We start from the raw sequence: 110401 nt of genomic DNA, 5'->3' as shown, positions 1-110401 counted from the left end.
GAGCCGACCAGGAGCTCGGCGAGATTCGGCTGCGCGACCGAGGGCAGCAGGGCATCGAGATTGTAGCCCCCGACACGGCGCTGCAGCTTCGGAAAGCGGGCCGCGATCTCCTCCGCTTCGGTGGCGGCGATGGCACGCAGGTCGGCGGCGAGCGGAGCGAGCGGAGAGGTCTGGGCGAAGGCGTTGTCGTCGAACCGCGCGTGCGTTCCGTCCACGAGCAGGGCGTCGATCGCGGCCACGTTGTCCCGCATGATGCCGAACCGCAACGAGCGCGCTCCGGCCGAGTTGTTCGCCGCCATGCCGCCCAAGGTGGCGCGCGAGGCGGTGGAGACGTCGACCGGGAACCACAGTCCGTGGCGCGCCAACAGCCGGTTCAGCCGATCGAGCACCACGCCGGGCTCGACCAGGGCGCGACGGCGTTCCGGATCGATGACGCGGATGCGGTTCAGATGCCGCGAGCAGTCGACCACGATGCCGCGATTGATGGTCTGCCCCGCCTGGCTCGTGCCGCCGCCGCGCGCGGTGACGGGGATGCCGTCTTCTCGTGCAACCTCCAGCACCGCCGCGAGGTCGTCCACGCTGCGGGGAAACAGCACGGCCGCCGGCCAGACCTGGTAGTGCGAGGCGTCGGTGGCATAGCGGCCGCGCGTAGCCGCGTCGGTGCGCACCTCGCCGCGCATCCGCGCACGCAGCCGGCGCTCGATCGACGGGGCAAGGCCAGGAGGCATTGACGGGGTTCTCCTCGGACGCGAAGAGGTGGCCGCAACGAGTATAGGGGTATCACGGCAGGGAGGAACGGCATGTCCCCAGGCAAGCGCGATCGACGCTGCGGCTGGCGGATCAGGAGGGCAGGATGATCGGCGCCGGCGCGCTCTCCGGCAAACGCGCCCTGGTCACCGGTGGTGCGTCGGGCATCGGCCTCGCCACCGTGGAACGCCTCGCCCGGTTCGGCGCCGCGGTCGCGCTCAACCACCTGCCGGACGATCCCGCCGGTCCGCGCGAGGTGGCGAGGCTCAGCGCGGAGGGGTTCGCGGTCCATGCCGCTTCCGGCGACGTGTCCGTGGCCGGTGCGGCGGAGGCGATGGTGACGGCAGCGATCGACGCGCTGGGTGGGCTCGACATCCTGATCAACAACGCCGGCACGCCGGCGACGCGCGCCCCGCTCGACGTGCGCGATCTCGATGCCATGGACGAAACGTTCTGGCACCGTATCCTGGATACCAACCTCGTCTCCGTCTGGCGCTGCACCCGGGCCGCCGCGGCCGCTCTGCGGGCGGCCCGCGGCGCGGTGGTCAACACCGCCTCGGTGGCGGGCCTCACCTTCTACGGCAGTTCCATGGCCTACGGCGCCTCCAAGGCGGGCGTGATCAACCTGACGATGAATCTCGCCCGTGCGCTGGCGCCGGAGGTGCGGGTGAACGCCGTCGCGCCCGGCAGCGTGGCCACGCCGTGGCAGGCGGAGTGGCCCGAGGAGCGGCGGCGTAAGGCGGCGGAGAAGGCGCTGCTGAAGCGGCACTGCACGGCGGAGGAGATCGCGGAGGCGATCGTCTTCCTCGCCACCACCGCCGCCCCCATCACCGGCCAGACGCTGGTGGTCGATGCCGGGCTGATGCTCGGGTGAAGAACCTCAACCGCGCGCGTGCGCGGCCGCCGCGCGGCCCGCCATGCGACCGAGCACGATGGCGGTGAGAAGCCCGTTGCCGGACAGGTAGCCCGCAGCATCGGGGCCGGAGACGCCGACCGCCGCACCACCGGCGGCGAACAGGTTGGGGAAGGCGCCGCCGCCGCGGCGCAGGACCCGCGCCTCAGGGTCGATGGCGAGCCCTCCTTGGGTGTGGAACAGCGCGCCGGTGACGCGGACCGCGCGGTAGGGCGAAGCGAGAGGGGGTGTCGTGCTCCAGTCGCGGCCGAAACGATCCCGTCCGCGGCAGGCGGCGAGCGTGGCAGACAGCCGCCCCGCCGGCAGGCGGAGCGTGTCCTCCAGCGCCTCCATCGTGTCGGCGCGCAGGATCGCGCCCGCCGCTTCGGCGGCACGGAAATCGGCGAAGGCGCGCGCCGCTTCGGCGATGCGGTCGTCGAACACGGTCCAGGCGAAGCCGCCGGGCTGGGCGAGGACGCGCGCGGCCTGCTCGGAGTAGCCTTCCGTCTCGTCGCTGAACCGTTCGCCTGCGGCATTGATCTGGATGCCGCCCAGCATGATCGTGGTCCAGGTGATCAGGATGCCGTGCGGGTGCGCCACGTTGCCGTGGCCCTGGTGGCCCGAGAGGTGGCGCAGCTCCGCCCCCAGCGCCTCGCCCCAAAGCACTGCTTCGCCGCGATTGCCGTCGTGGCCGAACCAGAGGGCGTCGGCGAGTGCGGGGATGTGGCGGCGCACGAGGTCGCGGTTACCGCCATAGCTGTTGCAGGCAAGCACCAAGGCGCGGCAGGCGATCCGCTCTTCCGCCCCGTTCGGCCGAACGAGGCCCACACCCGCGATGCCGAGGCCATCCTCGGCGAGGAACAGCGTGCGCGCCGCCGCTTTGGTGAGGATCGGCACGTCCGCCGCCTCCGCCGCCGCGCGCAGCCGATCGACAAGCTCGGCGCCCGAGCGGCTGGGCAGGCCGTGCATGCGGCGCACCGTGTGGCCGGGGTAAACGACATCCTCCGCGAAGCCGAAGGGCAGGCCATGGCGGTCGGCGAGCCAGTGCAGGGCCTCGGCCGCGCCCGCCGTCGCCACGGCGAGCACGGTCGGATCCGCCCGGCCCCTGGTCTTGCGCAGGATGTCGGCAGCGCACCGTTCCGGTTCGTCATCGACGCCCGCTTCCCGCTGCCAGCGCGTGCCGGCGGCGGGAACCAAGCCGGCGGATAGGGCGGTCGAACCTCGCGGCACCGCATCGCGCTCCACCACCACCGGCTCGGCCCCGGCCTCGCGGGCGGCAAGCGCGGCGACCAGCCCCGCTGCACCGGCGCCGATGATCACCACCTCGGCCTCGGCGCCAAACGACACCCCTGAGGCGGACCGGACGGAGACCTCGCTCACGGCAGGGCGGCGAGCGCCTCGGCAACCGTCGCGATCCGCGCGACCGGACGCAGCGCCTCGATCGCCACCGCGTGCGCGCTTGGGTCGAAGGCGGCGCAACCGTCTTCCAGCACGATGCAGGCGAACTCGCGCACCGCCGCGTCGCGGACGGTGGAGGCAACCCCGGCGCCGGTAACAATGCCCGCGACGAGAAGCCGCTCGATGCCGGCCTTGCGCAGCACGCACTCGAGGCGACTCATGTAGAAGGCGCTGTAGGCGACCTTCTCCACCGCAAGGTCGACCGGCGAGAGGTCATCCACCACCGCCTGGCCCCAGGAGCCCGGCGCGAAGTCGCCGCGGCCGAGAAACGGACGCAGCGCCTTGAGGTGCGGCGAGATGAAGGGCTCGCCGTCCTTGCCGGGGACGAGGGTGAAAAGCGTGGCCACCGTCCAGCCGCCGGCGGCGCGCAATCGTTGCGCGAGCGGCGCGAGCCGACCGGGCAGGGCGGCGATGGCAGGCGAAGAGAGGCCGGCACGCCCGTAGGCGCCCGCGGGGTGGAGGAAATCGTTCTGCAGGTCGCACAGCAGCAGCGCGGTGCGCGACGGATCAGGGATCAGGGCGCTCATCTCCGGGTCATGATCAGGTTGCCGAGCCGATCGACGCGCGCGACCAGGCCGGGGTCGACGACCACGGTCGCGTCCGCCTGCTCGAGGATGGCCGGACCGGCGATCTCCGCATCGACCGGAAGGGCGAGCCGGTCGTAGATCGGCGTGTCGTGCCAGGCGCCATCGAACCGCACGCGGCGGCTGCCGAGGCGGGCCGCGGCGAGGGTCGCACCGGCGGCTGGCGCGAGGACGGCAAGGTCGAAAGCGGGCCGACGGCCGATCGCCGCCATGCGCAGCGTGGCGAGCCGCACCGGGATGCCGGGCAGCAGGCGCGAGAAGCCCGACCGGTAGGCGGCCTCGAAGGCGGCGCGGACGGACGCCTCATCGAGCGGCGGTCCGTCAGGACGAAACGGCAGGGGAACGACCACCGCGTGCGTCTGGCCCTGGTAGTGCATGTCGGCCTCGGCGTGGAGAACGATCTCCGTCAGTGGCAGCCCAGCGGCAGCGACGACACCGCGCACCTCCTCCGCCATCGCGGCGAGCCGCGCCGTCAGCGCCGCACCGTCGAGCCGATCCAGAGCGAGGTTCACCGTCCGCACCGCATCGTGCCGGACGTCGGCGAGCAGACAGCCCAAGGCGGAGGTGACGCCCGGCAACCGCGGCACGATGGTGGCGGCAAGCCCGACCTCGCGCATCAGCGCGCCCGCGTGCATCGCGCCGCCGCCGCCGAAGGGCATGAAGGCGAAGCGCGCGGGGTCATGGCCGCGCTCGATGGAGAGAAGGCGTATCGCACCCGCCATCCTGGCGTTCGCCACGCGCACGATCGCCTCCGCCGCCTCCGCCGCCTCAAGGCCCAAGGGCGCACCGACATGGCGAGCGATCGCCTCGCGTGCCGCGTCAACGTCGAGCCGAGCGAGCGTCCCGCCGATCGGTCGTTCGGGGTTGATCCGCCCAAGCAGGAGATTGGCGTCGGTGAGCGTCGGGCGGTCGTTGCCCTGGCCATAGCAGACCGGGCCCGGCACCGACCCCGCGCTTTCGGGCCCTACCTGCAGCAAGCCCCCCGCGTCGACGCGCGCGATCGAGCCCCCTCCCGCGCCGATGGTGGTGATTTCCACCATCGGCGTGCGCACGATGAGGCCGAAATCGATCGCGCTCTGCGCTGCAAACGACGGTTCTCCCCCCGCAATCAACGCGACATCGAAGCTCGTGCCGCCGAGATCGCCTGTGATCAGGTCGGGAAAGCCGGCGGCGCGGCCGATGGCGGCGGCGGCGATCACGCCGGCAGCGGGGCCCGACAGCGCGGTCCGCACCGGAAGCCGGCGCGCGGTGGCCGTGCTCATCACGCCGCCATTCGATTGCACGATGTGGAAGCGGCCGGCGAAATCGGCGCGCGCCAGCGCTGCTTCCAGCCGGGCGAGATAGGCGCCGACCACGGGCTGCAGATAGGCATTGAGCGCAGCGGTGGAGGTGCGCTCGAACTCGCGGATCTCGGGCAGGATGTCGGAAGAGCAGCAGAGATGCTCGTTCGGCCAGATGCGCGCAAGCGCGGCAAGCGCGGCGCGCTCGTTCGCCGGATTGGCGTAGGCGTTGATGAAGGCGATGCACACCGCCTCCGCCCCCTTGGCAAGGAGGTATCTTCCCGCCGCCGTGACCTCGGCCGCGTCGACCGCGGTCGCGATGGTGCCGTCGGCGAGCGTGCGTTCGTCGACCTCGACCCTGAGGTCGCGATCGATGACGGGGACGAAATCACCGGCAAGCCCCCACGCGCGGGGACGGTCACGCCGGCGCATCTCCAGCACGTCGCGGAAGCCGCGCGTGGCGATCAGCCCGGTGCGCGCGCCCTTCCGTTCCAGGAGCGCATTGGTGCCGACGGTGGTGCCGTGCACGATGGCGGAACAGCCCACCACCCCGCCGATCGCCTCCAGCCCGGCGAGGAAGCCAGCCGCCTCGTCGCCGCGCCGGGAGGAGACCTTGGCGATGCGGAACGATCCCGACTCGGGATCGAGCGCGAAGAGGTCGGTGAACGTGCCACCGACATCCACCCCCACGAGCAGGCTCATGCCGCCCGCCCCCGGCGCAGCGCCGCGGTGGCTTCGGCATCCACCGACCCGTCTTCCAGGACCACGACACCATAGGCATCGCGCGCGGCCTTGGCACTGACGTAGCCCAGGCGCACGTCGCGTGCCACACGGGCAGGGTCGCGCGCGAACGGGTCGCCCCAGCCGCCGCCACCCGGCGTCTCCAGCCGAATCCGTTGCCCGCGCGCGAGGCTCAGCCCGAACGCCTTGGAGACCATGGGCGAGGAACGCCAGCCATCGTCCGTCTGCCAAGCGAAACGGTTCGGCGACGCCGCACCACCACCCGCGACACCGAAGGGCGGAAAGAGCCCCCGCTCGCCGAGCAGGAAGGCGTCGGCACCGCCTGCATCGTCGATCGCGATCTCGTAGATCGCTCCGAGCCCGCCGCGATGCATGCCCGGCCCCGCACTGTCGGGGCGCAGCGCCCATTGCGTGAAACGAATCGGATAGGAGGCCTCGAGAATCTCGAGCGGCGGCATGGTGGCGGTGCTGATCGGGTTGTTGCCGTGATTGAGACCATCCGACTGTGGCGTGCCGCCGAGGCCGCCGCCGAAGAAGCAGAACATCACCCAGCGCGACGCGTCGGCGCGGCGGCCGGAGATGGAGAGGGCGTTGATGGTGGCGAAGGGCCCGGCGATGGCGCGGTCGGGGGAGGCTTCGGCAAAGGCGCGGAAGATGACGTCGATCACCCGTAGGATCGTCTCGGTGTAGCCGGCGATGGGGCGCGGCGCCTCGGCGGCGAGGATCGAGCCGTCGGGAATGGTGATGGCGATCGGCGCGAGGCAACCGCCGTTCGCCGGCACTTCGGGGAAGAGGTGCTTGAGGGCGACGTAGCAGGCGGCGATGGCGGTCGCGCGGCTGATGTTCAGCGGCCCCGCACAGGCGGCGGCCGTGCCCGAGAAGTCGAGGCTTGCGCGCTCACCCGCGATAGTGAGGCGAAGCCGGATGGGCAGGGCTGCCTGGTCGATGCCGTCGTTGTCGAGGAAGTCCTCCGCCGCGTAGACGCCGTCCGGCAGGCGCGCGAGCGCATCGCGCATCATCGCCTCGGCGCGCGCGGTGAGTGCCGCGAGCGCGGCGACGGTCTCCTCGCCCGCCTCGTCGAGCAGGGCGCAAAGCCGCCGTTCGCCGAGATCGAGCGCGTTGAGCTGGCCGTTGAGGTCGCCCCAGTTGGCGTGCGGCGTGCGCGTGTTCGCCTGCAGGATGGCGAGCACGGTCTCGTCGAGCACGCCCTCGCGCGCCAGCACCACGGGCGGGATGCGCACGCCTTCCTGGTGCGCTTCCGTCGCGCGCGGGTTGTAGCCGCCCGGCACCGCGCCGCCGAAATCGAGCCAGTGCGCGACGGAGGCAAGCCAGCAGAACACGCGCCCCCGCCGGAACACGGGGCGGACGAGGCGCATGTCGTTCAGGTGCGTGCCGCCGAGATAGGGGTCGTTGAAGGCCCAGGTCTCGCCCGGCCGCGCCCCGCCGCGTGCGGCGGCGTGGTCGATCACCGCGCGCACGGCGAAGGCGGTTGCGCCGACGAAGATCGGCAGGCCCGACGAGCCCTGCACCAGGGTCTCTCCCGTTTCGGCGTGGTAGAGGCCGTGCGAGAGGTCGCGCGCCTCGGCGATGATCGGGTTGAAGGCGGAACGAGCAAGCGTGGCGTCCATCTCGTCCGCGATCTGTTCGAGCCTGCCCTTGAGCACGGCGAGCGTGACGGGATCGAGCGTGGTCATGTGTCAAAGGCCAAGATAGGCGGTGGCGAGAGCCGGGTCGGTGGCGAGCCGATCGGCCGGGCCTTGCATCACCACCGTGCCGTTCTCCAGCACGTGGATCAGGCCGCGGCGCACGATGTCGGGCGGGGCAAGGCGGTCGATGCGTTCGCCGAGGAAGCGGATCGTTCCGCTCGATGCGCGCACGAGCCCGGAGAGGGTGCGGTTGAGCGTCGTCTTGCCCACCCCGTTCGCGCCGAGCACGGCGACGATCTCGCCCTCCGCCACGCCGAGCGAGACGCCCCGCAGCACCGGCGCCCCGCCGTAGCCGGCGACGAGATTCTCGACCGCGAGCAGAGGCTCAGGCATGGCCGGAGGCGCCCGAAGCCAGCCGCTGCGCCGCACCTTGGCCGAGATAGGCCTCGATCACGCGCGGATCGCGCGCGATCTCGGCCGGTGTTCCGTGTGCGATCAGTCGCCCCTGCGCCAGCACGTGCACGCGCTCGCAGAGGCTCATCACCGCCTGCATCACGTGCTCGACCATCAGGATCGTCACCCCGTCGTCGCGGATGGCACGGATGACGGGCACGACGTCGCGGATTTCCGACGGGTTGAGGCCGGCCAGCACCTCGTCGAGCAGGAGAAGGCGGGGGGCCGTGGCCAGCGCACGCGCAAGCTCGAGCCGCTTGCGGCCAGCGACGGTGAGCGCGGCAGCGGGGAGTTGGAGCAGGCGATCGAGCCCGACCCGACGCGCGACGCGATCGGCTTCCGCCAGCGCATCGGCGCGATCCCGCCGGCGCAGATAGGCGCCGACCGCGATGTTCTCGCGCACGGCGACGAGCCAAGCGCCGAAACGGGCCCGCTCGATCGCGAGGACGAGAAGCAAGGCGGAGACGAGGAAGCCGAGCGCGACCCGGTAGAAGACGCGCCGATCGGCGAACTGGAAGTGCCAGGGGTCGATGCGCAGACGGATCAGAATCCCCGCTGCGCCGCCGGTGATCGGCAGCACATTGGCGACGATGCGCAACACCTCGGCGAAGGCGAGGGTGACCAGGGCGAAGTAGGAACCGCGCAGGCGTGCGCGGAACGCGAGCGCGCCGATGATGGCGCCGACGGGGCCCCACGGCGATGGCGAGCGGCAAGGCGACCCAGGCGTTCAGCCCCGCCCGCTCCGGCAGGATCGCCATCCCGTAGGCGCCGGTGCCGAAGAAGGCCGCGCGGCCGAAGCTGAACTGCCCGCCATAGCCGCCGAGCAGGTTCCAGCCCGTCGCCGCCACGGCGACGATCAGCATGAAGACGAGGAAGTTGCGAAGGACGTTGGACTCAGTGGCAAGCGGAAGTGCGGCAAGCCCCGCACCCACCGCGAGCACCGAACCGTAGGCCCGAGAGCGGCTCACGCCTTCGCTCCGAACAGGCCCGTCGGGCGGACGAGCAGGACCAGGATGAAGATCAGGAAGATGCCGATCTGGCCGAGGCTCTCGCCCATGAACAGACCCGAAAGACTTTCCACCACGCCGATGAAGAGCCCACCCAGCAGGGCGCCCGGGATCGAGCCCATGCCGCCCAGCACGACGATGGTGAAGGCGACGAGGACGAAGGCATTGCCCACGCGCGGATTGACCAGGTAGGTCGGCATCAGCAGCGAGGCCGCGACGGCGAGGCAGGCCGCGCCGAGGCCGAAGGTGACGGCATAGATGCGCGCGACGTCGATGCCGCAGAGCTGCGCGCCCACCTTCTCCTTCGCCACCGCGCGGATCGCCGCCCCGGTGCGCGAGCGCGCAAGAAAGAGCCACAGCACCAGGGCGACCGCGACCACCACAGCCACCGCAATCACATGCGGCAGCGAGAGGAAGAAGCCGCCGACCTCGATGACGGAGAAGGCGTAAGGCACGTCGATCGAACGCGTGTCGGAGCGGAACCAGGCGAGCAGCGCGTTCTCGATGATGATGGCGAGCCCCAGGGTGACGAGCAGGATGTTGCCGTCATCGCCGTGGCTCGCCGGGCCGATGACGAAGCGCTGCACCGCGTAGCCCAGGGCGAAGAAGCCGACGGTGAGGGGCAGCAGGGCGAGGTACGGGTCGACACCCCAGGCGGCGTGCAGCACGTAGACCGCGAACATCGCCGCGGTGAGGATCGCCCCATGCGCGAAGTTGATGATGTGCAGCACGCCGTAGACGAGGGTGAGGCCGAGCGCGATCAGCGCATAGATCGCCCCCGTCATCAGCCCGTTCAGCACGGCGGTGAGGAGGATCTCGGGCGCGTACATCGCAAGCGAGGGGAGCGGGCGTTTTCACCCGCTCCCCGGCGAAGGCCGCGTCAGACGGCGGGGAAGATCGGCGTCGCGTTGGCGAATTCGCGCGGGAAGATCACCTTGATGTCGCGATCCTGCACCTGGGTGTTCACGGGCCCCGCACCCTGGTTCTGGCCGTTGACGAAGCGTGTCGGCCCGTACGGCATGATGTGGTCCTCGAAGGTCGAGGCGGCGAGCGCCTCGATGATGCGGTTGCGGTCCGTGCTGCCGGCGCGTTCGATCGCATCCGCCACCAGACGGACGCAGGAGTAATTGAGCGGGATGTTGTAGAGCCAGAAGCGGCCCGTCGCTTCGGCCTTGGCGCGCACCTCGGCGGTCTTGGGCTTGCGCGGATCGGCCCAGTGGTTGCAGTCCATGATCAGGTTGGCGGCCTCGGGGAACTCGCGCACGAAGCGGAAGTTCGACGCCGCCCCGTTGAGCACGGCGTAGATCGCCTTCGGCCTGATTCTCTGCTGCTGCATGGTGCGGGCGAGCAGAACGAACTCGGAATAGTACGATGAGGGGATGAGGACGTCGGGGTTGAGGGCGCGGATGCGCAGCGCGACGTTCGACATGTCACGCGACGGCGTGGGGTGCGCAATCGTCTCCAGCACCTGGAAGCCGCGCTCGGGCAGCTGGGCGTTGAGCAGCCGTGCGAGGCCCGACCCGAACAGCCCGTCCTCGTGCACGATCACCACCGAGCGGGCGGGCCGCCCGGCCGCCTCGTTGATCGCGACGAGGTTGTCGAGCGCCGCCTTCGTCACGGTGCCGAAACCGGGACCGAAGCGGAACGTGTTGCGCAGGCCGCGCTGCACGATCTGATCCGACACGCCGACATCGACCACGTAGGGGATGTCGTAGCGCGCCGCCGCCTGGCTCGCGGCCAGCGCGATCGGCGAGGCGAAGCCGCCGACGATCGCCGCCACCCCTTCCGCCTGCATGCGCTCGACCTCGGCCACGCCGCCCTCCGGGTTCGAGCGCGCATCGCCGAACACCATCTGCAGCCGTGCGCCTGCCGAGGCGAGCGGTTCTGGTCATCGGTCCTGTCTCCCTCCGTGTTGGGGGTGAGCTACGCCCGGGCGGCATCGGCCGGAAGCCGCCTCAGAGCCAGTTCCGCCGCCACGAGATCGAGCGCGGCGAAACCCACCGACTTGAAGACGGTGATGTCCGCCGCGGTGCGCGCCGGCGGGGCGGCGGCAAGCCCGGCGAGGTCGGTCTCGATCGCCGCGGGTGCGATCAGCCCGGCGGCGATGGCCTGCACCACCTCGCCACCCTTGGCCAGCACGGCGTCGCGATCGTCGGCGAACAGCCGCGCGCGGGCGAGGAGGGCGGGTTCGGCCTCGCTCATGCCGGGGGTGAAGGCGCCGATCAGGCCGAGATGTATCCCCGGGCGGACGGCCGAGGCGCGGAGGAAGGGTTTGGTCGCCGTGGTGGCGGCGGCGACGAGGTCGGCCTGCGCCAGGGCCGCGTCGAGGTCGGCGACCGGTTCGGCGGCGAGCCCCTCGGCGGCGAGGGTGGTGGCGAGCGCGCGCGCCTTCGTCTCGTTCCGGCCCCAGATCAGGATGCGCGCCAGGGCGGGGATCAGGGCGGCGTGCGCGCGGGCGAGCTCAGGGGCGAGCGCGCCGGTGCCGCAGACGAGCAAGGATCGGGCGTCGGGGCGCGCGAGCAGCCGGGCGGCGAGGGCGGTGGCGGCGGCAGTGCGGCGGAGCGTCAGCACCGTACCGTCGAGAAGGGCAAGCAGTCGACCGTCCGCGTGGGCGAAGGCGGCGTAGGCGGCGGCGACCGCGGGCGCGCCGCGGGCGGCGTTGCCGGGATAGACGGTGACGAGCTTCACCCCGATGAGGCCCCCCTCGCGCCACGCCGGCATCAGCAGCAGCGCGTCGCCGCGCCCCGTGGGGTCGAGATGGGTGCGCGGCGGCGAGACGACCCCGCGCAGGCGGTGGCGAAGAGCGTCGGCGAGCAGCGGATAGGGGGTCAGGCGGGCGAGTTCGGCACCGTCGATCACGCGCATGGGCCGATCCTCGGCCCGGCCTTCCGCCCCGTCCAGCCCCGGGCCAGCATCGCCGCATGAGCGAACGGGTCGACATCGTGATCGTCGGCGGGGCGGCGGTGGGCGCCTCCACCGCCTGGCACCTCGCCTGCTGGTACGGAGCGGAGACGCGCATCGTCGTCATCGAGAAGGATCCGTCGTATGCCCGCGCCGCCACCGCCCTCTCCGCCTCCTCGATCCGCCGCCAGTTCTCGGCCGCGATCAACGTGCGCGTCTCGGGTTACGGCGTGGCGCTGCTGCGTGCCGCCCCGCGTCTCTTCGGCTTCGACCCCACCTTCCGCGAAGGCGGCTACCTTTTCCTCGCCACCGAGGCGGGTCGCGCCGCCCTCACCGCCAACCATGCGACGGCCCTCGCCGAGGGGGCTGACATCGCCTGGCTGGAGACGGCGGACCTCGCTGCGCGCTTCCCGTGGCTGAACACGGAAGGGATCGCTGCCGGAACGTTCGGCCGAAGCGGCGAAGGCTGGTTCGATGGCTTCGGCCTGGCGCAGGCGATGCGGGCGCGAAGCCGCGAGGCAGGTGTCGCGTGGCGGACGGGCGAGGTGGCGGCGATCGACACGGAAGGCGAGCGCGTGCGCGGCGTGGTGCTCGCCGACGGCGAGCGCATCGCCGCCGCCCGGGTGATCGTCTGCGCCGGCTGCGACACCCCCGCCCTGCTCGCCCCCTTCCTCGCGGTTCCCGTGCGGCGGCGCAAGCGGATGATCTTCTTCCTCCGCTGCCCCGACCCCCTGGCCGGCCTGCCGCTGCTGATCGACCCTTCGGGCGCCTATCTCCGCCCTGAAGGCGAGGGCTTCATCTGCGGCGCCTCGCCACCGCCCGACGAGGATCCCGACGTCGCGGCGGAGGATTTCGACCTGATCGACGGCTTCTTCGAGGAGCGGGTCTGGGCACCGATCGCGGCACGGGTTCCCGCCCTCGAGCGGATCAGGCTCGAACGCGCCTGGGCCGGCCATTACGATTTCAACACGTTCGACCACAACGCGCTCATCGGCCCCATTCCCGGTGTGTCGGGGCTGTTCGCCGCCTGCGGCTTCTCGGGCCACGGCCTGCAGCAGGCGCCCAGCACGGGGCGGGGGCTCGCCGAGCTCGCGCTGTGGGGGCGGTATGTCGCGATGGACCTCTCGCCCTTGGGCTTCGATCGGCTGGCGGACGGGCGGCGGGTGGAGGAGCGTGCCGTCGTCTGATCCGGCGCGTCAGACGATCTGGTTGATCAGCGTCTCGCCGCGGCGAAGGCGCGCGATGTTGTCGACCAGCAGGTCGATAACCCCGTCCTCGTAGCCGCGGAATTCGCCGGCGCAGTGGGGTGTGATCAGCACGTTCGGCATCGCCCACAGCGGATGCTCCGCCGGCAGCGGCTCCTCGGCGAAGACGTCGAGCGCGGCCCAAGCGAGCCGCCCCGAACGGAGCGCATCGAGAAGTGCCGTTTCGTCCACCACCCGGCCGCGCGCGAGGTTGACGAGGCCCGCACCCGGTTTGAGAGCCCGAAACGCCGCCTCGTCGACGAGCCCCGTCGTTTCGGACGTGAGCGCGCAGGTGAGCGCGACGATGTCCGCCCTGCCCCAGAGTGCGGGCAAGGCGGAGAAGCCGTGCAGCTCGTCCGCACCCGCCCCGCCCGCTCCCGGGTCGCGGCGCACCCCGATCACCCGCAGGCCGAAGGCGCGCGCGAGCGCACCCAGGCGCGAACCGATGCGCCCATAGCCGACGACGAGCAGGGTCCGGCCGGCGAGCGTGTCCTCGCGCAGGGCGGGGTCGGGGCTCATGCCGCGCCAGTGGCGACGGTCCTGGTTGCGGATCGCCTCGGGCAGGCGGCGGGCGATGGCGAGCAGCAGCGCCATGCCGTGCTGCGCGACGGCCTCCGCATTCGCTCCTTGCGCCGAGGCGAGACGGATGCCCCGCGCGGCGAGCGTTGCTTGATCGAACTGTTCCGTACCGGCGCTGATCGACTGGATGAGGACGAGGCGCGGGGCGCGGGCGGCGAGGTCGTTGCGCCAGAAGCCCGACACCACCAGTACGTCGAGCTCGGGCAGGAGCCGCTCGAGCTCCTCGCGCGTGCGCGCCTCGACGAAGCGCAGCCCCGTGCCGCGGGCGGCGAAGCGCTCGCCGAAGCGGTAAGCGGCATGGGCGAAGCCGATCAGCGGATCGTCGGGAAGCGACACGGGCGTGATCTCCGGGGCAAAAAGGGGAAAGGGTCAGCCGACGGTTTCCGGGGCGCGCAGCGCGGCGAGGCTCGCGCGGGCGAGGGCCGCGACCCGCTCGGCGAGACGAGCCGCTTCGGGGCCGCGCCCCGCCCGCGCCTCCTCCTCGAGCGCCGTCACCGCGCGGGCGAGCGCGGCCGCGCCGAAGGCGCCGGCGGAACTCTTCAGCGTGTGCGCGACGCGTGCGACCTCACCGAGATCCTTCCGCGCCATCGCTTCCGCGAGGCGCGCGAGCCGCGTCTCCGTCTCCTCGGCGAACAGGGCGAGGAGCTGCGGCAGTCGGCCCGGCTGGACCGACTCGCGAAGGTCGGCGAGCACGGCGCGGTCGAGCAGCGGCTCCTCGCGTCCCGCCTCGTCGCCGAACGACGGAGGCGGCGCAGACGGCGGCGGCGGCGATGGCTGGGGCGTGCGGCGTTCGGCGAGCACGGCCTCCACCGCGTCGAGCAGGGTGGTACGGTCGATCGGCTTGGGCAGGAAGCCGTTCATGCCGGCCTCCGCGCAAGCCCGGCGATCGGCCTCCGTGGTCGCACCGCTGACGGCGAGGATGGGCACCTGGCCGCGCGGCCCAGGCAGGGCGCGGATGCGGCGGCTCGCCGCCAGTCCGTCGAGCTCGGGCATCTGCACGTCCATCAGGATCAGCGCGTAGTCCGTCTCCGCGGCGCGACGGACGGCCTCGCGCCCGTCCGAGACCACGTCCACCGTCCACCCCGCACGGCGCAGCATGGCCGCGGCGACCAGCTGGTTGGTGCGGCTGTCCTCGGCGATCAGCACCCGCCCGCGTGCCGCCGGCGGTTTCGGCGGCGAGGGGTCGGGCAGCACGCGCTCCGGGGCGGAGCCCGCCCCCTCGGCGGCGGGCAGAGGCAGCACGAAGCGGAAGGTCGTGCCGCGACCGGGCTGCGATTCGAGCCCGATCTCGCCGCCCATCAGCGAGACCAGGCGGCGGCAGATGGTGAGCCCGAGCCCCGAGCCGCCGAAGCGACGCGTGATCGAGGGGTCGGCCTGGGCGAAGCGGGAGAAAAGGCGCTTCTGGACCGAGGGGGGGATGCCGATGCCGGTGTCGATGACCGCGAAGGCAAGCCCCGTCCCCTCCCCCTCCGGCACGCGGTCGATGGTGACGGTCACACCGCCGACGGCGGTGAACTTCACCGCGTTGTCGACCAGATTGGTCAACACCTGCTTCAGCCGCAGAGGATCGCCGATCACCGTGTCCGGCACGTCGGGCGCGATGCGGGCCTCGAGCTTCAGCCCCTTCTCGGCGGCCGCGGCGGCGGCGAGGTCGAGCACCGCGCGCACCACCTCGGCCAGCCGGAACGGCACGGACTCGATCGCGAGCTTGCCCGCTTCGATGCGGCTGATGTCGAGGATGTCGTTGATGATGGCGAGCAGATCCTTGCCGCATTGCCGCGCCGTTTCGGCATAGGCGCGCTGCTCGGCGTCGAGTTCGGTCTCGAGCAGCAGTGCCAAGGTGCCCATCACGCCGTTCATCGGCGTGCGGATCTCGTGGCTCATCGCGGCCAGGAAATCGGACTTGGTGCGATTGGCGCGCTCGGCCAGCCGGCGGGCTCGCTCGCGCCCCGCTTCGGCCTTCTTGCGCGCGGTGATGTCGTGCTGGATGCCGATGAAGGCCTTCAGCGCCCCGGCCGCATCGAAGACGGGGGCGACATGCAGTTCGTTCCAGAACCGGCTGCCGTCCTTGCGGTAATTCAGGAGCTCGACGGTGATGGGGGTGCGCCGCGCGATCGCCTCGCGCACCCGTGCCACCGCCGCCGCATCGGTGCGCGCGCCCTGCAGGAAGCGGCAGTTCCGCCCGAGCACCTCGTCCGGCAGATAGCCGGTCATGCGGGTGAAGGCGTCGTTGACGTACACGATGGGGCAGTCGGGCAGGGCGGGGTCGGCGATGGTCACACCCGTCGGCACGGCGGCGATCGCGGCCTCGAGGAGCCCCGCCACACCGAGCGCGTCGAAGGCCGGCGAGGCGATCGCGCGCGCGCCGGCGGAAGCGGCGTCAGGAGTCGTAGGCGACGAGGCAGTCGAACGGGACATCGAGCTTCTCGCGCCCGCGCAGGAAGGTGAGTTCGATCAGCGCGGCGGCGGCCGGCACGACGGCGCCGACCTGGCGGAGCAGTTCGATGCCGGCCCGCATCGTTCCGCCAGTGGCCAGAAGATCATCCACCACCACCACGCGCTGGCCGGGCTTCACCGCGTCGGCCTGCACCTCGATGCGGTCGGTGCCGTATTCGAGCGCGTAGTCGTAGCCGATGGTGGGGCCGGGGAGCTTGCCCTTCTTACGCAGCATGATGAAGCCGCAGCCGAGCTTCAGCGCGAGCGGGGCCGCGATCAGGAAGCCGCGGCTCTCCACCCCGGCAAGCAGGTCGGGCTGATGGCGGCGCACCAGGTTCGCCATCCGCCCCATCGCCACCTGCCAGGCGTCGGCGTGCCGAAGCAGGGTGGAGATGTCGTAGAACAGGATGCCCGGCTTGGGAAAATCCGGGATGGCGCGGATGTGCTCCTTGATGTCCATGCTGGGCCCTGCATCCGTGGCGGCGGATCGTCATCACGCCTTGGTGAGCAAGTCTAACGACAGGATCCGCCGCGCGGCAATGCGGCATCGGGCAGAGACGTTGCGGTGGGGAGAGTGAAGTGGGGCAGGAGGGATCGCAGAGCACGAGCAATCGGAAGGCGATCGCGCTCGCCGTGGCGTTGGTCGGCGCTGCGCTCTACGTCTGGCTGGTCGTCACGTTGGCGGACTGGGTGGTGGAGCTGCACTGGGCGGTGGAGCTGCTCTACTTCGCGCTGGTCGGCGTGGCCTGGGCTTGGCCGGCGGCGCGGCTGTTGCGCTGGGCCTTCGCGGCGCCGCCGGCGGGGAAGGCGACCGGCGGCTGACACGGAAGCTTCATCGTGCTGTCACCGCGGCGTAACATCCGGGGCCTAAAGGCGGAACGCCACCACAACGGGAGGTTCTCGATGCATCGCAGGTCGCTTCTGGCCGGCGCCGCGTTCGCTCTGGCGATCGGTGCCGCCCCCGCCGGCGCGCAGCAGCGCACGGAGGTGACGTTCTGGTACGGGCTCGGCGGCGCGCTCGGCGAGCGCGTGCAGGAGCAGGTGGATCGGTTCAACCGGAGCCAGGATCGCTATCGCGTCAACGCCACCTTCCGCGGCTCCTACGTCGAGGTGATGACGGGCGCGATCGCCGCCTGGCGGGCCGGCAACCCGCCGCACATCGCCCAGGTGTTCGAGGTCGGCACCGCGACCATGATGGCGGCCGGCCCCGCCATCAAGCCGGTGCACGAACTGTTCCGCGAGGCGGGGGTGGAGATCGACCCCAAGCGCTACCTCGCCGGCGTGCGCGGCTACTACAGCGACACCCAGGGCCGCCTGGTGTCGATGCCGCACAACTCCTCCTCGGCGCTGATGTGGGTGAACCTCGACGCGTTCGAGAAGGCGGGCATCCGCGACATTCCCCGCACCTGGCGCGAGGTGCGCGAGGTGGCGCAGAAGCTGAAAGCCGCCAACGCCACGCCGTGCGTGATGACCACCACCTGGCCGACCTGGGTGCTGTTCGAGCAACAGTCGGCCATCCATGACGTCGGCCTCGCCACCAAGGCGAACGGCTTCGAGGGCATGGATGCCGAGCTTCAGCTCACCCATCCGTTCTTCCTCAAGCACATCCAGTTCATCGCCGACCTGCAGCGCGAAGGGCTGTTCCGCTACGGCGGGCGCGACAATGCGGCGGGCAACCTGTTCCCCTCCGGCGAGTGCGCGATCAGCTTCGGCTCCTCCGCCGCGCGGGCGCAGATCGAGCGGGATGCCAAGTTCCGCTGGGCGTCCGTTCCGCTACCGTATCATGACGACTTCATCCAGAGCCCGCGCAACGGCGTCATCGGGGGCGCCTCGCTCTGGGTGCTGACCGCGCGCAACCGCACGCCGGCGGAATACGCCGCGGTCGCCGCCTTTTTCGAGTTCATCTCGCGCCCGGACGAGGACGCCTGGTGGCACCAAGTGACCGGCTACGTGCCGCTCACCACCGCCGCCTACGAGAAGTCGAAGGCGGAAGGCTTCTACGAGCGCAACCCGGGCGCGGATGCGGCCATCATCCAGCTCTCGCGCGCCGAGCCGACCCCGAACTCCCAGGGCTTCCGTCTGGGCGGCATGGTCGAGATCCGCAACATCATCCAGGAGGAGCTGGAGAAGGTGTTCCAGGGTCAGCAGACCGTGGCGCAGGCCCTGGAGGCCGCCAACCGCCGCGGCAACCAGGTGCTGCGCAACTTCGAGCGCGCCAACCGCTCGTGAGGCGCAGGACCCTCTGAAGACCGATCGGCCGGGCCGCTCCGCCACGGGGCGGCCCGATCCCGTTTCGAGCGACGGCGATGCGCAAGAAGGTGATCTTCCCCCAGCTCGGGCTGCCCTACCTCCTGCTTCTGCCGCAGCTCGCCATCACCGTCGTCTTCTTCTTCCTGCCGGCGGGACAGGCGATCTGGTTCAGCTTCCTCCGCCAGGACGCCTTCGGCATCCGCACCGAGTTCGTTTGGTTCGAGAACTTCGTCGAGCTGTTCCAGGATCCGCTCTATCTGGACTCGATGTGGGTCACCCTCGTCTTCTCGTTCTGGGTGACGTTGCTTTCGATGTCGGTCGCCCTCGGGCTTGCCGTGCTGGCCGATCGGCACATCCGGGGTGCGACCGCCTACAAGACGCTGCTGATCTGGCCCTACGCGATCGCGCCCGCCGTCGCCGCCGTGCTCTGGATCTTCATCTTCCACCCGCAGATCGGGCTCCTGGGCAAGTTCCTCAACGGCATCGGCATCAAGTGGGACTACAAGCTGAACGGAACGCAGGCGCTGATCACCGTCATCGTCGCCTCGGCCTGGAAGCAGGTGTCCTACAACTTCCTCTTCTTCCTGGCCGGGCTGCAGTCGATCCCCAGGAGCGTGCTGGAGGCGGCGGCGATCGATGGCGCTTCGCCCGCCCGGCGGTTCTGGACGGTGGTGTTTCCCCTCCTCTCTCCCACCACCTTTTTCCTCTTGGTGATCAACCTCACCTATGCCTTCTTCGACACCTTCGGCGTGATCGATGCGCTGACGAAAGGCGGTCCCGCCAAGGCGACGACCACCTTGATCTACCGCGCCTACATCGACGGGCGGGTGAATCTCGACCTCGGCTCGTCCTCGGCGCAGTCGGTCGTGCTGATGCTGGCGGTGATCGCGCTGACGGCGGTGCAGTTCCGCTTCATCGAGCGCAAGGTTCATTACTGAGGAGGGCGGCATGATGCACGGCCCCGTCTCGACCACCGCTGCGGAGGCGATCGCGCGGGCGGAGGCCGCAGCGACGCGGGCCGATGCCTCCCGCCGCCGCGCCGATTGGCTGACCCATGCGATCCTGATCCTCGGGGTTGCCCTGTTCGCGCTGCCGATCTGGATCGTGCTGATGGGCTCGACGCACGACGTCGCCACCATCAGCCGCGGCGAGGTGCCGCTCCTGCCTGGGCCCTATGCGGTGGAGAACTATACCGCCGCCTGGGCCGAAGGCTCGGCCCGCACCACACGCGTGCCGGTGAGCGCGATGATGCTCAACAGCTTCGTGATGGCGATGCTGATCGCGGTGGGCAAGATCGCGATCTCCATCCTCTCCGCCTATGCGGTGGTGTTCTTCTCCTTCCCCGGCCGCATGCTCGCCTTCTGGGCGATCTTCATCACGCTGATGCTGCCCGTCGAGGTGCGCATCTTCCCCACCTTCAAGGTCGTCTCCGACCTCGGCATGATCAACACCTACACCGGGCTGATCGTGCCGCTGATCGCCTCCGCCACCGCCACGCTCTTGTTCCGCCAGTTCTTCCTCACCATCCCGGACGAGCTCGTCGAGGCGGCGAAGATCGATGGTGCTGGGCCGATGCGCTTCTTCAAGGACGTGGTGGTGCCGCTCTCGACGACGAACATGGCCGCCCTGTTCGTCATCCTCTTCGTCTACGGCTGGAACCAGTATCTCTGGCCGCTCCTGATCACCACCACCGGCGACGTGGAGACGATCGTGATCGGCATCGTGCGCATGATCGGCTCCGAGGCGGACACGGACTGGCACCTCGTGATGGCGACCACGGTGCTGGCACTGCTCCCGCCCGTGGCGATCGTGATCCTGATGCAGCGCTGGTTCGTCAAGGGCCTGGTCGAGACCGAGAAGTAGGGGGCGCGCATGGCCACGCTCGAACTGCGGGGAATCCGCAAGTCCTTCGGCGCCGTGCAGGTGCTGCACGGCATCGACCTTCAGGTGGCGGAAGGCGAATTCATCGTCATCGTCGGCGCTTCGGGCTGCGGCAAGTCCACCTTGCTTCGCATCGTCGCCGGGCTCGAGACCGCAACCGAAGGCAGCGTGCTGATCGGCGGGGCGGACGTGACTCGGCTCGAGCCGAAGGATCGCGACATTGCGATGGTGTTCCAGAACTACGCGCTCTACCCGCACATGAGCGTGTTCGACAACATGGCCTACGGCTTGCGCATCCGCGGGCTGCCGCGCGCCGAGATCGAGGGGCGGGTGCGCCGCACCGCCGAGATGCTCGGGCTCGGCGACCTTCTTCGCCGCAAGCCGCGCGAGCTCTCGGGCGGGCAGCGGCAGCGCGTGGCGATGGGGCGGGCGATCGTTCGTGAGCCGAAACTCTTCCTGTTCGATGAACCGCTCTCCAACCTCGATGCCAAGCTCCGCGTGCAGATGCGGGCCGAGATCAAGCGGCTGCAGCGTCGCCTCGGTGTGACCAGCCTGTACGTGACGCACGATCAGGTGGAGGCGATGACGCTCGGCGATCGGCTCGTGGTGATGAACGAGGGCAGGGCCGAGCAGGTGGCGACCCCGATGGAGGTGTGGCGCGAGCCGGCGAACACCTATGTCGCCGGCTTCATCGGCGCCCCCGCGATGAACTTCCTGCACGGCAGGCTGTGCGAGGAAGGTCACGCCGTCGATCTGCGCGCAGGCCCCGCCATCGCACTCGCCGCACCTCCGGCAAGCGCCACGGAAGCCGAGGTGACGGTCGGCATCCGGCCCGAGCACGTGCGGGTCGTCGGCAACGGCGCGGCGGGCGCGATCCCGTTGAAGGTCGATCTCGTCGAGCCGCTGGGGGCGGAGAGCCTGATCCACGGCATCCTGCCCTCGGGCGAGGGGCTGACCGTGCGGGCAAGCGACTGCTCACCGCTCGCCGGCACGACACTGCCGATCGTCCTTCCGGCCGAACACCTTCACCTGTTCGGCGGCGACGGTCGCCGGCTGCGTCTCGCGCACGCTCGCGGCGCCGCCGCCCCGGTCCGCGTCGGCGCCTGACTGGACGGGCGTCGTCCGCACACGGCTCGAACACGGCGATCTCTTGCCGCCGACAGACGCCCACGCGACGGATCATTCCGGGCCCGCTTCCTTTCTTACCCGGAACGTTACGGGATAGTGCTTCGTGCGCGGCCGCTCAGAAACGCCGCAACAGGCGATCGATGTAGTCGAGCTCCGGCTTCGGCCGGTCGCGCTCGCCGGCGCGGCGACGCAGTTCCTCCTGGATGTCGCGCGTGCGCTTGAGTTCCATCTCCTCCGGCACCCGCACGTCGGACCCATCGTTCTGGCCGCCGACCTGATCGCGCCGCGGCCGGCCGAGCGGATCCCGCCCCTGGCCGAGCTGGCGGTCCTGACCGGACTGGTCCTGCCCCATTTCGGTGTTCTCGCCGCCCGGCTCGCCTTCGCCGTCGTCGGGCTCCATCAGCCCCATCCGGCCGGCCATCTGGTTCTGCATCTCCTGCCCGCCCTGCTGCAGGGCCTCGAGCGCGCGCTGCTGGGCGGCTTGGGCGGCGGCGTTGTCGCCGCGCCGCAGCGCTTCGACCGCCTCGCGCATCGCCTGATCGGCCCGGCCGAGCGGTTCCGGCACTTCGCCGGTGAAGTCGCCGAACTGCTCCATCAGCTCGCCGAGTGCGCGGCGCAGCGCCTGCTGCTGGCGCGCGTCGCGCTCGGTGTCGGCCTGCGCCTGGCCGCCCTGCCGACCGGGCTGCTGAGCCTGCCGCCCTTGCTGGCCTTGCTGCTGGCCCGGCCGCGTCTGCGGTTGCTGCTGGCGGCTCTGCTGCCCTTGCCCGCGCTGCTGATGTGTGCGGGCGGCCCGCTCCTGTTCGGCGCGTTCGTGGCTGCGGTCCATCAGCTGACCCTGGCGCTGCAGCATGTCGTTCATCGCGCCCATCATCTGTTGGCCGCGCTCGCGCTGCTCGCGCCGCTCCGGGTTCTCCATCCGCCCGAGGCGCCCGCGCTGCAGCTGGTCGATGGCGCGCTCGAGCTCGGCGAGCTGCTGGCGCATGCGTTCCAGGTCGCCGCGCCGCGCGGCATCCTGCAGGCGATCGGCCATGCGCTGCATGTCGCGCAGGTCCATCGCCCGCGCGTTGCGGTCGAAGGGAAGCGTCTCGACGCCGTCGCGCCGCATCGCCTCCATCAGCGCCTGCAGGTAGCGCTCCATCGCCTCGCGCAGCTGTTCGGCCAAGCGCTCCAGCTCGCGCTGATCGACCGGTTCGCCGCGCTCCGCCCGCTCGATCGCCTCGCGCAACTCCCGCCGCAGCTCGACCAAGTGGCGCCACGTGCGATCCCGCCCCCCTTCCTCGAGATGGAGGGCGAGCGACCACAGGAGCTCCTGCACCTCCTCGATCGCCTCGTCGCGACGGTCGAAGCGAAGCCGGGCCCGCGCGCTGCGAAGCCCTAGGAAGACCGTGAGGTCCTCATCGAAGGCTTCCGGGGCGGCGGAAAGCCGGTCGAGCTCGCGGATGACCGGCGTGCGTTCGGCGGGGGCGACGCTGAGGCGCTTGCGCAGCGCGATCAATTCGCGCGCGATCGGGTGCTCGAAGCGGCGCTCGGGAAGCTCGACCGTTGCGGTCTCCGATCGACCGACCTGCCCCGCGCCATCCTTCGCCTCGAGCTGGATGGTCACCGGAAGCCCCGCCCAAGGGTGGGCGGACAGGTCGGGCTGGCCGAGCCCGCGCACGCTGCGCGCCGAGGCTGCCGGCAGGGGCAGGGGCACGACGAGGGGCGGGGCATCGGGCCGGGCGAGCAACGTCAGCTGCGCCTCGACCGCAACGACGCCGTAGTCGTCGCGCGCCTCGTACTCGATGCGGAGCTGCGGACCGCTAGGGACGGGAGCGGGGCGACTGGCGAAGGTGATGCTCGGCGGCAGATCGGAGAGGAGCCGCACATCCCATGCGGCAAGGGCACGACCATCGCGCAGGATGGCGAGCCGCCCCGGCTCGGTCAGCGTAGCGGAGACACTGAACGAGCGGGCGTCGAGCGCCTTGAACGGCGCCGTCTCACCCGGCAGGGCAAGGGCGGGTGCGCCGCCGCTTCCGCCCGAGAGATGGCCGACGAGCGTGCTGCCCGCCGGCACCGTCAGTTCGCCGCTTGCATCCGCCGTCTCGTGCCGAACGAACAGCGGGGCAAGCCCGGTGTAGGCGGGGGGCGTGATCCAGAGTTCGATCTTCAGCGGCAGCGGCGGAGGCGGCGGGGAGCCGAAGGCGGGATTGATCGCAGCACGCAGGCGGTCGCTTGCCTCGGGTCCGGCGATCACCACCGCCGCGACCAGGGAGAGCCCCAAAGCGGCGCGGAGGGCGATCGGGTCGCGCTTCGGCAGTCCGGGATGCGGCATTCCGACCTTGACCTTGGCGAGCGCACTCGCCGCGCGCTTCTGGTGCGCCGCCCACAGCGCCTCGGCTGCGGGGTCGCCGGCTCCCGAAGCGGGACGATCCGTCAGGCTGGTCAGCGGGCGATGCGCGAGACCCGAGGCGCGCTCGAGGCGGCGTTCACCTTCCGAGACGGCCGGCAGCCTGACCCGCGAGATCGCCCAGGCGACCGCCACGCAGCCGGCACAGGCGAAGAGGGCGAGCACGACGAAGTGCAACCACCCGGGAAGGAGGGGCAGCAGCCCCGACAGGGCGACGATCAGGAACAGGGCGGCGACCCCCAGCACCGGCGCGACGGCCGGCCAGAACCGCTCCCAGAAGATCGCCGCTCGGGCCAGGGACCGTTTCAACCGAAGCCGCCGCGAAGGGCGAGACACCTCAGGCGAAACGGGGCGGTCGGCGGGCGTACGGCTCATGCAACCATGATGACGCGGAAAGAAGCCGGCTTGCCATCACAACCTGCACAGAGGACCGCCCGAGGCGATCAGTCCACGTCGTGAGCGAGCAGCTCGTCGATGGTCTGGCGGCGGCGAACGAGGCGGGCCGTGCCGCCTTCGATCAGCACGGCCGCGGCGCGCGGGCGCAGGTTGTAGGTCGAGCTCATCACCGACCCGTAGGCGCCGGCGTCCAGGATGGCGACCAGATCGCCGAGGGCGAAATCGGGCAGCGGCCGCTGCCGCGCGAAGGTGTCGCCAGTCTCGCAGACCGGGCCGACCACGTCGGCAGGGGCGACCGGCGCATGCAGCCGGCCCGCGGCGACGGGAACGATGCCGTGCCACGCCTCGTACAGCGCCGGCCGCAGCAGATCGTTCATGCCGGCATCGAGCACGACGAAGCGCCGAGCCGCGCCTTGTTTCTGCAGCACGACGCGCGACAGCAGAAGCCCCGCGGGCCCGACCAGCCAGCGCCCCGGCTCCAGGATGAGAGGGAGACGGAACGCCCCGAAGGCTTGCTGAAGCGCGGCGGCGAAGGCGGCCGGCAGCGGGGCTGGTTCCGTGCCGTAAGGGATGCCGAGCCCGCCGCCGACATCGATCCGCTCCACCGGCAAGCCGTGGGCGAGCAGCGTGCGGACGAGGTCGGCGACCCTGCCATAGGCGCGGCGGTAGGGCTCGAGCGTGAGGATCTGGCTGCCGATGTGCACGGCGAGCCCGACCGGGCGGAGCGACGGCGTGCCGGCCGCCTGCTCATACAGGGGCACGATGCGGTCGAACGGGATGCCGAACTTGTTGTCCGCCTTGCCGGTGGTGATCTTGGCGTGGGTGCCGGCATCGACATCCGGGTTGACCCGCAGCGCAACGGGGGCACGAAGCCCCAGTCGGGCGGCGATAGCGGCAACCCGAGCGAGCTCTTCCGCGCTTTCGACGTTGATCTGACCGATGCCGCCCGCGAGCGCCGTCGCGATCTCCGCGTCCGTCTTGCCCACCCCGGAAAAGACGATGGCCTCGGGGGCGAAGCCTGACCGCCGCGCCGCCTCATATTCACCGACCGAGACGACGTCAGCCCCGGCACCGAGGGCGGCGAGTCGGCGGAGCAGGGCAAGCGTGTCGTTCGCCTTCAGCGCGAAGTGAATGCGTGCAGGAAGTTTGGCCGCACCGAGGGCGGTGGCGAGCGCCCGGTAGCGGGCGGTGAGAACAGAGTCGGCGTAGACCCAGAGCGGCGTGCCGTGCTCGCGCGCGAGCGAGGCGAGAGGCACGCCATCCAGCATCAGCCCGACATCGGGCGCCGCAGACAGCCAGGGCCGGGCGGCAAGGAGCTCGGCGAAGCTCGGCTCGCTGGCGCGCGCCTGGGATGGGAGAGCGGCGTCCATGACAGCGTCAGCGCGGCGAGGGAGCAGGGGGGGTGGGCGCAGGCGGGCCGGCAGGGTAGGTGCGCGGCCAGGTGACCGCCTCCGCCGGCCCGGGCGGAGCGGGGTCGCCACGCTTGCCGCAGCCGGCCAGCAGGACGAACGCGACCAGGGCGAGCAGCAGCAGAACGCGGGTACGCGGTCGCAGGGGCAGGAGGCACCCCGCGCCCGAGGTGCCGAAGGCGCCATGGAACATGGCGAAAGTGTCGCTCAGCCGAGCCGTTCGCGCCACGCCGCAATCTGGGCCCGCACGTTGGCGGGCGCGGTGCCGCCGTAGCTGGTGCGCGAGGCGATCGAGGCCTCGACCGAGAGGACGGAATAGACGTCCGCGGTGATCCGGGGCTCGACCGAGCGCAAATCATCGAGGGAGAGATCGGCAAGGCCGCAGCCCTTCGCCTCGGCCAGGGCGACCAGCCGCCCGGTCACGTGGTGGGCGTCGCGGAACGGCAGGCCAAGGGCGCGGACGAGCCAGTCGGCGAGATCGGTCGCGGTGGCGAAGCCTTCCCCCGCCCAGCGGCGCATCGCCGCTTCGTCCGCTTCGAGGTCGCGCACCATGCCCTCGGTGGCGGCAAGACAGAGAGCGAGGGTGTCGGCGGTGTCGAAGACCGGCTCCTTGTCCTCCTGCATGTCCTTCGCATAGGCGAGCGGCAAACCCTTCATCACCGTCAGCAGCGCAAGCAGGTTGCCGTTGATGCGGCCGGTCTTGGCCCGGACCAGCTCGGCGGCGTCAGGATTGCGCTTCTGCGGCATGATCGAGGAGCCGGTGGTGAAGGCGTCCGACAGCCGGATGAAGCGGAACGGGGCGGAGGCCCAGATCACGATCTCCTCGGCCAGCCGTGACAGATGCGCGGCGCAGATCGCGGCCGCCGCCAGGAACTCGAGGGCGAAGTCGCGGGAGGACACGGCATCGAGGCTGTTCGCCATCGGGCGCGCGAAGCCGAGGGCGGCGGCAGTCGCATGGCGGTCGATCGGGAAGGAGGTGCCGGCCAGCGCGGCCGCCCCGAGCGGGGACTCGTTGAGCCGCGCCCTGCAGTCGGCGAAGCGCGCGCGGTCGCGCGCCATCATCTCGACATAGGCGAGCAGGTGGTGGCCGAACGTGATCGGCTGGGCGATCTGCAGGTGGGTGAAACCCGGCATGGGGCTCGCCGCGTAGCGCTCCGCCTGGTCGAGGAGGGCGCGGAGGAGCGCCTGCAGTTGCGCGTCGAGCTGGTCGATCGCGTCACGCACCCAGAGCCTGAGGTCGAGGGCGACTTGATCATTGCGGGAGCGGGCGGTGTGCAGGCGGCGGCCCGCCTCGCCGATCCGCTCGGCGAGTGCGGCCTCGATGTTGAGATGAATATCCTCGCGGGCCTCTGAGAAGGCGAACGCGCCGCGCGCGATCTCGTTGGCGATGTCGTCGAGGCCAGCGAGGATGGCGTCGCGATCCGCCTCGGTGATGATGCCCTGCGCTGCGAGCATGCGAGCGTGCGCTTTGGATCCCTCGATGTCCTGCCGCCAGAGCCTCTTGTCGAAGCCGATCGAAGCGTTGATCTCTTGCATGATGGCGTCGGGGCCGCGGGCGAAGCGTCCGCCCCAGAGGCTGTTGGCTTGCGGCTCGGCTGGGGAGTGAGGCATGGCGATCGGTCCGGAGATGTCGCGGCGGCGAGAGGCGATGCTCGGGCTGGCGTGCTCTGCCATCGCGCTTGCGGCAGGGCAAGCGCAGGCGGGGCGGGGTCAGCTCGAGGTGCGCGCCCGCAGGGCGGCGTTGGCGCCGGCGGAGTTCTTCACCGGGGCGGGCGAACGACGGACGATTGCCGATTTCCGCCGGCGGGGGCTGGTGATCAACCTCTGGGCGACATGGTGTCCGCCCTGTGTGGAGGAGATGCCGGCGCTGGATCGGCTGGCGGGGCTGGTTGCCGGGCACGATATCGAGGTTCTGGCGCTCAGCCAGGATCGCGGGGGGGCGCCGGTGGTCCGGGGGTTCTATGACCGGCACGCCCTGCGGAATCTTGCCATCTGGCTGGACCCTCGCGGGGCGGCGGCCCGGGCGTGGGGGGTGCGCGGATTGCCCACGACGTTGATCGTCGATCGGGTCGGGCTTGAGGCTGCCCGGCTGGAAGGGGTGGCTGCTTGGGACGCGGCGGAAATGGTGGATCAGATCCGACGGCTGGTGGAACCGTTCGAGCCCGCGAGCACGGCGACATGACGGATGGGGCGCCGCTGCTTCGCAGCCCCGACGATCCGCCTCTGTTCTACCGCGTTCACGTCTTCGTCTGCTGCAATCGTCGCCCCGAGGGTCACGCGCGGGGGAGTTGCGCAGCCAAGGGCTCGGAGGACGTCCGCGCCTACATGAAGGCGCGGATCAAGGAGCTGGGCCTGGAGCGGGTTCGCGTGAACCAAGCGGGGTGCCTCGACCGCTGCGAGGCAGGTCCGTGCATCCTGATCTATCCGGAGGGGGTCTGGTACCGAATCGGAAGCCGGGAGGAAGCGGAGCGGGTGATCCAGGAGCATCTGATTGCCGGACGGCGTGCCATTGACCTCATGCTCGATCGGAAGCTGGTCATGTCGTCCGACGCCAGTGGCGACACCGATAGATGAGTCGCTCAGCAACCTGCGCCGCTCTGACGAAGTCCTGTTTCACGTGAAACGCGACGCCTGAAAGGCCGGCAGCGGCTCGGGTCTGTTTCACGTGAAACCGGATCGCCATGACGGCCCTCTGCTCTCGCTCTCCCCCGACCAGCGCCGTCGCCTCGAGGCCTATGCCGACCTTGTCCGCAGCTGGAGCCGCCGCATCAACCTCGTCGCCCCCGGCGACCTCAACCACCTCTGGCACCGGCACATCCTCGACAGCGCCCAGTTGGCCGATCTCCTGCCTCCTTCTGCAACGCGACTCGCCGATCTCGGCAGCGGGGCAGGGTTTCCGGGCCTCGTCCTCGCCCTCCTGACCGACCGCGAGACTCACCTGGTCGAACGCGACCAGCGCAAGGCTGCCTTCCTGCGCGAGGCGACCCGTCTCCTTGGCGCCCCCGCCACCATCCACGCGGAAGACGCCGCCCTCCTGCCGCCCTTGATGGCGGATGTCATCACCGCCCGCGCTTTTGCCCCCCTGCCCGGCCTTCTCCCGCTCATCGTGCGCCATCTGCGACCGCGCGGCGTTGCTTTGCTACCGAAGGGTCGGTCGGTCGACCGCGAATTGACCGAGGTCGCAGGCTCCTGGACAATGCGCCTGGAACGCTTCCCGAGCCGAACGGACCCGTCCGCCACCATCCTTCGCGTGAGCGAGGTCGCGCGTGTCTGACCCCGCCTCTTCCCAGCCCGCTTCGCGCCCGCGCGTCATCGCCATCGCCAACCAGAAGGGTGGTGTGGGCAAGACGACGACCGCCATCAACCTGGCCACGGCGCTCGCCGCCGCCGGCCGGCCCGTGATGCTCATCGACCTCGACCCGCAAGGAAACGCCTCGACCGGACTTGGCCTCCCGGCCGACCAGCGCTCTCCCGGCTCCTATGCCTTGCTGATCGAAGGCCGCCCGCTCTCGGACCTCACCCGCCCGACCGGCATTCCGGACTTCTCCATCGTGCCCGCCGATCAGGATCTGGCCGGGGCCGAAATCGAACTCGTCGCCCTCACCAGACGGGAGTATCGCCTCCGCGACGCCCTCTCCGTGGCCAACCAGGGGGATCTCATCCTGCTGGACTGCCCGCCATCGCTCGGGCTTCTCACGGTGAATGCCCTTGTGGCGGCCGATGCCGTCCTCGTCCCCCTGCAATGCGAGTTCTTCGCCCTCGAGGGCCTGTCCCAACTCATGCGCACCATCGAGGCCGTTCGCCGCGGCTTCAACCCGCGCCTCGCCCTGCACGGCATCGTGCTGACCATGTATGACCGCCGAAACAACCTCTCCGAGCAGGTGGCCGCCGACGTGCGCGCCTTCTTCGGCGACCGCGTGTTCGAGACGATGATCCCCCGCAACATCCGCCTCTCCGAGGCTCCGTCGCACGGCAAGCCCGCTTTGCTCTACGATTTCCGCTCACCCGGCAGCCAAGCCTATGTCCGTCTCGCCGGCGAACTCCTGCGCCGCGAACGCGAGCCGTCCGAGGCCCTGTCATGACGGCACGCGACGGTGCCCCCAAACGGCTCGGCCGCGGTCTCGCCGCCCTGCTGGGCGAGCCAGCGGCAACGGCACCGGTGCGCGCACCGACGGGCGGCGACGGTGACATTCGCACCGTCCCCATCACCGCCCTCGAACCGAGCCCGTTCCAGCCGCGCAGCACCATCCGCCAGGAGAGCCTGGAAGAGCTCATCGCCTCGATCCGGGAGCGAGGAGTCCTGCAACCCCTTCTGGTCCGTCCCCATCCCAGCCTGCCGGATCGCTTCCAGATCGTTGCCGGCGAGCGCCGCTGGCGCGCGGCCCAAGCCGTCCCCCTCCATGAAGTTCCCGTGCTTGTCCGCCGCCTCGACGACCGCGAGGCCGCCGCCGCCGCGCTGGTGGAGAATCTCCAGCGCACCGACCTCGACCCGATCGAGGAGGCCGAGGGACTGCGCCGTCTGATCGAGACCCACAGCATCACGCAGGACGAGGCAGGCCGCATGATCGGCAAGAGCCGGGCCCATGTCGCCAACACTCTTCGCCTCCTTGGCCTGCCGAAGCCGGTGCAGGTTCACCTTCGCGAAGGGCGACTGACGGCGGGGCATGCCCGCGCCCTGCTTGCCGCCGCCGACCCGGTGCCGCTCGCCGAACGCGTCATCGCCGAGGGGCTCTCCGTACGGCAAACCGAGGCCCTCGCCGCCTCCGGCAGCAAGCCCGCCACGTCCACCAGGGCCGAGCCGGCGCGCGACCCGAACCTCGCGAGCCTCGAACAGGATCTGCAGGACCGGCTCGGACTCGCTGTCCGCATCACCTCGGCCGGCAAGGGCGGCGAGGTCAGAATCCGCTACCGCACGCTGGACGAGCTGGACGGCCTCTTAGCCCTGTTGATGCGGGAGCCCTGAGGGCTGCCGGAGGGGGCGGCACGCTGCGCCTGCCCAACGCTCACGGGGTTCGGCGGCCCCCCACCGCACCCCAGTTCGGCCCGCTCGGCGCGACGGTCACAAGAAGCCCACCGCCTTTGCCGCGCCGCTGCGGCCGCACCACCGGCAAGCCCCGGCGGCGCGTCCGTCAGCGCACGCGGTTCGCCACCAAATCCTGCACCACCGTCGGGTCGGCCAGAGTCGAGGTGTCACCGAGATTATCGGTCTCGTTCGCCGCGATCTTGCGCAGGATCCGGCGCATGATCTTGCCCGAGCGGGTCTTCGGCAGCCCCGGCGCCCACTGGATCGCGTCCGGCGTGGCGATCGGCCCGATCTCCTTGCGGACCCAGGCGATCAGTTCCTTGCGCAGCTCCTCCGACGGCTCGACCCCGACCTTCAGCGTGACGTAGCAGTAGATGCCCTGGCCCTTGATGTCGTGCGGCATGCCCACCACGGCCGCCTCCGCCACCGCCGGATGGGCGACGAGCGCGCTTTCGATCTCCGCCGTGCCCATGCGATGGCCGGCGACGTTCAGCACGTCGTCAACCCGACCGGTGATCCAGTAATAGCCATCCGCATCACGCCGCGCCCCGTCCCCGGTGAAGTAGAGCCCCGGGAAGGTCGAGAAGTAGGTCTGCACGAAGCGATCGTGATCGCCATAGACCGTGCGCATCTGCCCAGGCCACGAATCGGCCAAGCACAGATTCCCCTCGGTCGCCCCCTCGAGGATTTTCCCCTCCCCGTCCACCAGCACGGGTTTCACCCCCGGCAGCGGCAGGGTGGCCGAACCCGGCTTCAGCGCTGTCGCCCCTGGCAGCGGGCTGATCAGGATCCCGCCCGTCTCCGTCTGCCACCAGGTGTCCACCACCGGGCAGCGCTCCTCGCCGACCACCCGCCAGTACCACAGCCAAGCCTCCGGGTTGATCGGCTCGCCGACGGAGCCGAGCAGGCGCAGTGAGGCGCGCGAGCACTTCTTCACCGGCGCCTCGCCCTCCCGCATCAGGGCCCGGATCGCGGTGGGCGCGGTGTAGAAGATGTTGACCTTGTGCTTGTCCACCACCTCCCAGAAGCGGGAGACGGTCGGATAATTCGGCACGCCCTCGAACATCAGCGTCGTCGCCCCGTTCGCGAGCGGCCCGTAGACGATGTAGGTGTGCCCGGTCACCCAGCCGACGTCGGCCGTGCACCAGTAGATCTCGCCGTCGTGGTAGTCGAACACGTACTGGTGGGTGAACGAGGCCCAGACCATGTAGCCGCCGGTGGTGTGCAGCACCCCCTTCGGCTTCCCGGTTGAGCCCGAGGTGTAGAGGATGAAGAGCGGGTCCTCCGCCCCCATCGGCTCGGGCGGGCAGTCGGGCGAAGCCGCGGCGACAAGCTCGTGATACCAGTGGTCGCGGCCGGCGACCATCGACACGTCTGCCCCGGTTCGCCGCACCACGATCACATTCTTCACGGTCGGCGCGTTCTGCAGCGCCGCGTCGGCGTTCGCCTTCAGCGGCACCTTCCGCCCGCCGCGCACCCCTTCATCCGCCGTGATCAAGAGCGACGCCTGGCAGTCCTCGATCCGCCCGTGCAGGCTTTCCGGGGAAAATCCGCCGAAGACGACCGAATGGATGGCGCCGATGCGGGCACAGGCGAGCATCGCCACCGCCGCCTCCGGGATCATCGGCAGGTAGATCGTTACCCGATCACCTTTCTTCACCCCGAGTGCCTTCATCGCGTTGGCCAGGCGACAGACGCGCTCGTGCAGGTCGCGGTAGGTGATGTGCGCGCTGTCCTTCGGGTCGTCGCCCTCCCAGATGATGGCGGTCTGATCAGCCCGGGCGGCGAGGTGACGGTCGAGGCAGTTGGCCGAGGCGTTCAGCACGCCGTCCTCGAACCAACGGATGCGCACGGAGCCCCCGTAGTCGACGTCCTTGATCCGGGTCGGGAACGTCATCCACGTGATGCGTTCCGCCTCCTTGCGCCAGAACGCGATGGGGTCCGCCCGCTCCGCCTCCACCATCGCGCGATACTTCGCGGCGTCGATGTGGGCTCGCGCGGCCCATTCCGGCCTGACCGGGATCACCACCTCGGACGATTTCGGCGGCATGGTGTCGGGCATGCTCCGCTCCCTCCCCTGAAACGTTTCGCTGCCGACGTGCTGGATCACAGCCCGCCGGATCGTACCTTGTCCTGGATCAAACTAGCCGAAGCCCGGCCGTGACGGAAACCGGGCCCGAGGCTCTCAGCCGCGTGCCGCCGCCAGCGCCTCGGCTGGGCTGATCCGGCCGTCGTACAGGGCGCGGCCGACGATCACCCCCTCGATGCCGGCCTCGGCCTTCGCGCGCACGGCCGCGATGTCCTCCACCCCCGCCACACCGCCGGAGGCGATCACGGGCGTGGTCAGCGCCCAGGCGAGATCCTCCGTCGCCTCGAGGTTCAGCCCCGCCAGCATGCCATCGCGTGCGATATCGGTGAACACGATCGCCGCCACCCCGGCATCCTCGTAAGCAAGCGCCAGATCGAGCGCGCGCATGGTGCTCGTCTCCGCCCAGCCTTCCGTGGCGACGAAGCCGTCCCGCGCGTCGATGCCGACCACGATCCGCCCCGGAAAGCGCCGGCAGGCCTCGCGCACGAACGCAGGGTCCTTGGCCGCGGCGCTGCCGAGGATCACGCGCGCCACCCCGGCCGCAAGCCAGCGCTCGACCGAGGCGAGGTCGCGGATACCGCCGCCGAGCTGCACCGGGATGCTCACCGCGGCAAGGATCGCCGCCACCGCCTCCGCGTTCACCGACTGCCCGGCGAAGGCGCCGTCGAGATCGACCACGTGTACCCACGCGAACCCCGCATCCTGCCAGGCGCGGGCCTGTGCGGCCGGGTCCTCCGCGTAGACCGTGGCCTCGGCCATCTCGCCGCGACGGAGCCGCACGCAGGCCCCGCCCTTGAGGTCGATGGCAGGGTAGACGGTGATCGGCTTCACGATCCCCGCGCGCGTCGCCCGGTGGGCGACAGCTCCTTGTAATAGAAATGCCCGGCTATCGTCTTGCCGTCGATCAGGGCGTAGGCCGGATGCGTTCCCCAGCGGCGGTAGCCACCGCTCTCAAACAGCTGAATCGCCCCCGTCTGCGTTGCCCGCACGTCCAGGTTCAACACCCGTACCCCGATGGCCGCCGCGTACTCCTCGACCCGGCGCAGGAGAAGCCGCGCGAGGCCGAAGCCCCGCGCGTAGGGAGCGAGGAAGAAGTGCATCAACTGGGCGGAGAAGGCCTGCGCCTCGTTGTTGCGCGGCGGGCGGACGAGCTGGGCGGCGCCGACGATCACGCCGTCCATGCGGGCGACGAACAGGCTTCGCTCGGGAACAAGCAGGACGCCCTGGAAGTAGCGCGCCAGCGTGTCGCGCGGCTGCGGCTTCACCCAGCCGAAGCCGCCGCCCTCGATGATGGCGGCCGCGGTCGCCTCGGCGAGTTCTCCGAGTTCCCGCTCCGTGAGAGCCTGCACGCGATCAACGGCGAGAACCGGCGCCGCGCCCTCGGAGCCGTGCTCCTCTCCGCCCACGCCCGCCTCGTCGGCCGTTCCGTTCCGCTCCATCCAAGACCTCCCCGGCCGTCACGGCCGCCAGGCAAGGAAATTGCCGAGGATCCTGAGCCCCACCGCCTGACTCTTCTCCGGGTGGAACTGCACCCCGGCCACGTTGCCGCGCGCCACCGCCGCCACCACCGGCCCCCCATACCCCGTCGTCGCGATCACGTCCGCCGCATCAGCCGCCGCGAAGGCGTAGGAGTGCACGAAATACACCGCCGACCCTTGCGAAATCCCTGCCAGGAGGGCGTGCCGCGGCTCGACGATGGCAAGCGCGTTCCACCCCATGTGGGGATAGGGCAGCGCCTGCGACGCCTCACGGCCTGGCAGGTCGCGCAGATGCACCACCTCGCCACCGATCCAGCCGAACCCTTCGTGCACGCCGTGCTCGAAGCCCCGCCCGGCCAGCAGCTGCATGCCGACGCAAATGCCGAGGAACGGCACGCCACGACGTCGCACCGCATCGCCGAGCACCTCGAGCATGCCGGGCAGCCGAGCCAGCCCCGCGTAGCAATCGCCGAACGCGCCCTGCCCCGGCAGCACGATCCGCTCGGCCCGCGCCACCTCGCGCGCCTCCGCCGTCACCACCACCCTGACGTCGCGCCCGGCTTCCGCCGCCACGCGCTCGAGCGCCTTGGCGGCGGAGCGCAGGTTGCCCGAGCCGTAATCGACGACGGCGACCGTTCCGCTCACGCTCGCACCGTTCCCCAGGCGAGCAGGTCGCGCCGCGCCGCGAAGAGGCGGGCATAGGCCTCGTCCTCGCCGCCCTGCGCCGCGACCACGCCGAGTTCGCGCCAGCCGCGGCGGGCCAAGGTCCAGCGCTCGAGATCGCGGGCATGAAAGCCGATCAGCAATTGCACGCCGAAACCGATCAGGCCGACGATGGGCTCGGGCAGCGGTTGCAGCACCACGGCGGCGATGGCGCCGAGCGCGAGATAGAGCACGAGCACGAGCCACATCCGCTTGGCCAGGAACCACAACGCCGGAAACAGGAAGGCCAGCCAAGCGAAGCCCTCGCGCACCAGCACGGGCTCCGCCTGGGGTTTGACGTGGACCGACCAGATGCGCATCAGCCGGCGAGGCTCCCCTTCGTCGAGGGCACCGTGCCAGCCGCGCGGGGATCGCGTTCCACCGCCTCGCGCAAGGCCCGCGCCAGCGCCTTGAAGCAGGCCTCGGCGATGTGGTGGCTGTTCACGCCGGCCTTCCGGCGCACGTGCAGGGTCGCGCCGGCGTTGGTCGCGAAGGCGCGAAACCACTCGAGGAAGAGTTCGGTGTCCATCTCGCCGACCTTCTGGGTCGGGAAAGCGACCTCCCAGGCGAGGAACGGCCGTCCCGACAGGTCGATCGCCGCCTCGACCAGCGCCTCGTCCATCGGGATCACCGCCGCGCCGTAACGCCTGATCCCCCGGCGCTCACCCAGGGCCTCCGCCACCGCCCGGCCGAGCACGATCCCCGTGTCCTCTGTGGTGTGGTGGAAGTCGACATGCAGGTCGCCTGCGGCCGTAAGCGCGATGTCGATCGCGCCGTGGCGGGCGAGTGCGGTCAGCATGTGGTCGAGGAAGCCGATCCCCGTCGCGATGCGCGCCTCGCCCGTGCCGTCGAGGTCGATGGTGGCCTCGATCCGGGTCTCGCCGGTCTCGCGGCGGATCGACGCCTTCCGGTGCTCCGTCATGGGCGGGCTTCTAGCCTCGCGCCCTCTTCCCGTCCACGCGGGTTGCCGCCCGGCCCCAGGCGGGCCATGTAGGCCGCGGGCAAGGAAGACCGGATCGTGACAGGGACGAACGAGCAGGCGTGGCACGGCACGACCATCCTGTGCGTGCGCAAGGGCGGCCGTGTCGCCATGGCAGGCGACGGGCAGGTGAGCCTCGGCCAGACGGTGGTGAAGGGCAATGCGCGCAAGGTGCGGCGGATCGGCGGTGGGGCGGTGCTCGCCGGCTTCGCCGGCGCGACCGCCGATGCCTTCACCCTACTCGAGCGGCTGGAAGCGAAGCTCGAGCGCTACCCGGCTCAGCTCGAGCGCGCCTGTGTCGAGCTCGCCAAGGACTGGCGCACCGATCGCTATCTCCGGCGCCTCGAAGCGATGATGGCGGTGGCGGACAAAGACCGCTCCTTCCTGCTCACCGGCATGGGCGACGTGCTCGAGCCGGAGGATGCGATCGTCGCCATCGGTTCAGGCGGCAACTACGCGCTTGCCGCCGCGCGCGCGCTCATCGACCGCGAGGAGATGGACGCCGAGGCGATCGTGCGCCGGGCGATGGCGATCGCGGCGGAGATCTGCGTCTACACCAACGATCGTCTCGTCGTCGAAACCCTATGAAACGCCGGGGGGACGAAGCTCGTCCCCCCGCGCCCCCCTGCGGAGATCTGCGGAGGGGGGTGCGGGGGGACCACCGTGGTCCCCCCGAATGTTTCTTGCGGAGCGGAGCATGACCAACTACTCGCCGCGCGAGATCGTCTCGGAGCTGGATCGGTTCATCGTCGGACAGAACGACGCCAAGCGCGCGGTCGCGATCGCGCTGCGCAATCGTTGGCGCCGCCAGCAGCTGCCCGAGGAGCTGCGCCAGGAGGTGCTGCCGAAGAACATCCTGATGATCGGCCCCACCGGCTGCGGCAAGACCGAGATCGCCCGCCGCCTCGCCCGCCTCGCCCAGGCGCCGTTCCTCAAGGTGGAGGCGACGAAGTACACGGAAGTCGGCTATGTCGGCCGCGACGTCGAGAGCATGATCCGCGACCTCGTCGAGGTCGCGTTGCAGATGACGCGCGACCGGTTGCGCAAGGAGGTCGCCGCGCGGGCCGAGATCGCGGCCGAGGAACGGCTGATCACCGCCCTGGTCGGCGACGGTGCCACGGCGGAGACGCGGATGAAGTTCCGCCGCCTGCTGCGCGAGGGCAAGCTCGAGGACAAGGAGATCGAGATCCAGGTCGCGGACGGCACGGGTGGGCTGCCGATCGGCATGATCGACCTGCCCGGCATGCAGGGCCAGCAGCTCGCCAACCTGCAGGAGATGATGGCGAAGATGTTCGGCGGCCGGCCGAAGCCGCGCCGCACCACGGTCGCCGAGGCGCGGGCCTTGCTGCAGCAGGAGGAGTCCGACCGCCTGCTCGATCAGGATCGCGTGCGGCGCGAGGCGATCGAGGCGGCGGAGAACCAGGGCATCGTGTTCATCGACGAGATCGACAAGGTCTGCGCCCGTTCCGTCGACGGCACGACCTTCCGAGGCGCGGATGTCTCGCGCGAGGGCGTGCAGCGCGACCTGTTGCCGCTGATCGAGGGCACCACGGTCTCCACCAAATACGGCCCGGTGAAGACCGACCACGTGTTGTTCATCTGCTCGGGCGCCTTCCATCTCGCCAAGCCGTCCGACCTGCTGCCGGAACTGCAGGGGCGGCTGCCGATCCGCGTCGAGCTCAAGCCCCTCTCGCGCGACGACCTCAAGCGCATCCTGGTCGAACCCGAAACGAGCCTGATCCGCCAGTACACCGCACTCCTCGCCACCGAACGGGTGGAGCTGAAGTTCGAGGAGGGCGCGATCGACGCGCTGGCCGACCTTGCCGCCGCGATCAACGAGCGGGTGGAGAACATCGGTGCTCGCCGGCTGCACACGGTGATGGAGAAGCTTCTCGAGGAGATCAGCTTCACGGCGGCCGACCGGCCGGGGGAGACCATCGTCATCGACGCCGCTTACGTGAGGGATCGGGTGGCCCCCCTCGCCGCCAACGCGGACCTGTCGCGGTTCATTCTCTGACGCCCCTTCGCCGCCTCGCGCTTGCCATTCCGTGACCGAACCGGTTAGCGTGATGGCCGAGCGAAGGGGGTAGGCGCCGATGTTCAGCTTCGACTCCGCGACGCTCGCGCGGCTGGCGCGCGCCGGCTGCTACGAGCCCGGCGATGCCAAGTGTGTGCTGTTCGCGCTGCGCGGCTGCCTGCCGGCGAATACGGCCGACGTCACCCTCGGGCCCAGCAAGCCCTTGCGTGTCGTCGGCGTGGACCATCGCTCCATGCGCTGCACGCTCGGCGTCTGGTTTCCCGAGGATGGCACCTTGCTCGCCGTGCCTGGCAGCACGGTGCCGCACATCAGGGCGATCGAACGCGCCCGTGCCGCACGGGTGAGCCCGTCCGCGCCGTGCAGTCTGCCCTGGTCAAGCTCGGCCTTCTGCGCAAGAGCGACATCGACGGCGAGTACGGCTGGCTCACCGTGCTCGCCGTGCGCGCCGCGCAAGGGCGGCTCGGCCTGGTGCCGGACGCGACCTGTGGGCTGAACACGGCCGATGCGCTCCGCATCAGCCCCTGGCCGATGGTGTGACCGCGGCCCTCACCGGGCCGAAAAGATCGGGTGCTCGACCCGATCGCCGACCCGGATGCCGAGGCGTTCCACCGTGCCCGCGGCGAGTTCGAGCGTGGCGCGCACCGGGCCGCGGCTCGCGATCGGAGCGAGACTATGCGGGACGGTGCGTTCGGCGATGCGGTGAATGCGCCCGTCCGCCGCGATGAACAGCATGTCGAGCGAAACGAGCGTGTTCTTCATCCACATGCTCGACTCGCGCGGGCTGCCCCAGTCGAACAGCATCCCGCCGTCCTCGGGCACGTGATCACGGAACATCAGCCCGACCGTCTGCTGGTCCGGCGTGCGTGCGACCTCGACCCGGAACACGTGGCGGCGCCCGTCGCGGGTGACGATGACGAGCTCCTCGAGCGGCGTGATGACCGGCTGCGGCCCAGTTTGCGCCCGGACCGCCGTCGCCGCCAACACGCCCGCGAGCAGGACTCCGCGCCGTCTCCACATGGCCTCGCGTTAGCACGGGCCCCTCAGGCTGCGTAGAGCCAGGCGGCGACGCCGTAATAGAGCGGAAGCCCCACCAGCAGGTTGAACGGAAAGGTGATGCCGAGCGAGGCGGTGAGATAGATCCCCGGGCTCGCCTCGGGGAGTGCCGCGCGACAGGCGGCCGGTGCGTCGATGTAGGAGGAGGAGGCGCAGATCGCGCCGAGCACGAAGGCCCCCGCCATCGACAACCCGATCAGGTAGCCGAGCCACACGCCGATGACGCCGAACACCACCGGGGCGGTCAGCGCGAAGCCGGTGAGGAAGACGCCGACCTTGGCGAAGTCGCGGATCTGCCGCGCCGCCGTCATGCCCATCTCGAGCAGGAACAGCATCAGGAAGCCGCGGAACAGCTGCTCGTAGAAGGGAGCGATCTGCCGCCAACCGGTATCGCCGGCGAGCCCACCGATCAGCATGCCGCCCGACAGCAGCAGGATGCCGCGGCCGCGCAAGGTGTTGAGCATCAGCTCGCGCAGATCGAGCGCCCCGCTCTGCCGCCCCATGGAGAATCGGGCGATGAAGAGGGCGACGACGACACCCCACTCCATGAGTGCCACCACCGCGGTGAGAAACCCCTCCGGCTCGCCGCCCGCCGCCCGCGCGAACGCGATGGCGGCGAAGAAGGTGACGGAGGAGACGGACCCGTAATGCGCGGCGACGGCGGCGGCGTTCGCCACGTCGAACCCACCCAAGGCGCGCAATGTGACGAAGGTCGCGATCGGAATGAACAGCGTGAGCCCGACCGTGACCAGGAAGAGGTCGGCCAGTTCGCCGACGCCGGCCTTGGCGATCTCCCGCCCGCCCACCAGCCCGATCGAGAACAGGAGATAGATCGAAATGAGTTTCAGGACGGCATCCGGCAGTTCGAGCTCGCTGCGGATCAAGCCCGCGATCGCGCCCAGCACGAAGGACAGCACGATCGGCGACAGGAGATTGGCGACGAGGATGTCGACCCCGGACATGACTCCCCCGGCAAGGTTTGCAGGGGGCTCCCGTTACCGGGCGCCAAGAGTGGCGAAAACTTCAACGTTCCAAACCGATCGTTCTGTTTCATAGAATGGTGGCGTGGCCCCGCCGAACCTGAACCAGCTGCGCACCTTCCGCACCATCGCGCGTGAGGGCAGCATCGCCGCCGCCGCAAAACGGCTTCACCTTTCACCCTCCGCCCTCTCCATCCAGCTCGCCGCCCTGGAAGCCACCCTCGGCCACGCGCTGTTCCACCGCCAGGGCCGGCGGCTCGTGCTGACGGAAGCGGGACGCATCGCGCTCGAGCACGCGGATGCCATCGTGCGCGGCGCGGAAGATCTCGTGCTGCGCCTGAAGGGCCACGCCGAACCGCTGCGCACGATCCGCATCGGTGCGGTTGCCACCATCTCGCGCAACTTCCAGGTCCGCTTCCTGCGCCCCCTGTTCGCGCGCGGCGACATCGAGGTCGTGCTGCGCGCCGGCAGCCTCGACGAGCTGCTCGCCCAACTGGCTGCGCATACCCTCGACCTGGTGCTGGCGACGACGGAGGTGACCGGCGACGCGGCCCTACCCTGGCGGTCGCTGCTGCTGGCGGAGCAGCCCGTGAGCCTGATCGGGCGCGCGCGCGATCGGCGCAAGCGCCTCGCTTTCCCGACCGATCTCGACGGTCTGCCGATGCTGCTGCCGTCGCGCGCCGCTTCCTATCGCGCCGGCTTCGACCTGCTGATCGAACAGGCCGGGGTCAGGCCCTTGGTGCTTGCCGAGGTGGACGACATGGCCATGCTGCGCCTCCTGTCACGAGAAGTGCGCGCGGTCGCGCTGGTGCCGCCGCTGATCGTCGAGCGGGAACTGGCCGAGGGATCGTTGCGCGAACTCCACCGCATCCCCGGCCTGACGCAGCGCTTCTACGCCATCACGCTCGGGCGGCGGTTTCCCAACCCGCTGGTGGCGGAGCTGCTGGCGGCGGCGTGCCACGCCGCGCCGGCCGCCCCGGCCCCCGGCGACGTCAGAGCACCTCGACGGAGAGCGCTTGGCGGCCCTTCGGCCCGGTGACCACGGTCGCCTTCACGCGTCGACCGGGGGTGAGGCTCTCCGGCGTGACGGCTCCGAGCGCACGGAGGGGCACGAACACGTCCGCCCCGCTTTCCGGCACGATGAAGCCGAACCCTTTGCGCACGTCGAAGAACTTCACGGTGCCGGAAACGATTTCGGATGGCCCCGTTGGCGCGGCAGCGCGCTGCCCGAAGTCGCGACGCGGCGGGCGGTCGCCAAAGGAGCCGCCACCGAACTCGCGACGCGGCGGGCGGTCGCCGAAGCCACCGCCACCGAACTCACGCCGCGGCGGGCGGTCGCCGAAGCCACCACCGCCGAACTCACGCCGCGGCGGGCGGTCGCCGAAGCCACCACCGCCGAACTCACGCCGCGGCGGACGGTCTCCGAACTCCCGTTTCGGCGGTCGCGCCCCACCTTCGCCAGGCTTCACCTCGATCACGCGGGTCACCTGCCGTCCGCGCGGCACGTCGCCGACTTCGCAAACCAGCACGTCGCCCTGTTCGACCGAACTGAGACCCAGGGGCGTGAGGGCCGAGACGTGGAAGAAGATATCGGACCCGTCCGCCATGGTGACGAAGCCGAAACCCTTCGTGCGATTGAAGAACTTCACCGGGGCTTCGATCGAGCCGCCGCCGTCGTTGTCGTCGTCCAAGGGATTGACCTGCAGTCGTGGTGTTGAGAGGAAACGGTCAGGCGAAGACGAGGCGACTCCGCTGGCCCCGTCTCACCGCCCGCCAGCCCGCAGCACCGGCGCGGGCCGTCGTGGGCTGACCGCAACCTTCGCTTCGGCGAGCCGAGGCAGGGCGAAGCGGAAGCGCCGACCACCGCCGCGGTCATCCCGCCCAAGCGAGATGATCGCTGCCCCCGATGCGGCGCTGCCGAAGGTGATGGCGAAGAACAGAGCAAGCATGCCGACGGCCAGCGCCCCGTCCGGAGAGTTGGCGATCAGACTGCGCAGCCCCGCGACATCGAGCGCGAGCAGGGCGGCGAGCAGCGTCCAGCCGGCAGCCGTGCCGACCACGACATGGCCGAGAATGAACCTCACGAGCGGCGGCATGACCCAGACCCCCTGCTGACCTCGCGCAGCATACTGCACCCGAAGGGCCTGTCGAGGGAAGCACGAGAGAGGGGGCTGCGGCAGGGTGACGGTCGGCCGGTCGATCATTCCGCCGCGAGCGCGACGGGATAGCGCTGCCGCCGTGCCGCATGGGCGCGGGCCGCCGCCCCGAACGCCTCGAAGATGGCCCTGCTCGCCCGGTCCGTCTCGAAATCGTACTCAGGGTGCCATTGCACGCCGAGCGCGAACCCTGTCGCGCCCTCGACGGTGACGGCCTCGATCGTGCCGTCCGGTGCCGTCGCCTCCACCCGAAGACCAGGGGCGAGCCGCGCGATGCCCTGGTTGTGCAGGCTGTTCACCGCGAGCTCATGCCCGCCGACGATGGCGGCAAGCGGAGAGCCTTCGCGGATGCGCACGCGGTGCGCCTTGCCCGTCCGCACCGGTCCGAAGCGCTGCTCCGTCGGTGTCGAGTGGTCGAGACGGCCGGGCAGATCCTGGATGCGCTGATCGAGCGTGCCACCGAGGGCGACGTTCAGCTCCTGCATGCCGCGGCAGATGGCGAGCACCGGCACGGCGGCGGCGAGCGCAGCGCGGATCAACGGCAGGGTGACGGCGTCGCGGGCAGGGTCCTCCGGTGTGTCGGCCGGATGCGGCGGCCCACCATAGAACGACGGATGGACGTTGCTGCGCGACCCGGTGAAGACGAACCCGTCGCAGAGTTCCACCCATGCCGCGACATCCCCTCGCTCTCCCATGGCGGGAATGAGACAGGGGAGCCCCCCGACGACGCGATCGACCACGCGGACATAGGTGTCGGACGCCGCGTGATTGGGCGTGCCATACAGGCCGAAGGGTTTCAGGCAGCAGGTGATGCCGATCAGGGGCTTGGGGGGAAGGGCACTCATCACGCGGATCGCATCGCCGGACATGACAGTATCGTTGACCGATTGCGTCAACGTAAAGGCGACGTGACGGCGCTCCCGCCCGACGAGACGCCTTCCGAGCGGCTGTCAGTCCGTCAACACACCGTGCTGGCGCAGGAAGCCGAGCAGCGGCAGGAGCGGCAGGCCGAGGATCGCACCGTGGTCCCCGCTGATCGCGGAGAAGAGCCGGATGCCGAGCCCCTCCACCGCGTAGGCCCCGACGTTGCGCGTCACCGCCTCGCCGGCGGCAGCGAGATAGGCATCGATCGTCGCCGCGCTCAGCGCCCGCATGGTCAGCCGCGGGACGGCGAGGTGATGCCACACGCGCACGCCACCACGAAGACATACCACCGCCGTGACCAGCGCGTGCGTGCGCCCTGCGAGAGCGGCGAGTTGGCGTGCGGCCGCCGCGCGATCCGGCGGCTTGTCGAACCAGGTGCCCTCGCAGACCAGGATCTGGTCGGCCCCGATCACCAGCGCCTCCGGCCACGCCTCGCTCACCCGCCGCGCCTTCAGTTCGGCGAGCAGGAGCGCACAGTCCTCGGCCGACAGCCCGTCCGCCTTGGCGCTCTCCTTCACCCCCGCCTCGTCGACCCCGGGGGCAACCGTCTCGAACGCGAGGCCCGCGGCACGCAGCAGGCCGGCCCGTGTTGCCGAGGTGGAGGCCAGGACCAGCGGCGGGTTCGCCGCCTGCAGCACACCGCTCATGGCGATGGCCCGGACGGTGCCGCCGCCTCGGCACGACGTCGCTCCCAGCTCTCCATCAGCTGCAGCACGGTGGTCGCCGTCTCCTCGATCGAGCGACGCGTCACGTCGACCACCGGCCAGCCGCGCTGCGCGCAGAGCCGCTTCGCCGCGAGCAGTTCCGCCTCCACCGCCTCGGGGTCGGTATAGCTGTTCTCGGAGACATGGTACCCACTCGGGCCGATCATCCGCAGGCGATGCCGCCTGATCTCGATCAGCGCATCTGCAGCAATGGTGAGACCGATCACCGGGCACTTGACCCGATCGAGGACGGCGGGCGGCGGCAGGTTCGGCACCAACGGAACGTTGGCCGCCTTGATGCCGCGATTGGCGAGGTAGAAGCAGGTCGGGGTCTTCGACGACCGCGACACCCCGACCAGCACCACGTCCGCCTCCAGAATCCCCTCCTCACCCTGCCCGTCATCGTGCGCGAGGACGTAGTGGATGGCGTCGATGCGCCGGAAATAGTCCGCATCCAGCACGTACTGCCGGCCAGGTTTGCCGGCGATCCGTCGGCCCGCGTAGTTGGCCAGCATCTCCAGCGTCGGGTCGAGGACCGAGACCGCCGGCAGGCCGAGCCGATCGCAGAACGCCTCGAGTTCGGCACGCAGGCTGCGATCGGTCAGGGTGTAGAGGACCGGCCCCGGTTCCGCCTCGATCCCCGCCAGCACGCGATCGAGCTGGAAGCGGCTCCTGATCAGCGGCCAGCGGTGCTGCACGAAGGTGAGCCCCTCGAACTGGGCGACGCACGCCCTGGCCAGGCTGTGCAGCGTCTCACCCGTCGCGTCCGAAATCAGGTGAAGATCAACCCGGTTGCGCGTCATCAGCCCGAACCCCGGCTCAGCCCCCGCTGTGGATCATGGTGGGAACCGGGGACAAGGGAGCGGACGGACAGCCACCCCGGCAGAGCCTCCTCGCGATCCGCCGATAGCGAGCGACCGAACCGATCATGCACCACCCCTCTCCCATGCCAGGGGACAGAATGAAGGCCACTTCACCCAATCCCTGTTCTTCCAACATTTTTCGGTCGGCCTGGCTGTGGATAACCTTGGGGGCAATGGATCACCTCCGCTGCGTCCCCGTCATCCACAGCACCAACATGCCACCTCCCCTTCTCTTTTCCCTTCGGCGCAGTCACGCTGGCTGTGCATGACGGACAGTGCCAGCCTGACGAAACCCCTGCTCGCCGCCCTGGCCGGCCAGACGATGACCCCACCGCCGGTCTGGTTGATGCGCCAAGCCGGCCGCTATCTGCCCGAATACCGCAAGGTGCGGGCGGAAGCCCCCGATTTCCTCGCCTTCTGTCTTGCCCCCGACCTCGCGACGGAGGTGACGCTGCAGCCGATTCGCCGCTACGGCTTCGACGCCGCGATCCTGTTCAGCGACATTCTCGTCCCTCCCTTCGCGCTCGGTCATCCCGTTCGGTTCGAAGCAGGCGAGGGGCCGGTGTTGGGAAGGGTGACGGGGATGGCCGAGATCGAGGCGCTCGATCTCGGGCGGGCGCGTGCGGTGTGGGCACCGGTGATGGAGACGGTGCGGCGAGTTCGCGCCGCATTGCCGCGGCAGGTCGCGCTGATCGGCTTCGCCGGCGCCCCGTTCACCGTCGCCGCCTACATGGTCGAGGGGGGTGGCTCGCGCGATTTCGCCGCTGCCCGCCGCATGGCCTATGCCGAGCCCGCGCTGTTCGGGGCGCTGATGGGCCGGCTCGAGGAGGCGACCCTGCATTACCTGCTGGAGCAGGCCGAAGCGGGGGCGGAAGCGCTGATGCTGTTCGACTCCTGGGCGGGCGTGCTCAGCCCCTCGCAGTTCCGCAGCTGGGTCATCGAGCCGACGGCCCGTCTCGTGCGCGCCTTGCGTGCCCGCTTGCCGGACGTGCCGGTGATCGGCTTCCCGCGCGGTGCAGGGCCGATGCTCGCCGAATATGCGGCCTGCACCGGGGTGAACGCCGTCGGCGTCGACACCGCCGTGCCGGTGGAATGGGTGGTTCGAACCTTGCCCGAGGATTTCGCCGGGCAGGGCAACATCGATCCGATGGCGCTCGTCGCCGGTGGGGAGGCGTTGCGGCGGGAAGTGCGGGGCCTTCTCGGCCACATCCGGCAGAGGCCCTGGATCGTCAATCTCGGCCACGGCATCGTGCCGGAAACGCCCCCGGATCACGTGGCCGAGCTGCTGGCGATCATTCGCTCGACGGATTGAGAAATCTCTGCGGTGACTGGACGGCACGGCGCCCGATCCTATTTAAGGGGCTCGTGATGATGGAGCTGACGGCAATGGACACGGTGACGGCCCTCGTCGATGTCGACCGGCCGAAGGTTGGGCGTGCGGTACCCCGGGTTGCGATCGTCCTGTTCAACCTGGGCGGCCCGGACAAGATCGAGAACGTCCGCCCCTTCCTCTACAACCTCTTCTCCGACCGCGCGATCATCCGCGCCCCCTCGCCCATCCGTCAGCTGCTCGCCTGGCTGATCACCAAGCGTCGCCTGGGCCCGGCAACCGAGAACTACGAGATCTTGGGCGGCGGGTCGCCGCTCCTGGAACTCACCGAACAGCAGGCGCGGGCCCTCGAACAGGCCCTCAAGCCCGAGATCGAGGCCAAGTGCTTCGTCGCCATGCGCTACTGGCATCCGATGAGCGAGGAAGCGGCGAAAGCGGTGCGGGAGTGGGGTCCCGACGAGGTGATCCTGCTGCCGCTCTATCCGCAGTTCTCCACCACCACCTCGGGCTCATCGCTCGATGCGTGGCGGGAGGCGGCGGCCAAGGTTGGGTTGGTGGCGCCGACCAAGATCGTCTGCTGCTACCACTCCGACCCCGGGTTCGTCGGCGCGACCGCGGCGATCGTGCGCCGCGCCTACGACGAGGCACGGGCGGAGCTCGACCCGTCGATCCCGCTTCGCGTCCTGTTCAGCGCGCACGGACTTCCCGAAAGCATCGTCAAGGCGGGCGACCCCTATCAATGGCAGGTCGAGCAGACCGTCGCTGCCGTGGTGGCGGCGATGGACGTGCCGGAACTCGATCACGTCGTCTGCTACCAGTCCCGGGTGACGCCGCAGAAATGGATCGGTCCTTCGACGGAGGAGGAGATCAAGCGCGCCGGCCAGGACGGGGTGGCAATCCTGGTGGTGCCGATCGCCTTCGTTTCGGAACACAGCGAGACGCTGGTCGAGCTCGACATCGAATATCGCGAGGAGGCGAAGCATTTCGGGGTGCCGGCCTATTTCCGCGCCCCGGCGCACAATTCCGATGCCGGTTTCATCGCCTCGCTCGCCTCCCTCGTGCGCCGCACGCGGGGATCCGAGCGTTCGCTGTGCAGCTTCCGCGGCGGCCGCACCTGCCCGAAGGTGCATGGCGACTGCCCACACGCCACGCGGGCTTACGCGCCGTCCCGACGCGTTCCGGCGGGCTGATCGGGGCGAACCTCCCTTGCGCGGACACCACCGCGCGGTAGCATCCGTCCCGAGGCCTGCACGAGTTGGGCCGCGCAACGGATAGGGAGGGATTCGTCGTGCTCACCTCGACGCGTCGTCACGTCCTTTCGGCAACGGCAGCTCTGGCCGTTCCCGCCTTGCTGCCGCGCTCGGCCATCGCGCAGCGACGTCCGAGCGAACTGAAGGTGGGCATCTCCACCTTCCTCTCCGGCCCCGCCTCCGTGTTTGGCGTACCCGGCCGGAACGCCGCCGACCTCTTGATCGAGCAGATGAACCGCGCGGGGGGAATCGGCGGCGTGCCGGTGCGCAGCATCGTCATCGACGAGGCGCCAGGCGTGGATTTCCTGCTCGGCGAGTGCCGTCGTCTCGTTCAGAACGAGGGGGTGGACGCGATGCTCGCTTCCATCTCCTCGGGCTCCTGTCTCGCGGTCGCACCGCTCGCCGAGCAGTTGCGCATGCCGACCATCCTCTGGGATTGTGGCACGCAGAGGATCTTCGAGGAGGCGTCCTATCGTTACGCGGTGCGCACCCAGGCCAACGCCGTGCCCGAAATCGTCGCCCCGCTTCTCTACCTCGCCAAGGTGCGTCCGGATTTCCGGACCCTCGCCGTGGTCAACCAGGACTACGCCTGGGGTCGTGACTCCTGGGCGATCTGGAAGGCGGCGATGGATGCCGTGAAACCCGGCGTGCGCGTGGTGGCGGAACTCTTTCCCCGCTTCGGCGCGACCGACTTCTCGACCGAGATCACGCGCCTGCTCGCGCTTAGGCCTGACGTGATCTTCTCCACCTCCTGGGGCGGCGAGCTCGATACCTTCATCCGCCAGGCCGCCGAGCGGCGGTTGTTCGAGCGTTCGACCTTCGTGCTGCCGCTCGCCGAATCGAGCCTCGAGCGGGTGGGCAAGACCTTGCCGGAAGGGGTAATCGTCGGCGCGCGCGGCGATCACTGGTTCCTCCACCCGACGGCCAAGGACACGCCGCTGTTGAGGGACTTCGTCCAGTCGTACCGGTCCCGGTTCAATCTCTATCCGATCTATCCCACCTTCCACATGGCGCAGGCGCTGTTCGCCCTGAAGGCGGCCTACGAGAAGGCGATCGCCGCCAATGGCGGGACTTGGCCCTCGCGCGAGCAGCTGATGGACACCTTGCGCGGTCTCGAGTTCGACCACCTGACGGGACGGATGAAGATCCGCGAGGACGGCCAGGGGCTCGAACCGATGCTGATCGGCATGACGAAGCACGTCCCCGAGTATCCCTTCCCGGTCATCGACCGGATGGTGCTGTTCCCACCGGAACTCACCATGAATCCCATCGGCACCAAGGGACTGGATTGGGTTCGGCTGCTCACGCCCGCCGCGGTACAGCGCGCACCGGCCGAGATCCCGTATCGCGCCTGAGCAAGAAAACCCGGCGGGCGGCCGCATTCGGAACGGCCGCCCGCACCCTTCGTCCCGATCATGGCCCTTCTTCTTCTGCTCGCCGTCCTCGACGGCCTCGCCTATGCCGCGCAGGTCTTCATGGTCGCGGTCGGGCTGACGCTGATCTTCGGCGTGCTGCGGGTGCTGAACGTCGCGCACGGGTCGTTCTTCGCCATCGGCGGCTATGTCGCGGCCTCGCTCGGCGCGGCGATCGCCGCCGCCGGGTTCTCTTCTGCGCTTGCGCTGCCCGCGCTGCTTCTTGCCTCGGCCATCGTCGGCGCCCTTCTCGGACCTCTGATCGAGCGGCTGATCCTCGCCCGGATCTACGACAAGGAGCAGGTGCTGCAGCTTCTCGTCACCTTCGCCTTGTTCATGATCCTCGAGGACGTGCAGAAACTGATCTGGGGCGTGCAGCCGATCTTCCAGGACGCGCCGGTGCGGAGCCTGGGCCAGGTCGCGGTCGGCGACATCGTCTACACCGTCTACCAGCTCTATCTCCTGCCCGGCGTCGCGCTTGCGGTCCTGGTCGGACTGATGTGGTTTCTCCGCCGTACGCTGACGGGGCGAGTGATCGTTGCGGTGACGGAAGATCGGGAAGCGGCGACCGCCCTCGGCATCGACGCCGACCGCGTGTACCTGTTCACCTTCACCTTCGGTGTCGCTCTCGCTGCCTTGGGCGGTGCGCTCGCCTCGCCGACGACGAGCCTCGTGCCCGGCATCGGGGTGAACATGATCGTGCTCTCCTTCGCCGTCGTCGCCACGGCAGGCCTCGGTCAGATCGAGGGCGCGGCGCTGACCGCGCTGCTGATCGGGCTCGGCCGTTCGGTCGCGGTCTATTTCGCGCCCGAATTCGAGGTTGTGATCCCATACCTCATCATGGTCGCGGTGCTGCTCGTGCGCCCGCACGGCCTGTTCGGCCGACCGCAGCTTCGGCGGGTCTGATGATGCCGCGTGCGACGATCGTCGCCCTTCTCGGTACGGTCGGCATCCTTGCCGCCGCGGCCCTGGCACCTTGGCTGAAGTTCGTCCTCACCGTCGCCCTCGCCAAGGGCCTCGCGGTGATGGGGATCCTGCTGCTGCTGCGCGCGGGGCAAGTGAGCTTCGGGCATGCGCTCTACCTGTCGATCGGCGCCTACACCGTCGCCTTTCTCCGTCCCGCCGTGCCCGACCTTCTCGTGCTTCTGCCGCTCGCCGCCGCAGTGGCGCTCGGGGTGGGGCTCGTGATCGGGCTCTTCGTCGCGCGCTACCGTGACATCTTCTTCGGCATGCTCAATCTCGCCTTTTCGATGGTGTTCCATTCGCTGCTGGAGAAACTCTACGCGATCACCAAAGGAACGGACGGCATCCGCGTGTTCCGCCCCACGGTCGCCGGGTTTGCGCTCGAGCGCCTGCCCTACGAATGGGCGGTGCTCGGGCTTGCCCTCCTCCTTGCGCTCGGCCTCGGCTGGCTTGCGGCGCGGTTCCTCGTCTCTCCGCTCGGCCAGGCGCTCGTTGCGATCAAGACGCGCGAGACACGGCTTGAGTTCGCCGGCGTCTCGGCGCGCCGCGTCCTGCTCGTCGCCTATGCGGCCTCGGCCGCACTCGGTGGGCTTGCCGGAGCCTTGCTTGCTTGCACCACGCTGCACGTCACCCCGCACCTTGCGTACTGGACGCAGTCGGGAGAGCTTGTCTTCATCGCCATCCTGGGCGGGGGCGGCAGCATCCTCGGGCCCTATCTCGGCTCCGTCGTCTACGAGCTGGTTCGCGTCTATGCTGCGGCCGCTCTGCCGGATGCGTGGCAGATGGTGCTCGGGGCGGTGCTGCTCGGCATCATCCTGTTCGCCTCGCGCGGCCTCTGGGGTCTCTATGAGGATCTCGTCATGCGCGGGTGGCGCCGCGCATGAGCGAGCCCCTGCTGTCAGCGCGCGGGCTCGCCATCGCCTTCGGCGGCGTGCGTGCCGCCGACGGTGTCGATCTCGACGTGGCCGAGGGCGAGATCCTCGCCATCATCGGCCCGAACGGTGCCGGCAAGACCACCTTCATCAACATGACGACCGGCTACCTCAGGCCGCAGGCGGGGCGGATCCTGTTCGGCGGGGAGGACATCACGGGGCTTGCGCCCCGCGCGATCGTCCGGCGCGGCATCGCGCGCAGCTTCCAGATCCCTCAGCTCTTCGCCGAACAGACGGTGATCGAGAACGTCGCGCTCAAGGTCGCGGCGCGACGGGGCTTCTGGCGCGCCTTCACCCCCTTGCTCGACCACACGACCGCCTCGGAAGCGATGCGCCTGCTCGAACAGGTCGGGCTCGCCCAACTCGCCACCGCCCGGGCGACGGAGCTGAACGAAGGGGCGCGCAAGCTCACCGACGTGGCGATGGCGATGGCGCTCGAACCGAGACTTCTGCTGATGGACGAACCGACTTCCGGCGTCGCTTCGGCCGAGAAGTTCGCCGTCATGGACACGCTGGTCGGAGCGCTGCGCGCGCGGCGCACCACTGCCGTCTTCGTCGAGCACGACATGGAGGTTGTGGAGCGTTACGCCGACCGGGTGGCGGTCTGGAGCCAGGGCAAGATCTTGGTCGCCGGCCCGCCGCGCGAGGTTCTCGCCGATCCGGCCGTGCTGCGCGAGGTGATCGGGGTCGAGACCGCGCATGCTGGCGCTTGAACGCCTCGAGGTGGCGATCGCCGGCACGCGCGTGCTGCGCGGCGTCGATCTCGCCGTCGCGGCCGGCACGCGGGTCGCGCTCATCGGCCGCAACGGGGCCGGCAAGACCACCACGCTGCGCGCGATCATGGGACTGGTGCCGCTCGCGGCAGGCAGGCTCCTCTTCGACGACCAGGACCTCGGCACGGTGCCGGCGCATCGGCGCACCGCGCTCGCGATCGGCTATGCCCCGGAGGACCGCCGCCTGTTCGCCGGCTTCACGGTGGAGGAGAACCTGCGGCTGCCGGCGGAGGTGCTCGGTCTCGGCGCGGCCGAGACGAGGCGTCGCCTGGAGAGGGTGTTCGCGATCCTGCCCGAGCTCGTCGAGCTGCGCGGGCGAAAGGCGGGAGGCCTCTCGGGCGGCCAGGGCAAGATGGTTGCGCTCGGGCGCGCGCTGATGACCGGAACGCGGCTCGTGCTGCTGGATGAGCCGTTCCAGGGCCTCGCCCCGGCCCTGGCGAGACGGTACGCCGAGGCGCTCGCGCGGCTGCGCGCCGCGGAGCCCGCCCTCGCCGTCCTGATCACGGAAAGCAACCCGGATCTGCTCAAGCCGATGGTGGACGCGGCGTATCGAATCGAGCGCGGCGAGGTGACCCCGACCGCGCTCTGAGCCGACCCGCGGCGGCAGTCAGGCGAAACGACGGAGGTCGACCGTGCGGGGATGCTCGCGGCTGATGCCGTGGCGCGGGGAAGGCATGGGCCCGGGCGTGTGGCCGAAGGGGAAGAAGCGGGACCGGCGGCGGGCCTCGGCCTCGTTGGCGTTCACCGGGAAGGTCTCGTAGGCCCGCCCGCCGGGATGGGCGACGTGATAGGTGCAGCCGCCGAGCGAACGCCCGCTCCAGCTGTCGTAGACGTCGAACACGAGCGGCACCTGCGCCCCGATGGTGGGATGCAGCGCCGAGGGCGGTTGCCAGGCCTTGAAGCGCACGCCGGCGACGAACTCACCTTCCGTGCCCGTGGGCGAGAGCGGCACGGCCACACCGTTGCAGACGAGCACGAACCGCTCCTCCACCCAGCCCGAGACCTTGGCCTGCACGCGCTCGACCGACGAATCGACGTAGCGGACCGTCCCGCCCGCATACGCCTCCTCGCCGAGCACGTGCCAGGGCTCCAGCGCGCGCCGAAGCTCCAGCGTCATGCCGCGCACGGTGATGGTTCCGATGGTCGGAAAGCGGAACTCGAGATGGGGCGCGAACCAGGCGGGGCTGAGCGGAAAGCCGTGTTCGGCCAGTTCCTCCAGCACGTCGCGGAAGTCCTGCTCGACGAAGTGGGGCAGCATGAAGTCGTCATGCAGCCGCGTGCCCCAGCGGATCAGCCGCCGCTCATAGGGGTTCTCCCAGAAGGCGGCGATGGCGGCGCGCAGGAGGAGCTGCTGCACCAGGCTCATCCGCCAGTGCGGCGGCATCTCGAAGGCGCGAAACTCGACGAGGCCGCGTCGCCCGCCCGCCGAGGCGGGGTCATAGAGCTTGTCGATGCAGAATTCGGTGCGGTGGGTGTTGCCGGTGACGTCGATCAGCAGGTTGCGGAACAGCCGATCGACCAGCCAGGGCGGCGTCTCCACCCCCGGTGCGACCTTGGAGAAGGCGATCTCGAGCTCGTAGAGGCTGTCGCTCCTCGCCTCGTCGACGCGCGGGTGTTGGCTCGTCGGGCCGATGAACTGGCCCGAGAACAGGTAGGAGAGCGAGGGGTGGTTGTGCCAGAACCCGACCAGGCTCTTCAGCAGGTCGGGGCGGCGCAGGAACGGGCTGTCCGCCGGGGTGGCGCCACCGAGCACGACATGGTTGCCCCCACCCGTGCCGACGTGCCGGCCGTCGATGTCGAACTTCTCCGCCGCCAGACCGACGAGACGCGCCTCCTCGTACAGCGTGCGCGTGCGCTCGACGAGCTCCTCCCAGGAGGCGGCCGGGTGCACGTTCACCTCGATCACTCCGGGGTCAGGCGTGATGGAGAAGTGGCGGAGCCCCGGATGGTAGGGGGGCAGGTAGCCTTCGAGGATCAGCTTGCGGCCCATTTCCTCGGCCGTGTCCTCGACGGCGGCGACGAGGTCGAGCCAATCCTCGGCGGTGGCGAGAGGGGGGAGGAACACGTGCAGCAGGCCTCCGCGCGGTTCGACGCAGAGGGCGGTGCGCACCACGTCGGGCTCCTCTCGGCCCGGTTCCGGCAGGCACTGGTCGATCACGGGCTGGATCACGCCATCGCCCGGGCGGCCCAGCCGGGCGCGCGGCGGTAGCGGCGTGGTGGCGAAGGCGTCCTGCGGCGGTTCGGTGTCGATCGCCGCCTCGGAGGCCCAGGGCAAGCTCTCCAGCGGCAGCCGGAAGCCGATCGGCGAGTCGCCCGGAATCAGGAACATCACGCCCGGGCGGAAGAACCATCGCCCGGTCTGCCAACGCCGATCGGGGCCGAGCCCGACGCGCCGCAACGGCAGGACGGTGCCGACCGGCGAACCGAGACCCTGTTCGAACACGCGGGCGAGGCGGGTGCGCTCGAGCGGATCCTTGAGCTTCGAGTCCTCGGCGATCACGTTGGCCGGCAGGCGACGTTCGCGCCAGAGGTAGTAGTGGATGTCCTCGTAGGCCGGGATGGTGCAGGCGGGGTCGACCTGCAGGCGTTCGGCGAGGCGGGCGGCGAAGCGGGCGGCGAGCGCGGCATCGGCATCGTCGCGATCATCGTCGGAGGCGAACAAGGCGGGGTCACGCCAGACCGGTTCGCCGTCGGTGCGCCAGTGCGCGTAGAGGGCCCAGCGCGGCAGCTGTTCGCCCGGATACCACTTGCCCTGGGCGTACTGCAGCGCTCCGCCCGGCGCCCAGGCCGCATGCAGCCGCCGCAAGAGCCGGCCGGCGATCGCACGCTTGGTGGGGCCGAGGGCGTCGGTGATCCACTCCGCCCCGTCGCGGTCGGTCGCCGAGACGAACGTGGGCTCGCCGCCCATGGTGAGGCGGACGGCGGCGCGTTCGAGGCGTGCATCGACCGCGCGCCCTGCCGCCTCGATCGCCGCCCACTCTTCCTCCGTGTACGGCTTGGTGACACGGGGGGTCTCCGCCACCCGCCGCACGCTCATGGCGAAGGAGAAGTCGACCTCGCACTTCTCGACGAGGCCCGAGACCGGGGCGGCGGATACCGGATCGGGCGTGGCGGCGAGCGGGATGTGCCCTTCGCCGGCGAACAGGCCCGAGGTCGGGTCGAGCCCGACCCAACCGGCACCCGGGAGATAGACCTCCGCCCAGGCGTGCAGATCGGTGAAGTCGGCCGGTGGGCCTGCCGGACCTTCCAGCGGCTTCTCGTCGGCGACGAGTTGGATCAGGTAGCCGGAACAGAAGCGGGCGGCGAAGCCGAGGTGGCGTAGGAGCTGCACCAGCAGCCAGCCCGTGTCGCGGCACGACCCTTTGCCCTGGGCGAGCGTCTCTTCCGGCGACCACACGCCGGGCTCCATGCGCACGATGTAGGCGATCTCGCGCGCGAGCTGCCGATTGAGCTCGACCAGGAAGGCGACGGTCGGTTGGCGGTCGCGGGGAATGGAGGAGAGGAGGGCGGAGAACAGCGGGCCCTGCGGCTCGACGCGGCGGAACGGGGCGAGTTCCTGATCGAGCACGTGGTCGTACTCGAACGGAACCGTCTCGGCCTGCGGCTCCAGAAAGAAATCGAACGGGTTGATGGTCGCCATATCGGCGACGAGGTCGACCGTCACCTCGAAGTGGTCGACGCGTTCGGGGAACACGACGCGGGCGAGGAAGTTGCCCTGCGGGTCCTGCACCCAGTTCAGGAAGTGAGGCTTCGGTTCGACCTTCAGCGAATAGGCGAGGATCGGCGTGCGGCAGTGCGGAGCGGGACGTAGGCGAATGGTCTGCGGTCCCAGACTGACCAGACGGTCGTAGCGATAGGAGGTGCGGTGCGTCAGCGCGACATGGATGCTCATCGCCTCTCCCCCGGGACGGCCGGCGGTGGTCGGGCCGGCGCAACCTGCCTAGCAAAAGAAAGGCCGCTTCCGTCGAAGCGGCCCGCGCGCCTCGCGACGACCGGCACGGCAGCAAGGAGCTGAGCGGGGATCGCCCCTGCTGCCGCCGTTCAGTGCAGCTTCTGCGGCAAATCCTCGATCGCGCGCCCGATGAGGGCGGCATGCCGCTCGGGGGTCAGGTGCTCGGCAACCAGCCGCTTGGTGGCCGCGACGGCGAGGTCGGCAGCCTTGGCGCGGATGGAGGCGGCCGCTTCTGCCTCGGCGGCGGCGATGCGATCGAGCGCCATCTTCTCGCGCCGCGCCATCGCGGCCGCCGTCGCCTCGGCGAGCTCCCTCGCCACGCGCTCCGCCTCCTCCCGCGCATGGGCGAGCACGGCCTCGGCCTCTGCCCGAGCCGCCTCGTGCTTGGCCTTGGCGTCGCGCAACAGGGCCTCGGCCTCCGCGCGCAGCCGCTCGGCCTCGGCGATCTCGGCGCGGATGCGCTCCGCCCGCGCATCGAGCAGCCGAACGATGCGCAGGATCAGCGGCTTCCATGCGACGACGAGGAAAAGAAGGAAGGAGACGGCGACCCAAAACTTCGGGTCGTTCAAGGGAAGCGCGCTCATCCTCGGCTCCTCTGCCTCGGGTGCTCAGCCGCGCCCGACTTCGGAAATCGCTGCCTGAACCCGCGCAAGGTCCGGCGTCACGCCGATCAGCCGCGCGGTCGCGGCCTGGGCGGCTTCGACGGCGACCTCGCCGATGGCGGCTTCGGCCTTGGCGCGGGCTTCGGCGATGCGCGCCTCGGCCTCGGCGATCTGCCGGGCGAGTCGGGCCGCCTGTTCGGCTTCCGCCTTCGCCGCTTCGGCCTTGGCCCGCTCGATCGCAGCCCGGATCGCGGCCTGCGCTTCGGCGCGCGCCTTGGCCTGAGCCTTTTCGGCCTCGGCCATCGCGGCGTCGGCCTCCTCCTTCAGCGCTCGTGCGCGGTCGAGCTCGGCGGCGATCTTGGCCGCGCGTTCCTCCAGCACCGAGGCGACGGGCGGCAGCGCGATCTTCGACACGATGACGTAAAGCGCGCCGAAGATCACCAGGAGCCAGAACACCTGGCTCAGGATCAGCGGATTGCCGAACTCGAGCTGCGGCATGGCCCGGGCTCCGAGACCGGGATGGCGGGGCCGAGACCCCGCCCCCGGCCGACGACAATTCAGGCGAAGAGGATGAGGAAGGCGATCAGCAGCGCGAACAGCGCCACCGCTTCCGTCAGCGCGAAGCCCAGGATGCCGATCGGGAACACCGCGTCGCGGGCGGAAGGATTGCGCGCGACCGAGGAGATCAACGAGGAGAAGATGTTGCCGATCCCGAGGCCCACCCCGAACAGGGCGATCACGGCGATGCCGGCACCGAGCGCCTTGGCGGCTTCAACGTCCATGGTGGTGTTCCCTTGCTGTGACGGTTGAGGGGTCTCGCCGCGCCGTGCCCTTTGCTCAATGCAGGTGCACGGCGTCGTGCAGGTAGATGCAGGTCAGGATCGCGAACACGTAGGCCTGCAGGAACGCGACCAGGAACTCGAAGCCGACCAGCGCGACATTGAGCGCGAGCGGTGCGGCCGCGCCAACGAGGCCGAGCGAGCCGAGCCCGCCCAGGAGCACGACGAAGGTCGCGAACACCTTCAGCATCACGTGGCCGGCGACCATGTTGGCGAACAGCCGCACGCTGAGCGACACCACCCGCGAGAGGTAGGAGATGATCTCGACCGGGATGATGATCGGCGCGAGCGCCACCGGCGCGCCTTCGGGGAAGAAGTAGCCGAAGAACTTCGCCCCATGGATCGCAATTGCGACCGCGGTGACCAGGATGAAGACGATCAGCGCAAGTGTGACCGTCACCGCGATGTGGCTGGTGAAGGTGAAGGCGTAGGGCAGCATGCCCAGCATGTTGCCGAACAGGATGAACATGAAGAGGGTGAAGACGAAGGGGAAGTATTTCATCCCCTCCTTGCCCACCTGTTCCTTCACCATGCCGGCAACGAACTCGTAGGCGACCTCGGCGAGGCTCTGCAGGCGCCCGGGCACCATGGCGCGCGGCTTCATGCCGAGGATCATCAGGGCGGAGATCGCGCCTGCCGCGATCAGCATGTAGAGGTTGGAGTTGGTGAAGCCGGCGACGATAGGCGAGAGCGCGAACTGGCTCAGCGCGTCGATCGTCTTGCCTTCGGCGGCCATTCACTTTCCCCGATCAGCGTTCGACCCCCGCGTGCTGCGGCCCAGCATCAGGCGGTGCACGTTGAGGACTCCGGCGGCACCTCCCAGGAACAGGAACAGCACGAGGAAGAGCGGCCGGGTGCCGAGCCACCAGTCGAGAGCGAGCCCGATGCCCACTCCGACCGCGAGGGCGGAGGCCACTTCGAGCCCGGCACGCAAGCCGAGGCCCCAGGGGCTCGCCCCCATTCCCCCAGCCGCCGCGTCCTTGCCGTCGAGACCGGCCCGGTCGCGCGCCGCCCGAAGCCTCTCCTCGAAGCTCTCCGGCCGCCCAGCGCGGGGGGGATCGTCCAACCCGATGCTCCTCCGCTCGCCGTGAACCGCGCCCGGAAGGCGCGAGCCTCCTAGCGGCGGCAACGGGGGGTGTCAAGAAACGCGCGGCGCCGCAGCACGCGGCAAACGTTCGCCGCCGCTACTCCGCCGCGATCGCCTGCGGCACCAGCGCCTCGGCGGCGGCGAGATCGACCGAGACGAGCTGCGAAACGCCGCGCTCCGCCATCGTCACCCCGTACAGGCGGTCCATCCGCGCCATGGTCAGCCGATGGTGGGTGACGATGAGGAAGCGCGTGCCGGTCTCGCGCGCGATCTCCTCGAGCAAGCTGCAGAAACGATCCACGTTCGCATCATCGAGCGGGGCATCCACCTCATCCAGCACGCAGATCGGTGCCGGGTTGGTGAGGAAGACGGCGAAGATCAGCGCGAGCGCGGTCAGCGCCTGCTCGCCGCCCGAAAGCAAGGAAAGGGCGGCGAGCTTCTTGCCGGGGGGTTCGGCCATGATCTCGAGCCCGGCCTCGAGGGGGTCGTCGCTGTCGATCAGCGAAAGATGCGCCCGCCCGCCGCCGAACAGGCGGACGAAGAGTTCGCGGAAGTGGCGATCGACCTCGGCGAAGCGGGCGGTGAGCCGCTCGCGCCCTTCGCGGTTCAGCGCCCCGATCGCGGCCCTGAGCTTGGCGATCGCGGCGGCAAGGTCGGCGCGCTCGGCGTTGAGCGTCGCGATGCGCTGCTCGACCTCCGCCAGTTCGGCCTCGGCGGCGAGGTTGACGGGGCCGATGCCGTCGCGCTCGCGGGTGAGCTTGTCGAGCCGCCGCGCCGCGGCCGCTTCGGTTTCGCCGGGCGGATCGGCGACCGCCACGCGGGCGATGAGGGTCTCGGCGGAGAGGCCGAGGCGCTCCGCCACTTCGCGCGCGAGGTCGGCCGCGGTGGCTCGTAACCCGCCCAGTCGTTCCTCGGCCCGCACCAGGGCCTCGCGCGCCTGGGCAAGCGCCGAATCGGCGGCGCGGGCGGCGCGGGCGGCGTCGGCGGCCTCGGCCTCGGCGCGGGCGAGGGCGTCGGCCGAAGCCCGCCGAGCCTCTTCCGCCCTGGCCAGCGTGTCGAAGGCGCGCGAGCGGGCCTCGGCGGCACGGGCGGGGGTTTCGGCGAGCCGGGCGCGCTCGGCCTCGGCCTCGTCGCGGCGGGCGGTGAGTTCGGCCAGCCGTGCCTCGGCCTCCGCCGTCCGCCCCTGCCAAGCCGCCGTCTCCTGGGCGATGGCGGCGAGCCGCGCGGCGAGCGAGGCGGCCTCGCGGCGCGCCACCTCGAGGGCGGCGCGGGCCTCCGATTCGGCCTTGCGCGCCTCGGCGAGCGCGGCGCGCGCCTCCGAACGCCGCGCCTCCGCTTCGGCCAGTGGAGGAAGATCCGCCGCCTCCGACCGCAGCGCGCGCAGCGTCTCCTCGGCCTCCGCCCGCATGTGGGCGAGGCGTTCCTCCTGAGGGCTGAGGGCGGCAAGCCGGCTCGAGGCGGCGGTGGCGCGGGCGGTGAGGGAAGCGAGCTCCCGCCGCGCGGCCTCGAGGCGGTGTTCGGCGTTGCCGCGCGCCTCGCGGGCGGCCTTCTCGCGCGCGATCGCGCGGGCCTCTTCGGCGGCCGCCCGCTCGTGGTCGGCCTTCGCCCGGCCGGCTTCGGCCTCGGCTTCGGCCAACCGCACGCGCAGGGCGGCAAGCCGATTGCGCTGCGCGAGCCTGGTCGCGGCGGCGGTCGGCGTGCCGGCGCGCACCGCATAGCCGTCCCAGCGCCAGACCGAGCCCTCGCGGCAGACGAGGATCTGGCCGGGCCTGAGCGCGGCGGCGAGACGCTCGCCGGCCGCGGTGTCAGCGACGAGGCCGATCTGCGACAGCGCACGGGAAAGCTCCGGCGGCGCCGTGACGAGGGCGGCAAGGGGGGTGGCGCCGTCGGGCAGGGGCTGGGCGGGAAGCAAGGGCGGCAGGGCGCGCCAGTGCCTTGGCGCGGCCCGATCCGTCGTCGCCTCCAGCGCCTCGCCGAGGGCGGCGCCGAGCGCGGTCTCCAGCCCCTCGGGGACGGTGATGGCATCGACCAGCGGCGGCCAGAGCTCGTCCTCACGCACGGCGAGCGCGTCGCGAAGCCCCCGCGCTTCGGCCGTCAGTCGAGTGCGCTCGGCTTCCGCCGCCTGCGCGCGCTTGAGGGCGTCGACGGCGGCGGCATGGGCGGCGGCGCGGGCAGCCTCGGCGGCCTCCACCTCGGCGCGAGCGGCGGCGAGCGCGGCCTCGGCCTCGCGCACCGTCGCTTCCGCCCCGTCGAGGGCGGCGGCTGCCACCATCTGCGCCTCGAGGGCGGCGCGTTCCGCCGCCAGCCGCTTCGCGTCCTCGGCATGCTTGGCGAGGGCGCGTTCGGCGTCGCGGATGCGGGCGGCGAGTGCCTGGGCCCGGGCAGCGAGAGCGGCGGCGTGCTCGGTCGCCGCCTGGGCCTCCACCTCGCGGGCGTGGACGGTTTCCTGCGCGAGGGCGAGGGCGGCTTCGGCCTCGGCGATCCGGCCCGGTGCGGCGTCGTGCAGCGGCTTGAGCCGGCGTTCCTCGTCGGTGAGCCGAGCGAGGGCGGCAGCGGCGTCCGCCTGCAGGCGCTCGGCATGGGCGAGGTCGCTGGCGAGGCGGGAGACGGCGGCCTCGGCGGCGGCGAGCGCCTCGGCGGCGGTTTTCGCCTCGGCCTCGGCGCGCGCCGCTTCGGCCCGCGCCCGCTCCACCGCGCTGCGGGCCTCGGCGTCCGCCTCGCGCAAGGGGGGAAGGGCCGCTTCGGTCTCGGCCGCACGGGTAGCGGCGGCGGCCGCGGCCTCCGTCGCCGCGGCCAGAGCGCGTTCCGCCTCGCGCAAGGTCGCCTCTGCCGCCGCGAGCTCGGCGGCGGCGCGCGCAAGCCGGGCGGCGTGCAGCATCTCCTCCGCCTCGCGGATCTGGGCGACCAGGTTGCGGTAGCGTGTGGCCTGCCGCGCCTGCTTCTTCAGCTGTGCGAGCTGGGCTTCGAGCGTGCCGAGCACGTCATCGGCGCGGGCGAGGTTCGCCTCCGCCGCGCGCAGCTTCAGTTCCGCCTCGTGGCGGCGGGCGTGTAGGCCGGTGATGCCGGCCGCCTCCTCGAGCAAAGTTCGCCGGTCCTCGGGCCGGGCATTGACCAGCGCGCCGACCTTGCCCTGGCTCACCATGGCCACCGATCGCGCTCCGGTGGCCGCATCGGCGAACAGCAGCTGGACGTCGCGCGCCCGCCACTCCTTGCCGTTGACGCGGTAGGTGGAGCCGCCGCCGCGTTCGATCCGGCGCAAAACGTCGAACTCGAGCGGCTCTCCTGGCTTCGCCTCGGAGCCGAGCGCGTGCGGCGCCTCGCCCGGCGGAGCCTCCAGGGTGAGCGAGACCTCCGCCCATTGCCGGGCGGGGCGGACGGCGGTGCCGGCGAAGATCACGTCCTCCATCTCGCCCCCCCGCAGAGACTTGGCGGAGGTTTCGCCCATCGCCCAGCGCAGCGCCTCGACGATGTTCGACTTGCCGCAGCCGTTGGGCCCGACGATGCCGGTGAGCCCGGGTAGGATCTCGACCGTCGTGGGTTCGACGAAGCTCTTGAAGCCCGCGAGGCGGAGACGGAGGAACCGAAGGCCCAAGGTTGGCGCTTCCCTCAGCCGCCCAAGCCGGTTTCGCGCAGGTAGCGGTCGAAGGCGATCGCGCCCGACACACCCGGCACGCGGCCGGCGAAGATGAAGGTGGGGGTCGAGTTCACCCGGTGTTCCTGTTCGCCGCGCAGCCGGATCTCGAGCACGCCACGCTGGAGTTCGGCGCTGCGCAGGGCGGCCTGGAAGGTGTCGCGGCTCATGCCGGCGAGCGAGGCGAGCTTGGCCAGCTCCTCGAGGAAGTTGCGCGTCGCCCAGCGCGACTGGGAGGAGAGGAGCATGGAGACGAAGGGCTCGTACTGCTCGGCCGGCAGGGCGCGGGCCAGCATGGCGGCGGCGAGCGCGGCCTGGTCGAGCGGGAAGTCGGCGAAGACGTGCCGCACCCGTCCCGTCTCCACCAGCTCCGCCCGGACCCGCGGCCAGGTGTCGCGATGAAAGGCGGCGCAGGCCGGGCAGGTGAGGGAGAAGTACTCGACCACCGTCACCGGGGCGTCCGCCGGGCCGGCGGCACGCTCGGCCAGCATCTCGTCGAGCGGGGGGAGCACCGGGCCTTGGGCGTGGGCCGCCGGAGCGGCAGCCGCGGCGGTGGAGCAGGCCACTAAGGCTAGTAGGGTGCGACGGTCGATCACGCGTCTCTCCACGAGATTTTGTGGTTATAACTCTGGCCGGGACGGCCGGTCGAGGCCTCAGTGTAGGGGATGGTCGAGCGGGGTGCCGTTCACGCCCCGGCCATGGTCCGCCCGAGCCGGGCCAGGGAGTCGCGAAGCGGACCCTCGGGCAGGTCGGAGAGGGTGCGCAGGGACTCGCGCAGGCGGCACGCCTCCACCGGGCGGGATGGTGGGGGAACGGGCGGGGGCGCCTGCTCCTCCGTGAGCCCCCGGGGCGGTCCCTGCACCACCTTCAGCCGCGTCACCCGGCCGGGGCCGAGATGCCGAGCGATGCGTTCGAGGAGTTGCGGCGCGAGATGCTGCACCTCGAGCGCGACGGGGCCGGCGGCACGGATGGTCAGCACCCCACCTGCCTTGCCCTGCGCGGTGAGGCGTTCGGGCGTGGTGACGGCGGCGAGGGCGGGGCCGACCACCTCCGCCCAGTCGAGGGCGAGGCGGGAGAGAGCGCCCTCGGCGCGTCGCAGGAGGGGCCTGGCGGTGGCGGCGACGAGGCGCGCCACGGGGATCGGGCCCATGGCGAGCCGATGCCCCTCTCCTGCCGCCTTGTCGGGTTCCTTCGCCATCGCCACCCTCGCCGTGTGAGGGAGCCTAGCACACCGCCCGCCGAGTCCCTGCTTGCCTGGTATGACCGGCATCGGCGCGACCTGCCCTGGCGGGCCCCGCCCGGCGCGCGGCCTGATCCGTACCGCGTGTGGCTCTCCGAGATCATGTTGCAGCAAACGACGGTGGCGGCGGTGGCCCCTCGTTTCGCGGCCTTCCTCGCCCGCTTCCCGACCGTGGAGGCACTTGCCGCCGCTCCTTGGGAGGAGGTGGCGCGGGCCTGGGCCGGCTTGGGCTACTACGCGCGGGCGCGCAACCTGCACGCGGCGGCCAAGGTGGTGGCGGAGCAGGGGCGATTCCCCGAGGACGCGGCCGGGCTGCGCGCCTTGCCGGGCGTTGGCGACTACACGGCGTCGGCGATCGCCGCCATCGCCTTCGGCCGCCCCGAGGTGCCGGTGGACGGCAATGTCGAGAGGGTGGTGGCGCGCCTGTTCGCGGTGGAGGAGCCGCTGCCCGGGGCGAAGCCGAGGCTGCGGGCTCTGGCGCGGCGGCTCGGCGAAGAGGAGGCGGCGAAGGCGCGGCCGGGGGATTTCGCCCAAGCACTGTTCGACCTGGGGGCGACGGTGTGCACGCCGCGCCGCCCCGCCTGCACCCTCTGCCCGTGCCGGGTGAGTTGCGCGGGCCATCGCGCGGGGGTGGCGGAAAGCCTGCCGCGCAAGGCGGAGAAGGGGCTCAGGCCGCAGCGCTTCGGCGTGGTGTTCTGGCTGGAGGATGCGGCGGGGCGCGTGCTTCTGCGCCGCCGCCCGCCGGCGGGGCTGCTTGGGGGGATGCTGGAGCTGCCCGGCACGCCGTGGCGCGAGGTGCGGTGGGGCGAGGCGGAGGCGCATGAGTACGCGCCCGCGCCGGTGCGCTGGTCCAATGCGGGTGCCGTGCGCCATGTGTTCACCCATTTCGCGCTCGACCTCGCGGTTCGGGTGGGGCGGGTGGAGCGGATCGGCGAGGCGCTCGCTGTGCCCCGCGACGAGGTATTGGGTGCCGGCCTGCCGGGGGTGATGGCGAAGGCGGCGAAGGCGGCGCTCAGCGCCGCCGCGGTGGCGGAGGAGGCGTGGGTGCGCGCTTCAGCCTGAGGCGGGCCTCGCGCCGTACCTCGGCATCGAGCGCTTTCGCCGTGCGTTCGGCTCGCGCGCGCCAGAGCAGGAAGGCGCGTTCGTGCTCAGTCATCGGTGCGGCTTCGCCGCGCGCCACACGCACGAAACGTTCCTGCGCCGGCGTGGTGGGGGCGCGCCGGCCCTCGGCCAGCGCGCGGTAGAAGGCGAGGTGGCGTCGGATGAGTTCGGCGAACCGCGCCTCGTCCATGGTGAGAAAAAACTAACACGGGGAAAGGGCCGGTGGGCCCTTTCCCCGCACCCCTATCCCGGGATGGGGGGGTCGGGGGGGAAGGGCCTATCGGCCCTTCCCCCCAGTTGTTTCCCGCCATACGTGCACGAAGGCCGCCGCAGCCGCGGATCGCCGAGCTGGCCGAAGGCTTTCAGCCACGCCGCGAGCATGGCGCTTGCGCAGGCTTCACGCTAAACGCGCCCCCGTTCCTCCCCTGCACCCGCCGGACCTCCCATGACCGCGACCTTCGAGCTGCTCGGCATCGGCAACGCCATCGTCGACGTGATCGCCCGCTGCGAGGAGACCTTCCTCGCCGAACATCGCCTCGCCAAGGGGTCGATGACGCTGATCGGCTCGGAAGCAGCCGAACGGCTCTACGCTGCCATGGGGCCGGCGGTGGAGATGTCGGGCGGGTCGGCGGCCAACACGCTTGCCGCCTTCGCCTCGCTCGGGGGCAGAGGCGCCTTCATCGGCAAGGTGGCGGACGACCAGTTGGGTGCGGTGTTCCGCCACGACATCCGCGCCGCCGGCGTCGCCTTCGACACCCCGCCCGCGAATGGCGGGGCGCCGACCGCGCGCTGCCTCATCCTCGTCACTCCCGATGCGCAGCGCACGATGAACACGTATCTCGGCGCCTGCGTGACGCTGACCGAGGACGATGTGGACGAGGCCCGGGTTGCGGAGTCGGCCGTGACGTATCTCGAGGGCTATCTGTTCGACCCGCCCGCCGCCCAGGCCGCCTTCCGCAAGGCGGCGCGGGTCGCGCACGAGGCCGGGCGCCAGGTGGCGCTCACCCTCTCCGACCCGTTCTGCGTCGATCGCCACCGCGCGGCGTTCCGGCAGCTGATCCGCGACGCGGTGGACATCCTGTTCGCCAACGAGCGCGAGATCCTCTCCCTCTACGAGGTCGACAGCTTCGACGAGGCGGTGGCGGCGGTGCGCGGCGAGACGACCATCGCCTGCCTGACCCGCAGCGAGAAGGGCAGCGTGATCGTCACGGCGGGCGAGGTGATCGAGGTCGCGGCGGAGCCGACGGAGGTGGTGGACACCACGGGCGCCGGCGACGCCTATGCCGCCGGCTTCCTGTGGGGCTACGTGCGCGGGCGGGCGCTCGCCGAATGCGGGCGGATTGGCGCCATCGCCGCCGCCGAGGCGATCAGCCACGTCGGGGCGCGGCCGATGGTGCGGCTTTCCGACCTCGTCGCCGAGCGCCTGCCCGCCTGACGCGCGATCGTCATTCGCCGCCACGGCCGCGAACCCCTATCTGACGGGCCGAGGCCTCTCACTCTTTGGTGTTTCCCATGTCCGCCCGAACCTTGCGCAACGTCGCCATCATCGCCCATGTCGACCACGGCAAGACCACGCTGGTCGATCAGTTGCTGCGCCAGTCGGGCGCGTTGCGCGAGAACCAGCAGGTGGCGGAGCGCGCGCTCGATCGCAACGATCTCGAGCGCGAACGGGGCATCACCATCCTCGCCAAGTGCACCTCGGTCACCTGGAAGGGGGTCACCATCAACATCGTCGACACGCCGGGGCATGCGGATTTCGGCGGCGAGGTCGAGCGCATTCTGAACATGGTGGACGGCGCCATCCTGCTCGTCGATGCGGCGGAAGGCCCGCTGCCGCAGACCAAGTTCGTGGTGGCCAAGGCGCTCGCACGGGGCCTGCGCCCGATCGTGGTCGTCAACAAGGTGGATCGTTCCGACGCCCGCCCCGACGAGGTGCATGCGGAGGTCTTCGACCTGTTCGCCGCCCTCGGCGCCTCGGACGACCAGCTCGACTTCCCGATGCTCTACGCCTCGGGCCGCCAGGGCTGGGCGGATGCGACGCTCAATGGGCCGAGGCGCGATCTCTCCGCCCTGTTCGACCTGATCCTCAGCCACGTGCCGCCGCCGGCGCTCGACCCCGAGGCGCCCTTCGCCATGGTCGCCACCATCCTCGAGTACGACCAGTTCCTCGGGCGCGTGCTGACGGGGCGAATCGAGCAGGGGCGGGCGCGCACCAACATGGCGGTGAAGGTGCTGCGCGCTGACGGGTCGGTGGCGGAGACGGGGCGGCTGACCAGGCTGCTCGCTTTCCGCGGCCTCGAGCGCGTGCCCGTGGAGGAGGCGGAAGCGGGCGACATCGTCGCCATCGCCGGGCTTGCGAGCGCGACCGTGCCGGACACGATCTGCGCCCCCGAGGTCGTCACTCCGCTGCCCGCGATCCCGGTGGATCCGCCGACGCTGGCGATGACCTTTCGCATCAACGACGGGCCCCTGGGCGGGCGCGAGGGCAAGAAGGTGACCAGCCGGCAAATCCGCGAGCGTCTGTTCCGCGAGGCGGAGGGCAACATCGCGATCCGCGTGCGCGAGGCGGAGGAGACGGACGCCTTCGAGGTGGCGGGTCGCGGCGAACTGCAGTTGGGCGTGCTGATCGAGACCATGCGGCGGGAGGGCTACGAGCTCACCATCGGCCGCCCGCGCGTACTGCTTCGGCGCGACGAGGCGTCCGGCGAACGGCTCGAGCCGATGGAGGAGGTGCTGATCGACCTCGACGAGGCCTACGTCGGCGTGGTGGTGGAGAAGCTCTCCGCCCGCAAGGGCGAGATGATCGACATGCGGCCTTCGGGCGCAGGCAAGACGCGGCTCGTCTTCCGCATCCCCTCGCGGGGCCTGATCGGCTACCACGGCGAGTTCCTCACCGACACGCGCGGGTCGGGGATCATGAACCGCTCCTTCATCGGCTACGGGCCGTGGAAGGGGCCGATCGAGGGGCGACGCAACGGTGCCTTGATCAGCAACGCCGATGGCGAGGCGGTGCATTACGCGCTCTTTTATCTGCAGGAGCGCGGCACGCTGTTCGTCTCGCCGGGCGAGAAGGTGTATGCCGGCATGATCATCGGCGAGAACAGCCGCGCCGAAGACCTCGAGGTCAACCCGATCAAGGAGAAGAAGCTCACCAACATCCGCGCCGCCGGCAAGGACGACGCGATGCTGCTGACCCCGCCGCGCAAGATGAGCCTCGAGCAGGCGATCGCCTGGATCGACGACGACGAGCTCGTCGAGGTGACACCCTCCGCCATCAGGCTCCGCAAGCGGGTGCTCGATCCGCACGAGCGCAAGAGGGCGGAACGGCGGGCCGAGGAGGCGGTCTAGCCGCGGGCGAGGCGGCTGCGGCGCCTCATGCCCGCCGCCCGCGGGCGAGCGCAGCGAGACCGATCACCGCGGAGCCGAAAAGGACGAAGGCCGCCGGCTCCGCAACCATCGCCGGAGGGCGGGGCGGCAGGTAGATCACGTCGGGCTCATGCGGCAGGGCTCCCGGCGTCGGGTTGTTCCCCGGCAGGCCCTGCCCGGAATCCGGCAAGGCGCCGCCGGGGCCCGTCGCGTGATCCGGCACACCGGGCGGAGGGAGGGACGCGCCGGGACCGGACGAACCGGTCGCATCCGCCACTGCCGGGCCGCCGAGGGTTTGGACGACGGGGCGCGATGCGAGAGCGATGGGGAAGGAGAAGGCAGGCGGCGGCGGCGTGCGGGCCTGGTCGCGGCTGGAGCGCGGTCGCCAGCCGGCCGCGTCAGCTGATCCCTCGGCGACCACGGTCGGCCTGCCTTCGCCGCGCGCCGCACTCAGCACGTCGGCGAAAAACTGTGCGAGCGGCCCGGGGCCGAACAGGTCACGCAGCAGGGGATCGGACAGCACGGTCTCCAGCACCGCTGCGCCGAGGTCCTCGGAGCCGAGGGCTTGGTCAGGTCCGAAGCCCAGCTCGTCAGGCAGCAGGGCGGCGGGCCGGCCGGGGCCGAAGCGCTGCGGGTCCGGATCGAGCGCGATCGGCGGCGTCTCGAAGGCCCCGCGAAACGCCGCTCCCCACCCCGTCTCCCCGACGCCGAATGGGAAATCCTCGAACAGGGAGAAGGTTGCGGTACCGGAGGCGACCCGGGCCGAGGCCGGGCGATCGACCGCTGCCAGGGAGGCAACCTCCATGCGCGCACTCGCCGAGGCGCCGGCTGCCTCATGCCACGGCAGCGGTCCGAACGCTCCCCATTCGATCGCAGCGGCGCCCATCGCAACGAGCGCCAAGATCCTCCAGCGCACCCGCCCCCTCGCATCAACTTGCGGGCACGTTCGCAGAATTGCGACGAAGCGGTCAATTCGTTTCCTGCAGACGCATGACAGATCAGCGTCGGATCGCTCCGTTGCCGAGGACGGCCGGGCGGCGACGCTCAGTCGTGGCGCGCTGCGATCAGGAATTCGACGTTGCCCTCGCGGCCCGCGATGGGCGAGGGGATCACGCCCAGCACACGCCACCCTGGCAGTCCTGCCCACCAGCGCGCGATCCGCTCGCACACCTGCCGCCGCACCGCCTCGCTGCGCACCACCCCGCCCTTGCCCACCGCCTCAGGGCCGGCCTCGAACTGCGGCTTGATCAGCGCCACCGCCCAACTGCCCTGCGCACAGAGGGCGAGCGGCGCCGGCAGCACCGTCGCCAGCCCGATGAAGGAGACGTCGCAGACGAGAGCCCCGACCGGCTCGCCGATCTGCGCGAGTGTGAGGAAACGGGCGTTGGTGCGGTCATGCACGACGACGCGCGGGTCCTGACGCAGTTTCCAGGCGAGCTGCCCGTGTCCGACATCGACCGCGTGCACGCGGGCGGCACCGCGCGCGAGCAGCACGTCGGTGAAGCCGCCCGTGGAGGCGCCGATGTCGAGGCAGACCCGGCCCGCGGGCGAGAGCCCGAAGGCGTCGAGCGCGGCGGCGAGCTTCACCCCGCCGCGGCTGACCCAAGAGTGGTCCTGGCCGCGCAGCTCCAGCGGCAGGCCGGCGGGCACCGGCTGGCCCGGCTTGTCGAGGCGTCGGTCGCCGGAAAACACCTGCCCCGCCAGGATCAGCGCCTGGGCGCGGGCGCGGCTCTCGGCGAGCCCGCGCTCGACCAGCGCCTGGTCGAGCCTGAGCCGGCCGCCGCGGCCCGCTCCGCGTTCGGCCGTCCCTGCCCCCGCTCCCCTCCCCGCGCGCTCCCGCCGGCTCACGCGCGGGCGGGTTGCACGGCCGCTTCGCGCCCGAGGGCGGCGAGTGCCGTCGCCACGATGTGGCGCGCGTTCAGCCCCGCCTTCTCGTACTGCGCATAGGGCTTGTCGTGGTCGATGAAGAGATCGGGCAGCACCATCGGCCGCACCTTCAGCCCGTTCTCGAGCAGCCCCGCATGCGCGAGCTCGTGCAGGACGAAAGAGCCGAAGCCGCCGATCGCGCCCTCCTCGATGGTGATCAGCACCTCGTGCTCGCGAGCGAGGCGATGGATCAGCGCGCGATCGAGCGGCTTGGCGAAGCGCGCATCCGCCACCGTGGTGGACAGCCCGCGCGCGGCGAGTTCCTCGGCCGCCTTCAGGCACTCCTGCAGGCGGGCGCCGTAGGAGAGGATGGCGACCGCCGTGCCCTCGCGGATGATCCGCCCCTGGCCGATCGGCAGCACCTGGCCGCGCTCCGGCACGGGCACGCCCACCCCTTCGCCGCGCGGATAGCGAAAGGCGATCGGCCCCGCGTCGTAGGCGGCGGCGGTGGCCACCATGTGGGCGAGCTCGGCCTCGTCGGCCGCCGCCATCAGCACCATGTTCGGCACGCAGCCCAAGTAGGCGATGTCGAACGAGCCGGCATGGGTCGCGCCATCCGCGCCCACCAGCCCGGCGCGATCCATCGCGAAGCGCACCGGCAGGTTCTGCAGCGCGACGTCGTGCACCACCTGGTCGTAGGCGCGCTGCAGGAAGGTGGAGTAGATGGCGACGAAGGGTTTCAGCCCCTCGCAGGCCATGCCGGCGGCGAAGGTGACGGCGTGCTGTTCCGCGATGCCGACGTCGAAGGTGCGGTGCGGGAAACGTTTCTGAAAGAGATCGAGCCCGGTGCCGGCCGGCATCGCGGCGGTGATGGCGACGATCGCCGGATCGGCTTCCGCCTCGGCGATCAGCGCGTTGGCGAACACCTTGGTGTAGGACGGTGGCCCGGCGGCGGGTTTCGCCTGTTCGCCGGTGACGACGTTGAAGGTGGAGACACCGTGGTACTTGTCGGCCGCCTTCTCCGCCGGCGGGTAGCCCTTGCCCTTCTGGGTGACGACGTGCACGAGGATCGGGCCCACCGTGTCCTCCGCCTCGCGCACGTTGCGCAGCACGGGCAGGAGATGGTCGAGATTGTGCCCATCGATCGGGCCCACGTAGTAGAACCCCATCAGCTCGAACAGCGTGCCGCCGGTGAGGATCGACTTCGCGATCTCCTCGGCGCGCTTGGCGGTGCGCTCGAAGGGGCGCGGGAAGCGCTTCGCCATCCGTGCCGCTACCTCGCGCAGCCCGGTGTAGGAACGGCCCGACAGGATGCGCGAGAGATACGCGCTCATCGCGCCGACGGGAGGCGCGATCGACATGTCGTTGTCGTTGAGGATGACGATCAGGCGCGACTTCATCGCGCCCGCATTGTTCATCGCCTCGTAGGCCATGCCCGCGCTCATCGCGCCGTCGCCGATGACGCAGACCACGTGGCGACGATCGCCCTTCAGGTCGCGCGCCACCGCCATGCCGAGCCCGGCCGAGATCGAGGTGGAGGAATGCGCGGTGCCGAAGGCGTCGTACTCGCTTTCGCTGCGGCGCACGAAGCCGGACAGGCCCCCGCCCTGGCGCAGCGTGCGGATTCGGTCGCGCCGACCGGTGAGGATCTTGTGCGGGTAGGTCTGATGGCCGACGTCCCAGATCAGGCGGTCATGCGGGGTGTCGAACACGTAGTGCAGCGCGACGGTGAGCTCGACCACGCCGAGCGAGGCCCCGAGATGTCCCCCCGTGATCGAGACGGCCTCGATGGTCTCGCGCCGCAATTCGTCGGCGAGCTGTTTCAGTTGCGCGGTGGAGAAGTTGCGCAGATCGGCCGGGTAGCGCACCCGGTCCAGCATCGGCTTCGGGGAGCCAGGGGTCATCGTCGTCACATCCTGCGCGAGATCACGAACTCGACGAGTTCGCGCAACAGGTCGGCGCGCTCGTCGAAGCTGTCGAGATGGCCGATCGCTTGGTCGGCGAGAAAGCGCATGTGGGCGCGCGCGCGCTCGAGCCCCATCAGCGAAACGAGCGTCGCCTTGCCGGCGGCCTCGTCCTTGCCCGGCGTCTTGCCGATCTCCTCCCTCGTCCCCGTCGCATCGAGGATGTCGTCAGCGATCTGGAAGGCGAGGCCCAGGTCGCGCCCGTAGTGGGAGAGGGCAAGGAATTGCGGTCGCGGCGCCTTGGCCAGCACCGCCCCTGCCTCGCAGCACCAAGTGATCAGGCGTCCGGTCTTGAGGAGCTGGAGCCGCGTCACCTCATGCTCGTTGAGGGTCTGCTCCTGCGCCAAGAGGTCGAGCATCTGCCCGCCAGCCATGCCGCGCGCCCCGGCGGCCTGGGCGAGCGAATGCACGAGCAGGGCGCGCACCGCCGGGTCGGAGTGGGTGTCGTCGTCGGCCAGCACCTCGAAGGCGAGCGACTGCAGCGCGTCGCCGGCCAGGATGGCGGTCGCCTCGTCGAAGGCGCGATGCGTCGAGGGCTTGCCGCGGCGGAAGTCATCGTCATCCATCGCGGGAAGATCGTCGTGCACGAGGGAGTAGGCGTGCAGCATCTCGACCGCGGCGGCGGCGCGCAGCGCGGCACGGCGGGCGACGTTGAACAGGCGCGCCGTCTCCAAAACGAGGAAGGCACGAATGCGCTTGCCCCCGCCGAGCGTGGCGTAGCGCATCGCCTCATAGAGACGCGCCTGCGCATCCTCGCCCTTCGGCAACAGCCGCTCCAGCGTGGCCTCGACCTGGGCGGCGGCGTCGGCGAGGGCGGCGCCGAGCCTGCCGTGGATGACGGCGAGCCCGCTCATCGCGGCGCGAAGTCTTCGAGCCCGACCGCCTCTCCGGCGCGCTCGACGATGCGGCTGACTTTCGCCTCGGCCTCGGCGAGCTTCGCCGCGCAATGGCGGCGCAGCGCGTCACCCCGCTCGTAGGCGGCGATCGCGGCTTCCAGCGTGCCGCGCCCTTCCTCGAGCTGGCGTACGATCCGTTCCAGCTCCTCGAGGGCCGCTTCGAAACTGAGGCTCGCCACGTCGGCGACCGTCTGCTCGTTGGCCATTCCGTGCTCCGGCGTCCCGGCAGACGACCTTACCGGCCGGCGGGGGTTCTGGCCAGAAGCGCCGCGAGAGGGGGCGAAAGGCCGAGGCTCGGCCGGGGAACGGCTGGGGCGGCAGCAGTGGGGCGGGCGAGACCGAGCGCCACCAGCGCCTCGGCGAGCTTCACGCCCGCCGCGATGCCGTCGACAAGCGGGATGGGCGCGTCGTCGGCGAGACGACGGCCGAGGGCCGCGAAGGCAGCGCCGGCGAGGATCGCGCTCTCCGCCCCGCTCTCGGCCAGCCTTCGTGCCGCATCGCTCACCTTCGCGGCGACCCGTTCGGGCTCGGCGCTGACCTCCGCCGGCGTGGCGTCGATCAGCGCGATCCCGGCGAGCCGCGTGCCGAGGCCGTAGCCTTCGATCAGCTCGCGGTACATCGCGGCCGTGGAGAACGAGATCAGGCCGAACCGCCCGCCGAGGGCGCAGGCGAACAGGCAGGCGGCCCCGGTCATGCCGACCACAGGCACGCGGAGGAGCTCGCGCGCCGCCGCGAGCCCGGTGTCGAAGGAGACGGCAAGCAGCACGGCGTCGCAGGCTTCGGCACGCTCGGCCAGGAGGTCGAGCACGGCGTGCGCGGCGATGGCGTTCTCGGCCCGGTTGGCGATCACGGCGGGGCCGAAGCGGGCGGTGGCGGAAAGAATCTCCGTGCCTGGCGCGGCTACCTGCCGAGCGGCCGCCGCGCAGGCCTCGGTGATCGCGGCGGTGGTGTTGGCGTTGACGAGGAGGAGACGCACCGCCGCTCAATGGCCGTTGGCGGCGTTGCGTCGTGCCTCGAAGCGGGCGCGCTTGGAGGGGGCGGGGCGGCGGGGGATGCCGGCACGCGTGAACAGGTCGGCCAGCCACGCCTCCGCCGGCTCGGCCGGACCGTCATCCTCGAGCTCGAGCTCGACCTCGAGTTCGGTCGTTTCGTCGTCGAAGGCGGTGCGGTCGAGGGCGAGCACGGCGGGAAGTCCCGGCGGCAACCTGAGCGGGATCTCGGCCCGTTCGTTGCGGAACGACCCACGCGGCAACAGCGGCGCGCCGGCCGCGGCCTCCTCGATGGCGCGAGCGAGGGCGAGTGCGATGGCGGGCGGGCTCGCGCGGCGGAGCAGGGGCAACGGGTCGGCGGTGCCGGCCTCCAGGTGGCGGGCGAGATGCGCCGGCACCACGCGCTCGGCCTCCCGCCGCCGCGTTGGGCCGGGGAGGGGCTTCAGGCACGGGCCCTTGGCCGTCAGCGTCCAGCGCCCGCCCTCTTCGCGCAGGCGCAGCGAATGGCCGGCGCGTCCCACCGCGCCGTCGGCCGTGTCGAAGAAAAGATTGCGCTGGCGCAGGCGACGCTTCGGCGGCGGCAGCAGGGCTTCGAGGGCCGCCCGCTCGCGCTCCGAGGTGAGCAGGAGCTTGAATTCGCGTTCGATGCCGTCGGTCGCCATACCTTTCCCCTGAAACATCCACCCTTCGGAGCGGCGGCGTTACAGCACGGTGACGCTTGCCGACACAAGCCTGACGGGGGCGCGCCGCCTTCCGCCGGCCGTTTGACCGACCTCAATGCAAGATCTCGGCCCGCATGGTCGTGTCGCGAGGCTCCTGCCGCCTCGGCTCGCAGGGGCCGGGAGGTCGCCATGGCGAAGCTCGATCACGCCGCGCTCGGCCGTCGCGCTGCCCTCGGGGGCCTGACCGCCGCCGGGGCCGCCGCCGTCCTGCTCGCCGAAGGCTGGGCCGATGCGGCGCAGCTGTTCACCACCGGCATCCCCGATCGCGACACGCTGAACCGCGCCGGCTTCGACCTTCGCCACACCTCCTGCCTCTCCTGCAGCGCGCTCTGCGGCCTCACCGCCCTGGTGCGACTCAACCCCAGGCCAGGCGAGCGCCCCTTCGTCCTGTTCGGCAACCAGGACCCGAACCATCCCCAGCGCGGCATGTGCGGCCGCGGCGCCACCGCCGCGCAGACCTGGGACAGCCCCCTGCGTCTGCGCAAGCCGCTGAAGCGCATCGGTCCGCGAGGCTCGGGGCGGTTCGAGGAGATCTCGTGGGAGCAGGCCTTCGACGAGATCGCCGAGCGGATGCGCGCGCTGATCGCCGCCCACGGCATCCGCGCCCTCTGCTTCACCGGCCACATCGTGATCGACATGGACGAGGGGCAGTGGCTGCCCCTGGGTCTCGGCGCGCCGAACGTGATCGCGCACCACTCCACCTGCAACACGCCGGGCACGGTGGCGCGGCGTTGGGTGCTCGGCGCGCCCTATGCGGGGCCGCCGACGGTCGATCCCGATTTCGAACACGCCCGTTTCATTCTCTTTCCCGGCCGCACCCTGCACGCGCCGATCGGGCACCAGTTCCTGCTCGCCAAGGCGAAGGCGAAGGGGGCGAAGGTCGCCTTCCTCAACCCCGCCCACCCGGAGGCGGCCTTCGCCAACGGCGAGTGGATCCCCTGCCGGCCCGGCACCGACGCCGCCTTCCTGCTCGGGGTGGCGCACGTGCTCGTGCGCGATCGTCTTTACGACGAAACGTTCCTCCGCCGCCACACCAACCTCCCCTTCCTGCTCAAGCCGGACGGGAAGCCGCTGACGGAAGCCGATCTCGAAGAGGGCGGCGAGGCCACGACCTTCATGGTGTTCGACGCCAAGGGGGCCGCGCTCACCGACCACAAGGATCGCGCCGCCGAACCCGCCCTCGCCCACGAGAGCGAGGTCGAACTGAAGGACGGTACGCGCGTCCGCGTCGAGACGGCGTGGAACCGCCTCCTCCGCCACCTCGCCGACTACACGCCAGAACGCGCCGCCGCGATCAGCGACACCAGGCCCGAGGTGATCGAGCGCATCGCGCGCACGCTCGCCGAGTTGCGCGGCGTGGTCGACGACACCTGGTATTCGGCCCGCAACGGCAACGATGCCGACGCCGTGCTCGCCGTGCTGCTGGTGAATGGGCTGCTCGGCAACTTCGACCGTCCCGGCGGGCTCTGCTTCCGCACCGTCCCGGGGTTGCCGCCCGCCATCTCGCGGGCACCGGACGGCACGGTGCGCACCATCCTGGGCGGCGAACTGAAGCTTCCCCCGCCGGGGCGGCGTCTCGACCAGGAGATGTTCCCGGAGACCAACGCCACCTTCGAGGCGGTGGTGAAGAGCGTGGTCGACGGCGATGCGGCTTACGCCATCCGCGGCCTGTTCCTGATCGACGCCACCCTGTTCGCGCGCGACCCCAACACGCGCCGCATCCAGGAGATGCTGGCGAAGCTCGATCTCGTCGTCGTCACCGACATCCTGCACCAGGAGGTGTGCGACTGGGCGGATTACGTCCTACCCTCGGACTGGATCATCGAACGCTCGTCCCTGCACACGATGATCTGGTCGCTCGCCCCGGCCGTCGCCCGCGGCACGGCTGTCACCGACCCGCCGCCCGGGGCCGAGGTTCGGCCCCTCTCCTGGATCTCGTTCCAGATCCTGCGCCGGCTGTACCCTGACCGTGCCGCCGCACTCGGCTGGCAACCGGAGTTCGAGGATGTAAACACCTTCAAGCGCGCGTTCCTCGCTGCGATCGAGGAGCGGCAGATCGCCGCTCTCGCCCAGCGCTGGCGCCTCGACCCGGCGTGGCTGCGCGAGGAGCTCCTGCGCAAGGGCTACCACCGGTTCGGCCCCATCACCTACGGCACGGTGCCCTACGAGCGCGCACCACCCACGCCCTCCGGCAAGGTGGAGCTCTACGCCTTCCACCCCGTCCTGCGCGGGCTGCGCGAGACCGGCTTTCCGCGCCACGTCGAGCCCGATGCCTACACGCTTCCCTCGCGGGCCGACGAGTTCGTGCTGGTGAGCGGCAAGAGCCCCGCCGGCTCCTCCGCCGTCGCCGGGCTCGCCTTCTCCTCGCAGTTCCTCGCCGACAACGCGGTGTGGATGAACCCCGAGGATGCGCGGCGGCTCGGCATCCGCGACGGCGAGACGGTGGAGCTTTCGGGGCTGGATACGGGCTGGCAGGCGCGCACGCGAATCCGCGTCACCGCGCGGGTGCACCGCGGCGTTTTGTTCGCCTACTCCTATGTCGGCGGGCACCGCCAGAAACTGCTTTCCCGCCTCGAGGGGTTCGACCGGCTCGCGCGGGGCGTGAACTCGCATTGGTTCGCCACCGCACGGATCGACCGCACCACGGGGGCGGCCGCCAACAACGCTTCCGTGCGCGTGCGCAAGCTCGCCTGACGCAGGCGCGAGGAGGACCCGAACGATGCGCCTGAAACCCGGAGAACAGCCCACCCGGCGCCTCGCCCACCTCTGGAATGAGGCGGCCTGCATCGGCTGCGCGGCGTGCGTGATCTCCTGCACGGCGACCAACAACCCCGAGATGCTCTACCGCGCGGACGAGGGGCGCGGTGGCGTCGCCTCCAACATCCGTCGTTACGAGGGCGTCACGGCCCAGGGCCGCCCCACCTTGCTCCTCAATCAGTGCGCGCACTGCGACGAGGCGCCCTGCATGAAAACGTGCCCCTTCGGCGCGGTGTACCGCGACGAGAACGGCCTCGTGCGCCTCGATTCGCGCCGCTGTGCGGGGTGCAGGTACTGCGTCACCTCCTGCCCCTACAACGCGCGCTGGGTGCATCCCGACACCGGCTTGCCGATGAAATGCATGGGCCGCGGCTGCCTCGCCCTCGTCGCCGCAGGCCAGAAGCCCGCCTGCGTGCAGGCCTGCCCCGCGAATGCGCGCGACTTCGGCGACCTGAACGACCCGGAAAGTTCCGTCAGCCGCACCCTGCGCACCAAGCGCCACCGCACGCTGCTGCCGAACAGCGGTGCGAAGCCGAAATATTTCATCGTCGAGGAGGTGTGAGCGATGAGCGAGCTGCCTCCCCTCGTCTTCCAGGCCCCGGTCGCGGATTGGGGCTGGCAGATCGCCTGGTTCTTCTGGTTCGTCGCCATCGGCGGCGGGCTTGCCGTCGCCTACTGGCAGGTGCGGCGGGCGGCGGTGGCGTTCACGGTGTTCGTCGCCACCGCCCTCGGCCTTTTGCTGGTCTTCTTCCACCTCGGGCGGTGGTGGAACATGCCGTTGGTGCTGTGGGAGCTGATCCGCGCCGGCGAGTTCAATCTCGGCTCCTGGATGTTCCTCGGCGTGATCATCCTCACCGTGCATCTGCTGCTCGGCGCGCTCGCCGCCTACGCGCACGCCGAAGACGTCGGGATCTACCCGCCGTTCGGCGACCGCGTGCGCGAGATGACCGAAGGCGCCCTCTTCCGCGGCGTGTTCGCGGCGAACGGGGTGCTGTCCGTCGTCTACTCCGGTTTCCTGCTCACCCAGGCGCACGGCATTCCGCTCTGGGGCACGGCGCTGATCCCGATCCTGTGGCTGATCTCGAGCGCGGTCGCCGCGGTCGCGGTGCTCGAGCTCTTCTACGTGCTCGGTCTGGTCGATGAGCGCGTGTCGGTCGCCGGGATGAAGCTCGCGCTCGGGCTCGATGCGCTGAAGCTGATTGCGGTGCTCGCCTTCCTGCACGTGTCGCTGACGGCGATGAGTGCGGCGGCGCGGGCGGGGGCCGAGGAGCTGGTCTCCGGGTCGCTTGCCTGGCTCACCTGGGGCGGCGTGATCGGGCTTGGGCTCGCGGTGCCGATCCTGCTCGCCGCGCTGATGCTCCGCTATGGCAAGAGCAAGGGGCTGATCGCGGTCTCCGCCGTCTCATCGCTCGCCGGGGTGCTGTTCCTGCGCGCGAGCGTGCTGCTCGCCGGGGCGTGGGAGCCGCTGCTCGGCTGAGGGGTGGGGCGGCGGGGGGCGTCACGCCCCTGCCGCGAGGCGGGCGAGGCCTTCGCGATAGGCGGCGTCGCAGGCCACCTCGAGCGACGGGGCGTGGCCGCGGCAGTGGGCGGCGACGCGCGCGGCCAGCCGAAGTATTCGACTTGGCGTCCGTGGTCCCAGTCCGCGGGCGCGTCCTCGATCAGCGCGCGGAGCTGCGCGGTGAGGTCGGCCAGCGTGATCATGCGGGCACCCGCGGTGGTGTCGCGCGCCGAACGGGTGCGGATGTCCTTGCGCAAGGGAAGCGGGATGCGCGGGTTGTCCGTCACCTCCGCCACCATCGCCGCGACTTGCCAGCCGAAGGGATCGCCGAGCTCGCGCGCGCTGACGCGTCGGTTCGCGGTGAGCGCGTTCTCCGCCACCTCGTGCAGCCAGCCGGCGGCGAGCACGGTGTCGTCCGCGCCGGCCGCGCGCAGCAGCGCCACCACCTCCTCGAGATGCGTGACGAAGGCGCGCCCTGCCCGGCCCTGGCGGGCGAAGCCGGCGTGCAGGTCGCGGGCGAAGGCTTCGGCGCAGGCGACGAGATCCATGCGGCGAGGAGAGCGGGGCGGCGGGTGGCGGTCGCCGGGGCTGCGCGCGGCGGTTGATCGTTGCGACGTGCAGACGATAGCGTGTCGCGCGGGGGTGTGCGGCGATGGCGGGCATGGCCGTCTCGGCGAAGGAGCTGCTCGCGGCGGCGAACGAGACGGCGCGGCGCGAGGCCACGCAGTGGTTCTTCTTCGTCACCGTCATGCTGTACCTGACGGTGGCGGTGGGCTCCGTCACGCACCGCAAGCTGTTCTTCGACGAGCCGATTCCCCTGCCGGTGATCAGCGTGGCGGTGCCGCTGACGGGCTTTTTCGTCGTCGCCCCGGCGATCCTGGTCGTCCTGCACTTCTACGTGCTGGCCCAGGCGCGGGTGCTCAGGGAGAAGCTCGCCGCCGCGGTGGCGGCGCTGCGGGCGGAAGGCGGCGCGGCGGCGGGCGCGGCCGGGGAGCGGGACGGGACGAACCGCGCCTGGTTCCAGGTCGACCCCTACCCGGTGGCGCAGGCGGTGGCGGGGGCGATGTTGGGGCAGGGGGCCCTGCCCTTGCGGCTGATGGCGTGGCTGACGCTGATCGCGGCACCGGTGCTGCTGCTCCTGTTCTTCCAGGTGCGGTTCCTGCCCTACCAGGACCCGGCGACCACCTGGTGGCACCGGGTGCTGGTGCTGGTGGATCTCGCGCTGGTGTGGTGGCTGTGGCGGCCGGTGGAAGCAGAACGAAGTCTGTGTGGCCCGCGGCCCGGTAAACTTTGGGTCGCGGTGGCAGGCACGATCAGCGGTGGGGCGTTCGTTTTTACCTTTGGGCTGGCCACGGTTGTTGATGAATGGCTGGACCGCCTCCTTCGCTTTTGGCCTCTTGAAGGGGCTCGGGCGTCGTTGTTCGACGGCGAGGTCGACGAGAAGACGAACCGGCCGACCAGCCTCTTCTCCCGCGCGCTGATGCTGCCGAACGAGCGGCTGATCAGCGACGCGCAGGCGGAGCTGTTGCGCAGGATCGACGCGGGAGAGCTGAAGGTGGCGGAGGGGCAGCCGGACCCCGTTCCGCGGACGATGGTACTCCGCGGTCGATCGTTGCGAAGGGCGGTGCTTACCGCCACCGACCTCCGTCGGGCGGATCTAACGTGGGTTAACTTGAGTGACGCTCGATTGGATATGGCTTGGCTGCATGGTGCGTATTTGGACAACGCGATCCTAACGAGATCTAGCCTCCAGGGGGCTTTTTTGAACAGCACGCGAATGCAGTTCGCGAGTTTTGAAAAGTCCAAGCTTCAAGGGGCTTCATTTGAGCAGGCAGACGCACAATCGGTTAATTTGACTGGCGCTTATCTTCAAGGTGCGTCGCTCGCGAATGCCCACATGAATAGGGCACTCTTAGTTTCCGCTTCTCTGCAAGGAGCATATTTGTTTCAGGCCGATCTGTCGGAAGCAAATCTGAAACAAGCGAATCTTCAGGCTTCAGATCTAAGAAATGCCAAACTTGAAAGAGCGTCTCTAGCGAACGCCGATATCCAGGGTGGCATGCTTGTGAGAGCAAGCCTTGATGGAGCTAAGATTGAGGGTACAGGATTGGAAGCAGCCGACCTACGAGAGGCGAGCCTTCGCGGTGCACAAGGCTTAGCTCGAATGGCGCTTGTGGATAGTCGTGGCACCATTTTTGGCCAACCCCAGCGTCAGTATACATCGGGCCGACCGCTTTCCCCCCCTGGTTCTAGCGTGATAGGGCTGGGTAATAGTCACCGCGATTTGAGCTCGCCACGGAATTTGTCGTCTTCCGGTCCGGCAAAATTTTTGCACCAGCAAAAAGTTCAGGCGCAGCAATCCAATATTGAAGCACAAATCCGCGAGCGGATAGCCCCACCAGGAGAGGTAGCCAAAAAGCTTCAACAGCTTGCCTGCCAGAAAGACGACGCCCCGCACATCGCGCGAGGTGTCTTGCGCCAAATACGGGTGAAACCTGAAAAAGGTGGCCGTGACCTCGGCGACCACCGCGGCCCCCTCGCCCGCGCCCTGCTCGACGAAGCGGCCTGCCCCGGCGCGCGCGGCCTGACCGCGCGCGAACGCGACACCCTGCGCGCGATCGCCGAAGGCCTGCCCTAGGTGTTCATCGCGTCGAAGAAGTCCTGGTTGGTCTTCGAGTACTTCAGCTTGTCGAGCAGGAAATCCATCGCATCCTGCGGGCCCATCGGCATCAGGATCCGCCTCAGCACCCACATCTTGGCGAGCGTGCCGCGATCAACGAGCAGCTCCTCCTTGCGCGTGCCGGACTTGGTGATGTCGATCGCGGGGAAGGTGCGCTTGTCCGAGAGTTTCCGATCGAGAACGATCTCCGAGTTGCCCGTGCCCTTGAACTCCTCGAAGATCACCTCGTCCATCCGACTGCCGGTATCGATCAGGGCGGTGGCGATGATGGTGAGCGAGCCCCCTTCCTCGATGTTGCGCGCCGCCCCGAAGAAACGCTTCGGCCGCTGCAGCGCGTTCGCGTCCACGCCACCCGTCAGCACCTTGCCCGAGGAGGGCACCACCGTGTTGTAGGCGCGGGCGAGCCGGGTGATGGAGTCGAGCAGGATGACGACGTCCTTCTTGTGCTCGACGAGGCGCTTGGCTTTCTCGATCACCATCTCCGCCACCTGCACGTGGCGCTGGGCCGGTTCGTCGAAGGTGGAGGAGATCACCTCGCCGCGCACGGTGCGCGCCATGTCGGTCACCTCCTCGGGCCGTTCGTCGATCAGCAGCACGATCAGGTAGACCTCGGGGTGGTTGTGCGCGATCGAGTTGGCGATGTTCTGCAGCATCACCGTCTTGCCCGTGCGCGGGGGGGCGACGATGAGGCAGCGCTGGCCCTTGCCGATCGGGCAGATGAGGTCGAGCACGCGCGGCGTGTAGTCCTTCTGCACGCCCTTCTGCACGCCCTCCTTCGCCCCGCCCTTGTCCTCGATCTCCATCTTCAGCCGCTTGTCGGGATAAAGAGGGGTGAGGTTGTCGAAGTTGATGCGGTGGCGAACCGCTTCGGGTGGTTCGAAGTTGATGGCGTTGACCTTGGTCAGCGCGAAGTAGCGCTCGCCCTCCTTGGGCGCGCGGATCTGGCCCTCCACCGTGTCGCCGGTGCGCAGGCCGAAGCGGCGCACCTGGGCGGGCGAGACGTAGATGTCGTCCGGCCCGGGCAGGTAGTTCGCCTGCGGCGATCGGAGGAAGCCGAACCCGTCGGGCAGGATCTCGAGCACGCCGTCGCCGTAGATCGCCTGGTCCCTTTCGGCGAGCGTCTTGAGGATGGCGAACATCATGTCCTGCTTGCGCAGGGTGGAGGCGTTCTCGATCTCGAGGGATTCGGCGTAGGCGAGGAGGTCTGCGGGAGACTTGGCCTTCAGTTCGGCGAGGTGCATGGGAGGCCTTCGGTGGTTCGGACGGTGCGGGAAGGACCGCACCGCGGGGCGCCTGGCGCGGGAGGCATGACCCGCGCGACCGGTCGGGGAAGGTGCCGTCGGGGCGCCGCGGCCGATGGCTTCACCGCCCGGCAGGTGCGGCCGCATCGGTGTCAGCCCGGCCGTCGTGATCCCGTGTGCGGTGAGTGCCGGCGCGAAAAAACGCGCCCGAGAGCGAGAGAACGCTAGACAACCACCCCCGCTCCGTCAACGCCCAGGTGGGATGCGGGGCGTTTCCTGTCAAGCGCGGCCGCGGCTGCGGCCCTCGGCCCCGGGCGGTCAGAACGGCTTCACGATCACCATGATGACGATGACGATCATCGCCACCGTCGGCACCTCGTTCAGCACGCGGTAGTACTTCTGCGGCCGGCGATTGCGGTCGTGCAGGAAGTCGCGCCGGCGTGCGGCCAGCACCCCGTGCACCGCCGTCAGCGCGATGATCCCCGCCATCTTCAGGTGCCACCAGCCCGAGCTCCAATCGACCACGCCGGGGGTGAGCACGAGCAGGGTGCCGAAGGTCCAGGAGGCGATCATCGCCGGGGTGGTGATGATCTTGAGCAGCCGCCGCTCCATCACCTTGAAGCGTTCGGACTCCGTCGTGCCGGGGGTGGTCTCGCAGTGATAGACGTAGAGACGCGGCAGGTAGAGCAGCCCCGCCATCCAGGCGATCACCGAGATGACGTGCAGGGCCTTGGTCCAGGGGTAGAGGTCGGCGAGCAGGCTCATCGCGCGAATCCGGCTGCGGTGGCGGCGGGTGGGGGGCGGCGGCGCGCCCCCCGCCCCTTCCCTAGCGTACGAGGACGTTGCGGAACTGCCAGGGGTCCTCGGCGTCGATGTCCTCCGGAAAGAGGCCCGGGCGGCCCGAGAGCGGGGTCCAGTCGGTGTAGGCGCCGATGACGGGGCCGAGATAGGGGCGCTGGATCTCCAGCACGCGCCGCCAGCCGATCTCGTCGGCATCGACCACGCCGGCGCGCGGGTTCTCGATCGCCCACACCATGCCCCCCAGCACCGCCGAGGTGACCTGCAGCGCGGTCGCGTTCTGATACGGCGCGAGCCGGCGGGCTTCCGCGATGGAAAGCTGGCTGCCGTACCAGTAGGCGTTGCGCGCATGCCCGTAGAGCAGCACGCCCAACTCGTCGTGGCCCTCGACGATCTCCTCGTTCATCAGCCGAAGCTTCTTCTGCCGGCGGAAGGCGTTGCCGACGAACTCCTCGAGCGAGAGCACGGTGTCGTCCGAGGGGCGGTAGGCGTAGTGGCAGGTCGGGCGGTATGTGACGTTGCCCGTCTCGTCGCGCAGGGTGAGGTAGTCGGCGATCGAGATCGCCTCGTTGTGGGTGATCAGCCAGGCGAGCTGCGGCCCCGGCGTCGGCGCCCAGGAGCGCACCCGCGTCGCGCAGCCGGGCCGTTCGAGATAGATCGCGGCGTCGCAGCCGTAGGGGTGGCGGCGGGCCTCGGGCGGCATCCAACGCTCATGCGTGCCCCAACCGAGTTCGGCGGGCTGCATGCCTTCGCCGAGGAAGCCCTCGATCGACCAGGTGTTGACGAACTCGCCGAGGCGCTTGGGGATGTTCGCACGCTGGGTGTCGCGTTCGGCGATGTGGATGCCCTTGACACCGAGGTCGCGTGCAAGCCGCGCCCAGCCGGCCTGGCTGCGCGGTTCGTCGACGTCGTGGCCGAGATCCTCGGCCAGGTTGAGCAGCGCCTGCTTGACGAAGTGGCTGACCATGCCGGGGTTGGCGCCGTGGGCGATCAGCGCGGTCGGGTCGGCGATCCCTGGGCGGCGCAGCGCGCGCGCCGCTTCACGCAGCCCGTAATTGGAGCGCTCGGTGGGCGAGAGGGAGGGGTCGGTGTAGCCGCCGGGCCAGGGCTCGACGCAGGTGTCGATGTAGAGCGCGCCCACCTCGCGGCAGAGCTTGATCAGCTCGACCGAGGACACCTCGACCGAGAGGTTGACGCAGAACCCGCCGCCCGCGAGCAGCGGGGAGAGTTCGCGGCGGAGATTGTCCCGCGTCAGCGCCAGGCGGCGGAAGCGCACCCCCTCCCGTTCGGCGAGCTCGCGCGCTGAATCGTCGGGGTCGATCACCACCATCCTCTCGCGCGGGGCGTCGATGTGGCGGAGGATGAGCGGCAGCGTGCCTTTGCCGATCGAGCCGAAGCCGATCATCACGATGGGGCCGGCGAAGCGGGCATGGATGGGCCACTCGGGCATGGCGGGATCCTACGCGACACGAACGCGCGCCGACGGCCCGGCGCGGTGGTGACGGGGCTCGGACGGCCGTTCCGGGGAAGGCCCCGGCGCCCGAGACGGTTTCGCCCCGGCGGCGGGAGACCCACCGGGCCGGGGCGAGGGCGGGGGGGTGTAGCGGAGGAGCGGGCGGGGGAGGGGTCGAATCGGCGCAAGGCCGATCTGTCCCCGGCGGGGCTCAGGCGGCCTGGTCCTCGGCCTCTTCGGCGTCGCGCGGTGGGGCGGCCGGCATGCGGCGGGTGGGGCGGAGGATGAAATCGGGCACGAAGCCGCCGAAGCCGACCACCCGCTCCTCCTCCGCCGGCTCGGCTTGGCGCGGGGCGGGCCGAGCCGCGAGCCGTGCCCTGTCGGCCTGCGTCTCGGTGCCCTTGGCCGCCGTCTTCCGCTCGGGCTGCCCGCGTTTGCCCGTCGCCGCCCGCGGCGCGGCCGCCTCCGTCTTGGCGCTGCGGCCGCCGCGGCCGCGCCGGCGGCGCCCCTCGTCCTTCTCCTTCGGCCGTTCGAGATCGAGGCTCACGGGGTCCAGGCCCTCGATCTGGATGCGCGGGATCGGCTTGCCGATCAGCTTCTCGATCGCGGCGAGCCGATCGTCGTCCTCGACGGTGGCGAGGGTGAAGGCGCGCCCCGATTGCCCCGCCCGGCCGGTGCGCCCGATGCGGTGCACGTAGTCCTCGGGGTGGATCGGCACGTCGAAGTTGAAGACGTGACTGAGGCCGCCGATGTCGATGCCGCGCGCGGCGACGTCGGAGCAGACGAGCAGGCGGACCTGCCCCGCCTTGAACCGCTCGAGCGTCTCCATCCGTTTCGGCTGCGTCATGTCGCCGTGCAGCATGGCGGCATCGAAGCCGTGGCGGAGCAGCGAGCGGCAGAGGATGTCGACGTCGCGCTTGCGGTTGCAGAAGATCAGCGCGTTCTTCACGTCCTCGGCACGAAGGAGGCGGCGCAACGCTTCGCGCTTGTCGTGCTCGCGCACGAGCGCGAGGTGCTGTTCGACGGTGGCGGCCACGGTCGCCGGCGGGGCGACGGTGATCACCTTCGGATTGTGCAGGAAGGCGTCCGCCAGGCGCTTGATCTCCGGCGGCATGGTGGCGCTGAAGAACAGCGTCTGCCGCATGCGGGGCAACAGCGAGACGATGCGCTCGACGTCCGGGATGAAGCCCATGTCGAGCATGCGGTCCGCCTCGTCGATGACGAGGATGCGCACGTCGGTGAGCAGGAGCCCGCCGCGTTCGAACAGGTCGAGCAGCCGGCCCGGGGTGGCGATCAGCACATCGACGCCGCGGGCGAGCCGCGCGGTCTGCTCGCCCATGCTTTCGCCGCCGATGATCAGCGCGTAGTCGAAGCGAAGGTATTTCGCGTACTTGACGAAATTCTCGGCGACCTGGGCGGCGAGTTCGCGCGTGGGCTCGAGGATCAGCGAGCGCGGCATGCGCGCGCGCGACCGCCCAGACGAGAGGATGTCGAGCATCGGCAGGGTGAAGGACGCCGTCTTGCCGGTGCCGGTCTGGGCGCAGCCGAGCACGTCGCGCCCCATCAGGATGACGGGGATCGCCTGCTCCTGGATGGGGGTCGGGTGGAGGTAGCCGGCGTCGGCCACCGCGCGCAGCACGGGTTCGGAAAGCCCGAGATCCGCGAAGGTGGGGCGACGCGGCGCGGGAGCCTGCTCGGCGGTCGGCTGCCGGGGCTCGCCCTCCGCGTCGGCGGGCGGCGTCGCATTCGCTTCGGCTGCGCCCTGAGCGGTCGCCGCCGCGCCCGTGGGAGCGGTGGACGGGCCGGCGTCGCCCTCCGCCGCCATCGGGGTGGCGACGGGCTCGACGGCCGGGGCGAGGCCCGTCGCCGCCGCGGCGCCAACCGTCGCGGCCCCCTCCTCGGCTTGGGGAAGCGGGGCGTCTGGTGCGGTCTCGGCGCCGAGGCTCCTGCCTGGGCGATCAGCCGCGGTTACGCCGCCTTGGGTCTGGTCTGTGTCGGTCACGGATCGTCCGCAGCCGCGTGCGCGGGCAAAGACTGCGCGGCACCGGCCGCGGCCATGCAGCACGGCGCGACCGGGGCGTCAAGCGAAAGGACGATTTGCCGGGCCTTCTCGTCGCGCCTGACCGAGCGCGCCTGTTACGGCCGATGGGTGGGCGCGCGGACGCCTCAGCGCGCGCGGGCGGTGACCCGGACGCGTTTCGCCCAGCCCGCCGCGAAGACGGCCGCGGTGAGAAGCGTGGCCAGCACCGCCGCCTCCACCCCGGCGGCGAAGCCGAGCCAAGCCAGAGCCCCGGCCGCCAGCAGCGGCAGGAGGGCGACGGCCGCAACGGGGGCCGGCACGCCGAGGACGGCGGCGATCAGCACCAACCCGGACGCGACCAGCGGCGCCAACAGCACGACCAGCCAAGCGGACATTGACCCCTCCACCCGTGCGACAACCGCAGGCATGTTGCACCGCCCAAGGTTAACGCCGAGTGAAGGCCGCGCTAGCCTCGCCAGCGAACGCCCTGAAGAGGCCTGCGGAGGAAACGCGATGGTGGCGACGATCGTCTCGCCGAAGGTGATGCTGGTCGGCGGCGGCGCAGTGTCCCGCGTCGCCGAGCTCCTGAAGACCCTCCGTCTCTCCCGCCCCTTGGTGGTCACCGACCCCTTCATGGTCTCCTCGGGCCTCATTCGCCGCGTGCTCGACCCCCTGGCCGCGGCGGGCCTCAACCCGCCCGTGTTCAGCGACACCGTGCCCGACCCGACGGATACGGTGGTGGAGGCCGGGGTGGCTGTGCTGCGCGCGGCGGGCGCGATCGACGGACTGATCGGGTTCGGCGGCGGCTCCTCGCTCGATACCGCGAAGGCGATCGCCATCCTCGCCGCCGGCGGCGGCAAGATGCGCGATTGGAAGGTGCCGCGCACGGCCGATCTCGACGCGTTGCCGATCGTCGCCATCCCGACCACGGCGGGGACGGGAAGCGAGGTGACGCGCTTCACCGTCATCACGGATGCGGAACGGAACGAGAAGATGCTGATCGCGGGCCTCGCCGCCCTGCCGGTCGCCGCGATCGTCGACTACGAGCTGACCTACACCGTTCCCCCGCGCACCACCGCCGACACCGGGATCGACAGCCTCACCCACGCGCTCGAGGCCTACGTGTCGCGCCGCGCCAATCCGGTCTCCGACACCTATGCGCTGCGCGCGATGGCGCTGATCGCGCGCAACCTCCGCACGGCCTACGCGGAACCGCGCAACGCGGTGGCCCGCGAGGCGATGATGCTCGGCGCCACCCTCGCCGGGCTCGCCTTCTCCAACGCCTCGGTCGCGCTGGTGCACGGCATGAGCCGCCCCATCGGCGCCCATTTCCACGTCGCGCACGGGCTCTCCAACGCCATGCTGCTGCCGGCGGTGACGCGCTTCTCGCTGCCGGCCGCCCTTCCCCGCTACGCCGAGGCCGCGCGCGCGATGGGGGTGGCGCACGAGGAGGACACCGACGAGGTGGCCGCACGCAAGCTCCTCGCCGAACTCGAGGCGCTCAATCGCGACCTCGCCGTGCCCTCACCGAAGACCTACGGGCTCGACGAGGCGGCCTGGCGGGCCCTGCTGCCGACGATGGCGGAGCAGGCGCTCGCCTCGGGCAGCCCAGCCAACAACCCGCGCGTGCCGACGAAGGAGGAGATCATCGCCCTCTACGAGGAGGTGTGGGCCGCCTGAAAACCCGGCCTCCCCCTCCCCGCGCGCCCTGCTCAGCGCCCGTACACCTCGCGCGGCAGCCACAGCGCGAGTTCGGGAAACTCGAAGACGAGGAAGACGACGAGGAGCTGGATGGCGACGAAGGGGATGATGCCGAGGTAGATGTCCCGCGTCGTCACCGCGGGCGGCGCCACCCCCTTGAGGTAGAAGAGGGAGAAGCCGACTGGTGGGGTGAGGACCGAGGTCTAAAGCATCACCGCGAAGACGACGACGAACCACACGGGGTCGAAGCCGAGCCCCCGCACCACCGGCGCGACGAGGGGGAGGAAGATCAGGCTGATCTCGAGCCAATCGAGGAAGGGGCCGGCGAGGAAGGCCACACCGAGCACGAACGGCACGATGCCCTCCGGGCCGAAGGGCAGGCTCTTCAGCATGTGCGCGATGAACTCGTCCCCACCCAGGGAGCGCATCACGAGCGCGAAGGCCGAGGCGCCGATGAAGATCGCCATGATGAAGGCGGTGGTGGTCGCCGTCTCCACGCAGACGTCCTTCACCACCGGCGCGGTGAGGCGGCGATTGGCGGCGGCGAGCGGCATCGCGCCCAACGCACCCACGCCGGAGGCCTCGGTCGCGGTGGCGATGCCGAAGAAGATCGAGCCGAGCACGGCGAGGATCAGCACGGCAAGCGGGGTGAGGGCGACGAGCGCCTTGAGGATCAGCCGCGCACGAGCATGAAGGTGTCCCAGTCCATCGCCTCCGCCCCCCACAGCGCGAGCACGACGAATCAGAACGACACCCCCGCCAGCACCCACGCGATCGGGTAGCCGGTGAAGATCAGCAGCATGAAGCTCGCCATCAGCCCGATGACGAGGATCTCGTAGATCTCGAGCATTCCGGGCCTTCCGGGACGGATCAGGCGGGGTGGCGGCGGAACAGGTCGTTGGCGAGGCGCAGCAGCCGCGCGAGCGCGGCCGCGGCGAGCAGGCCGAACCCGATGACGAAAAAAGACTTGATGATCCAGCGTGCGCCCAAACCGCCGGGCGAGGGCGAAATCTCGTTCAGTTGCCAGGAGCGTTCGACGAACGGCACCGCGTAGAGGAGCACGAACACAATGAAAGGGGCGAGGAAGAGGAGCGTGCCGAGGAACTCGATCCAGGCCTTGGCGCGCAACGGGAGCCGTTCCGCCAGCACATCGACCCGCACATGGGCGCCGCGCAACCATGGCGAAGGAGAGCCCGACCAGGAACCCGGCCGCATAGAGGTGCCACTGCAGTTCGGTCAGCGCAGTGCCGGGATTGTTGCCGAAGATCGCCGCCATCGCCGCCGTCACCGGTGGCGCGTAGCGTTCGGCGACGGCGGTGACGGTGACGAGCACGAGCAGGAGCCAGACGAAGGCGAAGACGAGGCCCACCGCATGCACGGCGCGCTCGATCGCGTCGGCGGGCGGGCAGGGCGGCAACCCGGCCAAATGGCCCTTCGCCGCCCCGCCGGGAGAGGCGCCGATCAGGTTGGTCACGGGGTCGGTCGCCGGTGCCGTTCGGCCGTCAGCGCGTCAGCGGCCAGTCGCGCGGCAGGTGGCCGAGCTGCTTCCACGCCGCGTGCTCCTCCTGGACGCGGCGCATGCTCTCGAGCACGGCGCGGAAATCGGCGTCGCGCGTCGCCTGCTCGTCCAGCACCTCCTTGGTCGCCGCCTGCAGCCGCTCCAGCACGCCTTCGGCGGTTGCGCGACCGTCACACCCTGCTCGGCGAAGCGCTTCAGCACCGCGCCCTGCAACGCCTCAGCCCGCGCCATGGCGTCGGCGACACCGGCCTGGCAGGCGGTCTCGATCATCGCCCGCGTGGTGTCCTGCAACCCGTCCCAGACCCGCTTGTTGACGTAGAGATACTGGTTCGTCGTCGGCTGGTGCCAGCCCGGCAGGTGGAGGAAGCGCGCGACGCGGTGGAAGCCGAGTTGTTCGTCCACCCTGGGCAGCGAGAACTCGTGCCGTCCAGCACGCCGCGCTCCAGCGCCTGGTAGAGCTCGGGCCCCGGGATCAGCTGCACGGAGGCGCCGACGCGCTCCCAGATCCGTCCGCCCAGGCCTGCGGCGCGGAAGCGCAGGCCACGCACCTGGTCGAACGAGGTGATCTCCTGGCGGAACCAGCCGGCCCCTTCCGGGCTGATCGCGCGGTCCGCGCGCTTCGCGGCGATTGGTCGCACGGGCACATCCCCCACGACATCAAGGGACGCGCTGCACCGCAAAACCCTGCTCGGTCGGCCGGCGAAAAGCAAGCCTGAAGGCGGGTGCGGCCCTGCGATCACGCCGCGACGCCGGCGCCCCAGGCCGCCGTCCAGGCGGCGACGGCGCCGGCCGGCAGGGGCCTGCCCACCATCCAGCCCTGGGCGAGATCGGCGCCGATCTCCTGCGCCACCGCCCAGGCCTGCGGCGTCTCCACGCCCTCCGCCACCACGGCGAGCCCGAGCCCGTGCGCGCGCCGCACGAGGTCGGACAGCGCGGCGCGGTGGCCGCGGTCGGTGAGCGCGGCAAGCACGAGCGAGCGGTCGAGCTTCATTTCGGTGAACGGCAGGTCGACGAGCCCGGCCTGCGCCTCCGAGGGCGTGAAGTCGTCGATGGAGACGCCGAACTGTCGGGCGCGCAGCCTCAGCGCGGCCTCGCGCACCGCCCCGAGATCGCGCGCGATCTGGCTTTCCGTCAACTCGATCGTCAACGCCGCGGCCGGCACGCCGCCCGCCTCCAGTTCGGTCGCCAAACGATCCGCCAGCCCCGGGTCGAGCAGCACGTCGAGCGGCAGGTTCAGGGCGACCGAGTAGCGCAGTCCGGCCGCCTGCAGGGCGGCGAGATCAGCCACCGCCTGGCGGACGACGCGATCGGCGAGCGCCCGGGAAAGGCCTGTGCGTTCCGCCAAGGGCACGAACTCGGCGGCACCGAGGAGGCCGTGCAGCGGGTGCTCCCACCGCGCCAGGGTCTCGAGCGCGACCGGCGTGCCGTCGTCGAGGCGCACCTGCGGCTGATAGCGGTTGACGATCGCCCCGCCGGCGATCGCCCGGGCCAGATCGTCCGGCCCAAGCGCGGGCGCCTCGGCGCGAGGTCGTCGCCCGAGGTCGGCGAGCAGGGCGGCGAGGTCGCGCGGACCCGAAAGCTCCCGCACGGCGACCGCCGCGAGGCCGAGACCGCGCGCGGCGGCGGCGAGGCGCGGCGCGCGGTGCGGCGGCCCGATGAACACGACGGGCGCGACGAGATCGGGTTCGGCAAGGAGGCGGAGGAAGCGGCCGAGGCCGAAGCGCAGCGCTCCGGCCTGGGCGAGCACGAAGGGCGGCGCACCTGCGGCGCGCGCCAGGCGCGTGACGGCGAGATCCGCCTTTGGCACCAGCAGCACCTCGCCGCTGCCTCCGCTCTCCGCAGCGAGGCCCGCGAGATGCCCGGCGAGCTCGCCGCGCGCCACGACGAGGGGCGGCAGCCTTGCCGCGCCAGTCCACGGGATCGCGGCCGAGCTCTGCCCCGTTGCCGGGTCGGCCGCTGCACGCCCGCCCGCCATGTTCACCGGCCTCCCCCGCTCTGTTAGCGTCCGCCTCGCCTCCGCCGAGCGGAGCCCCTGTTTCAAACCACGCGAGACGGAGTGGCGGAAACGATGCCTCATTCGGCGAGCGGCGTAAACGAAGCGGCGATGACAGGGCGGCGACGGTCGCGTCTCATCCATCGCTCCTTCCGTGCCGATCCGCCGATCGCGGTCCGCGGCGAGGGGCTGTGGCTGATCGATCGCGACGGCCGGCGCTATGCCGATGCCTGCGGGGGGGCGGCCGTCTCCTGCCTCGGCCACGGCCATCCGGCGGTGCTCGCGGCGGTGCGCGACCAGCTCGCCCGTCTCGATTACGTCCACACATCGTTCTTCTCCTGCGCGGCGGCGGAGGAGCTGGCGGACGTGCTCCTCGACGGCGCGCCGGAGGGGCTGTCGCACGCCTACATCGTCTCGGGCGGGTCGGAGGCGATCGAGGCGGCGCTGAAGATCGCCCGCCAATACTTCGTCGAGATCGGCGAGCCGGCGCGAGCGCGCTTCATCGCCCGGCGGCAGAGCTACCACGGCGCCACCCTCGGCGCGCTGGCCGTCGGCGGCAACCTCGCCCGCCGCGCCCTCTACGACCCGATCCTGATCCCCGCGAGCCTGGTCGAGGCTTGCTTCGCCTATCGCTTCCGCCGCGATGATGAGACGGAGGAGGAGTACGGGGCGCGGGCGGCGGCGAGCCTGGAGGCGGAGATCCTGCGCCATCCGCCCGGCACGGTGGCCGCCTTCCTGGCCGAGACGGTGGTGGGTGCGACCGCCGGGTCGGTGCCGCCCGTGCCCGGGTATTTCCGGCGCATCCGCGAAATCTGCGACCGCCACGGCGTGCTGCTCATCCTCGACGAGGTGATGTGCGGCCTCGGTCGCTGCGGCGTCCTGCACGCCTGCCTGGAGGAGGGTGTCGCACCCGACATCCTGGTGGTGGCGAAGGGGTTGGGGGCAGGGGTTCAGCCGGTCGGCGCGATGCTCGTGCATCGCCGCATCGTGGAGGCGATCGCGGCCGGCTCGGGCGCCTTCGCGCACGGCCAGACCTATGTCGCGCACCCGGTCGCCTGCGCGGCGGCCCTCGCCGTGCAACGGGTCATCCGCGACGAGGGGCTGGTCGCACGCTCGGCCGCGATGGGTCGCGCGCTCGAGGCGCGTCTCGTGGAACGATTCGGCAACCACCCCCATGTCGGCGACATCCGGGGGCGGGGCCTGTTCTGGTCGCTCGAGCTGGTGGCCGACCGCGCGCGCAAGGCGCCCTTCGACCCGTCGCTTGCCCTGCACGCGCGAATCAAGCGCGCCGCCTTCGCGCGCGGGCTCCTCGTCTACCCGATGGGAGGCACCATCGACGGCCGTCTTGGCGATCACGTCACGCTCGCGCCCCCGTTCACGGTGACCGAGGACGAGCTCGACCTGATCGTGACGCGGCTCGGCGAGGCGGTGGAGGCGGCGCTGGCCGAGGCGGCGTGATGACCGGGGCAGGGGAACCGGCCCTCGACCGTGAGGCGATGCTTGCCTTCCTCGCCCGCGAGTTTCCCGGCGCGGGGTTCGGCGACGGTCGGCTCGTGTTGGCGGATTACGCGCGCGGGCGCTGCCGGGTGGTGATGCCGTTTGACCCCGCGACGGTGCGTCCCGGCCCCTCGGTGTCGGGCCCGGCCATCATGGCCTTGGGCGACGTTTCGGCCTGGGTGGCGCTCTTGTCCGTGATCGGGTCGGTTCCCCTCGCCGTCACCGCGAATCTCAACGTCTCCTTTCTCCGCCCAGCAGGCCTCAGTGATCTCGCCTGCGACTGCCGGGTGCTGCGCGCGGGCCGCCGGCTCGCGACGATGCTCGCCGACGTGCTGCGCCTGCCTGAGGAGGTTCAGGTCGCGCACCTGACCATCACTTACGCGATCCCGGAGGAGGCGCGCCCCTGACGTACCCGGCTGGCTTCGAGGTCGGTCAGCGCGGCAGGGTGGCCAGGGCGACGGCGGCGGCGAGGCCGAGCGCTGCCACAAGGTAGCCATAGAGGCGATAGGACGGCCGGGACGGCCGGCTGATCGCGCCGGGCAGGCGAAGGAGCGGCTCGTCCGCCGACTCGGTGTCCCGCCGCGCCATGCGAGCGGCGAGACTTCTGCGGGCGGACGGATCCAGCTGCTCCATCTCCCGCCGGTCGATCAACGGCGCGGGACCGGTGCTGCGCAAGATGCGGTCGCGGAACCGCCCGGTCGTGCGGTCGAGGACGGAACGGACCAGGAGGATGACGGCCCGGCGGCTCCGGAACTCGTCGGCAACGGCGAGGAACTGGCGGAGCCCCTCGGTCTCGTCGCGGTGCATGCCGACCAGGAACCACCGACCCACCCGCCCGTTGCGGCGACGGACAGGCACCCAGAGCATCACGTCGAAGCTCGTGCTCTCATCCATGGCGCCCGCGTAGCGCGCGACTGGTGAACGAGGGGTTGATCTGCCGTACCGATGACCGAAACGGGGGAACACGCCAGAAATTGACGCAAGACGCGAGGAACGATCAGTATCGGTCGTATCAAGGCACAATTTCTCTTGATGATCACGGTGACAAATGACAAGCATCGAGAGACAGCTCGTCCATTCTCTTTTGTGGCCCCTGAAGCGTCCCGCATCCGCTCGAGGGCAGAGCGCACCGTGTCGGACCTCATCCCCGCCATCGCCGCGGCGGCGCAGACCCCGATCAACCAATCCTTCCTCGCCGCCATCGGCGGCGCCTTCCTCCTCGCCCTGATCGGCCTTGCCGGACGCGGCGCCTTGCGTCGGTTCGCCGACCAGGCGCCGGCGTTCCTCACCGGCCTTGGCCTGCTTGGTACCTTCGCGGGAATCTTCGTCGCGCTGATCGCCTTCGACGTCTCCTCGGCCGCCTCCATCCAGCGCGGCGTGCCGATGCTGCTCGAGGGCATGAAGACCGCCTTCCTCACCTCCGTGCTTGGGCTCGGCGCTGCGCTCTTCGTGCGACTGTCGGCCATTGTCATCCCGCGCCGGGAGGTCGCCGCCGAAGCTGCGGATCTCGCTGACGTCGTCGCGGCAATCGAACGGGTCGGCCGCAGTCTCGCCGAAGGACAGGATCGGTTTCGGAATGAGCTCGTCGCCGAGACGCGGTCGTTGCGCGGTGCGATCGTCGGCGAGGCCGATACGAGCCTCGTCAATCAGCTCCGCGCCCTGCGCGACGAGAGCCGCGAGCAGGCGGCGCGCACCCTCGCCGCCCTCGACGGCATCGCGAAAAGCCTCGCCGAAAGCGCCACCAAGGCGCTCATCGCCGCTCTCGAGGAGGCGATCAAGGACTTCAACAGCAAGATCAGCGAGCAGTTCGGCCAGAACTTCGCCCGCCTGAACGAGGCGGTGGGCAAGCTGCTGGAATGGCAGGACCGTTACCGTGTCCAGCTCGAGGAGCTCGTTGCCCACTACCGCGCCGCGGCGGACGCCGCCCGCGCTTCCGCCGAATCGCTTGCGCGCACCGCGGAGGAGGCGAAGGCCCTCGTTGCGGCGGCCGAGCGGGTGGAGCAGAGCCTCGGCGCGCTCGAGGCGCTCCGGCGCGAGATCGCCGCCGGCCTCGACGGCTTCGCCGAGACAGGCCGGCGGGCCGGGGAGGCGTTGCCGCAGATCGAGGCGAGCCTGCGCACGATCGTCGAACGGACCGGCAAGGCGGCGGAGCTCGTCGACGCCACCGCCCAGCGCATGGACGACGCGGTGGTAAACGCCGGGCGAAGGATCGAGGAGGCGACGCGCAGCCTTGCCGAGCGGCAGCAGAGCCTGCTCGAAACCTTCGAGACGCAGAGCCGGGAGCTTCTGGGCCGCGCGACGAACCAGATCGAGACCGCCGCGCGCGCCCAGCTCGAGCGGATCAACGCGGAACTCCAAGCCACGCAGCGCGGCGTGAACGACGCCATCAACAAGACGTTCCAGGAACTCGACAAAGCCCTCCAACAGGAGCTCACCCGCGCGCTCGAGGCGCTCGGCGGACGCCTCGCCGCGGTCACCAACGCCTTCGCCCAGGACTTCTCGCAGGCGATTGATGAACTGCGCCGGGCTGCCCAGGCCGCGCAGGGCCGCGCCGGGGCGGCCGTGCGATGAGCGCGTCGCCCACCTCGCGCAAGAGGCGGGAGGAGGACGAGAGCGGGCTCACCATCGCCGACCTGATGTCCGGGCTGATGGTGCTGTTCCTGTTCATCGCCGTCGTCTTCCTCAACCCGCTTCTCGAAGCACGCGAGGAGGCCGAAGCCACCGCGAAACGGGTCGAGACGGAACAGGCGCGCGTGCGGCAGATCGTGGTCGCCTTCCGCGAGGCCGAGGATGCCCTGCTCGATGCGCTGGAGGAGGAGTTCCGCCACGACTGGCGTCGGTGGAACGCCGAGCTCGACCGGCCCATCCTCACCATCCGCTTCCGCGCCCCGGACGTGCTGTTCGCGGCCGGCGCGGCCGAGCTCTCCCCCGAGTTCCGCCGCATCTTGGCCGATTTCCTGCCGCGCTACACCGCCATCCTCTGGCGGTATCGCGACCACATCGAGGAGGTGCGCATCGAGGGACACACCTCTTCCGAATGGGCGGGGGCGACGAGCGCGACCGAGGCCTTCTTCCGCAACATGGCCCTCTCCCAGGAGCGCACGCGCAGCGTGCTGGATTTCTGGCTGAGGCAGGCGCTCGAGCCCGACCGGCGCGAGTGGCTCACGCGCACGGTGACGGCGAATGGGCTCTCCTCCTCGCGGCTGTGGCGTCGGGCGGACGGGGCGGAGGACCGCGACCGGTCGCGCCGTGTGGAGTTCCGCATCGCCACCCGCGCGCGCGAGCGCGTGCTGACGGTGCTCGAGGAGATGGAGCGGGCGGAGGCGGGGCGATGAGGCTGAAGCCCACCTATCGCGAGCTCGATGCGCTGCTCGACCGGCTCGGGCTGAAGCCTGTGCCGTTCTCGCTCGATGTCGCCGCTCGTCCCTGGAGGACGATCGACCGCGAGATCGGCATCGAGGAGCTCGATCCCCCCTCGCGCGACGGTGTCCTTCGGTATCAGGGCGAACCGGTCTTTCTCTACATCCGCGACGTCCCGCTGCGCCACGACAGCGTGGCAGAGGCGGTCGAGGACCCCGAAGCCTATACGCGCTTTCATGTTGCCGATTGCCAGACACTCGAGAACATGCGCCGACAGAAGCGTTTCGAGCGCTATGTCGTCACCAATCGCGCCCGCGGGCCTTTGCGCGTGTTCCTGCGCGACGGTGCGGCGGGGACGATCCACGAGGCCGAGCTCGATCTGCGGGTCTGTCGCCATTGTCTTCAGGCCTTGGACTGGGAAGGCTACACCTCGGGGCGGGCCCGCAAATCGAAGATGGAGATCTGGCGCGGCTTCTCGCGCGAGAAGTTTCTCGAACGGTATTCGCCCACCTTCTCGAGGCAGCCCAAGCGCCGCGACACGGATGGGCCTGACGACTATCCGCCCGATTGGCCGCAAATCCGAGACGCGGCCCTGAAACGTGCCGCCTTTCGTTGTGCCGCCTGCGGCGTACGCGTGCCCGAGGCGCAGAAGCGCCTGCTCGACGTCCACCACGTCAACGGCGTGAAGAGCGACAACCACCCGACCAATCTTCGCGTGCTGTGCAAGCTCTGCCACGCGCGTCAGCCGCAGCACGGCCACTACCGGGTGGAGCCTCAGGATCGCGCCGCCATCGAAGCCCTTCGCCGCGGCCAAGGCATCCGCGTCGGGTCCTAAGATCAGGCCACCGTCGCGCCTGTTGTCGCCCGCAACACGCGCAGCCGTGCGCGCCCGACCCGGCGGTCGTCGAGCGGCGCGAAGCCCTCGAGGAGCACCGCCTCCTCGTCCGCCGTCTCGACCACCAGCACCGTTCCGGGCGCAATCCATCCGGCCGAAGCGAGTGCCGGCACCGCGCGTTCGACGAGCCCCGCTCCGTAGGGCGGGTCGAGGAAGACAAGCCGCGCCGGGCGATCCGCCGCCGGCGGCCGCGTCGCATCCGCCCGCAGCACGCGCGCCCGCGCGGCGAGGCCGCAGGCGGCGAGGTTGCGCCGGATCGCCGCGATCGCGCGCGCATCCGTCTCGAACAGCACCGCCTCCGCCGCCCCGCGCGACAGCGCCTCGATGGCGAGCGCGCCCGTGCCCGCGAAAGCATCGAGCACGCGCGCCCCCTCCAGCAGCGCCCGCCCGCCCCAGGGCGCGTGCAGCAGCACGTCGAACAGGGTCTGGCGCGCGCGATCCGAGGTCGGGCGCGTGGCGAGCCCCTCCGGCGCCACCAGGCGACGGCCGCGCAACGCCCCGCCGATGACCCTCACCCGCCAGCCCCCGTCCCCGCCGGCGCGCGGCGGCGCCGCGATGTGGCAAGCACGTCCGGGCCAAGCTGCTCGCGCATCACCTTGGCCGGCACCTCGGCCACCGCCCCCCTTGGCAGGTCGCCCAGCTGGAACGGACCGAAGGCGACACGAATGAGTCGCAGCACCGGGTAGCCGAGGTGGTCGAGCACGCGCCGCACCTCGCGGTTCTTGCCTTCCCGCAACGACACCGTCAGCCACGCGTTCGCGCCCTTGAGCGCGTCGAGCCCGGCCTCGATCGGACCGTAGCGCATGCCGTCGATCACGATGCCTTCGCGCAAGGTGGCGAGTTTTCGCTCGTCCGGGTGGCCGTGCACGCGCACGCGGTAGCGTCGCACCCAGCCGTTCTCGGGGTGTTCGAGCCGGCGGGCGAGCTCCCCGTCCGTCGTAAGCAGGAGAAGCCCCTCGCTGTCCATGTCGAGCCGCCCGACCGAAACCACGCGCGGCAGTTCGGGCGGCAGACGGTCGAAGATCGTCGGCCGTCCTTGCGGGTCGCGCGCGGTGACGAGGAGGCCGCGCGGCTTGTGGTAGCGAAAGAGGCGCGGCCGTCCCGGCGGAGCGACGGGAACGCCGTCCACCAGCACGACGTCGCCCGGTTCGATCAGCACGGCGGGGTCGGCAAGCCGTCGGCCGTTCACCGCCACCCGCCCTTCCGCGATCAGCCGCTCCGCCTCGCGGCGCGAGGCGACACCCGCATGCGCGAGCCATTTCGCGACCCGCTCGCCCTCGCCTTCCCCCGCCCGCTTCATCGCTTGCGCCTTCGCATTGCGGGAGGGATGTAGCGCGGATGACGCCCGGCTTCTCCCCCATGCAGATTGCCCTTGCGGAGGCGCGGGAAGCCGCCGCGCGCGGCGAGGTGCCGGTGGGCGCGGTGGTGACGGACGCGCAAGGCATGGTGCTCGCCCGTGCCGGCAACCGGGTGGAGGAACTCGCCGACCCGACCGCCCATGCGGAACTCCTGGCGTTGCGCGAAGCGGCGGCGAAGCGAGGAGAACCCCGGCTTGCCGACTGCGACCTCTTCGTCACCCTCGAACCCTGCGCGATGTGCGCGGCAGCGATCGCGCTCTTCCGCATCCGCCGCCTCGTCTTCGGCGCCTACGATCCGAAAGGGGGTGGGGTGGAGCACGGGGCGCGCATCTTCAGCCTCCCCACCACACACCATCGCCCGGAGATCGTCGGCGGGGTGATGGAGCGCGAGGCGGCGGCGCTGCTGCGGGACTTCTTCGCCGCGCGGCGCTAAGCGCAGGCTCAGAGCCTGAGGCCGAGGCGGCGCACCATCGCGCCCTCGCGCTCCACCATGCGCGCGACCTCCGCCGTGTAGGCGGCGTGGTCGAGCGGCATCGGCTCCATGTCGAAGCGCTCGAGGGCGGCGCGATGCGCGGGCTCGTCCATGGCGGCGAGGAAGGCGCGCTCCAGGATCCGCACCACGGCCGGGTCCATGCCGGCAGGCCCCGCGATGCCGTAGGGCGAGATGGAGACGATGTCGTAGCCCTGCTCGCGCAGGGTGGGCACGTCGGGGAAGCGTTTCGCCCTCTGCGCGCCCCAGGTGGCGAGGAGCCTGAGCCGCCCTTCCTGCACGAGCGGTGCCCAGCCCGAACTGTCGGCCGAGACCATCACCGTGCCGGCGAGCAGGGCGGCGGAATTGTCGGCCCAGCCGCGGAAGGGCACGTGCAGGAACTCCACCCCGGCTGCTTCGGCGAGCTGCTCCATGGTGATGTGCAGCGAGGTGCCGGCACCGGGCGTGCCGTAAGTGAGGCGACCCGGGTTTGCCTTCGCCCAGGCGATCATGTCGGCGAGCGTGCGGAAGGGGCTGTCGGCGCGCACCACGATGCCGAACAGGTAGCCGGTGATGTGCGCGATCCAGGTGAAGTCGCGCAGCGGATCCCAGGCCGGGCGCTCCGTCATGAAGGGGAAGCGGAACACCGAGATCGGCATCTGGCTGAGCAGGTAGCCGTCGGGCGGGGCCTGTTTCAGCGCGAGCGCGCCCAGCGTGCCCGAGGCGCCGGGCCTGTTCTCCACCACCACCGGCTGGCCCAGTTCCTTCGCCGCCGCCTCGCACAGCGCGCGCATCTGCAGATCGGTCGTCCCGCCGGCCGGCCAGGGGCAGATCACGCGCACGGGCCGTTCCGGAAAGCGGACTTGCGCGATCGCCGGGGCGGCGAGCGCGCCCGTGGCGAGGGCGAGCAGGGACCGTCTCGTGGGCATGCGACTCCTCCCGTTGGTCGCGGCGCTTCTTCCGCGCGCCGTCGGGCAGCGACTGTGCCAGCGGGATCGGCCGGACGGAAGCCTCAGCGGGAGAGTGCCCGCCAGCCGATGTCGCGGCGGCAGAAGCCTCCCGCCCAGTCGATGCGATCGACCGCGGCGTAGGCGCGGGAGCGCGCTTCGGCGAGATCCGCCCCCGTCGCGCACACGGTCAGCACACGCCCGCCGGCGGCGAGGAGCCGATTGCCCTCGCGCCGCGTGCCGGCGTGGAAGATGGTGACACCCGGCAGGGCGGCGGCCTGCTCGATGCCGCGGATCTCCGTTCCCCCCTCCGGCGTGCCCGGGTAGCCGCGGGCGGCGAGCACCACGCCGAGGGCGGCTTCCGGCCCGAGACGGACGGAGAAGCGATCGAGCATGCCGTCGCAGGCCGCCCGCATCGCCACCAGGAGATCGTCCATCAGCCGCAGCATCAGCACCTGGCATTCGGGGTCGCCGAAGCGGACGTTGAACTCGAGCACCTTCGGCCCTGTGTCGGTCAGCATCAGTCCGCAGAACAGCACGCCGACGAAGGGCGAACCGCGGCGTTTCATCTCGGCGAGCACGGGGGTCACGATCGTCTCGATCGCGCGTCGTTCCGCCTCCCTATCGAAGCGGGGGGTCGGAGAATAGGCCCCCATGCCCCCGGTGTTCGGCCCGGTCTCGCCTTCGCCCACGCGCTTGTGGTCCTGCGCCGAGCCGAAGGCGACCGCATGCGTGCCGTCGCAGAGGGCGAAGAACGAGACCTCCTCGCCGGCGAGACACTCCTCGATGAGGATCCGCGCGCCCGCTTCGCCGTGCACACGCGCGCGCATCGCCGCCTCGACGGCGGCGATTCCTTCCTCCACCGTCGCCGCCACCGTCACCCCCTTGCCGGCGGCGAGTCCGTCGGCCTTGACCACGATCGGCGCGCCCTCGCGCCGCACATGAGCGATCGCCGCCTCGGCGTCGTCGAACACGGAGGCGCGCGCCGTCGGCACCCCGGCGGCGAGGCACACCTCCTTGGCGAAGGCCTTGGAGCCTTCGAGCCGTGCCGCCGGCCCCGAGGGGCCGAAACAGGCGATCCCCTCGCGCGCGCAGGCATCGGCCAATCCCGCCACCAGCGGCGCCTCGGGCCCGGGCACGACGAGATCGACGGCATGATCGCGCGCGAAGCGCACCAGGCCCGCGATGTCGGTGGCGGGGATCGGCACGCAGGTCGCGTGCTCGGCGATCCCCGGGTTGCCCGGCGCGCACCAGAGGGTCTCGAGCAGCGGCGAGGCGGAGATCGCCCAAGCCAGCGCATGTTCGCGCCCGCCGGAACCCACGAGCAGAACCCTCACCGCCCTTGTCCTCCTCCGCGCTTCGCCCTGCCCTCCCCCTCGCCTAGAGTGGGGCGCGATGCAAGACGCCGCCCCGCTCGACACTTCGGAGCCCTCCCTCGGCCGGAACGTGCCGGAATTCACGGTGGGCGAGCTCTCCACCGCGATCCGCCGCACGCTGGAGGGCGCGTTCGGGCGCGTGCGCGTGCGCGGCGAGATCACCGAGCTCAAGCGCCACTCCTCGGGCCACGTCTATCTCGCGCTGAAGGACGAGACGGCGAAGCTCGCGGCGGTGATCTGGCGTTCCGCCGTGCCGCGGCTGGGCTTGGTTCCCGAGAACGGGGTCGAGGTGATCGCCACGGGCCGGCTCACCACCTATGCCGACCGCTCGACCTACCAGCTGGTCATCGAACGGCTCGAGTATGCGGGCGAAGGCGCCCTGCTCGCGCGCATCGAGATGCTGAAGAAGCGTCTCGCCGCGGAAGGGCTGTTCGAGGCCGCGCGCAAGCGCCCACTCCCGCTCATTCCGGAGGTGATCGGCGTCGTCACCTCGGCGGAAGGGGCGGTGATCCGCGACATCCTGCACCGGCTCGAGGACCGCTTCCCGCGCCGCGTGCTCCTCTGGCCGGTCGCCGTGCAGGGGCCCGGGGCGGCAGAGCAGGTGGCGCGCGCGATCCGCGGCTTCAACGCGCTCGCGCCCGACGGCCCGATCCCCCGCCCCGACGTGCTGATCGTCGCCCGCGGTGGGGGTTCGCTCGAGGACCTGATGGCCTTCAACGAGGAGGTGGTGGTGCGGGCGGCGGCGGAGAGCGCGATCCCGCTCATTTCCGCCGTCGGGCACGAGACCGACACCACCTTGATCGACTTCGCGGCCGACCGGCGGGCCCCCACCCCGACGGCGGCGGCCGAGATGGCGGTGCCCGTCCGGCTCGACCTGGTGCGCGATCTCGAACAGAGGCGGGCGCGCCTCGTTTCGGCCTTGGCCCGGCTCCTGAAGGAGAAGCGGCTGAGGCTCGAGCGGGCGGCGGCACGCATCCCCGACCTGCCCGCGCTGGTCGCCGCGGCGCGGCAGCGGCTCGACGATCGCTCCGCCCGGCTCGATCAGGCCTTGCCGGCCTTCGTGCGGGCGAAGGAGGTGGCGCTCGCTCGGCTTGCCGCCCGCCTTCCCCATCCGCGCGAGGCGATCGCCGCCCGCCGTGCCAGGCTCGATCTCGTCGCGCAACGGCTCGCCGCCCGCGTCGAGCGCCTCCTCGAACGGGCGAAGGATCGGCTCGCCGCGCTCTCGCCCCGTCTCGACGCGGTGTCTTACCAGGCGGTGTTGGAGCGCGGCTTCGTGCTGGTGACGGACCGCGCCGGACATGCGGTGACGCGCGCGGTTGAGGTCGCCCCTGGGCAGAAGCTCGCGCTCAGGTTCGCCGACGGTGCCGTGGCGGCGACCGCGGATGCGGCGGGCGCAAAACGATCCCCCGGCGAGATGACCACGCCCCGCCAGGAGCGGCTCTTGTGATGCGTCGCCGCGTCCTGCTCGCTGCCCCCGCCCTTCTTCTTGCTCGCCCCGCGCGCGCGGTGGTGGTGGAAGGAAAGCTCGAACAGGGCGCCTTCCTGCGCGGCCGCGCCGCCCCGGGCACGCGGCTTGCGCTCGATGGGGCACCCGTGCGCGTCTCCCGCGACGGCATCTTCGCCTTCGGCTTCGGGCGCGACGCGAAGGACACCGCCCGGCTCGACATCACCCATCCGTCCGGGGCGCGCGAGACGCGGCTGCTCGCCGTCGCGCGGCGGGCTTGGCTCGAGCAGAGGATCGACGGGCTGCCGCCCGCCCAGGTGACGCCGCCGCCCGAGGTGCTCGAGCGGATCGCGCGCGAACGGGAGATGCTCCGCGCGGCACGGGCGGGGCACGACACGCCCGAGCCCTTTTTCGCCGAAGGCTTCATCTGGCCGGTGACGGGACGGATCTCCGGCGTGTTCGGCTCGCGCCGCATCCTCAACGGCCAGCCCCGCCAGCCGCATCTCGGCCTCGACATCGCCGCCCCGACCGGCACCCCCGTCGCCGCCGCGTGTCCGGGGATCGTGCGGCTCGCCGAACCGGACCTCTATTTCCCCGGCGGGACGATCGTGCTCGACCACGGCCACGGCGTGAGTTCGACCTACATGCACCTCTCGCGCCTCGATGCGCGCGTCGGCCAAAGGGTGGCGCAAGGTGCTTCGATCGGCGCGGTCGGTGCGACGGGGCGGGTCACGGGGCCGCATCTCCATTTCGAGATCGGCTGGCGCGGCACCCCGCTCGACCCCGAAACCGCCCTCCCGCCGCGGCCCGAGACGTAGCGTTACGGGATCGGAATACCGTGCCGCCCCGCCAGGTCCTGCACGAACTGCCAGGCGACCCGGCCCGACCGTGACCCGCGCGTCACCGACCACTCGGCGGCTTCGCGTCTGAGGGTCTCCGCATCGACCGGAATGCCGAAGGCCTGCGCATAGGCCTCGACCATGGCGAAATAGGTCGGCTGGTCGCAGTGGTGGAAGCCGAGCCAGAGCCCGAAACGATCCGACAGCGACACCTTCTCCTCCACCGCGTCGCCCGGATTGAAGGCCGCCGCGCGTTCGTTCTCGATCGCCTCGCGCGCAAGCAGGTGGCGGCGGTTGGAGGTGGCATAGAACAGCACGTTGGCCGGGCGGCCCTCCACGCCCCCTTCGAGCACCGCCTTCAGGCTCTTGTAGTCGGTCTCGCCCGGGTCGAAGGACAGGTCGTCGCAGAACAGGAGGCAACGGCGGGGGGCTTCGCGCAAGGCGCCCATCAGGGTGGGCAGGGTGCGGATGTCCTCGCGATGGATCTCGACCAGCACGAGCCCTCCCGCTTCCCGCGTCTCCGCGTTCACCTGCGCGTGCACGGCCTTCACGAGCGAGGACTTGCCCATGCCGCGCGCCCCCCACAGCAGCGCGTTGTTGGCGGGAAGCCCCCGCGCGAAACGTCGCGTGTTCTCGAGCAACAGGTCGCGCTGGCGTTCGATGCCCTTGAGCAGGGCGAGGGGGACGGTGGCGACCTCAGTGACGGGAGCCAGCCGCCCGCGCTCGGGGTGCCAGACATAGGCATCGGCGCGGGCGAGCTCCGGCACGGGCGGCGGGGGCGGGGCGAGGCGCTCCAGCGCCTCGACCAGGCGAAGGAGGAGGGCGGCGGTGTCCTGGGTCATCTTCCCCGCCCTCTCCCTTCGCCGTGCGCCCCCGTCAAGGCCCCCGGGCGTAGAGCGCCTTGTCGAAGCGGCGGTGCACCCAGAGCCATTCGGCGGGGCGCTCCCGCGCCCAGGCCTCGATCAGGTCGTTCAGCCGCTGCGTCAGCGCGGCCACCGCCGCATGCCGATCCCCTCCCTCGGGCAGGGCGATGGGGGGGAGCACCTCGAGCCGGAACCGGGCGGGGCCGAGCCGCACCGCGCGGGCGGGGACGAGCGGGCAGCGGAAGCGGAGCGCGAGATGGGCGGCGGCCGGGGCGGTCATCGCCGGGCAGCCGAACAGGCGGGCCTCGATGCCGTCGTTCATCTTCTGGTCGACCAGCATGCCGACCACGCCGCCCGCCTTGAGGTGGGCCAAGGTGGCGCGCGCTCCGGCCGGGCCCTTGGGCAGCATCACCGCCCGCCCGCCCATCGCGCGCGTGCGGATCGCTGCGATCAGCGCATCGAGGTGGGGGTTGGCGATGGCGCGATAGACCACACCCGGGATCACGCCGCGCCGCGCCGCCATGGGCAGTTCGATCTCCCAGTTGGCGAAATGGCCGGAGACCAGGATCCATGGCCCGCCCGCGCGCGCCGCGGCGTCGAAATGCTCCACCCCCGCCACCTCGACCGCCGCTGGGTCGGCGACGATCGCCTCCAGGCAGGCGAGTTCCGCCGCCGTCCGGCCGAGATTGTCCCACATCGCGCGCAGCACGCCCGCGCGCCAGGCCTCGTCGCGGTCGGGGAAGGCAAGGCGCAGATTGACCCGCGCCACGTGGCTGACGGGGAGCCAAGGCCCGAGCAGGCGTCCGACCAGCCCGCCGAGGTCGGAGGCGCGGCGGGGCCCAAGCGCCCGCAGGAGGCGGAAAAGGGCACGGACGAGAAGCGCCTCCGCCCGCCAGCGGAGGCGGAGCCACGGCGAGGTGTGGCTCACGCGGGCAGGGGAAGGGGATCGGGCGCTGCCCGCGCGAACAGCGGGTCGAGAAGCCCCGCCAGCGCCGCCTCATCCTCCCAAGCGAGCCCGACGCTCACCACCGCCACGCGATGGCGGAAGGCGGGCGGCACGCGCACGATGTCCTTACGGGTGGTGACGGGGATGGCCTTCAGCGCCTCCGCCTCGGCGAGGATCGCGCGCAGGTCGTCCTCGTCGTACGGATAGTGGTCGGCGAAGGTTTCGCGCCCGACCAGGATCGCGCCGGCTTCCGCGAGGGTGTCGAAGAACTTGCGCGGGTTGGCGATGCCGGCGAAGGCGAGCACGGGGCGGCCGGCGAGCGCCTTCGCCTCCGGCCCGGGAACGAGGCGGGCGCGCAGCACGGGCAGGTCGGGCGGAAGGTCCTCGAGCGCCCCCGTCTCGTCCGGCCCGATCAGCACCGCCGCCTGCACCCGTGCGGCGGCGGCGGAGACCGGCTCGCGCAAGGGCCCGGCCGGGATGATGCGGCCGTTGCCGAAGCCGAAACTGCCGTCGATGACGAGGAAGGAGAGGGTCTTCTCGAGCGTCGGGTTCTGCAGCCCGTCATCCATGACGATCGCCCCCGCCCCGCGCGCCACCGCCTCGCGCGCGCCGGCCGCGCGATCGGCCGACACCCAGGTCGGAGCGACGGAGGCGAGGAGCAGCGCCTCGTCGCCGACGTCGTAGGCGGTGTGGCGGGCGGGATCGACCGGCACCGGGCCCTTCAGCCGCCCGCCATAGCCGCGCAGCAAGCCGTGGGCGGCGATGCCGCGCCGCTGCAGACGGATCAGGAGATCGATGGCGACGGTGGTCTTGCCGGCCCCGCCGGCGGTGACGTTGCCGCAGCAGATCACCGGCACCGGCGCCTTCCAGCCCTCGCGCGCCACACGCCGGCGCGTGGCGCCGGCATAGAGGGCGGAAAACGGCGAGAGGAGGAGGGCGGGCAGACCGCCGCCGCCAGGCCGCCAGAACTCGGGTGCGCGCAGCATCGAGCCTCGGTCTTTCAGGTCAGCCTTTCGTCTCCCGGGGGATGAGGCGTAGCAGGGCCTGCACGGTGCGGTCCAGGACACCCTGGTGCGGTGCAGCGAAGGCCGCGCCGGCCTTGCCCGCCGCCTCGCGCCAGGCGGGGTCGCGGACGAGGCGGACGACCCAGTCGGCGAGCGCGCCGGGGGTGTGCACGCGGCTCGCCGCTCCGGCGGAGACGAGGCCTGCAGCGATCTCGGCGAAATGCTCGGTGTGGGGGCCGAGGGCGACCGGCCGACCGAGGCGGGCTGGCTCGAGCGGGTTCTGCCCGCCCTTCGCCACCAGCGACCCGCCGACGAAGGCGCCGAGCCCGAGCCGGTAGGCGAGGCCGAGTTCGCCCAAAGTGTCGAGGACCCAGACCGAGCCGACAGGGCCTTCGCCGGCCGACCGCCGCGTTGCCGGAAAACCCAGCCGGTGCGCGAGACCGGCCACTCCCGCCCCGCGTTCCGGGTGGCGGGGGGCGAGGATGAGGCGGAGATCCGGCAGCGCCTGGCGCGCCAGCGCATGGGCCTCGAGCACGCGTTCCTCCTCGCCGGGATGGGTCGAGGCGGCGACCCAGACGGGGGCCGAGCCGAGCACGGCGGCAAGTCGGGCGCGTTCCGCCTCGTCGACCGGCAGGGGCGGGGCGGCGAATTTCAGGTTGCCGGCGGGGGCGAGCGGCGGCGCGCCGAGCCCGGCCAGCCGGGCGGCGTCCGCCGCCGACTGCGGCAGGATGATGGAGAAGGTGCCGAGCAAGTGCGTGGCGAGGCTGCCGGCGCGGCGCCAGCGCGCCGCCGAGCGGGGGGAGAGACGGGCGTTGATCAGCGCGGCTGGAATGCGGCGGGCGGCGACGGCGGCAAGCAGGTTCGGCCACAGCTCGCTTTCCACGAAGGCAGCCGCGTCGGGCCGCCAGTGGTCGAGGAAGCGCGCGATCCAGGCCGGGACGTCGAGCGGCGCGAACTGATGGATCAGCCAGGGCGCACCCGGGAAGATGCCCGAGCGGGCGGGGTCGGCGGCGAAGCCAAGGCGAGCCGGGATCAGCCGTGCCGCGGTGACGGTGGCGGTGGTGAGCAGCACGGCAAGGTCGGGACTTCCGTCGCGAAGACGCGGCAGCACCGGCAGGATGGACTGGGTTTCGCCCACCGAGGCGGCGTGGATCCAGAGCAAGGGTCCCGGCGGGCGAGGGAGGGTGCTCCTGCCGCGGCGTTCCCCGAGGCGGGCGGGGAACTCCTTGCCGCGCGCGGCGCGCAGCGCGAGCCAAGCCGGCAGGGCGGGAGCGGCGGCGGCAGCGGCGAGGCGCCAGATCGTGGCGACGGCGGTCATCGCTCGCCTCGGGCGAGTGCCTCGGCGCGGGCGGCGGCGCGATCCATGCCGGCGCTGATCCGTGCGAGGAGCGCCTCTTCGGTTTCGTCCGCGCCAGGGGTGATCGGCTCGCCATAGACCAGCCCGCCGCGTGAGAAGGGGAAGGGCAGTGCCATGCGGTCCCAGGTCCGCAGCATGCGACGGCGAGCGACGGCTGCGCCGAGCGGAACCACCGGCCGTCCCGACAGGAGCGCGAGGCGGGCGACCCCGGGCTGGGCCAGGCGGCGCGGCCCGCGCGGCCCATCGGGGGTGATGGCCACCGTGTGCCCGGCCTCGAGCAGGCGAAGGAGGTCGCGAAAGCCCTCGAGCGCGCCGCGCGTCGAGGAGCCGAAGGTGGCGTCCACGCCGAGACGCCGCGCGATGTCGGCGATCAGCCGCCCGTCGCGGTGGCGGCTGACCAGCACCACGCAGCGCATCGGCCCCGGGTCGGGGTCGCCCGCTTCGCGATGCGTCCAGAGGGCGGGGGCGAGCGGGATCTGCTCGTGCCAGAAGGCGCCGATGGCGGGGCTGCGCGCGGCCCAGACGGCGCGGGCGTGCTCGCGCCCCTCCGTGCGCCAGCGCGTGGTGCGATGGACGAGGCGGAGCCACGCGGCGAGCAGGCGCGCGGCGAGGGCGAGGGTCGCGGGGTGGCGCGCGAGACGCTTCAGCATCGCGGGCGGGCGCGGAGAGTTGAGGGACGTGGATCGGACAAAGGGGGGGACCCGAGGAGAAGGACTGCGTCGGAGCCGATGGGCCGCTACCCAGCACCGCAGGCGAAAGCCCGGCGCCATGGGATCTGGTTCACGGTCGGCCTTTTCCGGGCCGACTCGACAGGCTATGATCCGTTAATCTTGTCAAGACGGCAGCCGGTGAGCGGTTCTAGCTCGCCGAGCCGCGACGGCCGGGAGACCGCCATGCGAAAGAGATCCGACGTCGAGCGGATCGTGAAGGCAGAGTTGAGCAAGGCATTCAAGGGCCGGCAAACCCCTTTCGATCTTGACTGGGACGTGACCGACGACGAGGTCGCGGAACCGGTCCTGAACATCTCGGTTCGGCTGCCGCAGGGCGAAAGACCGGAGATCACGCGGACGATCGCCATGCTCCCCATCACCATCCGGCAGGCGCTGGCGGAGAGTGGCACGGACGTGCTGGTGCACGTCTGGTTCCCCGACGACGAGGTCGCAGAAGCGGCCGATTGAGCCGTGCCGGCCTCTCTCGGTGAGAGCCTGATCGAGACGGCCAAGCGGCTTCTGCCCACAGAGCCCGGTCGCCCGCGGCAAAGCGACCTAAGACGTGCCATCAGCACGGCCTACTACGCGGTCTTCCACACGCTCGCGAAGTCGAATGCCGATCTGCTCGCGCTCAAGTCGGACGGCGTGCTCGAGCGGGCCTGGTCGCAGGTGTACCGCGCGCTGCAGCACGGAACCTTCGCGCAAGACGACCGCACGAAGCGCTTAAAAGAGTTTCCTAAAAAGGTTCAAACCTTCGTCGACATCTTCGATGAATTGCGCCACGCTCGCCACGCGGCGGACTATGATCCGCACCGGAAATTCACGGAGGCCGAAGCCCGGTCGGCTATCGAGCGAGCGGTCAACGCGCTCTTACTCTTCGACGACATCTCGGAAAAGGACAAACGCGCTCTCGCCGTGCTCAGTCTGCTGCCGCTGCCGAAGGCTGTTCGAAGCGCAAACCTTGATCCGGGGCCGCCGGCTGTGGGATCGGGGCGAGGCGTTCGAGCAGAATCTCGGCGCAGCGGCGCCAGCTGAACCCCTCCGCATAGGCGCGACAGGCGGCGCGATCGAGCGCGATCGCCGCCGTCGCCGCCCGGCCTAGGTCCTCATCGAGCACGCCGACCGGGGCGCCGTCGATCACATCCAGCGGGCCCGGCACCGGATAGGCGGCCACGGGCGTGCCGCAGGCCAGGGCCTCGATGAGCACGAGGCCGAAGGTGTCGGTGCGCGAGGGGAAGACGAACACGTCCGCTTCCGCGTAGGCGCGGGCGAGCTCCTCGCCGAACTTGGCCCCCAACCAATGCGCCGCGGGGAACCGCTTCTCCAGCGACGGCCGTGCCGGCCCGTCCCCCACCACCACCTTCGAGCCCGGGAGGTCGAGCGCGAGGAAGGCCTCGATGTTCTTCTCCACCGCCACCCGCCCCACGTAGAGGAACACCGGGCGCGGCAGGCCGAAGCCCGTGCGGTCCTCGCGTGGGCGGAAGAGGGCGAGATCGACCCCGCGCGTCCAGGCGGCGACGTTGCGGAAGCCGCGCGTGGCGAGCTCCCGGTGCAGCGAGGGTGTCGCGACCAGCACGGCGGCGGAAGGGGCGTGGAAGCGGCGCATCAGCCGCCACGTCAGGCTCTCCGGGATGCCGAGGCGGGCGCGCAAGTACTCCGGGAAGCGGGTGTGGAAGGCGGTGGTGAACGGCCACCCCCGCGCGAGGCAGAGGCGGCGGGCGGCAAGGCCGAGCGGGCCTTCGGTCGCGATGTGGATGGCGTCGGGCCGGAAGTCGTCGACGAGGCGGCGCAAACGTCGGCCAGGAAAGAGGGCGAGGCGCACGGAGGGCTCGGTGGGTGCGGGGATGGTGCGGAAGCGATCGGGGCCGATCACCTCGACCGTATGGCCCATGGCGCGCAGTTCGTCGGCGACCGTGGTGAGGGTGCGCACCACGCCGTTCACCTGCGGCGTCCAGGCATCGGACACGATCAGGATCCGCACGGGCCCGTCGGCTTGGAAAAACGGCAAGCCGTCGGCGTCAAGCCACTCAGGCTGCTTCGGGGACCCGCGCGTCTTGCGCCTGAGCCGCGCGCGAACGCTGAGCGCTGCGGTGCGGAGCCTCCCAGAACGAGAGCCGGTTTTCCGCCGCCCAGTCGACGAGTTCGATTCGGCCGTCGAAGTGCTCGACGATGGCGGTGCAGCTCTCAACCCAGTCCCCGTCGTTCAGGTAGGTGACGCCGTCGACCTCGCGGATCGCGGCATGGTGAATATGGCCGCAGACGACGCCATCGCACCCCCGGCGGCGCGCTTCCGCCGCCAGTGCGGTCTCGAAGCGGTCGATCGCCTTCACCGCCTCCTTCACCTGCAGTTTGAG

The 110401-nt window shown here is 71.0% G+C and carries 109 protein-coding genes and 4 pseudogenes (2 of these 113 only partly in view); 41 read left to right on the top strand and 72 right to left on the bottom strand.

What is annotated here, in order from left to right; translation table 11 throughout:
- A protein-coding gene (locus DWB05_RS01295) for an FAD-binding and (Fe-S)-binding domain-containing protein (RefSeq protein WP_114374185.1) crosses the window boundary here: on the bottom strand, window positions 1-728 show its 5' portion. The gene continues 2179 nt to the left of window position 1, outside the view; the window shows 728 of its 2907 coding nt (coding positions 1-728); it begins with the start codon at window positions 726-728; the stop codon falls past the left edge of the window.
- 125 nt (window positions 729-853) lie between these two features.
- Here DWB05_RS01295 and DWB05_RS01290 point away from each other — a divergent pair, with 125 nt between their 5' ends.
- A complete protein-coding gene (locus tag DWB05_RS01290) occupies window positions 854-1621 on the top strand; it encodes an SDR family NAD(P)-dependent oxidoreductase (RefSeq protein ID WP_114374183.1) in 768 nt (255 codons plus the stop codon).
- Window positions 1622-1627: 6 nt separating this feature from the next.
- On the opposite strand, the gene DWB05_RS01285 is transcribed toward DWB05_RS01290, so the two are convergent.
- The 10 genes and pseudogenes from DWB05_RS01285 to DWB05_RS01240 all read right to left on the bottom strand — a co-directional run bounded on the left by DWB05_RS01285 (window position 1628) and on the right by DWB05_RS01240 (window position 11673).
- Window positions 1628-3019 carry an FAD-dependent oxidoreductase gene (locus DWB05_RS01285; protein ID WP_114374181.1) on the bottom strand — a complete coding sequence of 464 codons (1392 nt, stop codon included), beginning with the start codon at window positions 3017-3019 and terminating at the stop codon, window positions 1628-1630.
- A complete protein-coding gene (locus DWB05_RS01280; RefSeq protein WP_114374179.1) occupies window positions 3016-3624 on the bottom strand; it encodes a cysteine hydrolase family protein in 609 nt (202 codons plus the stop codon). Before DWB05_RS01280 ends, DWB05_RS01285 begins: the two co-directional genes overlap by 4 nt.
- On the bottom strand, window positions 3621-5663 hold the full coding sequence (locus tag DWB05_RS01275) for a hydantoinase/oxoprolinase family protein (protein ID WP_114374177.1): 2043 nt from the start codon (window positions 5661-5663) through the stop codon (window positions 3621-3623). The genes DWB05_RS01280 and DWB05_RS01275 overlap by 4 nt, the downstream gene beginning before the upstream one ends.
- Window positions 5660-7396 carry a hydantoinase B/oxoprolinase family protein gene (locus DWB05_RS01270; protein WP_114374175.1) on the bottom strand — a complete coding sequence of 579 codons (1737 nt, stop codon included), beginning with the start codon at window positions 7394-7396 and terminating at the stop codon, window positions 5660-5662. Before DWB05_RS01270 ends, DWB05_RS01275 begins: the two co-directional genes overlap by 4 nt.
- Before the next feature lie 3 nt (window positions 7397-7399).
- Window positions 7400-7741, bottom strand: coding sequence for an ATP-binding cassette domain-containing protein (locus DWB05_RS01265; RefSeq protein WP_198669018.1), 342 nt, complete (start codon window positions 7739-7741; stop codon window positions 7400-7402).
- On the bottom strand, window positions 7734-8402 hold the full coding sequence (locus DWB05_RS01260) for an ABC transporter ATP-binding protein C-terminal domain-containing protein (protein WP_332871695.1): 669 nt from the start codon (window positions 8400-8402) through the stop codon (window positions 7734-7736). The genes DWB05_RS01265 and DWB05_RS01260 overlap by 8 nt, the downstream gene beginning before the upstream one ends.
- A 148-nt stretch (window positions 8403-8550) precedes the next feature.
- A pseudogene (locus DWB05_RS15275) lies at window positions 8551-8664 on the bottom strand (branched-chain amino acid ABC transporter permease); the annotation flags it as partial.
- A gap of 101 nt (window positions 8665-8765) precedes the next feature.
- Window positions 8766-9638, bottom strand: coding sequence for a branched-chain amino acid ABC transporter permease (locus DWB05_RS01250; protein ID WP_114374171.1), 873 nt, complete (start codon window positions 9636-9638; stop codon window positions 8766-8768).
- Between the two features lie 50 nt (window positions 9639-9688).
- A complete protein-coding gene (locus tag DWB05_RS01245) occupies window positions 9689-10666 on the bottom strand; it encodes an ABC transporter substrate-binding protein (RefSeq protein WP_269815548.1) in 978 nt (325 codons plus the stop codon).
- Between the two features lie 65 nt (window positions 10667-10731).
- Window positions 10732-11673, bottom strand: coding sequence for an ornithine cyclodeaminase family protein (locus DWB05_RS01240; RefSeq protein WP_114374169.1), 942 nt, complete (start codon window positions 11671-11673; stop codon window positions 10732-10734).
- A gap of 56 nt (window positions 11674-11729) precedes the next feature.
- Between DWB05_RS01240 and DWB05_RS01235 the strand changes: the two genes are divergently transcribed.
- Window positions 11730-12896, top strand: a complete 1167-nt coding sequence (locus tag DWB05_RS01235; protein ID WP_114374167.1) for an NAD(P)/FAD-dependent oxidoreductase — start codon at window positions 11730-11732, stop codon at window positions 12894-12896.
- 9 nt (window positions 12897-12905) lie between these two features.
- Here the strand turns inward: DWB05_RS01235 and DWB05_RS01230 are convergent, their stop codons facing one another.
- The 3 genes from DWB05_RS01230 to DWB05_RS01220 are packed head-to-tail and all read right to left on the bottom strand — an operon-like array spanning window position 12906 to window position 16428.
- On the bottom strand, window positions 12906-13868 hold the full coding sequence (locus tag DWB05_RS01230) for a D-2-hydroxyacid dehydrogenase (protein WP_114374165.1): 963 nt from the start codon (window positions 13866-13868) through the stop codon (window positions 12906-12908).
- Between the two features lie 33 nt (window positions 13869-13901).
- Complete coding sequence (locus DWB05_RS01225; protein ID WP_114374163.1) at window positions 13902-15950, bottom strand: ATP-binding protein; 2049 nt, start codon at window positions 15948-15950, stop codon at window positions 13902-13904.
- Entirely contained in the window at window positions 15913-16428 is a 516-nt protein-coding gene (locus tag DWB05_RS01220) for an adenine phosphoribosyltransferase (RefSeq protein WP_114374160.1), read from the bottom strand. Before DWB05_RS01220 ends, DWB05_RS01225 begins: the two co-directional genes overlap by 38 nt.
- Window positions 16429-16547: 119 nt before the next feature.
- Between DWB05_RS01220 and DWB05_RS01215 the strand changes: the two genes are divergently transcribed.
- From DWB05_RS01215 to ugpC, 5 genes are all read left to right on the top strand, one after another.
- Window positions 16548-16790: a DUF2842 domain-containing protein gene (locus DWB05_RS01215; RefSeq protein WP_157967024.1), complete on the top strand. Its 243-nt coding sequence runs from the start codon at window positions 16548-16550 to the stop codon at window positions 16788-16790.
- 81 nt (window positions 16791-16871) lie between these two features.
- The gene (gene ugpB, locus DWB05_RS01210) at window positions 16872-18197 is read left to right on the top strand and encodes a sn-glycerol-3-phosphate ABC transporter substrate-binding protein UgpB (RefSeq protein WP_114374156.1); all 1326 of its coding nucleotides are present in this window, start codon (window positions 16872-16874) and stop codon (window positions 18195-18197) included.
- 77 nt (window positions 18198-18274) lie between these two features.
- Entirely contained in the window at window positions 18275-19156 is an 882-nt protein-coding gene (gene ugpA / locus DWB05_RS01205; protein ID WP_114374154.1) for a sn-glycerol-3-phosphate ABC transporter permease UgpA, read from the top strand.
- 10 nt (window positions 19157-19166) lie between these two features.
- Complete coding sequence (ugpE, locus tag DWB05_RS01200) at window positions 19167-20081, top strand: sn-glycerol-3-phosphate ABC transporter permease UgpE (RefSeq protein ID WP_114374152.1); 915 nt, start codon at window positions 19167-19169, stop codon at window positions 20079-20081.
- Window positions 20082-20090: 9 nt separating this feature from the next.
- Window positions 20091-21206 (top strand): sn-glycerol-3-phosphate ABC transporter ATP-binding protein UgpC, encoded by a 1116-nt coding sequence (gene ugpC / locus DWB05_RS01195; RefSeq protein ID WP_114374149.1) that lies wholly within the window; start codon window positions 20091-20093, stop codon window positions 21204-21206.
- A gap of 136 nt (window positions 21207-21342) precedes the next feature.
- Here the strand turns inward: ugpC and DWB05_RS01190 are convergent, their stop codons facing one another.
- The 4 genes from DWB05_RS01190 to argH all read right to left on the bottom strand — a co-directional run bounded on the left by DWB05_RS01190 (window position 21343) and on the right by argH (window position 27029).
- Window positions 21343-23922: a TIGR02302 family protein gene (locus DWB05_RS01190; protein ID WP_157967023.1), complete on the bottom strand. Its 2580-nt coding sequence runs from the start codon at window positions 23920-23922 to the stop codon at window positions 21343-21345.
- A 134-nt stretch (window positions 23923-24056) separates the two neighbouring features.
- Window positions 24057-25379, bottom strand: a complete 1323-nt coding sequence (gene lysA, locus DWB05_RS01185) for a diaminopimelate decarboxylase (RefSeq protein WP_114374144.1) — start codon at window positions 25377-25379, stop codon at window positions 24057-24059.
- A 7-nt stretch (window positions 25380-25386) separates the two neighbouring features.
- Window positions 25387-25647: a hypothetical protein gene (locus DWB05_RS01180; RefSeq protein WP_114374142.1), complete on the bottom strand. Its 261-nt coding sequence runs from the start codon at window positions 25645-25647 to the stop codon at window positions 25387-25389.
- Complete coding sequence (argH, locus tag DWB05_RS01175) at window positions 25626-27029, bottom strand: argininosuccinate lyase (protein WP_232818342.1); 1404 nt, start codon at window positions 27027-27029, stop codon at window positions 25626-25628. Before argH ends, DWB05_RS01180 begins: the two co-directional genes overlap by 22 nt.
- Between argH and DWB05_RS01170 the strand changes: the two genes are divergently transcribed.
- The 5 genes from DWB05_RS01170 to DWB05_RS01150 all read left to right on the top strand — a co-directional run bounded on the left by DWB05_RS01170 (window position 27028) and on the right by DWB05_RS01150 (window position 30381).
- Window positions 27028-27600, top strand: a complete 573-nt coding sequence (locus DWB05_RS01170; protein ID WP_232818341.1) for a TlpA disulfide reductase family protein — start codon at window positions 27028-27030, stop codon at window positions 27598-27600. The genes argH and DWB05_RS01170 overlap by 2 nt on opposite strands.
- On the top strand, window positions 27597-27992 hold the full coding sequence (locus DWB05_RS01165; RefSeq protein ID WP_114374138.1) for a (2Fe-2S) ferredoxin domain-containing protein: 396 nt from the start codon (window positions 27597-27599) through the stop codon (window positions 27990-27992). The genes DWB05_RS01170 and DWB05_RS01165 overlap by 4 nt, the downstream gene beginning before the upstream one ends.
- An 82-nt stretch (window positions 27993-28074) precedes the next feature.
- The gene (rsmG, locus tag DWB05_RS01160) at window positions 28075-28692 is read left to right on the top strand and encodes a 16S rRNA (guanine(527)-N(7))-methyltransferase RsmG (protein ID WP_456298219.1); all 618 of its coding nucleotides are present in this window, start codon (window positions 28075-28077) and stop codon (window positions 28690-28692) included.
- Complete coding sequence (locus DWB05_RS01155) at window positions 28685-29500, top strand: ParA family protein (RefSeq protein ID WP_114374136.1); 816 nt, start codon at window positions 28685-28687, stop codon at window positions 29498-29500. Before rsmG ends, DWB05_RS01155 begins: the two co-directional genes overlap by 8 nt.
- Window positions 29497-30381 (top strand): ParB/RepB/Spo0J family partition protein, encoded by an 885-nt coding sequence (locus DWB05_RS01150; protein ID WP_114374134.1) that lies wholly within the window; start codon window positions 29497-29499, stop codon window positions 30379-30381. Before DWB05_RS01155 ends, DWB05_RS01150 begins: the two co-directional genes overlap by 4 nt.
- A gap of 166 nt (window positions 30382-30547) precedes the next feature.
- Here DWB05_RS01150 and acs read toward each other — a convergent pair whose 3' ends face one another.
- From acs to hisB, 6 genes are all read right to left on the bottom strand, one after another.
- Window positions 30548-32503, bottom strand: a complete 1956-nt coding sequence (gene acs / locus DWB05_RS01145) for an acetate--CoA ligase (RefSeq protein WP_198669017.1) — start codon at window positions 32501-32503, stop codon at window positions 30548-30550.
- A 123-nt stretch (window positions 32504-32626) separates the two neighbouring features.
- Window positions 32627-33361, bottom strand: coding sequence for a 1-(5-phosphoribosyl)-5-[(5-phosphoribosylamino)methylideneamino]imidazole-4-carboxamide isomerase (hisA, locus tag DWB05_RS01140; RefSeq protein WP_456298218.1), 735 nt, complete (start codon window positions 33359-33361; stop codon window positions 32627-32629).
- Complete coding sequence (locus DWB05_RS01135) at window positions 33358-33969, bottom strand: GNAT family N-acetyltransferase (protein ID WP_114374132.1); 612 nt, start codon at window positions 33967-33969, stop codon at window positions 33358-33360. The genes hisA and DWB05_RS01135 overlap by 4 nt, the downstream gene beginning before the upstream one ends.
- Window positions 33970-33987: 18 nt before the next feature.
- On the bottom strand, window positions 33988-34653 hold the full coding sequence (gene hisH / locus DWB05_RS01130) for an imidazole glycerol phosphate synthase subunit HisH (RefSeq protein ID WP_114374130.1): 666 nt from the start codon (window positions 34651-34653) through the stop codon (window positions 33988-33990).
- Window positions 34650-35030 (bottom strand): DUF2628 domain-containing protein, encoded by a 381-nt coding sequence (locus tag DWB05_RS01125; protein ID WP_114374128.1) that lies wholly within the window; start codon window positions 35028-35030, stop codon window positions 34650-34652. The genes hisH and DWB05_RS01125 overlap by 4 nt, the downstream gene beginning before the upstream one ends.
- Window positions 35030-35632 carry an imidazoleglycerol-phosphate dehydratase HisB gene (gene hisB, locus DWB05_RS01120; RefSeq protein ID WP_114374126.1) on the bottom strand — a complete coding sequence of 201 codons (603 nt, stop codon included), beginning with the start codon at window positions 35630-35632 and terminating at the stop codon, window positions 35030-35032. The genes DWB05_RS01125 and hisB overlap by 1 nt, the downstream gene beginning before the upstream one ends.
- 96 nt (window positions 35633-35728) lie before the next feature.
- Here hisB and hslV point away from each other — a divergent pair, with 96 nt between their 5' ends.
- From hslV to DWB05_RS15180, 3 genes are all read left to right on the top strand, one after another.
- Entirely contained in the window at window positions 35729-36277 is a 549-nt protein-coding gene (hslV, locus tag DWB05_RS01115; protein WP_114374124.1) for an ATP-dependent protease subunit HslV, read from the top strand.
- A gap of 109 nt (window positions 36278-36386) precedes the next feature.
- Entirely contained in the window at window positions 36387-37706 is a 1320-nt protein-coding gene (gene hslU / locus DWB05_RS01110; RefSeq protein WP_114374122.1) for an ATP-dependent protease ATPase subunit HslU, read from the top strand.
- A gap of 150 nt (window positions 37707-37856) precedes the next feature.
- A complete protein-coding gene (locus DWB05_RS15180) occupies window positions 37857-38264 on the top strand; it encodes a peptidoglycan-binding domain-containing protein (protein WP_269815547.1) in 408 nt (135 codons plus the stop codon).
- 9 nt (window positions 38265-38273) lie between these two features.
- On the opposite strand, the gene DWB05_RS01100 is transcribed toward DWB05_RS15180, so the two are convergent.
- Window positions 38274-38744: a DUF192 domain-containing protein gene (locus DWB05_RS01100; protein WP_114374117.1), complete on the bottom strand. Its 471-nt coding sequence runs from the start codon at window positions 38742-38744 to the stop codon at window positions 38274-38276.
- 23 nt (window positions 38745-38767) lie between these two features.
- Entirely contained in the window at window positions 38768-39742 is a 975-nt protein-coding gene (locus DWB05_RS01095) for a sodium-dependent bicarbonate transport family permease (RefSeq protein WP_114374115.1), read from the bottom strand.
- A gap of 103 nt (window positions 39743-39845) precedes the next feature.
- Here DWB05_RS01095 and DWB05_RS01090 point away from each other — a divergent pair, with 103 nt between their 5' ends.
- The gene (locus DWB05_RS01090; protein WP_114374113.1) at window positions 39846-40799 is read left to right on the top strand and encodes a LysR family transcriptional regulator; all 954 of its coding nucleotides are present in this window, start codon (window positions 39846-39848) and stop codon (window positions 40797-40799) included.
- On the opposite strand, the gene DWB05_RS01085 is transcribed toward DWB05_RS01090, so the two are convergent.
- The 5 genes from DWB05_RS01085 to DWB05_RS01065 all read right to left on the bottom strand — a co-directional run bounded on the left by DWB05_RS01085 (window position 40753) and on the right by DWB05_RS01065 (window position 44347).
- On the bottom strand, window positions 40753-41451 hold the full coding sequence (locus tag DWB05_RS01085; RefSeq protein ID WP_114374111.1) for a cold shock domain-containing protein: 699 nt from the start codon (window positions 41449-41451) through the stop codon (window positions 40753-40755). The genes DWB05_RS01090 and DWB05_RS01085 overlap by 47 nt on opposite strands.
- Before the next feature lie 72 nt (window positions 41452-41523).
- Window positions 41524-41856 (bottom strand): hypothetical protein, encoded by a 333-nt coding sequence (locus tag DWB05_RS01080; RefSeq protein ID WP_114374109.1) that lies wholly within the window; start codon window positions 41854-41856, stop codon window positions 41524-41526.
- Between the two features lie 104 nt (window positions 41857-41960).
- Complete coding sequence (locus DWB05_RS01075; RefSeq protein WP_232818339.1) at window positions 41961-42785, bottom strand: gamma-glutamyl-gamma-aminobutyrate hydrolase family protein; 825 nt, start codon at window positions 42783-42785, stop codon at window positions 41961-41963.
- An 81-nt stretch (window positions 42786-42866) separates the two neighbouring features.
- Entirely contained in the window at window positions 42867-43487 is a 621-nt protein-coding gene (locus DWB05_RS01070; protein ID WP_114374107.1) for a Maf family protein, read from the bottom strand.
- On the bottom strand, window positions 43484-44347 hold the full coding sequence (locus DWB05_RS01065; RefSeq protein WP_114374105.1) for a pyruvate, water dikinase regulatory protein: 864 nt from the start codon (window positions 44345-44347) through the stop codon (window positions 43484-43486). The genes DWB05_RS01070 and DWB05_RS01065 overlap by 4 nt, the downstream gene beginning before the upstream one ends.
- 325 nt (window positions 44348-44672) lie before the next feature.
- Here DWB05_RS01065 and hemE point away from each other — a divergent pair, with 325 nt between their 5' ends.
- From hemE to DWB05_RS01030, 7 genes are all read left to right on the top strand, one after another.
- Window positions 44673-45719: a uroporphyrinogen decarboxylase gene (gene hemE, locus DWB05_RS01060; RefSeq protein WP_114374103.1), complete on the top strand. Its 1047-nt coding sequence runs from the start codon at window positions 44673-44675 to the stop codon at window positions 45717-45719.
- A gap of 56 nt (window positions 45720-45775) precedes the next feature.
- Window positions 45776-46927, top strand: a complete 1152-nt coding sequence (gene hemH, locus DWB05_RS01055) for a ferrochelatase (RefSeq protein ID WP_456298217.1) — start codon at window positions 45776-45778, stop codon at window positions 46925-46927.
- 98 nt (window positions 46928-47025) lie between these two features.
- Window positions 47026-48342: an ABC transporter substrate-binding protein gene (locus DWB05_RS01050; protein WP_198669016.1), complete on the top strand. Its 1317-nt coding sequence runs from the start codon at window positions 47026-47028 to the stop codon at window positions 48340-48342.
- 60 nt (window positions 48343-48402) lie between these two features.
- The gene (locus DWB05_RS01045; RefSeq protein WP_114374099.1) at window positions 48403-49305 is read left to right on the top strand and encodes a branched-chain amino acid ABC transporter permease; all 903 of its coding nucleotides are present in this window, start codon (window positions 48403-48405) and stop codon (window positions 49303-49305) included.
- Entirely contained in the window at window positions 49305-50246 is a 942-nt protein-coding gene (locus DWB05_RS01040) for a branched-chain amino acid ABC transporter permease (RefSeq protein ID WP_114374097.1), read from the top strand. The genes DWB05_RS01045 and DWB05_RS01040 overlap by 1 nt, the downstream gene beginning before the upstream one ends.
- Window positions 50243-51007, top strand: coding sequence for an ABC transporter ATP-binding protein (locus tag DWB05_RS01035; protein WP_114374245.1), 765 nt, complete (start codon window positions 50243-50245; stop codon window positions 51005-51007). The genes DWB05_RS01040 and DWB05_RS01035 overlap by 4 nt, the downstream gene beginning before the upstream one ends.
- The gene (locus DWB05_RS01030; protein WP_114374094.1) at window positions 50994-51656 is read left to right on the top strand and encodes an ABC transporter ATP-binding protein; all 663 of its coding nucleotides are present in this window, start codon (window positions 50994-50996) and stop codon (window positions 51654-51656) included. The genes DWB05_RS01035 and DWB05_RS01030 overlap by 14 nt, the downstream gene beginning before the upstream one ends.
- Window positions 51657-51674: 18 nt before the next feature.
- On the opposite strand, the gene DWB05_RS01025 is transcribed toward DWB05_RS01030, so the two are convergent.
- The 9 genes from DWB05_RS01025 to DWB05_RS00985 form a co-directional block, all read right to left on the bottom strand.
- A complete protein-coding gene (locus tag DWB05_RS01025) occupies window positions 51675-54959 on the bottom strand; it encodes a transglutaminase family protein (RefSeq protein WP_114374092.1) in 3285 nt (1094 codons plus the stop codon).
- A 149-nt stretch (window positions 54960-55108) separates the two neighbouring features.
- Complete coding sequence (locus tag DWB05_RS01020) at window positions 55109-55603, bottom strand: F0F1 ATP synthase subunit B (RefSeq protein ID WP_232818338.1); 495 nt, start codon at window positions 55601-55603, stop codon at window positions 55109-55111.
- Window positions 55604-55627: 24 nt separating this feature from the next.
- A complete protein-coding gene (locus tag DWB05_RS01015; RefSeq protein WP_114374089.1) occupies window positions 55628-56119 on the bottom strand; it encodes a F0F1 ATP synthase subunit B in 492 nt (163 codons plus the stop codon).
- A gap of 59 nt (window positions 56120-56178) precedes the next feature.
- Entirely contained in the window at window positions 56179-56403 is a 225-nt protein-coding gene (locus tag DWB05_RS01010) for an ATP synthase subunit C family protein (protein ID WP_114374087.1), read from the bottom strand.
- Window positions 56404-56458: 55 nt separating this feature from the next.
- On the bottom strand, window positions 56459-57196 hold the full coding sequence (locus DWB05_RS01005; RefSeq protein ID WP_114374084.1) for a F0F1 ATP synthase subunit A: 738 nt from the start codon (window positions 57194-57196) through the stop codon (window positions 56459-56461).
- Complete coding sequence (locus DWB05_RS01000; protein ID WP_232818337.1) at window positions 57197-57526, bottom strand: AtpZ/AtpI family protein; 330 nt, start codon at window positions 57524-57526, stop codon at window positions 57197-57199.
- A gap of 118 nt (window positions 57527-57644) precedes the next feature.
- Window positions 57645-61139, bottom strand: a complete 3495-nt coding sequence (gene smc, locus DWB05_RS00995; protein ID WP_114374082.1) for a chromosome segregation protein SMC — start codon at window positions 61137-61139, stop codon at window positions 57645-57647.
- Window positions 61140-61153: 14 nt separating this feature from the next.
- Window positions 61154-61690, bottom strand: coding sequence for a thioredoxin domain-containing protein (locus DWB05_RS00990; RefSeq protein WP_232818336.1), 537 nt, complete (start codon window positions 61688-61690; stop codon window positions 61154-61156).
- Window positions 61691-61863: 173 nt separating this feature from the next.
- Entirely contained in the window at window positions 61864-62376 is a 513-nt protein-coding gene (locus tag DWB05_RS00985) for a DUF721 domain-containing protein (protein WP_157967021.1), read from the bottom strand.
- A 126-nt stretch (window positions 62377-62502) separates the two neighbouring features.
- Between DWB05_RS00985 and DWB05_RS00980 the strand changes: the two genes are divergently transcribed.
- Window positions 62503-63480 (top strand): A/G-specific adenine glycosylase, encoded by a 978-nt coding sequence (locus tag DWB05_RS00980; RefSeq protein ID WP_456298216.1) that lies wholly within the window; start codon window positions 62503-62505, stop codon window positions 63478-63480.
- Here the strand turns inward: DWB05_RS00980 and maoP are convergent.
- Complete coding sequence (maoP, locus tag DWB05_RS00975; protein WP_114374080.1) at window positions 63431-63709, bottom strand: DUF413 domain-containing protein; 279 nt, start codon at window positions 63707-63709, stop codon at window positions 63431-63433. The two genes, DWB05_RS00980 and maoP, sit on opposite strands and share 50 nt — an antisense overlap.
- Before the next feature lie 255 nt (window positions 63710-63964).
- Between maoP and DWB05_RS00970 the strand changes: the two genes are divergently transcribed.
- Complete coding sequence (locus tag DWB05_RS00970) at window positions 63965-64954, top strand: adenosine kinase (protein WP_114374078.1); 990 nt, start codon at window positions 63965-63967, stop codon at window positions 64952-64954.
- A gap of 77 nt (window positions 64955-65031) precedes the next feature.
- Window positions 65032-66867, top strand: coding sequence for a translational GTPase TypA (gene typA, locus DWB05_RS00965; protein WP_114374075.1), 1836 nt, complete (start codon window positions 65032-65034; stop codon window positions 66865-66867).
- 25 nt (window positions 66868-66892) lie between these two features.
- On the opposite strand, the gene DWB05_RS00960 is transcribed toward typA, so the two are convergent.
- The 7 genes from DWB05_RS00960 to DWB05_RS00930 form a co-directional block, all read right to left on the bottom strand.
- Window positions 66893-67690, bottom strand: coding sequence for a hypothetical protein (locus DWB05_RS00960; protein ID WP_157967020.1), 798 nt, complete (start codon window positions 67688-67690; stop codon window positions 66893-66895).
- 239 nt (window positions 67691-67929) lie between these two features.
- Window positions 67930-68733: a TlyA family RNA methyltransferase gene (locus DWB05_RS00955; protein WP_114374070.1), complete on the bottom strand. Its 804-nt coding sequence runs from the start codon at window positions 68731-68733 to the stop codon at window positions 67930-67932.
- On the bottom strand, window positions 68730-70655 hold the full coding sequence (gene dxs / locus DWB05_RS00950) for a 1-deoxy-D-xylulose-5-phosphate synthase (protein WP_114374068.1): 1926 nt from the start codon (window positions 70653-70655) through the stop codon (window positions 68730-68732). Before dxs ends, DWB05_RS00955 begins: the two co-directional genes overlap by 4 nt.
- 5 nt (window positions 70656-70660) lie before the next feature.
- Window positions 70661-71569, bottom strand: coding sequence for a polyprenyl synthetase family protein (locus tag DWB05_RS00945; RefSeq protein ID WP_114374066.1), 909 nt, complete (start codon window positions 71567-71569; stop codon window positions 70661-70663).
- A complete protein-coding gene (locus tag DWB05_RS00940; protein WP_114374064.1) occupies window positions 71566-71817 on the bottom strand; it encodes an exodeoxyribonuclease VII small subunit in 252 nt (83 codons plus the stop codon). Before DWB05_RS00940 ends, DWB05_RS00945 begins: the two co-directional genes overlap by 4 nt.
- 29 nt (window positions 71818-71846) lie before the next feature.
- Window positions 71847-72587 (bottom strand): aspartate/glutamate racemase family protein, encoded by a 741-nt coding sequence (locus tag DWB05_RS00935; protein ID WP_114374062.1) that lies wholly within the window; start codon window positions 72585-72587, stop codon window positions 71847-71849.
- A 6-nt stretch (window positions 72588-72593) separates the two neighbouring features.
- On the bottom strand, window positions 72594-73262 hold the full coding sequence (locus DWB05_RS00930) for a CYTH domain-containing protein (RefSeq protein ID WP_157967019.1): 669 nt from the start codon (window positions 73260-73262) through the stop codon (window positions 72594-72596).
- Between the two features lie 189 nt (window positions 73263-73451).
- Here DWB05_RS00930 and DWB05_RS00925 point away from each other — a divergent pair, with 189 nt between their 5' ends.
- From DWB05_RS00925 to nrfD, 3 genes are read left to right on the top strand one after another with little or no spacing between them, the layout of a single operon-like run.
- Window positions 73452-76016, top strand: coding sequence for a molybdopterin-containing oxidoreductase family protein (locus tag DWB05_RS00925; protein WP_114374058.1), 2565 nt, complete (start codon window positions 73452-73454; stop codon window positions 76014-76016).
- 25 nt (window positions 76017-76041) lie between these two features.
- Window positions 76042-76641, top strand: a complete 600-nt coding sequence (locus tag DWB05_RS00920) for a 4Fe-4S dicluster domain-containing protein (RefSeq protein ID WP_114374056.1) — start codon at window positions 76042-76044, stop codon at window positions 76639-76641.
- A 3-nt stretch (window positions 76642-76644) separates the two neighbouring features.
- On the top strand, window positions 76645-77556 hold the full coding sequence (gene nrfD, locus DWB05_RS00915) for an NrfD/PsrC family molybdoenzyme membrane anchor subunit (RefSeq protein WP_114374054.1): 912 nt from the start codon (window positions 76645-76647) through the stop codon (window positions 77554-77556).
- On the opposite strand, the gene DWB05_RS00910 is transcribed toward nrfD, so the two are convergent.
- Window positions 77442-78125, bottom strand: coding sequence for an HD domain-containing protein (locus tag DWB05_RS00910; protein WP_114374052.1), 684 nt, complete (start codon window positions 78123-78125; stop codon window positions 77442-77444). The two genes, nrfD and DWB05_RS00910, sit on opposite strands and share 115 nt — an antisense overlap.
- A gap of 104 nt (window positions 78126-78229) precedes the next feature.
- On the opposite strand from DWB05_RS00910, the gene DWB05_RS00905 reads away from it, so the two are divergent.
- The gene (locus DWB05_RS00905; protein ID WP_114374050.1) at window positions 78230-80215 is read left to right on the top strand and encodes a pentapeptide repeat-containing protein; all 1986 of its coding nucleotides are present in this window, start codon (window positions 78230-78232) and stop codon (window positions 80213-80215) included.
- On the opposite strand, the gene rho is transcribed toward DWB05_RS00905, so the two are convergent.
- The 5 genes from rho to DWB05_RS00880 all read right to left on the bottom strand — a co-directional run bounded on the left by rho (window position 80212) and on the right by DWB05_RS00880 (window position 86164).
- Window positions 80212-81498, bottom strand: coding sequence for a transcription termination factor Rho (rho, locus tag DWB05_RS00900; protein WP_114374048.1), 1287 nt, complete (start codon window positions 81496-81498; stop codon window positions 80212-80214). The two genes, DWB05_RS00905 and rho, sit on opposite strands and share 4 nt — an antisense overlap.
- 318 nt (window positions 81499-81816) lie before the next feature.
- Entirely contained in the window at window positions 81817-82263 is a 447-nt protein-coding gene (gene hemJ / locus DWB05_RS00895; RefSeq protein ID WP_114374046.1) for a protoporphyrinogen oxidase HemJ, read from the bottom strand.
- 61 nt (window positions 82264-82324) lie between these two features.
- The gene (locus DWB05_RS00890) at window positions 82325-83746 is read right to left on the bottom strand and encodes a homospermidine synthase (RefSeq protein WP_114374044.1); all 1422 of its coding nucleotides are present in this window, start codon (window positions 83744-83746) and stop codon (window positions 82325-82327) included.
- 214 nt (window positions 83747-83960) lie between these two features.
- Window positions 83961-85574 (bottom strand): DEAD/DEAH box helicase, encoded by a 1614-nt coding sequence (locus DWB05_RS00885; RefSeq protein WP_114374041.1) that lies wholly within the window; start codon window positions 85572-85574, stop codon window positions 83961-83963.
- 341 nt (window positions 85575-85915) lie between these two features.
- On the bottom strand, window positions 85916-86164 hold the full coding sequence (locus tag DWB05_RS00880; protein ID WP_114374039.1) for a hypothetical protein: 249 nt from the start codon (window positions 86162-86164) through the stop codon (window positions 85916-85918).
- A gap of 118 nt (window positions 86165-86282) precedes the next feature.
- Between DWB05_RS00880 and DWB05_RS00875 the strand changes: the two genes are divergently transcribed.
- Window positions 86283-87449: an iron-containing alcohol dehydrogenase gene (locus DWB05_RS00875; protein WP_114374037.1), complete on the top strand. Its 1167-nt coding sequence runs from the start codon at window positions 86283-86285 to the stop codon at window positions 87447-87449.
- 32 nt (window positions 87450-87481) lie between these two features.
- On the opposite strand, the pseudogene DWB05_RS00870 reads toward DWB05_RS00875, so the two are convergent.
- From DWB05_RS00870 to DWB05_RS00855, 6 genes and pseudogenes are all read right to left on the bottom strand, one after another.
- A pseudogene (locus tag DWB05_RS00870) lies at window positions 87482-88195 on the bottom strand (TRAP transporter large permease subunit).
- A gap of 145 nt (window positions 88196-88340) precedes the next feature.
- Complete coding sequence (locus tag DWB05_RS00865; protein ID WP_114374035.1) at window positions 88341-88685, bottom strand: TRAP transporter small permease subunit; 345 nt, start codon at window positions 88683-88685, stop codon at window positions 88341-88343.
- Window positions 88686-88972: 287 nt separating this feature from the next.
- Window positions 88973-89137 (bottom strand): hypothetical protein, encoded by a 165-nt coding sequence (locus DWB05_RS14790; protein ID WP_198669015.1) that lies wholly within the window; start codon window positions 89135-89137, stop codon window positions 88973-88975.
- 65 nt (window positions 89138-89202) lie between these two features.
- Window positions 89203-89391 (bottom strand): annotated as a pseudogene (locus DWB05_RS15315) (C4-dicarboxylate ABC transporter); the annotation flags it as partial.
- A 71-nt stretch (window positions 89392-89462) separates the two neighbouring features.
- A pseudogene (locus tag DWB05_RS15310) lies at window positions 89463-89537 on the bottom strand (hypothetical protein); the annotation flags it as partial.
- A gap of 188 nt (window positions 89538-89725) precedes the next feature.
- Window positions 89726-90964 carry an EAL domain-containing protein gene (locus tag DWB05_RS00855; protein ID WP_157967018.1) on the bottom strand — a complete coding sequence of 413 codons (1239 nt, stop codon included), beginning with the start codon at window positions 90962-90964 and terminating at the stop codon, window positions 89726-89728.
- Window positions 90965-91093: 129 nt separating this feature from the next.
- Between DWB05_RS00855 and DWB05_RS00850 the strand changes: the two genes are divergently transcribed.
- Together DWB05_RS00850 and DWB05_RS00845 are read left to right on the top strand one after the other, a co-directional pair.
- Window positions 91094-92440 (top strand): aspartate aminotransferase family protein, encoded by a 1347-nt coding sequence (locus DWB05_RS00850; RefSeq protein WP_114374030.1) that lies wholly within the window; start codon window positions 91094-91096, stop codon window positions 92438-92440.
- Window positions 92440-92886: a PaaI family thioesterase gene (locus DWB05_RS00845; protein WP_114374028.1), complete on the top strand. Its 447-nt coding sequence runs from the start codon at window positions 92440-92442 to the stop codon at window positions 92884-92886. The genes DWB05_RS00850 and DWB05_RS00845 overlap by 1 nt, the downstream gene beginning before the upstream one ends.
- A 25-nt stretch (window positions 92887-92911) precedes the next feature.
- Here DWB05_RS00845 and DWB05_RS00840 read toward each other — a convergent pair whose 3' ends face one another.
- Entirely contained in the window at window positions 92912-93373 is a 462-nt protein-coding gene (locus tag DWB05_RS00840) for a hypothetical protein (protein WP_114374026.1), read from the bottom strand.
- A 237-nt stretch (window positions 93374-93610) separates the two neighbouring features.
- On the opposite strand from DWB05_RS00840, the gene DWB05_RS00835 reads away from it, so the two are divergent.
- From DWB05_RS00835 to DWB05_RS00825, 3 genes are read left to right on the top strand one after another with little or no spacing between them, the layout of a single operon-like run.
- Window positions 93611-95050 (top strand): coiled-coil domain-containing protein, encoded by a 1440-nt coding sequence (locus tag DWB05_RS00835; protein ID WP_114374024.1) that lies wholly within the window; start codon window positions 93611-93613, stop codon window positions 95048-95050.
- Window positions 95047-95814 (top strand): OmpA/MotB family protein, encoded by a 768-nt coding sequence (locus DWB05_RS00830; RefSeq protein ID WP_114374021.1) that lies wholly within the window; start codon window positions 95047-95049, stop codon window positions 95812-95814. Before DWB05_RS00835 ends, DWB05_RS00830 begins: the two co-directional genes overlap by 4 nt.
- Window positions 95811-96674: an HNH endonuclease gene (locus DWB05_RS00825; RefSeq protein WP_114374019.1), complete on the top strand. Its 864-nt coding sequence runs from the start codon at window positions 95811-95813 to the stop codon at window positions 96672-96674. Before DWB05_RS00830 ends, DWB05_RS00825 begins: the two co-directional genes overlap by 4 nt.
- 2 nt (window positions 96675-96676) lie before the next feature.
- Here the strand turns inward: DWB05_RS00825 and rsmD are convergent, their stop codons facing one another.
- Window positions 96677-97249 carry a 16S rRNA (guanine(966)-N(2))-methyltransferase RsmD gene (rsmD, locus tag DWB05_RS14950; RefSeq protein WP_114374017.1) on the bottom strand — a complete coding sequence of 191 codons (573 nt, stop codon included), beginning with the start codon at window positions 97247-97249 and terminating at the stop codon, window positions 96677-96679.
- Entirely contained in the window at window positions 97246-98034 is a 789-nt protein-coding gene (locus DWB05_RS14945) for a pseudouridine synthase (protein ID WP_114374015.1), read from the bottom strand. The genes rsmD and DWB05_RS14945 overlap by 4 nt, the downstream gene beginning before the upstream one ends.
- Before the next feature lie 59 nt (window positions 98035-98093).
- On the opposite strand from DWB05_RS14945, the gene DWB05_RS00810 reads away from it, so the two are divergent.
- The gene (locus DWB05_RS00810; RefSeq protein WP_114374233.1) at window positions 98094-98525 is read left to right on the top strand and encodes a nucleoside deaminase; all 432 of its coding nucleotides are present in this window, start codon (window positions 98094-98096) and stop codon (window positions 98523-98525) included.
- An 8-nt stretch (window positions 98526-98533) separates the two neighbouring features.
- Here the strand turns inward: DWB05_RS00810 and DWB05_RS00805 are convergent, their stop codons facing one another.
- Together DWB05_RS00805 and purD are read right to left on the bottom strand one after the other, a co-directional pair.
- Window positions 98534-99490 carry a tripartite tricarboxylate transporter substrate binding protein gene (locus tag DWB05_RS00805; RefSeq protein ID WP_114374013.1) on the bottom strand — a complete coding sequence of 319 codons (957 nt, stop codon included), beginning with the start codon at window positions 99488-99490 and terminating at the stop codon, window positions 98534-98536.
- Window positions 99491-99573: 83 nt separating this feature from the next.
- The gene (gene purD, locus DWB05_RS00800; RefSeq protein ID WP_114374011.1) at window positions 99574-100845 is read right to left on the bottom strand and encodes a phosphoribosylamine--glycine ligase; all 1272 of its coding nucleotides are present in this window, start codon (window positions 100843-100845) and stop codon (window positions 99574-99576) included.
- Between the two features lie 58 nt (window positions 100846-100903).
- Here purD and xseA point away from each other — a divergent pair, with 58 nt between their 5' ends.
- Both xseA and DWB05_RS00790 read left to right on the top strand, forming a co-directional pair.
- The gene (gene xseA, locus DWB05_RS00795; protein WP_114374008.1) at window positions 100904-102331 is read left to right on the top strand and encodes an exodeoxyribonuclease VII large subunit; all 1428 of its coding nucleotides are present in this window, start codon (window positions 100904-100906) and stop codon (window positions 102329-102331) included.
- Window positions 102331-103146, top strand: coding sequence for a M23 family metallopeptidase (locus DWB05_RS00790; RefSeq protein WP_232818334.1), 816 nt, complete (start codon window positions 102331-102333; stop codon window positions 103144-103146). Before xseA ends, DWB05_RS00790 begins: the two co-directional genes overlap by 1 nt.
- 2 nt (window positions 103147-103148) lie before the next feature.
- Here the strand turns inward: DWB05_RS00790 and DWB05_RS00785 are convergent, their stop codons facing one another.
- From DWB05_RS00785 to DWB05_RS00765, 5 genes are read right to left on the bottom strand one after another with little or no spacing between them, the layout of a single operon-like run.
- Window positions 103149-104009, bottom strand: coding sequence for an ATP-binding protein (locus DWB05_RS00785; protein ID WP_114374004.1), 861 nt, complete (start codon window positions 104007-104009; stop codon window positions 103149-103151).
- Between the two features lie 34 nt (window positions 104010-104043).
- Entirely contained in the window at window positions 104044-104958 is a 915-nt protein-coding gene (locus tag DWB05_RS00780; protein ID WP_114374002.1) for an LpxL/LpxP family acyltransferase, read from the bottom strand.
- Window positions 104955-105959, bottom strand: a complete 1005-nt coding sequence (gene lpxK / locus DWB05_RS00775) for a tetraacyldisaccharide 4'-kinase (protein ID WP_198669021.1) — start codon at window positions 105957-105959, stop codon at window positions 104955-104957. The genes DWB05_RS00780 and lpxK overlap by 4 nt, the downstream gene beginning before the upstream one ends.
- A gap of 22 nt (window positions 105960-105981) precedes the next feature.
- On the bottom strand, window positions 105982-107298 hold the full coding sequence (locus DWB05_RS00770; protein WP_114373998.1) for a 3-deoxy-D-manno-octulosonic acid transferase: 1317 nt from the start codon (window positions 107296-107298) through the stop codon (window positions 105982-105984).
- Complete coding sequence (locus DWB05_RS00765; RefSeq protein WP_157967017.1) at window positions 107295-107987, bottom strand: lysophospholipid acyltransferase family protein; 693 nt, start codon at window positions 107985-107987, stop codon at window positions 107295-107297. Before DWB05_RS00765 ends, DWB05_RS00770 begins: the two co-directional genes overlap by 4 nt.
- A gap of 78 nt (window positions 107988-108065) precedes the next feature.
- Here DWB05_RS00765 and DWB05_RS14535 point away from each other — a divergent pair, with 78 nt between their 5' ends.
- On the top strand, window positions 108066-108515 hold the full coding sequence (locus DWB05_RS14535; protein ID WP_157967016.1) for a hypothetical protein: 450 nt from the start codon (window positions 108066-108068) through the stop codon (window positions 108513-108515).
- Window positions 108516-108518: 3 nt separating this feature from the next.
- Complete coding sequence (locus tag DWB05_RS14530; RefSeq protein WP_157967015.1) at window positions 108519-109082, top strand: hypothetical protein; 564 nt, start codon at window positions 108519-108521, stop codon at window positions 109080-109082.
- On the opposite strand, the gene DWB05_RS00755 is transcribed toward DWB05_RS14530, so the two are convergent.
- Together DWB05_RS00755 and DWB05_RS00750 are read right to left on the bottom strand one after the other, a co-directional pair.
- The gene (locus DWB05_RS00755) at window positions 108967-110028 is read right to left on the bottom strand and encodes a glycosyltransferase family 4 protein (RefSeq protein ID WP_114374231.1); all 1062 of its coding nucleotides are present in this window, start codon (window positions 110026-110028) and stop codon (window positions 108967-108969) included. The two genes, DWB05_RS14530 and DWB05_RS00755, sit on opposite strands and share 116 nt — an antisense overlap.
- 46 nt (window positions 110029-110074) lie before the next feature.
- A protein-coding gene (locus tag DWB05_RS00750) for a UDP-2,3-diacylglucosamine diphosphatase (RefSeq protein ID WP_114373992.1) crosses the window boundary here: on the bottom strand, window positions 110075-110401 show its 3' portion. Its footprint extends 516 nt past the window's final position; only the last 327 of its 843 coding nucleotides appear in the window; its start codon lies beyond the right edge, outside the window; it ends in the stop codon at window positions 110075-110077.

This window comes from Elioraea thermophila (ex Habib et al. 2022), assembly GCF_003336755.1.
GTDB lineage: Bacteria > Pseudomonadota > Alphaproteobacteria > Acetobacterales > Acetobacteraceae > Elioraea > Elioraea thermophila.
Note: the sequence above shows the minus strand (reverse complement) of the source record. Positions and strands in the feature narration are given on the sequence as shown.

Excerpts from the sequence above, each read along its gene's own strand:
- DWB05_RS00930 (WP_157967019.1), bottom strand. The coding sequence starts at position 73,262 with ATGGCGACCGACGGCATCGAACGCGAATTCAAGCTCCTGCTCACCTCG.
- DWB05_RS01080 (WP_114374109.1), bottom strand. The coding sequence starts at position 41,856 with ATGCCGCCGCTCGTGAGGTTCATTCTCGGCCATGTCGTGGTCGGCACG.
- DWB05_RS00825 (WP_114374019.1), top strand. The coding sequence starts at position 95,811 with ATGAGGCTGAAGCCCACCTATCGCGAGCTCGATGCGCTGCTCGACCGG.
- dxs (WP_114374068.1), bottom strand. The coding sequence starts at position 70,655 with ATGACCCCTGGCTCCCCGAAGCCGATGCTGGACCGGGTGCGCTACCCG.
- DWB05_RS01095 (WP_114374115.1), bottom strand. The coding sequence starts at position 39,742 with ATGTCCGGGGTCGACATCCTCGTCGCCAATCTCCTGTCGCCGATCGTG.
- DWB05_RS01165 (WP_114374138.1), top strand. The coding sequence starts at position 27,597 with ATGACGGATGGGGCGCCGCTGCTTCGCAGCCCCGACGATCCGCCTCTG.
- DWB05_RS00770 (WP_114373998.1), bottom strand. The coding sequence starts at position 107,298 with ATGACCGCCGTCGCCACGATCTGGCGCCTCGCCGCTGCCGCCGCCGCT.
- DWB05_RS01070 (WP_114374107.1), bottom strand. The coding sequence starts at position 43,487 with ATGAGCGGTGTGCTGCAGGCGGCGAACCCGCCGCTGGTCCTGGCCTCC.
- DWB05_RS01015 (WP_114374089.1), bottom strand. The coding sequence starts at position 56,119 with ATGCCGCAGCTCGAGTTCGGCAATCCGCTGATCCTGAGCCAGGTGTTC.
- DWB05_RS00865 (WP_114374035.1), bottom strand. The coding sequence starts at position 88,685 with ATGCGGCCGGGTTCCTGGTCGGGCTCTCCTTCGCCATGGTTGCGCGGC.
- xseA (WP_114374008.1), top strand. The coding sequence starts at position 100,904 with ATGCAAGACGCCGCCCCGCTCGACACTTCGGAGCCCTCCCTCGGCCGG.
- DWB05_RS01220 (WP_114374160.1), bottom strand. The coding sequence starts at position 16,428 with ATGGACATCAAGGAGCACATCCGCGCCATCCCGGATTTTCCCAAGCCG.
- DWB05_RS01170 (WP_232818341.1), top strand. The coding sequence starts at position 27,028 with ATGGCGATCGGTCCGGAGATGTCGCGGCGGCGAGAGGCGATGCTCGGG.
- nrfD (WP_114374054.1), top strand. The coding sequence starts at position 76,645 with ATGAGCGAGCTGCCTCCCCTCGTCTTCCAGGCCCCGGTCGCGGATTGG.
- DWB05_RS00960 (WP_157967020.1), bottom strand. The coding sequence starts at position 67,690 with ATGGAGGTTGCCTCCCTGGCAGCGGTCGATCGCCCGGCCTCGGCCCGG.
- ugpC (WP_114374149.1), top strand. The coding sequence starts at position 20,091 with ATGGCCACGCTCGAACTGCGGGGAATCCGCAAGTCCTTCGGCGCCGTG.
- DWB05_RS00810 (WP_114374233.1), top strand. The coding sequence starts at position 98,094 with ATGCAGATTGCCCTTGCGGAGGCGCGGGAAGCCGCCGCGCGCGGCGAG.
- ugpE (WP_114374152.1), top strand. The coding sequence starts at position 19,167 with ATGATGCACGGCCCCGTCTCGACCACCGCTGCGGAGGCGATCGCGCGG.
- DWB05_RS01280 (WP_114374179.1), bottom strand. The coding sequence starts at position 3,624 with ATGAGCGCCCTGATCCCTGATCCGTCGCGCACCGCGCTGCTGCTGTGC.
- rho (WP_114374048.1), bottom strand. The coding sequence starts at position 81,498 with ATGCACCTCGCCGAACTGAAGGCCAAGTCTCCCGCAGACCTCCTCGCC.
- DWB05_RS01075 (WP_232818339.1), bottom strand. The coding sequence starts at position 42,785 with ATGTCCGGCGATGCGATCCGCGTGATGAGTGCCCTTCCCCCCAAGCCC.
- DWB05_RS01265 (WP_198669018.1), bottom strand. The coding sequence starts at position 7,741 with ATGCCTGAGCCTCTGCTCGCGGTCGAGAATCTCGTCGCCGGCTACGGC.
- hemE (WP_114374103.1), top strand. The coding sequence starts at position 44,673 with ATGACGGACAGTGCCAGCCTGACGAAACCCCTGCTCGCCGCCCTGGCC.
- DWB05_RS01290 (WP_114374183.1), top strand. The coding sequence starts at position 854 with ATGATCGGCGCCGGCGCGCTCTCCGGCAAACGCGCCCTGGTCACCGGT.
- DWB05_RS01135 (WP_114374132.1), bottom strand. The coding sequence starts at position 33,969 with ATGGAGCGGAACGGAACGGCCGACGAGGCGGGCGTGGGCGGAGAGGAG.
- argH (WP_232818342.1), bottom strand. The coding sequence starts at position 27,029 with ATGCCTCACTCCCCAGCCGAGCCGCAAGCCAACAGCCTCTGGGGCGGA.
- DWB05_RS00905 (WP_114374050.1), top strand. The coding sequence starts at position 78,230 with ATGGCGGGCATGGCCGTCTCGGCGAAGGAGCTGCTCGCGGCGGCGAAC.
- ugpB (WP_114374156.1), top strand. The coding sequence starts at position 16,872 with ATGCATCGCAGGTCGCTTCTGGCCGGCGCCGCGTTCGCTCTGGCGATC.
- DWB05_RS01030 (WP_114374094.1), top strand. The coding sequence starts at position 50,994 with ATGCTGGCGCTTGAACGCCTCGAGGTGGCGATCGCCGGCACGCGCGTG.
- acs (WP_198669017.1), bottom strand. The coding sequence starts at position 32,503 with ATGCCCGACACCATGCCGCCGAAATCGTCCGAGGTGGTGATCCCGGTC.
- lysA (WP_114374144.1), bottom strand. The coding sequence starts at position 25,379 with ATGGACGCCGCTCTCCCATCCCAGGCGCGCGCCAGCGAGCCGAGCTTC.
- DWB05_RS00985 (WP_157967021.1), bottom strand. The coding sequence starts at position 62,376 with ATGGCGAAGGAACCCGACAAGGCGGCAGGAGAGGGGCATCGGCTCGCC.
- DWB05_RS01225 (WP_114374163.1), bottom strand. The coding sequence starts at position 15,950 with ATGTCCCGTTCGACTGCCTCGTCGCCTACGACTCCTGACGCCGCTTCC.
- DWB05_RS00920 (WP_114374056.1), top strand. The coding sequence starts at position 76,042 with ATGCGCCTGAAACCCGGAGAACAGCCCACCCGGCGCCTCGCCCACCTC.
- DWB05_RS01005 (WP_114374084.1), bottom strand. The coding sequence starts at position 57,196 with ATGGCCGCCGAAGGCAAGACGATCGACGCGCTGAGCCAGTTCGCGCTC.
- DWB05_RS01250 (WP_114374171.1), bottom strand. The coding sequence starts at position 9,638 with ATGTACGCGCCCGAGATCCTCCTCACCGCCGTGCTGAACGGGCTGATG.
- DWB05_RS01040 (WP_114374097.1), top strand. The coding sequence starts at position 49,305 with ATGATGCCGCGTGCGACGATCGTCGCCCTTCTCGGTACGGTCGGCATC.
- maoP (WP_114374080.1), bottom strand. The coding sequence starts at position 63,709 with ATGGACGAGGCGCGGTTCGCCGAACTCATCCGACGCCACCTCGCCTTC.
- DWB05_RS01065 (WP_114374105.1), bottom strand. The coding sequence starts at position 44,347 with ATGACGCGCAACCGGGTTGATCTTCACCTGATTTCGGACGCGACGGGT.
- DWB05_RS01045 (WP_114374099.1), top strand. The coding sequence starts at position 48,403 with ATGGCCCTTCTTCTTCTGCTCGCCGTCCTCGACGGCCTCGCCTATGCC.
- DWB05_RS01025 (WP_114374092.1), bottom strand. The coding sequence starts at position 54,959 with ATGAGCATCCATGTCGCGCTGACGCACCGCACCTCCTATCGCTACGAC.
- typA (WP_114374075.1), top strand. The coding sequence starts at position 65,032 with ATGTCCGCCCGAACCTTGCGCAACGTCGCCATCATCGCCCATGTCGAC.
- DWB05_RS01270 (WP_114374175.1), bottom strand. The coding sequence starts at position 7,396 with ATGACCACGCTCGATCCCGTCACGCTCGCCGTGCTCAAGGGCAGGCTC.
- DWB05_RS01235 (WP_114374167.1), top strand. The coding sequence starts at position 11,730 with ATGAGCGAACGGGTCGACATCGTGATCGTCGGCGGGGCGGCGGTGGGC.
- DWB05_RS00855 (WP_157967018.1), bottom strand. The coding sequence starts at position 90,964 with ATGGCGGGCGGGCGTGCAGCGGCCGACCCGGCAACGGGGCAGAGCTCG.
- DWB05_RS00845 (WP_114374028.1), top strand. The coding sequence starts at position 92,440 with ATGACCGGGGCAGGGGAACCGGCCCTCGACCGTGAGGCGATGCTTGCC.
- DWB05_RS00885 (WP_114374041.1), bottom strand. The coding sequence starts at position 85,574 with ATGGCGGCGGAGGGCGACGCCGGCCCGTCCACCGCTCCCACGGGCGCG.
- hisB (WP_114374126.1), bottom strand. The coding sequence starts at position 35,632 with ATGACGGAGCACCGGAAGGCGTCGATCCGCCGCGAGACCGGCGAGACC.
- DWB05_RS00805 (WP_114374013.1), bottom strand. The coding sequence starts at position 99,490 with ATGCCCACGAGACGGTCCCTGCTCGCCCTCGCCACGGGCGCGCTCGCC.
- DWB05_RS01010 (WP_114374087.1), bottom strand. The coding sequence starts at position 56,403 with ATGGACGTTGAAGCCGCCAAGGCGCTCGGTGCCGGCATCGCCGTGATC.
- DWB05_RS00875 (WP_114374037.1), top strand. The coding sequence starts at position 86,283 with ATGGTGGCGACGATCGTCTCGCCGAAGGTGATGCTGGTCGGCGGCGGC.
- DWB05_RS01275 (WP_114374177.1), bottom strand. The coding sequence starts at position 5,663 with ATGAGCCTGCTCGTGGGGGTGGATGTCGGTGGCACGTTCACCGACCTC.
- DWB05_RS00880 (WP_114374039.1), bottom strand. The coding sequence starts at position 86,164 with ATGTCCGCTTGGCTGGTCGTGCTGTTGGCGCCGCTGGTCGCGTCCGGG.
- DWB05_RS00925 (WP_114374058.1), top strand. The coding sequence starts at position 73,452 with ATGGCGAAGCTCGATCACGCCGCGCTCGGCCGTCGCGCTGCCCTCGGG.
- hslU (WP_114374122.1), top strand. The coding sequence starts at position 36,387 with ATGACCAACTACTCGCCGCGCGAGATCGTCTCGGAGCTGGATCGGTTC.
- DWB05_RS01020 (WP_232818338.1), bottom strand. The coding sequence starts at position 55,603 with ATGAGCGCGCTTCCCTTGAACGACCCGAAGTTTTGGGTCGCCGTCTCC.
- DWB05_RS01150 (WP_114374134.1), top strand. The coding sequence starts at position 29,497 with ATGACGGCACGCGACGGTGCCCCCAAACGGCTCGGCCGCGGTCTCGCC.
- DWB05_RS01100 (WP_114374117.1), bottom strand. The coding sequence starts at position 38,744 with ATGTGGAGACGGCGCGGAGTCCTGCTCGCGGGCGTGTTGGCGGCGACG.
- DWB05_RS00830 (WP_114374021.1), top strand. The coding sequence starts at position 95,047 with ATGAGCGCGTCGCCCACCTCGCGCAAGAGGCGGGAGGAGGACGAGAGC.
- DWB05_RS00970 (WP_114374078.1), top strand. The coding sequence starts at position 63,965 with ATGACCGCGACCTTCGAGCTGCTCGGCATCGGCAACGCCATCGTCGAC.
- DWB05_RS00765 (WP_157967017.1), bottom strand. The coding sequence starts at position 107,987 with ATGCTGAAGCGTCTCGCGCGCCACCCCGCGACCCTCGCCCTCGCCGCG.
- DWB05_RS14945 (WP_114374015.1), bottom strand. The coding sequence starts at position 98,034 with ATGAAGCGGGCGGGGGAAGGCGAGGGCGAGCGGGTCGCGAAATGGCTC.
- hemJ (WP_114374046.1), bottom strand. The coding sequence starts at position 82,263 with ATGAGCCTGCTCGCCGACCTCTACCCCTGGACCAAGGCCCTGCACGTC.
- hemH (WP_456298217.1), top strand. The coding sequence starts at position 45,776 with ATGATGGAGCTGACGGCAATGGACACGGTGACGGCCCTCGTCGATGTC.
- DWB05_RS00785 (WP_114374004.1), bottom strand. The coding sequence starts at position 104,009 with ATGACCCAGGACACCGCCGCCCTCCTCCTTCGCCTGGTCGAGGCGCTG.
- DWB05_RS00945 (WP_114374066.1), bottom strand. The coding sequence starts at position 71,569 with ATGAGCGGGCTCGCCGTCATCCACGGCAGGCTCGGCGCCGCCCTCGCC.
- DWB05_RS14535 (WP_157967016.1), top strand. The coding sequence starts at position 108,066 with ATGGGCCGCTACCCAGCACCGCAGGCGAAAGCCCGGCGCCATGGGATC.
- DWB05_RS01240 (WP_114374169.1), bottom strand. The coding sequence starts at position 11,673 with ATGCGCGTGATCGACGGTGCCGAACTCGCCCGCCTGACCCCCTATCCG.
- ugpA (WP_114374154.1), top strand. The coding sequence starts at position 18,275 with ATGCGCAAGAAGGTGATCTTCCCCCAGCTCGGGCTGCCCTACCTCCTG.
- DWB05_RS01035 (WP_114374245.1), top strand. The coding sequence starts at position 50,243 with ATGAGCGAGCCCCTGCTGTCAGCGCGCGGGCTCGCCATCGCCTTCGGC.
- DWB05_RS00850 (WP_114374030.1), top strand. The coding sequence starts at position 91,094 with ATGACAGGGCGGCGACGGTCGCGTCTCATCCATCGCTCCTTCCGTGCC.
- DWB05_RS00890 (WP_114374044.1), bottom strand. The coding sequence starts at position 83,746 with ATGCCCGAGTGGCCCATCCATGCCCGCTTCGCCGGCCCCATCGTGATG.
- DWB05_RS00910 (WP_114374052.1), bottom strand. The coding sequence starts at position 78,125 with ATGGATCTCGTCGCCTGCGCCGAAGCCTTCGCCCGCGACCTGCACGCC.
- DWB05_RS00790 (WP_232818334.1), top strand. The coding sequence starts at position 102,331 with ATGCGTCGCCGCGTCCTGCTCGCTGCCCCCGCCCTTCTTCTTGCTCGC.
- DWB05_RS00940 (WP_114374064.1), bottom strand. The coding sequence starts at position 71,817 with ATGGCCAACGAGCAGACGGTCGCCGACGTGGCGAGCCTCAGTTTCGAA.
- DWB05_RS00840 (WP_114374026.1), bottom strand. The coding sequence starts at position 93,373 with ATGGATGAGAGCACGAGCTTCGACGTGATGCTCTGGGTGCCTGTCCGT.
- DWB05_RS01125 (WP_114374128.1), bottom strand. The coding sequence starts at position 35,030 with ATGCGCATCTGGTCGGTCCACGTCAAACCCCAGGCGGAGCCCGTGCTG.